Source organism: Arthrobacter sp. MDT2-34-1, assembly GCF_059091365.1.
In genome coordinates, this window is sequence record NZ_JBNHGO010000003.1 from 451,346 (window position 1) to 553,890 (window position 102,545).

Annotated in this window: 84 protein-coding genes and 5 tRNA genes (1 of these 89 cut by a window edge); 38 read left to right on the forward strand and 51 right to left on the reverse strand. The window is 67.2% G+C overall.

What is annotated here, in order from left to right; translation table 11 throughout:
* Positions 1-209: the beginning of a DedA family protein gene (locus AC5RVV_RS15405; RefSeq protein WP_494002259.1), read on the reverse strand. 451 nt of this gene lie to the left of the window's left edge; 209 of the gene's 660 nt are visible here — the first part of the coding sequence; the start codon lies at positions 207-209; its stop codon lies beyond the left edge, outside the window.
* 46 nt (positions 210-255) lie between these two features.
* On the opposite strand from AC5RVV_RS15405, the gene AC5RVV_RS15410 reads away from it, so the two are divergent.
* Positions 256-777 carry an O-acetyl-ADP-ribose deacetylase gene (locus AC5RVV_RS15410; RefSeq protein ID WP_494002260.1) on the forward strand — a complete coding sequence of 174 codons (522 nt, stop codon included), beginning with the start codon at positions 256-258 and terminating at the stop codon, positions 775-777.
* On the opposite strand, the gene AC5RVV_RS15415 is transcribed toward AC5RVV_RS15410, so the two are convergent.
* From AC5RVV_RS15415 to AC5RVV_RS15425, 3 genes are all read right to left on the reverse strand, one after another.
* Positions 774-1,685, reverse strand: a complete 912-nt coding sequence (locus tag AC5RVV_RS15415; protein WP_494002261.1) for an FRG domain-containing protein — start codon at positions 1,683-1,685, stop codon at positions 774-776. The genes AC5RVV_RS15410 and AC5RVV_RS15415 overlap by 4 nt on opposite strands.
* Entirely contained in the window at positions 1,685-2,428 is a 744-nt protein-coding gene (locus AC5RVV_RS15420; RefSeq protein ID WP_494002262.1) for an MBL fold metallo-hydrolase, read from the reverse strand. The genes AC5RVV_RS15415 and AC5RVV_RS15420 overlap by 1 nt, the downstream gene beginning before the upstream one ends.
* Before the next feature lie 61 nt (positions 2,429-2,489).
* Positions 2,490-3,371, reverse strand: coding sequence for a manganese catalase (locus tag AC5RVV_RS15425; RefSeq protein WP_494002263.1), 882 nt, complete (start codon positions 3,369-3,371; stop codon positions 2,490-2,492).
* Between the two features lie 279 nt (positions 3,372-3,650).
* Between AC5RVV_RS15425 and AC5RVV_RS15430 the strand changes: the two genes are divergently transcribed.
* The gene (locus AC5RVV_RS15430) at positions 3,651-3,998 is read left to right on the forward strand and encodes a hypothetical protein (protein ID WP_494002264.1); all 348 of its coding nucleotides are present in this window, start codon (positions 3,651-3,653) and stop codon (positions 3,996-3,998) included.
* On the opposite strand, the gene AC5RVV_RS15435 is transcribed toward AC5RVV_RS15430, so the two are convergent.
* A complete protein-coding gene (locus AC5RVV_RS15435; RefSeq protein WP_494002265.1) occupies positions 3,995-5,038 on the reverse strand; it encodes an SDR family NAD(P)-dependent oxidoreductase in 1,044 nt (347 codons plus the stop codon). The two genes, AC5RVV_RS15430 and AC5RVV_RS15435, sit on opposite strands and share 4 nt — an antisense overlap.
* A 328-nt stretch (positions 5,039-5,366) precedes the next feature.
* Here AC5RVV_RS15435 and AC5RVV_RS15440 point away from each other — a divergent pair, with 328 nt between their 5' ends.
* Positions 5,367-5,846 carry a DUF4383 domain-containing protein gene (locus AC5RVV_RS15440; RefSeq protein ID WP_494002266.1) on the forward strand — a complete coding sequence of 160 codons (480 nt, stop codon included), beginning with the start codon at positions 5,367-5,369 and terminating at the stop codon, positions 5,844-5,846.
* Between the two features lie 48 nt (positions 5,847-5,894).
* Here the strand turns inward: AC5RVV_RS15440 and AC5RVV_RS15445 are convergent, their stop codons facing one another.
* The 12 genes from AC5RVV_RS15445 to AC5RVV_RS15500 form a co-directional block, all read right to left on the reverse strand.
* Entirely contained in the window at positions 5,895-6,890 is a 996-nt protein-coding gene (locus tag AC5RVV_RS15445; RefSeq protein ID WP_494002356.1) for an RluA family pseudouridine synthase, read from the reverse strand.
* A 44-nt stretch (positions 6,891-6,934) separates the two neighbouring features.
* Positions 6,935-8,887, reverse strand: coding sequence for a DUF6541 family protein (locus tag AC5RVV_RS15450; protein ID WP_494002267.1), 1,953 nt, complete (start codon positions 8,885-8,887; stop codon positions 6,935-6,937).
* Between the two features lie 145 nt (positions 8,888-9,032).
* Positions 9,033-9,821 (reverse strand): Fpg/Nei family DNA glycosylase, encoded by a 789-nt coding sequence (locus tag AC5RVV_RS15455; protein WP_494002268.1) that lies wholly within the window; start codon positions 9,819-9,821, stop codon positions 9,033-9,035.
* Entirely contained in the window at positions 9,814-14,787 is a 4,974-nt protein-coding gene (locus tag AC5RVV_RS15460; protein WP_494002269.1) for an Lhr family helicase, read from the reverse strand. The genes AC5RVV_RS15455 and AC5RVV_RS15460 overlap by 8 nt, the downstream gene beginning before the upstream one ends.
* 76 nt (positions 14,788-14,863) lie before the next feature.
* A complete protein-coding gene (locus AC5RVV_RS15465; RefSeq protein ID WP_494002270.1) occupies positions 14,864-15,505 on the reverse strand; it encodes a DUF4232 domain-containing protein in 642 nt (213 codons plus the stop codon).
* Between the two features lie 99 nt (positions 15,506-15,604).
* Entirely contained in the window at positions 15,605-16,321 is a 717-nt protein-coding gene (locus AC5RVV_RS15470) for a YcnI family copper-binding membrane protein (RefSeq protein WP_494002271.1), read from the reverse strand.
* A gap of 101 nt (positions 16,322-16,422) precedes the next feature.
* Positions 16,423-17,049 (reverse strand): hypothetical protein, encoded by a 627-nt coding sequence (locus AC5RVV_RS15475; protein WP_494002272.1) that lies wholly within the window; start codon positions 17,047-17,049, stop codon positions 16,423-16,425.
* Positions 17,046-17,513: a 23S rRNA (pseudouridine(1915)-N(3))-methyltransferase RlmH gene (gene rlmH, locus AC5RVV_RS15480; protein WP_494002273.1), complete on the reverse strand. Its 468-nt coding sequence runs from the start codon at positions 17,511-17,513 to the stop codon at positions 17,046-17,048. Before rlmH ends, AC5RVV_RS15475 begins: the two co-directional genes overlap by 4 nt.
* On the reverse strand, positions 17,510-18,370 hold the full coding sequence (locus AC5RVV_RS15485; RefSeq protein WP_494002274.1) for a thioesterase family protein: 861 nt from the start codon (positions 18,368-18,370) through the stop codon (positions 17,510-17,512). The genes rlmH and AC5RVV_RS15485 overlap by 4 nt, the downstream gene beginning before the upstream one ends.
* Positions 18,371-18,452: 82 nt before the next feature.
* Positions 18,453-20,078: a hypothetical protein gene (locus AC5RVV_RS15490; RefSeq protein ID WP_494002275.1), complete on the reverse strand. Its 1,626-nt coding sequence runs from the start codon at positions 20,076-20,078 to the stop codon at positions 18,453-18,455.
* A 9-nt stretch (positions 20,079-20,087) separates the two neighbouring features.
* Positions 20,088-22,373 carry a transglycosylase domain-containing protein gene (locus tag AC5RVV_RS15495; RefSeq protein WP_494002276.1) on the reverse strand — a complete coding sequence of 762 codons (2,286 nt, stop codon included), beginning with the start codon at positions 22,371-22,373 and terminating at the stop codon, positions 20,088-20,090.
* A 463-nt stretch (positions 22,374-22,836) separates the two neighbouring features.
* Positions 22,837-23,046 carry a hypothetical protein gene (locus tag AC5RVV_RS15500; RefSeq protein WP_494002277.1) on the reverse strand — a complete coding sequence of 70 codons (210 nt, stop codon included), beginning with the start codon at positions 23,044-23,046 and terminating at the stop codon, positions 22,837-22,839.
* 294 nt (positions 23,047-23,340) lie between these two features.
* Here AC5RVV_RS15500 and AC5RVV_RS15505 point away from each other — a divergent pair, with 294 nt between their 5' ends.
* From AC5RVV_RS15505 to AC5RVV_RS15525, 5 genes are all read left to right on the forward strand, one after another.
* Positions 23,341-23,529 carry a hypothetical protein gene (locus tag AC5RVV_RS15505; RefSeq protein WP_494002278.1) on the forward strand — a complete coding sequence of 63 codons (189 nt, stop codon included), beginning with the start codon at positions 23,341-23,343 and terminating at the stop codon, positions 23,527-23,529.
* A gap of 151 nt (positions 23,530-23,680) precedes the next feature.
* Positions 23,681-23,884: a cold-shock protein gene (locus AC5RVV_RS15510; RefSeq protein ID WP_494002279.1), complete on the forward strand. Its 204-nt coding sequence runs from the start codon at positions 23,681-23,683 to the stop codon at positions 23,882-23,884.
* A gap of 329 nt (positions 23,885-24,213) precedes the next feature.
* Entirely contained in the window at positions 24,214-24,393 is a 180-nt protein-coding gene (locus tag AC5RVV_RS15515; protein WP_494002357.1) for a zinc-ribbon domain-containing protein, read from the forward strand.
* A gap of 267 nt (positions 24,394-24,660) precedes the next feature.
* Positions 24,661-25,968: a Glu/Leu/Phe/Val family dehydrogenase gene (locus AC5RVV_RS15520; protein ID WP_494002280.1), complete on the forward strand. Its 1,308-nt coding sequence runs from the start codon at positions 24,661-24,663 to the stop codon at positions 25,966-25,968.
* 174 nt (positions 25,969-26,142) lie between these two features.
* Positions 26,143-26,340 carry a hypothetical protein gene (locus AC5RVV_RS15525; protein WP_494002281.1) on the forward strand — a complete coding sequence of 66 codons (198 nt, stop codon included), beginning with the start codon at positions 26,143-26,145 and terminating at the stop codon, positions 26,338-26,340.
* 137 nt (positions 26,341-26,477) lie between these two features.
* Here AC5RVV_RS15525 and AC5RVV_RS15530 read toward each other — a convergent pair.
* Positions 26,478-26,565 (reverse strand) — tRNA-Ser (locus tag AC5RVV_RS15530).
* 61 nt (positions 26,566-26,626) lie between these two features.
* On the reverse strand, positions 26,627-27,106 hold the full coding sequence (gene tadA, locus AC5RVV_RS15535; RefSeq protein ID WP_494002282.1) for a tRNA adenosine(34) deaminase TadA: 480 nt from the start codon (positions 27,104-27,106) through the stop codon (positions 26,627-26,629).
* A 61-nt stretch (positions 27,107-27,167) separates the two neighbouring features.
* On the opposite strand from tadA, the gene upp reads away from it, so the two are divergent.
* Together upp and AC5RVV_RS15545 are read left to right on the forward strand one after the other, a co-directional pair.
* Positions 27,168-27,803, forward strand: coding sequence for a uracil phosphoribosyltransferase (upp, locus tag AC5RVV_RS15540; RefSeq protein ID WP_494002283.1), 636 nt, complete (start codon positions 27,168-27,170; stop codon positions 27,801-27,803).
* Positions 27,804-28,373: 570 nt separating this feature from the next.
* A complete protein-coding gene (locus AC5RVV_RS15545) occupies positions 28,374-29,237 on the forward strand; it encodes a winged helix-turn-helix domain-containing protein (protein WP_494002284.1) in 864 nt (287 codons plus the stop codon).
* 24 nt (positions 29,238-29,261) lie between these two features.
* Here AC5RVV_RS15545 and AC5RVV_RS15550 read toward each other — a convergent pair whose 3' ends face one another.
* Positions 29,262-30,713, reverse strand: a complete 1,452-nt coding sequence (locus AC5RVV_RS15550; protein ID WP_494002285.1) for a dihydrolipoyl dehydrogenase family protein — start codon at positions 30,711-30,713, stop codon at positions 29,262-29,264.
* A gap of 55 nt (positions 30,714-30,768) precedes the next feature.
* On the opposite strand from AC5RVV_RS15550, the gene AC5RVV_RS15555 reads away from it, so the two are divergent.
* Positions 30,769-31,290: a SixA phosphatase family protein gene (locus AC5RVV_RS15555; RefSeq protein ID WP_494002286.1), complete on the forward strand. Its 522-nt coding sequence runs from the start codon at positions 30,769-30,771 to the stop codon at positions 31,288-31,290.
* A 62-nt stretch (positions 31,291-31,352) separates the two neighbouring features.
* Here the strand turns inward: AC5RVV_RS15555 and AC5RVV_RS15560 are convergent, their stop codons facing one another.
* The 3 genes from AC5RVV_RS15560 to AC5RVV_RS15570 all read right to left on the reverse strand — a co-directional run bounded on the left by AC5RVV_RS15560 (position 31,353) and on the right by AC5RVV_RS15570 (position 33,173).
* Complete coding sequence (locus AC5RVV_RS15560; RefSeq protein ID WP_494002287.1) at positions 31,353-31,958, reverse strand: zinc-binding dehydrogenase; 606 nt, start codon at positions 31,956-31,958, stop codon at positions 31,353-31,355.
* Entirely contained in the window at positions 31,891-32,781 is an 891-nt protein-coding gene (gene sigJ, locus AC5RVV_RS15565) for an RNA polymerase sigma factor SigJ (RefSeq protein WP_494002288.1), read from the reverse strand. Before sigJ ends, AC5RVV_RS15560 begins: the two co-directional genes overlap by 68 nt.
* A 315-nt stretch (positions 32,782-33,096) precedes the next feature.
* Positions 33,097-33,173, reverse strand: a tRNA-Arg gene (locus AC5RVV_RS15570).
* A gap of 402 nt (positions 33,174-33,575) precedes the next feature.
* Here AC5RVV_RS15570 and AC5RVV_RS15575 point away from each other — a divergent pair.
* Both AC5RVV_RS15575 and AC5RVV_RS15580 read left to right on the forward strand, forming a co-directional pair.
* Positions 33,576-35,414, forward strand: a complete 1,839-nt coding sequence (locus AC5RVV_RS15575) for a phosphoenolpyruvate carboxykinase (GTP) (RefSeq protein ID WP_494002289.1) — start codon at positions 33,576-33,578, stop codon at positions 35,412-35,414.
* A 231-nt stretch (positions 35,415-35,645) separates the two neighbouring features.
* Complete coding sequence (locus AC5RVV_RS15580; protein WP_494002290.1) at positions 35,646-36,209, forward strand: hemerythrin domain-containing protein; 564 nt, start codon at positions 35,646-35,648, stop codon at positions 36,207-36,209.
* A gap of 25 nt (positions 36,210-36,234) precedes the next feature.
* On the opposite strand, the gene AC5RVV_RS15585 is transcribed toward AC5RVV_RS15580, so the two are convergent.
* From AC5RVV_RS15585 to AC5RVV_RS15595, 3 genes are all read right to left on the reverse strand, one after another.
* Entirely contained in the window at positions 36,235-36,684 is a 450-nt protein-coding gene (locus AC5RVV_RS15585) for an RrF2 family transcriptional regulator (protein ID WP_494002291.1), read from the reverse strand.
* A 62-nt stretch (positions 36,685-36,746) separates the two neighbouring features.
* Positions 36,747-37,235 (reverse strand): hypothetical protein, encoded by a 489-nt coding sequence (locus AC5RVV_RS15590; protein ID WP_494002292.1) that lies wholly within the window; start codon positions 37,233-37,235, stop codon positions 36,747-36,749.
* The gene (locus AC5RVV_RS15595) at positions 37,232-38,710 is read right to left on the reverse strand and encodes a phosphohexomutase domain-containing protein (RefSeq protein WP_494002293.1); all 1,479 of its coding nucleotides are present in this window, start codon (positions 38,708-38,710) and stop codon (positions 37,232-37,234) included. The genes AC5RVV_RS15590 and AC5RVV_RS15595 overlap by 4 nt, the downstream gene beginning before the upstream one ends.
* A gap of 70 nt (positions 38,711-38,780) precedes the next feature.
* Here AC5RVV_RS15595 and AC5RVV_RS15600 point away from each other — a divergent pair, with 70 nt between their 5' ends.
* The 4 genes from AC5RVV_RS15600 to AC5RVV_RS15615 all read left to right on the forward strand — a co-directional run bounded on the left by AC5RVV_RS15600 (position 38,781) and on the right by AC5RVV_RS15615 (position 44,365).
* The gene (locus tag AC5RVV_RS15600; RefSeq protein ID WP_494002294.1) at positions 38,781-40,970 is read left to right on the forward strand and encodes a RecQ family ATP-dependent DNA helicase; all 2,190 of its coding nucleotides are present in this window, start codon (positions 38,781-38,783) and stop codon (positions 40,968-40,970) included.
* 90 nt (positions 40,971-41,060) lie between these two features.
* Entirely contained in the window at positions 41,061-41,423 is a 363-nt protein-coding gene (locus tag AC5RVV_RS15605) for a PadR family transcriptional regulator (protein ID WP_494002295.1), read from the forward strand.
* Positions 41,423-42,766, forward strand: coding sequence for a permease prefix domain 1-containing protein (locus AC5RVV_RS15610; RefSeq protein WP_494002296.1), 1,344 nt, complete (start codon positions 41,423-41,425; stop codon positions 42,764-42,766). The genes AC5RVV_RS15605 and AC5RVV_RS15610 overlap by 1 nt, the downstream gene beginning before the upstream one ends.
* Positions 42,767-42,907: 141 nt before the next feature.
* The gene (locus AC5RVV_RS15615) at positions 42,908-44,365 is read left to right on the forward strand and encodes an FAD-dependent monooxygenase (RefSeq protein WP_494002297.1); all 1,458 of its coding nucleotides are present in this window, start codon (positions 42,908-42,910) and stop codon (positions 44,363-44,365) included.
* 102 nt (positions 44,366-44,467) lie between these two features.
* On the opposite strand, the gene AC5RVV_RS15620 is transcribed toward AC5RVV_RS15615, so the two are convergent.
* Positions 44,468-44,556 (reverse strand) — tRNA-Ser (locus AC5RVV_RS15620).
* A gap of 65 nt (positions 44,557-44,621) precedes the next feature.
* Positions 44,622-46,688, reverse strand: coding sequence for a prolyl oligopeptidase family serine peptidase (locus AC5RVV_RS15625; protein ID WP_494002298.1), 2,067 nt, complete (start codon positions 46,686-46,688; stop codon positions 44,622-44,624).
* A gap of 58 nt (positions 46,689-46,746) precedes the next feature.
* Between AC5RVV_RS15625 and AC5RVV_RS15630 the strand changes: the two genes are divergently transcribed.
* Positions 46,747-48,750 (forward strand): FAD/NAD(P)-binding protein, encoded by a 2,004-nt coding sequence (locus tag AC5RVV_RS15630; RefSeq protein WP_494002299.1) that lies wholly within the window; start codon positions 46,747-46,749, stop codon positions 48,748-48,750.
* A 60-nt stretch (positions 48,751-48,810) separates the two neighbouring features.
* On the opposite strand, the gene AC5RVV_RS15635 is transcribed toward AC5RVV_RS15630, so the two are convergent.
* From AC5RVV_RS15635 to AC5RVV_RS15645, 3 genes are all read right to left on the reverse strand, one after another.
* Positions 48,811-53,223 carry an ExeM/NucH family extracellular endonuclease gene (locus tag AC5RVV_RS15635; RefSeq protein WP_494002300.1) on the reverse strand — a complete coding sequence of 1,471 codons (4,413 nt, stop codon included), beginning with the start codon at positions 53,221-53,223 and terminating at the stop codon, positions 48,811-48,813.
* 292 nt (positions 53,224-53,515) lie between these two features.
* Positions 53,516-54,016 (reverse strand): septum formation family protein, encoded by a 501-nt coding sequence (locus AC5RVV_RS15640; RefSeq protein ID WP_494002301.1) that lies wholly within the window; start codon positions 54,014-54,016, stop codon positions 53,516-53,518.
* A 190-nt stretch (positions 54,017-54,206) separates the two neighbouring features.
* Positions 54,207-54,294, reverse strand: a tRNA-Ser gene (locus AC5RVV_RS15645).
* Positions 54,295-54,383: 89 nt separating this feature from the next.
* Here AC5RVV_RS15645 and AC5RVV_RS15650 point away from each other — a divergent pair.
* The 5 genes from AC5RVV_RS15650 to AC5RVV_RS15670 all read left to right on the forward strand — a co-directional run bounded on the left by AC5RVV_RS15650 (position 54,384) and on the right by AC5RVV_RS15670 (position 59,102).
* On the forward strand, positions 54,384-55,364 hold the full coding sequence (locus AC5RVV_RS15650) for an NAD(P)H-quinone oxidoreductase (RefSeq protein ID WP_494002302.1): 981 nt from the start codon (positions 54,384-54,386) through the stop codon (positions 55,362-55,364).
* Between the two features lie 82 nt (positions 55,365-55,446).
* Positions 55,447-57,744: a carbon starvation CstA family protein gene (locus tag AC5RVV_RS15655; RefSeq protein ID WP_494002303.1), complete on the forward strand. Its 2,298-nt coding sequence runs from the start codon at positions 55,447-55,449 to the stop codon at positions 57,742-57,744.
* Entirely contained in the window at positions 57,744-57,950 is a 207-nt protein-coding gene (locus tag AC5RVV_RS15660; RefSeq protein ID WP_494002304.1) for a YbdD/YjiX family protein, read from the forward strand. The genes AC5RVV_RS15655 and AC5RVV_RS15660 overlap by 1 nt, the downstream gene beginning before the upstream one ends.
* A gap of 52 nt (positions 57,951-58,002) precedes the next feature.
* Positions 58,003-58,641 carry a bacterial proteasome activator family protein gene (locus AC5RVV_RS15665; protein WP_494002305.1) on the forward strand — a complete coding sequence of 213 codons (639 nt, stop codon included), beginning with the start codon at positions 58,003-58,005 and terminating at the stop codon, positions 58,639-58,641.
* A gap of 5 nt (positions 58,642-58,646) precedes the next feature.
* The gene (locus AC5RVV_RS15670; protein WP_494002306.1) at positions 58,647-59,102 is read left to right on the forward strand and encodes a hypothetical protein; all 456 of its coding nucleotides are present in this window, start codon (positions 58,647-58,649) and stop codon (positions 59,100-59,102) included.
* Between the two features lie 72 nt (positions 59,103-59,174).
* Here AC5RVV_RS15670 and AC5RVV_RS15675 read toward each other — a convergent pair whose 3' ends face one another.
* The 3 genes from AC5RVV_RS15675 to AC5RVV_RS15685 are packed head-to-tail and all read right to left on the reverse strand — an operon-like array spanning position 59,175 to position 60,981.
* The gene (locus tag AC5RVV_RS15675; RefSeq protein WP_494002307.1) at positions 59,175-59,837 is read right to left on the reverse strand and encodes a GAP family protein; all 663 of its coding nucleotides are present in this window, start codon (positions 59,835-59,837) and stop codon (positions 59,175-59,177) included.
* A complete protein-coding gene (locus tag AC5RVV_RS15680) occupies positions 59,834-60,274 on the reverse strand; it encodes a TetR family transcriptional regulator (protein WP_494002308.1) in 441 nt (146 codons plus the stop codon). The genes AC5RVV_RS15675 and AC5RVV_RS15680 overlap by 4 nt, the downstream gene beginning before the upstream one ends.
* Positions 60,262-60,981, reverse strand: coding sequence for a DUF2637 domain-containing protein (locus AC5RVV_RS15685; protein WP_494002309.1), 720 nt, complete (start codon positions 60,979-60,981; stop codon positions 60,262-60,264). Before AC5RVV_RS15685 ends, AC5RVV_RS15680 begins: the two co-directional genes overlap by 13 nt.
* A 572-nt stretch (positions 60,982-61,553) precedes the next feature.
* On the opposite strand from AC5RVV_RS15685, the gene AC5RVV_RS15690 reads away from it, so the two are divergent.
* Entirely contained in the window at positions 61,554-62,756 is a 1,203-nt protein-coding gene (locus tag AC5RVV_RS15690; protein ID WP_494002310.1) for a hypothetical protein, read from the forward strand.
* 996 nt (positions 62,757-63,752) lie between these two features.
* Here the strand turns inward: AC5RVV_RS15690 and AC5RVV_RS15695 are convergent.
* From AC5RVV_RS15695 to tmk, 9 genes are all read right to left on the reverse strand, one after another.
* Entirely contained in the window at positions 63,753-64,223 is a 471-nt protein-coding gene (locus AC5RVV_RS15695; RefSeq protein WP_494002311.1) for a hypothetical protein, read from the reverse strand.
* Positions 64,224-64,304: 81 nt separating this feature from the next.
* On the reverse strand, positions 64,305-66,866 hold the full coding sequence (locus tag AC5RVV_RS15700; protein ID WP_494002312.1) for a DEAD/DEAH box helicase family protein: 2,562 nt from the start codon (positions 66,864-66,866) through the stop codon (positions 64,305-64,307).
* Entirely contained in the window at positions 66,859-68,544 is a 1,686-nt protein-coding gene (locus AC5RVV_RS15705) for an Eco57I restriction-modification methylase domain-containing protein (protein WP_494002313.1), read from the reverse strand. The genes AC5RVV_RS15700 and AC5RVV_RS15705 overlap by 8 nt, the downstream gene beginning before the upstream one ends.
* Positions 68,541-69,200 carry an N-6 DNA methylase gene (locus AC5RVV_RS15710; RefSeq protein ID WP_494002358.1) on the reverse strand — a complete coding sequence of 220 codons (660 nt, stop codon included), beginning with the start codon at positions 69,198-69,200 and terminating at the stop codon, positions 68,541-68,543. The genes AC5RVV_RS15705 and AC5RVV_RS15710 overlap by 4 nt, the downstream gene beginning before the upstream one ends.
* A 286-nt stretch (positions 69,201-69,486) precedes the next feature.
* A complete protein-coding gene (locus AC5RVV_RS15715) occupies positions 69,487-70,203 on the reverse strand; it encodes a hypothetical protein (protein WP_494002314.1) in 717 nt (238 codons plus the stop codon).
* A 1,006-nt stretch (positions 70,204-71,209) separates the two neighbouring features.
* Positions 71,210-71,285: transfer RNA gene (locus AC5RVV_RS15720), tRNA-Thr, on the reverse strand.
* Positions 71,286-71,375: 90 nt separating this feature from the next.
* Positions 71,376-72,929, reverse strand: a complete 1,554-nt coding sequence (locus tag AC5RVV_RS15725; protein ID WP_494002315.1) for an alpha/beta hydrolase — start codon at positions 72,927-72,929, stop codon at positions 71,376-71,378.
* A gap of 41 nt (positions 72,930-72,970) precedes the next feature.
* Positions 72,971-74,110, reverse strand: a complete 1,140-nt coding sequence (locus AC5RVV_RS15730; RefSeq protein ID WP_494002316.1) for a DNA polymerase III subunit delta' — start codon at positions 74,108-74,110, stop codon at positions 72,971-72,973.
* Positions 74,107-74,757, reverse strand: a complete 651-nt coding sequence (gene tmk, locus AC5RVV_RS15735) for a dTMP kinase (RefSeq protein WP_494002317.1) — start codon at positions 74,755-74,757, stop codon at positions 74,107-74,109. The genes AC5RVV_RS15730 and tmk overlap by 4 nt, the downstream gene beginning before the upstream one ends.
* An 82-nt stretch (positions 74,758-74,839) precedes the next feature.
* Here tmk and AC5RVV_RS15740 point away from each other — a divergent pair, with 82 nt between their 5' ends.
* Both AC5RVV_RS15740 and AC5RVV_RS15745 read left to right on the forward strand, forming a co-directional pair.
* Entirely contained in the window at positions 74,840-76,006 is a 1,167-nt protein-coding gene (locus AC5RVV_RS15740) for a trans-sulfuration enzyme family protein (protein ID WP_494002318.1), read from the forward strand.
* Positions 76,007-76,044: 38 nt separating this feature from the next.
* Positions 76,045-76,368 carry a DUF2516 family protein gene (locus AC5RVV_RS15745; protein WP_493976898.1) on the forward strand — a complete coding sequence of 108 codons (324 nt, stop codon included), beginning with the start codon at positions 76,045-76,047 and terminating at the stop codon, positions 76,366-76,368.
* A 12-nt stretch (positions 76,369-76,380) separates the two neighbouring features.
* Here AC5RVV_RS15745 and AC5RVV_RS15750 read toward each other — a convergent pair whose 3' ends face one another.
* Positions 76,381-77,199 carry a class I SAM-dependent methyltransferase gene (locus AC5RVV_RS15750; RefSeq protein WP_494002319.1) on the reverse strand — a complete coding sequence of 273 codons (819 nt, stop codon included), beginning with the start codon at positions 77,197-77,199 and terminating at the stop codon, positions 76,381-76,383.
* 159 nt (positions 77,200-77,358) lie between these two features.
* Between AC5RVV_RS15750 and AC5RVV_RS15755 the strand changes: the two genes are divergently transcribed.
* Positions 77,359-78,117 carry a phosphoglyceromutase gene (locus AC5RVV_RS15755; RefSeq protein WP_494002320.1) on the forward strand — a complete coding sequence of 253 codons (759 nt, stop codon included), beginning with the start codon at positions 77,359-77,361 and terminating at the stop codon, positions 78,115-78,117.
* 83 nt (positions 78,118-78,200) lie between these two features.
* Here the strand turns inward: AC5RVV_RS15755 and phoU are convergent, their stop codons facing one another.
* Positions 78,201-78,860: a phosphate signaling complex protein PhoU gene (gene phoU, locus AC5RVV_RS15760; protein WP_494002321.1), complete on the reverse strand. Its 660-nt coding sequence runs from the start codon at positions 78,858-78,860 to the stop codon at positions 78,201-78,203.
* A gap of 174 nt (positions 78,861-79,034) precedes the next feature.
* Between phoU and AC5RVV_RS15765 the strand changes: the two genes are divergently transcribed.
* Both AC5RVV_RS15765 and AC5RVV_RS15770 read left to right on the forward strand, forming a co-directional pair.
* A complete protein-coding gene (locus AC5RVV_RS15765; protein WP_494002322.1) occupies positions 79,035-80,237 on the forward strand; it encodes a sensor histidine kinase in 1,203 nt (400 codons plus the stop codon).
* Positions 80,234-80,914, forward strand: a complete 681-nt coding sequence (locus tag AC5RVV_RS15770) for a winged helix-turn-helix domain-containing protein (RefSeq protein WP_494002323.1) — start codon at positions 80,234-80,236, stop codon at positions 80,912-80,914. Before AC5RVV_RS15765 ends, AC5RVV_RS15770 begins: the two co-directional genes overlap by 4 nt.
* 81 nt (positions 80,915-80,995) lie before the next feature.
* On the opposite strand, the gene AC5RVV_RS15775 is transcribed toward AC5RVV_RS15770, so the two are convergent.
* On the reverse strand, positions 80,996-81,568 hold the full coding sequence (locus AC5RVV_RS15775) for a hypothetical protein (protein WP_494002324.1): 573 nt from the start codon (positions 81,566-81,568) through the stop codon (positions 80,996-80,998).
* Between the two features lie 256 nt (positions 81,569-81,824).
* Between AC5RVV_RS15775 and AC5RVV_RS15780 the strand changes: the two genes are divergently transcribed.
* The 6 genes from AC5RVV_RS15780 to glgX all read left to right on the forward strand — a co-directional run bounded on the left by AC5RVV_RS15780 (position 81,825) and on the right by glgX (position 88,389).
* A complete protein-coding gene (locus tag AC5RVV_RS15780) occupies positions 81,825-82,307 on the forward strand; it encodes a CarD family transcriptional regulator (RefSeq protein WP_127513280.1) in 483 nt (160 codons plus the stop codon).
* A 90-nt stretch (positions 82,308-82,397) separates the two neighbouring features.
* A complete protein-coding gene (gene ispD, locus AC5RVV_RS15785; protein ID WP_494002325.1) occupies positions 82,398-83,168 on the forward strand; it encodes a 2-C-methyl-D-erythritol 4-phosphate cytidylyltransferase in 771 nt (256 codons plus the stop codon).
* Positions 83,169-83,170: 2 nt separating this feature from the next.
* A complete protein-coding gene (gene ispF, locus AC5RVV_RS15790; RefSeq protein ID WP_494002326.1) occupies positions 83,171-83,671 on the forward strand; it encodes a 2-C-methyl-D-erythritol 2,4-cyclodiphosphate synthase in 501 nt (166 codons plus the stop codon).
* Positions 83,672-83,717: 46 nt separating this feature from the next.
* Entirely contained in the window at positions 83,718-85,178 is a 1,461-nt protein-coding gene (cysS, locus tag AC5RVV_RS15795) for a cysteine--tRNA ligase (RefSeq protein WP_494002327.1), read from the forward strand.
* A gap of 120 nt (positions 85,179-85,298) precedes the next feature.
* Positions 85,299-86,279 carry a 23S rRNA (guanosine(2251)-2'-O)-methyltransferase RlmB gene (gene rlmB / locus AC5RVV_RS15800; protein ID WP_494002328.1) on the forward strand — a complete coding sequence of 327 codons (981 nt, stop codon included), beginning with the start codon at positions 85,299-85,301 and terminating at the stop codon, positions 86,277-86,279.
* A 16-nt stretch (positions 86,280-86,295) separates the two neighbouring features.
* Positions 86,296-88,389: a glycogen debranching protein GlgX gene (glgX, locus tag AC5RVV_RS15805; protein WP_494002329.1), complete on the forward strand. Its 2,094-nt coding sequence runs from the start codon at positions 86,296-86,298 to the stop codon at positions 88,387-88,389.
* Positions 88,390-88,471: 82 nt separating this feature from the next.
* Here the strand turns inward: glgX and AC5RVV_RS15810 are convergent, their stop codons facing one another.
* The 5 genes from AC5RVV_RS15810 to glgP all read right to left on the reverse strand — a co-directional run bounded on the left by AC5RVV_RS15810 (position 88,472) and on the right by glgP (position 94,342).
* Entirely contained in the window at positions 88,472-89,059 is a 588-nt protein-coding gene (locus AC5RVV_RS15810; RefSeq protein ID WP_494002330.1) for a DUF3618 domain-containing protein, read from the reverse strand.
* Entirely contained in the window at positions 89,056-89,508 is a 453-nt protein-coding gene (locus AC5RVV_RS15815) for a phage holin family protein (RefSeq protein WP_494002359.1), read from the reverse strand. The genes AC5RVV_RS15810 and AC5RVV_RS15815 overlap by 4 nt, the downstream gene beginning before the upstream one ends.
* An 11-nt stretch (positions 89,509-89,519) precedes the next feature.
* Positions 89,520-90,344, reverse strand: coding sequence for a hypothetical protein (locus tag AC5RVV_RS15820; protein ID WP_494002331.1), 825 nt, complete (start codon positions 90,342-90,344; stop codon positions 89,520-89,522).
* 48 nt (positions 90,345-90,392) lie between these two features.
* Positions 90,393-91,457, reverse strand: a complete 1,065-nt coding sequence (locus AC5RVV_RS15825; protein ID WP_494002332.1) for a YihY/virulence factor BrkB family protein — start codon at positions 91,455-91,457, stop codon at positions 90,393-90,395.
* Positions 91,458-91,708: 251 nt separating this feature from the next.
* On the reverse strand, positions 91,709-94,342 hold the full coding sequence (gene glgP, locus AC5RVV_RS15830; protein ID WP_494002333.1) for an alpha-glucan family phosphorylase: 2,634 nt from the start codon (positions 94,340-94,342) through the stop codon (positions 91,709-91,711).
* A gap of 146 nt (positions 94,343-94,488) precedes the next feature.
* Here glgP and AC5RVV_RS15835 point away from each other — a divergent pair, with 146 nt between their 5' ends.
* The 3 genes from AC5RVV_RS15835 to glgB are packed head-to-tail and all read left to right on the forward strand — an operon-like array spanning position 94,489 to position 102,243.
* Positions 94,489-96,537, forward strand: coding sequence for an alpha-1,4-glucan--maltose-1-phosphate maltosyltransferase (locus AC5RVV_RS15835; protein ID WP_494002360.1), 2,049 nt, complete (start codon positions 94,489-94,491; stop codon positions 96,535-96,537).
* Complete coding sequence (gene treS, locus AC5RVV_RS15840) at positions 96,537-98,336, forward strand: maltose alpha-D-glucosyltransferase (RefSeq protein WP_494002334.1); 1,800 nt, start codon at positions 96,537-96,539, stop codon at positions 98,334-98,336. The genes AC5RVV_RS15835 and treS overlap by 1 nt, the downstream gene beginning before the upstream one ends.
* Positions 98,329-102,243, forward strand: a complete 3,915-nt coding sequence (glgB, locus tag AC5RVV_RS15845; RefSeq protein ID WP_494002335.1) for a 1,4-alpha-glucan branching protein GlgB — start codon at positions 98,329-98,331, stop codon at positions 102,241-102,243. Before treS ends, glgB begins: the two co-directional genes overlap by 8 nt.
* Positions 102,244-102,545: the final 302 nt, after the last annotated feature.

The window sequence follows — 102,545 nt, forward strand, 5'->3', positions numbered from 1 at the left end:
AGCAGGAAAAGCAGGAGGTCGCCGAGCCAACTGCCCAGCACCGCGGCCAGGATAACCAGCGGCAGGATCAGATCACCGTTGGCCAGCAGGGTGCCGCCGCCGATCACTATCACTTCCGACGGAGATGCCGGCATCGCGGCGTCGAGAATAACCAGCAGCAGCGTCATGGGGTAATACACCCACTGCAGCGGCCCCTCGGGAATCTCCATTGGCCCAATCTATCGGGAATACAGGCCCGGTGGCAGACTGGAAAAGATGGAAATCCGCATCCTTGAAGGCGACATCACCCAGCGTCAGGTGGACGCCATAGTGAACGCCGCCAATTCCAGCCTGCTCGGCGGCGGGGGAGTGGACGGGGCCATCCACGCCGCCGCGGGACCGCAACTGCTGGAAGCCTGCCGCCTGCTGCGCGCCACCGAACTGCCGGACGGGCTGCCGCCGGGCCACGCGGCGGCCACCGAGGGCTACTTCCTGCCGGCCAAGTGGGTGATCCATACCGTGGGGCCAAACCGCCGCGCCGGCCAGACCGACCCGGAGCTGCTGGCCAGTTGCTTTCGGGAATCCCTCCGCGTGGCCGACGGGTTGCGGGCCGAGACGCTGGCGTTCCCGGCGATCGGTGCCGGCGTCTACGGCTGGGATGCGGAGACGGTCGCCCGCCGCGGCATCGGCGAGGTTCTCAAGTACGACGGCGGCGGGATCCGGGTGGTCGAATTTGTCCTGTTTTCGGCGGGGCTGGCGGAGACCTTCCGCCGCGTCCACGCGGAACTGGGCGGTTAGCCCTTATCCCGGAGGCCGTAGTAGCGGCGCAGCCACAGCGAAAGACCGTCCAGGCCCGGGAAGAGCACCCGTTCGGTGACATTGGCCTGGTCAAGGTGGTCCCGGATGCGCCACTTGAGTGTCGCCGGGATGATGATCTTGCGGTAGATCCCGGGATGGCGCCCCAGCCACTCGTCCAGGCCCGCCGATGAGTCCGACATGGTGGAAAAGATCGCCGCCTGGTTCACGATCCGCTCGTCCAGCGACGGCGGTTCGAAGAACAAGGGCACGCTCCGCCCGTCCGCGTCGGTGAAACGGTCGAACTCGTCCAGGGTGAAGGCGGCACGGGAGAGAACGCCGGTGGTGAACAGGCCGCCGCCCAGTGACTCGACCGCGGCGCGCAGTTCCTCGGGCAGCGTGCGGTGGGCGGCCGCATAGTCGACGCACCAGACGGCACCGTCCTCGTCGTACCTGCTCGTGTCCCGGGTGGCGAAGTGCAGCGCCACGTAGGGCGAGTGCGACCAGTCCAGCAGCCGGGTCGGCAGGCCATGGTGCTGGGCGACGCTCAGCCAATTCCAGTCCGAGTCCCCGGGTGAGGTGTCCCGGTGGGCGTACTTGCGGAAGTTGCGCAGGATGTGCCGTTCCACATCTGTCTCCTGCTGCCCGCGCAGCCGGACCAGCCCGGTGGAGAGATCCCGGGCGGCGGAGGTGTGACCGCGGTAGGCAACCGTCGGCCTGAACTTCCCCTGTGAGGATTGCCAACGGCTCTCGGTCAGGGTGGCGATCAGGCCAAACAGGTCGTCGCCGTCCGGGCGGACGACGGACTCCTGCCCGCCTCCCGCGGCGGCAGGGCCGTTTCCGGCCACGCCTCCCGCGGGGGCAGGGCCGTTTTCGGCCACGCCTCGCGCGGGGTGGCCGTTTTCAGCCATCAGGACGGTCCGCGCTCGATGGCCTGCTGCACCGCCGAAGCGATGCCGCCGGCGAACGGCTCCCCGTGGCCCGGGAGGGCGATTCGTGCCTCCGTCTGCGCCAAGGCCTGGAGCGACTGGAGTGCTTGCCGAGTGTCCGCGGTGGCGGCGCCAGCTACTATGTGCGGTCCGCGAGCGCCGGTATACGGGTCGAGGGTGACCAGCGCGTCGCCGGTGATCAAGGCCCCGCGCCCGGGGAAGTGCAAGGCGCAGTGCCCGGCAGTGTGTCCGGGAGTGGGCACCACCGTGGGTGCGCCGGGCAGCGTTGCGGCGGCACCGTCGTCGAGCGTCCGCAGGTCCGTGACACCCTTGACCATGAGCGCGCCGGCTGCCGTCATCCGGCTCAGGATGGGTATGCACCGGGGGTACTTGACGGGATAGATGAGGCGGTTTTTCTCGTGCTTGTACCGGTAGGGATGGGCGGCGATGTAGTAGTCGCCGGGGTGGCAGTACACCGGGACGTCGAGGTCGTGCTGCAACCGGGCGGCAAACCCCACATGATCGAAATGGGCGTGCGTCAATACCAGGGCACTGATGTCGCGGGGCGAACGGCCCAGCTCCCGGATGGCTGCCACGGTCATCTTCCACATGGCCGGCAGTCCGGCGTCGACCAGCATGATTTTGTCGCCGTCCTCGACGATGTAGAGGTTCACTTCGGCATGGCCGACGCGGTGGATGTTTTCGGCGACGTTGCGTTGAAACATATCTGCCTTTCGGAGTCAGGGCATCCCCGCGGCGCTGCCGGCCGCGGGGATGCGTGGCGTGCTATTCCTTGCGCAGCTTGTCCTGGACTGCCCCGGCAGTCTTCTCGACCAGGTTGGGAAGCTCCGTGGTCCCGTAAAAGCGTGCGTCCGGGTGGGTCGGCTTCGGCATCGGGGCGGCAGTGGTGGGGCCGTCGTGGTAGGTGAACTCGCCCTTGCCGTCGGGGGAAGCCCCGCTCGCCCAGGACCCTTGTGCCGCGGCGGCCCCGTCGGAGAAGTTCTGGTACTGGTAGGCCACGTCCCGGTTCTCTTTGGACAGCGGGAAGTTGCTCGGCACCGGCAGGGTTTCGGACCCCTCTTCCTGGAGTTCCCGTGCCGCGGCGATCCACTGGTTCTGGTGCATGGTGTCCCGGGCGAGCAGGAAGGAGAGCATATCGCGCACGCCGTGGTCGTCCGTCATGTGGTAGAGCCGGGCTACCTGCAGCCGGCCCTGCATCTCGGCGTTCGCGTTGGAGGTGAAGTCTGCGAGCAAGTTGCCGCTGGCGGTGATGTAGCTTCCCGACCAGGGGTTTCCGTTGCTGTCAACCGGGCGGGCGCCCGCCCCTGCGACGATGGCCTGCTGGACATCGGTTCCGCCCACCACCGCGGCGATCGTCGGATCAGATTGGACTGCTTCGTCGGTGATGCCGAGCGGGGCTTTCTCCAGCAGCTGCGCAATCATCTTGGCCAGCATCTCCACGTGGCCGAACTCCTCCGCGGCAATGCCGAAGAGCAGGTCCTTGTACTTGCCGGGGATGTGGATGTTCCACGCCTGAAAGCTGTACTGCATGGCGACCGTGATCTCGCCGTACTGACCGCCCAGGACCTCCTGAAGTTTTCGGGCGTAGACGGCGTCCGGCTGGTTTGGTTCGGCTTTGTATTGGAGCTCTTGTTTATGGAAGAACATCTGCGGCAACCTCCGCGAAAATGGGCTCGCCGTCGCTACTGCCAACTCATCTGTCCGGGCTGGCCACGTGCGGGCCGGATGCCTTCCACGCTAGGCACGCTGAATTTAATAAGCAACCTTAGTGACCGGCAGCGGGGTGCCCGGACTTCGATTGAAGCCAGTCCTTCGGCAGCACGCGGGTCAAGGCGGCGAAGCGTGGATTTTTCATAGGCCCCTGCGGCACAATTGCCGCAGGCACACCGCCCAGATCCACTCCGACGACGGCGAGAGGTGTTCCGTATGCGCCAGGCAGGTTTGGCCGTCGCCCACGGCGTGTTCAACGTGGCCTTCGGGGTGTGGCCACTGCTGCACTACCGCAGCTTCGAAGCGGTGACCGGGCCGAAAGCGGAGCCTTGGCTGGTCAAGACTGTCGGCGGCCTCATGATTGCGGCGGGCCATGCGCAGATCAGGGGCGCCGGGACTTCCGACGGCACAGCCGCTGCCCGGCGGATCGGCATGGGGGCGGCTGCCACCTTTGCGGCCGTCGACATCCTCACCGCGGTGCCCGGACGGATCAGTAGGATCTATCTTCTCGACGCCGTGGTCGAGGCCTGCTGGCTGGTCGCCTGGGCGCGGCGCCCGGTCTAAGGGCGTCGCCGCTTGCGGGTTCCGCGGAGCCCGGCGCGCGGGTGCCGCCGCTTCCGCGTCCTTCGGTAACCGGCCACCGCCAGGCCTGCCAGTCCGCCGGCCATCACACGGGCGCGTCCCGAACGCCAGTTCCCGCTGACTTTGTTCGACGGCGGATCCGGGGCGAAAACAGTCCCCGCCGATGGCGCGACGCCCTGTCCCCGAAGTGCCAGGGTGTCCATGAGTGGCCCCGATACGCGGTCGTGCAGGCCCGGGAACCAGCGCTGGAACGGAATGAATACGTGCTGGAGCCGGCCCACCACCACCTGGCGGCGGGGCTTTGAGGCCATCCGGGCGATGACACTGGCCACCCGGTACGGGCTGACGACCGGAGGGAGGGGGTGGATGCTGCGGCCGGTGTAGTTGGCCGCGTGCTGGAAGATCGGAGTGTCGACGGTGGCGGGCAGGACGGTGCAAACGTGGATGTCCTTCTCGTCGAGCAGTTCCGGTCGCAGCGCGTTGGCCAGCCCCAGCAGCCCGGCATTGCCGGCCACATACGCGGACACGTAGGGCGTGCTGATCTTGGAGTAGACCGAGCCGACGAGGATCAGGACTCCACGCCGCTGCCGTCGGAATTGCGGCAGCACGGCCCGAATGCTGTCGGCCTGGCTTAGCAGGTTCGTCTCGACTATCTTCCGGAACACGTCGGCCGGTGTTTGTTCGAACGTGCCGTAGCCATAAACGGACGCAGCCCCGATCCACACGTCGATCCGCCCGAACCGGTCCAGCGCAGCTTGAACCAGCCTCTCGGAGCCGCCCTCATCCGTGATGTCGGTGGGCACCGCGATGGCCTGTGCCCCCAGCCTTGAGCACTCGGTTGCCGCCTCGTCGAGGCTGGAGGCGCTGCGCGCCGCCAGCACCAGGGCAGCTCCGCGCTTGGCAAGGATCCGGGCTGTCGCCCTGCCGATTCCGCTGGAGGCTCCGGTGATCACGGTGACCGGGCCGGTGGTCTGATCGGTGGACCGGCCGGTTGCCCGGCTACGGGGTGATTGCTCTGCCAATGCTTCTCCTCGCCTGGCCCTCTGGCGGACGTGGCATCAGCGTAGACCGCTACCCCGGGCCTGGCTAGGCGGCGGAGGGGGCAACCACGGCCGCCGGGCTTTCCAGCACTCTGCCGGGCCGGGACCGCCGGCCGGCAGGAGTTGCCGCACCTGGCTATATCCGCAGCATAGGCAGCGGATTATCCGCAGGAAAGGCAGCCGAATTCGGCTGAGACTGGCTGCGGGGGCTTAACTAGTAAGCAAGCTTATTGTAGAGTGTTTTGATCAGGGTCCATATCGAACGGCGTCGGGGCACGCACCTGCCAAGGCGTCAGAGGGGAAGATCGCCATGGCAAGAGAAGGCAACGTCCAGGCCCGAAGCACCGGACGGACCCCGCTCCAGACGGCGGCAATGGTCTTCGGTGCCGTTTTTCTGTTGATCGGGCTCTTGGGCTTCATTCCGGGAATCACCTCAAACTATGACCAGATGTCATTCGCGGGACACCAGTCCGAAGCCATGCTGATGGGCGTGTTCCAAGTTTCGATTCTGCACAACATCGTCCACCTCCTGTACGGCGTGGCAGCATTCGCGCTCGCGAGGACTGTGTCCGGTGCCCGGAACTTCATGATCTGGGGCGGCGCGGTCTATCTGGTCCTCTGGCTGTACGGCCTGTTTATTGACCAGCAGAGCGCAGCCAACTTCGTGCCGCTGAACACCGCAGACAACTGGCTGCATTTCGTCCTGGGCGTGGTCATGATCGCCCTGGGCCTGCTGCTCGACCGCCGGCGGGACACCAGCGCGCGCGGAACCGCTGCCGGCCGGGCCTGAAGCGGCCGAATCCCGTAGTAGTCCGCCAGGCCCGAATCCCGTAGTCCGCTAGGCCTGCCGGGCAGGGGCGAACGCGCCGCCGGCAGCAATTGCTCCGGCGGCGCTATCTGCTGCCCCTCCGCGTCGTGCTGCCCATTCGGCTGGCGCTGCCCATTCGGACAGTTCCAGTTGGCTGCGGTATTCCACCGGTCGTCCGCTGATCGGGTCGGTGAAGGAGATGCCGCGGGCCAGTAATTGCAGGGGACGCTCGAAGTCGTCAGGAGCCTGGTCCAGCAGCACCGGGTAGAACGGGTCGTGCAGGATCCCGATGCCCAGTGACGCCAGGTGCACGCGCAGCTGGTGGGTCTTCCCGGTATGCGGTTCCAGTTTGTAGCGGCCCAGCCGTCCGCGCTGTTCCAGCAACTCGATCCGGGTCTCCGCGTTGGGCTCTCCCTCGACGACCTCGGCCAGCAGGTAGGTGCGGGACTTGACCATGCGGTTCCGCACCGTGTGCGGGAACTGCAGCCGCGGATCCACCGGTGCGATGGCCTCATATTCCTTCTGCACCAAGCGTTTCTCGAAGAGCACCTGGTACTTGCCGCGGGTGGCGGGATTAGTGGAGAAGAGCAGCACTCCGGCGGTGAGGCGGTCCAGCCGGTGCATGGGAATCAGATCCGGGATATCCAGTTGACGGCGCAGCCGGACCAGCGCCGACTCCTGGATGAAGGTGCCGCCGGGGGTGGTCGGAAGGAAATGGGGCTTGTCCACCACCAGGATGTTCGCGTTCTGGTGGAGAATGCTGATCTCCACGGGCAGCCGCTTCTCCCGCGGCAAGGTCCGGTAGTACCAAATGAACGTGTGGGCATCCAGCGGGGTGGTCCGGTCCAGCACGGCTCCGCCTTCGCCGACGATCTCGCCGCGGTCGAAGCGGTCCCTGATACCGTCGGGATCCACATGGCCCCACCGGTGCAGCATGTAGTCCAGCGCCGTTTCCCACGGTCCCTCCCCGGGGAGGCGCAGGCGGGTGGCGTTGACGCCGTCACGCACCGGTAGCGGGGATTCCATCACCCATCAAGGGTACCGGGTGGCACCACACGCAACCGCAATGCTCAGGGACAGCCGGTGACCCGGTAGAGTTTTGCTTCGCCTTCGGAGTCCACCAGCTCGAACCCGTTGGCCTCGGTCAGCTCCTGCAGGCCCGGCACCGAGGTCCTCTCGCCGGGGTGCACCGAGTGGTCTCCGAAGTCGAGCACGAACTGCACGTTCTGGGCCTCGACGGCGGCGCACACCGCCGGATCCGTCTTCATCTGATCCAGCTTGTCCATGATGAGCTTGCCGTCCACCCGCGGCGACGTAACTCCCGACGGGACCAGCGCGGGACGCCCGGTGTAGGCGTAGGACAGCGAGGCGCCGGTGAGCGGGTTGCCGGCGATGACCGCGTCTTCCGGTACGTGGGCGGGAATCCGCTTGATCAACGCGAGCTCGTCCGCGGTGAGCAGGTGGGAGCTGTCCGTGAACCGGTACTTGGCGGCGGCCTCGGAAATGCCCCGCTGCACGGCAAACAGCGGCACCACTGCCAAACTGGCGACCACCAGCAGGCCTGTGGCGGCCGGCCGGAACCACGACGGCTGCTTCTTCTCGCGACGAACCAGCGTGGCCCGGAAGAAGGAGCGCGCCGTCCCGGCCAGTGCGACGCCGCCGATGGCTGCGATCAGCAGTCCGGCCACCGGAAGCATGGCGCTGATGCGGAAGAAGTCGTTGTACCAGATACCGGTCACCCACCAGCGCAGGCCCGGCATCTGGTGCCAGTTGCCGATCACGTAGAGGGCAGCCGCGATAGCGTACATTGCCAGCGCGAAGCGGTTTTTGCGGAGATTGAAGACGACCGCGGCGCCCACGATCGTCAGGACGGTCGCGAGGATGGAGATGGGGCGCTCGAGCGGCGAATGCAGCACCACGTCGGCCAGGGCCTCGGCGGCACTGCCCAGGTTGTCCCAGTTGGTGCTGCTGCTGCGGGCGGGCCGGAGCGTCATCCAGAGCGCGGCCAGCACCACCAGATAGGCGACGGTGCCCGCCAGGGCGCGCCGCCGTCGTCGTTGTTCTCCGGAGCGCAGCGCCGGGTGGGCGGCCGCGAAGACCGGCGGCACCGAGAGCGCCAGCAGTCCCATGATGGTGGCGGGATGGGACAACGCCATGCCCGGCAACAGTCCAACCAGCAGCAGCACGTTGCCTTCCGTTGACACACGCGTGTGCACGCCCACCCGGAGCAGTTGCAGCACCACCCCCAGCGCGGCCGGAAGCATGGCGATGGAGAGCATGAACGGATAGACGACGCCGAACTCCAGCAGCAGGTAGGGGAAGCTGCTGTAGGCGAGCGAGAGCACCGCGGCGACCAGCAGCGGCATGGTGCGTTCACCGGTGATCCGGCTGACCAGGAACAGGCAGCCGCTGCTCCAGATTCCGGTGATCAGCACCAGGTTGGTGATGTTGATGGCGGCCGCGGGCTGCAGCCCCGCGGTGATCATCACGAGGGAGACCACGTCGTGCCAACCCGCCGGGTAGAAGGTACCCCGGTCCGTGGTGCCCAGATAGCCCAGCGTCAGCGAGGAGGCGTTGCCCGAGTCGGAGATGTAGCGCAGCGCGTTGAGGTGGAAGATGTTGTCGTGCGACTGCGCGATGTTGTCCGGGGCGCCGAAGATCCAGAGCATGGCGGCCGCCAGCGGCACGGCCGACACCGCCCAGGCCAGCACGACCGACCGCCAGGGGGCCGGCCGGTCCGGGGTTTCGGGATCGCGGTGCAGGCGGTGGCCAACGCTGCGGCGGAGCAGCCAGAGCAGGACGGCCACGACCACGGTCACGGCCAGAAGTTGCGGCCAGGCCCAATCCAGCCCGACCAGGCGGCCAAGCTCGGCGGCGACCACGATGGCGGTGACGCCGAACGGGCCGGCCAGTGCGACCAGGGACAACCGGCGCAGGCCGAGCACTGCACCCCAGAGCAGGCCGGGTCCGAAGACGAGGACGATGGCCAACAGCGCGGCCGGAATCGTCTGCAGCCAGCTCATGGGCCCCCTTCGTCGGTCATCGTCACCATATTACGGTTTGTGCCGCCCGGCCGCCGTCGGAGCAGGCCACGGGGGCCTGTGGCAGGCGGAGGGCGGCCCCCTGCACCGGGGGCGGAGGGGGTGTGTCGGGCGAACGCCCCGCGCGTCAGGGAGCCAGCGGTTGGCAGTGCGGGCAGAAGTAGACGTCGCGCTGGTCGGCGTCGGTATTGCCTTGCTGGTCGTGGACAACCGGGGTGCCGCAGCGGCCGCACGGCCGGCCGGCCCGCCCGTAGACCCAGAACGATTCGCGGCGGGCGGGCGACGCGGTGGTGCTGCGGCTGCCGCGATCCTTGTTGACCTCCAGCAGTTGCTTGGACTTCAACACCATGGCAGGGAGATCCGGCACCTGGCCCACCGGGGTGGACGGGTGCACCCGGGCAATGAAACAGACCTCGCAGCGGTAGACGTTGCCGATCCCGGCGAGGTTGCGCTGGTCCAGCAGGGCCAGCCCGATCGGGCGGTCCGGTTCCTGCCGCAGCCGCCGCAGCGCCTCCGCCTCGTCCCAGTCCGGCCCAAGCAGGTCGGGACCGAGATGCCCCACCAGCGTGTCTTCCTTGGTCCGCGGCACCACGTCCAGCGCGGCCAGCGCGAAGCCAACCGCCGTCGTCGCGCCGGTGGAGAGGATGAGGCGGGCCTGGAAGGCGGGTTTGCGCCAGCGCTCGCCGGGTTGGTAGATCTGCCAGCTGCCGTCCATGCCCAGATGCGAGTGCACCGTCAGCGGGCCGATCCGCATCAGCAGGTGCTTGCCGCGGGAGCGGACTTCGTCCACGGTCTGCCCGGACAGGTCCAGCGTGGCATAGCGCGGCACGCGGAAGTCGCTGCCGGTGAGCTCTTGCCCGGCCAGCGCCGCATGCAAGCGCCGGGCGGCACGCCAGATGGTGTCCCCTTCAGGCACGGAACCTCAATCCCCGTGGGGTGGAATAGAAGCCGGCATCCATCAGCGCATGGGCCAGCGGCGTGTCCAGGATGCCGGCCCCATTGACCTTTTCCACGGCCATCTTGTCCGCGGCACCGCGACGGATCACCTGCACCAGGGCCCGGGCACACAACGCCAGCGCCTCCTCGTCCTCGGTGAAGGCCAGCAGCGTCTTGCCGCCACGTTCCGCGTAGAGGGCAAGCTCTCCGTCCACCAGGACCACCAGCGCGCCCGCCTTGCGGCCGGGCCGGTGGCCGGAGTCCTGCGGGGGCCAGGGCAGGGCGGCCCCATAGGGGTTGGCCGGATCGGTCGCAGCTAGGGCCACGGCCGACGGCGCCTGCTCACCCAGCTGCGCATCGCGGCTGAAGGAGCGCAGCCGGTCAACGGTGGGGGAGACCGCGAACTGGGCCGCCCCGAGGTGTTCGATGAAGTAACCGCGGCGGCAGCGGCCGGTTTCCTCCAGTTTGCCCAGCACCTTGTACATCAGCCCGAACCCGCCCGGGATCGACTCGGCGGCCACCGAGCCGCGGGTGACCACGCCGTAGCGGTCCAACAGCAGTTCGGCGGTGGCATGTGCGCGCACGGTGGGGTCGGTCTCCGGCGCCGGCAGCAGCGACCAGCGCCCCGCGACGGTCGGTGGCGAGGTGCGCGGCTGGCCGGGACCCCTGCCGGTACCCGCCCCGGCGCCGCCGGGTTGCAGGCCGGTCCCGTGCAGTCCGGGCAGGCGTCCGAGCCGGCCCAGCCGCGCCGAGCGTGCCCGCGGCGGTGCGTTGCGCTGCCGGTGCGAGGTGGTCCCGCCGGCCAGCAGCGAACGCACCGGGGCGAACGTGTCGTTGGTGATCCGCCCGGCCCACAGCAGGTCCCACAGCGCGCTGGCGACGGCGTTGTCCCCCGGTTGGGTGCCGCTGGCCGCGAGCAGGTCGGTGAGCTGTCGGAAGAAGTAGGCGCCGCCGTAGCCCCCGGTCCCGGAGAGCGCGTTGAGCAGTTCGTATTGCAGCACGCTGGGTTCGAAATCGGGCTGGGGATTCAGCGTCAGGTGCGCGGCGTCGGCCAGATGCAGGCTGATCCAGCCGTCGTTGCCGGGCATCGACCCGGCGCCGGAGATCAGGATTTCGCCCGTGGCGGTCAGCTCGTCCAGCATGGCTGGGGCGTAGTCGCTCACGCGGGACGCCAGGATGAGGGGTTCCCACGCCGACGCCGGGATGGGTACCCCGGACAGTTGGTCCACCACCGTGACTACGCCGTCCAGGCCGCGTAGCTTCGCCCCGACGTTCTGCCAGGTCGGCAGGAACCGGCCATAGGTGGCAGGATCCACCGGTTCGACTTCCTTGCGCAGGGCGGCCAACGACCGGCGGCGGATCTTGCGCAGCACCTCGACGTCGCACCATTCGGTCTGGCGCTGATCCGTCGGGGCCGGAGAAGCCACGTCGGCCGTGCCGTGGGTTCCGCCCTCCTCAGCTGGCGATGCGCCGCCGGGCCGGAACTCGCCTTCGACCACGCGGCCGTCCTTGAGCAACCGTTGTAGCGCGGTGTGCACCACGGCGGTGCCCAGGCCCAGCCGCCTGGCACATTCGGCGGCGGTGAACGGGCCATGAGTGCGGGCGAAGCGGCTGACCAGGTCGCCGAGCGGGTCGGCCACCGGCTCGATGAACGCCAGCGGCACGCCCACGGGCAGCGGCACGCCGAGGGCATCGCGCAGCCGGGCCGCGTCTTCCACCGCCGCCCAGCGTTCGCCGCCGGCGACGCCCACCTTCAGGGCGCGGTTGGCCCTCGCCAGCTCGGCGACCAAGGGTTCGACGTCGGCAATCCCGACGGGCGCGGAGCCGGCGGGAACGGGTCCGTCGACCGAGGCATCCGTCGGCCCATCCGCCGGTCCGTCCATCGGCGCATTCACGGGTCCGCTCGCCGGTTCGGCGGGCCGGACGCGGGCTGCGATCTCCGCCGTCGTCAGCGGTCCCAGCAGCCGCAGCAAGTCGGCGATGCCCTCCGCGCCCCGCACCTTGCGGTCCTCGGTCAGCCGCTGCAGCTCCTGCTCGGTTTGGGCGATGATCCCTTCGTCCAGCAACTCACGCAGTTCGGCCCGGCCGAGCAGGTCGTTGAGCAGGCCCGGGTCCAGCGACAGGGCCGCGGCCCGGCGCTCGGCCAGCGGGGAGTCGCCTTCGTACAGGAAGCTGGCCACGTAGCCGAAGAGCAGCGAGCGGGCGAACGGCGACGGCTGCTGGGTGGTGGTTTCCACCAGGCGCAACTCCCGGCGCTCGATCCCGGCGGCAATCTCCTTGAGCGCGGGCAGGTCGTAGACGTCCTGGAGGCATTCGCGCACCGTCTCGAGGATGATCGGGAACGTCGGGTACTTGCGCGCCACATCCAGCAGCTGGGCGGAGCGTTGGCGCTGCTGCCAGAGCGGGCTGCGCTTGCCCGGATTCTTGCGCGGCAGGAGCAGGGCGCGGGCGGCGCATTCGCGGAAGCGGGAGGCGAAGAGCGCGGAACCGCCCACCTCCGCGGTGACGATCTGGTCCAGTTCCTCGGGGTCGAAGAGGAACAATTCGGCGCCGGGCGGCTCTTCTTCCATCATGGGCACGCGCAGCACGATTCCGTCGTCGGCGGCCATGGCGGAACCGTCCAGCCCGTACCTCTGATGCAGCCGGGCGCCGACCGCCAGCGCCCAGGGCGCGTGGACGGGCATGCCGAACGGGCTGTGCAGCACCACGCGCCAGTCGCCGAGCTCGTCGTGGAAGCGCTCCACCACCAGGGTGCGGTCGCTGGGAACATCGTTGGTGGCCTGCTGCTGCTCGGCCAGGTAGGCCAGCAGGTTCCCCGCTGCCCAATCGTCCAGCCCGGCGGCGGCCAGCCGCTCGCGTGCCGGCTCCTCGGCCGTGCCGGACACTTCCCGGACGAAGCGGCCCAGCGCCCGCCCGAGCTCCACCGGCCTGCCCAGTGAATCGCCCTTCCAGAACGGCAGCTTGCCCGGCTGCCCGAAAGCGGGGGAGACGAGGACGCAGTCGTGGGTGATGTCTTCGATCCGCCAGCTGGTGGCGCCCAGCGCGAAGACGTCGCCCACGCGGGATTCGTAGACCATTTCTTCGTCCAGCTCGCCCACCCGGCGGCCGCCGCTGTTCTTCGCGTCCTCGGAGCCCACCAGGTAGACGCCGAACAGTCCGCGGTCCGGGATGGTTCCGCCGGAGGTCACGGCCAGCCGCTGCGCGCCGGGCCGGCCGGTGATGGTCCCGGCGACCCGGTCCCAAACGATCCGCGGGCGCAGTTCAGCGAATTCGTCGCTGGGGTAGCGCCCGGCCAGCAGGTCCAGGGTGGCCTCGTAGGCGGAACGCGGCAGCGTGGCGAAGGGCGCGGACCTGCGCACGACGTCGAACCATTCCTCCACGTCGACGGCGCCGAGGGCGGTGGCGGCCACGGTCTGCTGGGCGAGGATGTCCAGGGGATTGGCGGGGATATACAGGGGCTCGATGCGGCCGGCAAGCATCCGCTCGACGGTCACCGTGGTATTGACCAGGTCCTGGCGATGCTTGGGAAACAGCACGCCGTGGGAGACCTCGCCGACCTGGTGCCCGGCACGTCCTACCCGCTGCAGGCCGCTGGCCACGGACTGCGGGGATTCCACCTGCACCACCAGGTCCACGGCACCCATGTCGATGCCCAGCTCCAGGCTCGAGGTCGCGACCACGCAGCGCAGACGTCCGGACTTCAGGTCGTCCTCGATCTGCGCGCGCGCCTCCTTGCTGACCGAGCCGTGGTGGGCTCGGGCGAGGACGGCATCCGCGCCGGAGGCCGAACCGGCCTGGGCCATGATCTGGGCCGGCGGCTTGGTCTGCGTGCGGGAACCGGAACCGGAAGCTGAACCCGAACCGGAACCGGAACCCGAGCCGGGCCCCGGACCGGGAGCGTTCTCGGCAGCGTCGTCATGGGCGGCGGCGGTGCCCCAGACGTCCTCGCCGGACAGCGGGAGGGACTCGCGTTCGGTCCAGATTTCGTTGAACCGGGCGGTGAGCCTCTCCGCCAACCGGCGCGAGTTGGCGAAGACGATGGTGGACCGGTTTTCGGCGATCAAGTCCACGATCTTCTCTTCGACGTGCGGCCAGATGGACGCGGGCTGCGCGCCGGCGCCCAGTTCCTCCTGGCTGGGCGAGGCCAGCGCGGTCATGTCCTCCACCGGCACCGTGACCGTCAGGTCCCATGACTTCCGGGCGGGAGGGGCGACAATCTCCACCGGGGAATTGCCGCCCAGGAACCGGGCCACGGTATCCAGCGGCTCGACGGTCGCGGAGAGGCCGATCCGCTGGGCGGGCCGCTGCAGCAGGGCGTCCAGCCGTTCCAGGGTGACAGCCAGGTGGGCGCCGCGTTTGGTCCCGGCCACGGCGTGGACTTCATCGATGATCACGGTGTCCACCGACGCCAGGGTTTCCCGCGCCCTGGAGGTCAGCATCAGGAACAACGATTCCGGCGTGGTGATCAGGATGTCCGGCGGGTGGGTGAGCAACCGGCGCCGTTCATTGGGCGGGGTGTCACCGGAACGGACGCCGACGGTGATGGACGGGGCGGGCAGGTCAAGCCGTTTGGCGGTCTGGGTGATGCCGATCAGCGGCGCGCGCAGGTTCCGCTCCACGTCCACACCCAGCGCCTTGAGCGGCGAGATGTACAGCACCCGGGTGCCGCCGGACTCCTCGCGGGCGGCGCGTCCCCGTTTGGGCGCCGCTTCCGGCACAGCGGCGGGAGGTTCGGCCTGCGTCTGTGCCCGGGAGATGAACGTGTCCAGCGCCCAGAGGAAGGCCGCCAGGGTCTTGCCGGAACCCGTGGGCGCCACCACCAGGGCATGGGAGCCGGCGGAAATGGCGTTCCACGCACCGGCCTGTGCGTTGGTGGGCGCGGCGAAGGCGCCGGCGAACCACTCGCGGGTGGCCGGGCTGAAGCGTTCGAGCACAGACGTCGTCATACCGATGTCTTGAGCCTAGCGGCCGGCACCGACGCTGTGCAGTTCCCGGTGTGCAGTCCGGGGAGCGGGCGGGCGGCTACGGGGCCTGGAAGGTGCCCACGGTCATCAGCACCACGGAGGAGTCCGAGCAGCCGACCGTCTCCTGCTTCGCGACGAGCGATTCCTTTTGGTTCGGCGGGTAGACCCTGACCCCCGCCACATCCGTGAGTCCGCATTCCTCGCCGTAGTTCTGCGCGTTGGTCTGCTGCAGCTGCGCCTCGGCGGTTCCGCCCGGCTCCAGCGTGACGGCCGCCGTCGCTGCCGCCGGGTCCCGTTCGGCCGGCGCGCCCACCTGTGTGCCGTCGGCGTCGACGTAGGAGACGCCGGGGTACCCCTGGAGCGTGCAGGACCCGGTGCCGGTGTTCGTCAGTACCAGCGTGCGGTAGACGCTGCCGGCGGCCCCGGCGCCGGGTTTGGTTTGAATGGCCGCTTCCAACTGGTCGGCGCGGCAGGAACCGTCGGCGGCGCCGCCGCCGGCCTCCGGGGACGCGGTGGCGCTTCCCGCGTTTCCGGTTGCCGGGGCAGGCGCAGGGGACGACGACGGCGCGCTGGCCGCGGGGGCGGAAGACGCAGCGGCGGTGCCGGGTTCCTGAGCCGGTTGCCCGCATCCGGCCAGCAGGAGGGCGGATCCAACGAACAGGGCCGCGGCGGCCGGGCGCGCCCGGAAACGATTCATCATGGTCATATTAAACACCCTCGCCAGCCGCCCTCCGGCTTGGGATTCCAGCCGGCGGACGGCCGCCTTCAGGCGGTCCGCCCGCCGGGAGCAGCTTGTGGGTCAGGGCCTCTTGCGGGTGCGGACCAGCGCGGTCACGCCGGCGGCCAGGCCCAGCACGCCGGCCCCGAGCCCGGTCCAGCCTGCCACCGTCGCCGCGCCGTTGCCCGCTGCCCCGGCCGCCCCGGCATCCGGAGCCGCGCCGCCGTCGTCGTGCCCTCCGTGGCTGTTGGCGGATGCTTCGCCGATCACGAACGACGGAGCCGGGGAGTCCAGCTCGTGGGGATCTTGGCCCTCCGCGGGCAGCTCGGCCCAGTCGATTTCGCCCTTCTCACAGGTCTGCAGCGTGGGGAAGGCCAGGCTCTCGCCGGGGACGTCGGGCAGCAGCACCTGGAGCTGCAGCGCGTCGCGCAGCCCGTCGGCCACCGGTTCCTTGGCCGTGTAAACAATCTGGCTGACCCGCTCGGTGATGGTGGCCCCGCTGTCCAAAGTTATGGGGGCATCGATGGTTTCGGTCACCTTCTCAACGTCCCAGTTGGGGTGCACGGTGGGCGTGGCGTCGGCCAGCTGCTCGGGCAGCGAGATAGCAATCTTCGTGGTCGGTGAACCCTCACATCCATGGGAGAAGGAGAACGTCAGCACGGAGCTGCTGCCGGCGGCGTCGTCCTCGGGGGTGACGCCCACGTGGGCGGAGGCTGCTCCGGCGCCAACAGCCAACAGGCCAGCCGTGGCTCCGACGGCCAGTAAAGAGCGAAGGGTAGTGCGGTGAATGGTAGTCACAGAATGCCTTTCGGGAGGCGCTGGGCCGCGGTCCGCGTAGCAAGGCCATAGCGGCCCGTCGCGGCGCAGGGCCGGGGAATCGATGATGTTTAGGACTTGGGTTAGGTCCGGTTTTGGAAGCTCGCCGGCACCGGCGGTCCCCGCAGCGGCACGAGTGTGACCAGGTACTGGGTTAGGAGAGGCAACGGATCTTGCTTGGCGGCAAGGGTGACGCCGGCGGGCGGCAGCGCCGTCACGGTCGACTGGCGGACCAGCGGACGCAGCCAAGCGGCCAGGCTCCACAGCGCAGCCTCGCCGCGCGCCAACATGAGCGCGGTCAGTGCTGTGGCCAGCACATGGGCGGCGAGCATGGCAGGCGAACTCCCGGCGTGGGATGTGGCCGCGCAGTCGAGTGCCACGGCAGTGGATCCGGCGTGGCCCGCATGGCCCACGTGTACGGCGTGTCCGTCGGAGTATGGGTCCGGCGCGCAGCGGACGGTTGCGAGAAGTTCAAAGGCTTGGTGCAGTGCGAGCTGTCCGACGGCCAGTACCGCAAGGATCGTCACCAGTTGGAGTTTCCGCCCGGCCAGGATCATCACCGGCAACCATGTCAGCGCGCCCAGCGCCAGGACGACGGCGGCGGGTGGCAGGGTTCCTCCGGCCGCAGTGTGCGCGCCGGCGGCTACGCTGAAGACAGCGGCGGCGACTGCCGCGGACCGCCCGAATCGCAGCGCGCTACCCAAGATCATTCATGGTGGTAGGGACGCCCGCCGGCGATCTCCTGGGCGCGGTAGAGCTGCTCCATGAGGATCAGCCGGACCAGCTGGTGCGGGAAGACCAATTTGGAAAGGGACCAGACGAAGTCGGCCCGCTGGTGGATCGAGTCGTCCACCCCGTACGCCCCGCCGATGATCAAGGTGACGTTGCGGGAGCTGTCCAGCGGCTGCTGGAGGGTGCGCGCGAGGGTGGGCGAATCGATGTTCTTGCCGCGTTCGTCCAGCAGCACCACGAAGTCGTTGGCGTACTTGCCGCTGAGTTTGGCCAGCAGGGTTTCGGATTCTTCCTTGCGCGCGGCGTCATGCTCGCGGGAGGAATGGGGGATCGGCTGCCAGCTGACGTCGAAGGGCTTCTTCATCCGCTTCTCGTAGCGGTCGATTCCTTCCGCCACCCACGACTCGTGTTTGCGGCCTATGGTCAGGATGCGCAGGGTCATCCGGCTGATCCGGAAAATTTGCGGACGGTCAGGATCTGGGCGGCGCGGCCCACCGGACCCTGTTCGTCGAACAGTTCGGTGTCCGTCAGGCCGACGCCGTCGTCGCCGAAGCTCACGCGGGTGTCCAAACCCGTCCACTCGCCCTGCGGCTGGCGGAACAGGTGGATGGTCAGGTCAAGGTTGGGGAACATGTACTCGCGCGGATCCTGCCGCACCGCGATGCCGTTGGCGGTGTCCACGATGCTGACGAAGCGGGCCAGCGGGTGGCTGTCCTCGCCCTGAACCAACGGGTGCAGGGTGCGCGCCCAGACGGTCCGGTTGCCGGGACCGAGGTCCGCCGCGGTGCGGAACTCCGTGGACCGGATGAAGCCGCCGTCCCAGACGCTGGTCATGGGCGCCGGGGGGCAGCCGGCGGGTCCGGGAAGGGGCCGGCTGAAGGTGCCGGCGACGGCAGCGGTATCACCGGTGAGCAGGCGCCAGGCCTGGGCGCGGATGGCCGTGCGGCCTTGCGCGGTGAAAGTGGCCTCCAAGAGCTCAATTGTCTTGCCCGGCCGCAGGACCCGGGTCTGGACCTCGAACTCGCCGCCGTGGATGATGCCCAGGATCTCGAAATTGATCCGGCTCATCACCATCTCGGGGCGGGGATGGTTGCGCAGCAGCTCGTGCACGATTAGGCCGGAAGCCGGTGCCATGTGCTGTTCGTGGTCGTTCCAGGCTCCTTGGGAATGCAGCGTGGATTGGAAGCGTCTGCCGTCCAGGCGCACGTAGTAAGCATCCGGAACTGCACCTCCATCGGCGCCGAGGTGCTCGGTAGCGGCAATGCCGGCGGTGGCCGCGGTGGCGGTGGAATCAACCATGCCCCCACTCTAGCCAAAGCGCGCGGCAGCCCCGCCTCCCGGCACCACGGGCCCCACGCCGGCAAACCGGCGGGTGCCGGGGTCATCGTTCTCCGACAGGGCGGGGATCGGGCGGGGGCGCCGGGGCAACGGGCTTGGCCGGCGGCGCCCAATCCAAGATGGCCGGCTGGCCTATCGCGTCACAATCCGCCGGCTCGGGCCGTGAGGGCTCCCGGGGCGGACTGGGCGGCTCCGGCTGCTCTTCCTCCTCGTCTTCGTCGCCCTGGTTTTCTTCGGCTGCTTCCACCGCCTTCCGGTAATCTTCCAGCGCCTTCTTGTACTCCTGCCGCGCGTTTTTGTACTCCTGCTCCGCGTTCCGGTTGTCCGCTTCGCACTGCGCCAGGGCGTTCCGGTAGCCGGCCCGTGCATTGTCCCGCTGGGTGAAGAATGCCGAACGCTCCGCCAGGGCCTGCTGGTAGACGGCGTATTCGGCCCAGTAGTCATTCCACTGTGCCGCGATCTTGTCCCACTCCTTGTTCACCTTGGCAACCGCGGCGGCGTAGTCCTTGTACTCCTGCACGTCCGTCCGGTAGTGGTCGTAGGCGGCCCAGTAGTCCAGCACGGCCTGTTGCCATTTCCTGGCGCGGGCGGCGAGTCTCGATTCTGCGGCTTGGACACGTTCCCGGTTGGCGGCGGCTGCGTCCCTGGCGTCGAAAGGCACCGGTGACATGCCGGTGAACTGCCAGCCGCAGCCCGGCCCGGCGGCGTCCTCGGTCAGCAGATGGACCTTCGCCGACCTCGCGGGCTCGTTCGCGGGGCCCTTGGGCGGCCGGGGGAACTCCCGGGCGTCCGGCATCGGCGGCCAGACCGGGTAGGCCGGCAGGGCCGCCGGATTGGCCGGCTTGACCTTCAGGTCCGGTGCCGGGAAGGACACGGTTTCGTAGTCGGCGTCGGCCGGGGCCTTCGGCAGCGGAACGGCGGGGATGGATACCGTTCGGGTGATCGTGAACGGCTTGTAGCCGGCGGTCGACCAAGGGGAGCGGGCAGCGTCGCCGGCTTTGGATTCCTGGTCTGCGCAGACGTCGGCGAGCGCGGCCGCGAGCTTCTTGTCCAGTTGCCTGGCCAGTTTCTGCAGCGGTGCGGCTGCCTTTCCCGTCACGAAGGCCAGCACGTCCCCGCGCCGGAAGGTGAGCACCTGCATGGTGCCGTGGCCGTTCTTGGCTGCGTAGATCCGGTGGGCCTGGACGCCGGGGCCGTCCAGTTCCTCGTTCCGGACCGCGATCGCCGGCCCGGCGCAGTTGGCCGCGTTGTCCGCCAGCTTGTCCATGGCTTCGGCGCCGAGGCCGGCGGTGTAGGCGGCGGCGAGCACCTGCACCCTCTCGCCGCGCACCCTGAAGGAACGGGACAATGCCACCGAGGGCGCCGCGCCGATGTCGCACGCGTAGGGCACCGGCAGCGCCGCTCCGCGCTCCACCGAACCCTCCGGCTTCCACTTTCCGGGCGGTTCGGCCAGCAGCCCGGTCAAGGAAATGGAGGCCGGGCTGTCCGTGAGCACCGCGCTGATTGCCACCGGTGTGGCAGGCTCGGCCACCGCCGCGGCCTGTTCCTGCGCGAAGAACATCGGCAGCCCCGATGCCTGCAGGGCCACCAGCCCCGACGCGGTGAGGGACGCCAGGCACAGCGCACCGGTGGCCAGGGCAAGGGCCGGATGTTTCTCGAAGATGGACACCGGGACTCCTTACAACCCGTCGGGGACCGTGATGGCAGTGTTGCTGCCGGCGCTGAGCGTGATGGTCACTTCCTGGCGGAAGGTCAGCCTGCTGCCCGGCGGTGCCGACTGCGCGGTCACCACGTTTTGATCCACCCGCGGGTCCGGTTTGGCCGTTTCCTGCCCGACCACCGGCACCAGGTTGTTGCGCAGCAGCACCGTGATGGCCTCGTTTACGCCCAGTCCGCGGAGGTCCGGCATGGACCGGGACGTTTCGACGCTGGTGGTCAGCGGGTCGGCCTCGGGCATCGGCTCGGCGGGCAGGCCCTTGTGCAGGCCTTCCATGGTGTCCTTCCATACGGGGCCGGCCAGTTCGGAGCCGGTGAGGTCGTAGAAGGTTTTGCCGTAGGCATGCACCGTCTTCAACGGGTGCTGGGTCCCGCCGCGGGGGTCGCCGAGCCACACCGCCGTCGCATACTGCGGGGTGACGCCCACAATCCAATTCGCGGCGAAGTCATTCGTGGTACCCGTCTTGGCTCCGGCCTGGCGGCCCTTCGGCATGCCCAGGGCGCCCAGCGTGCCCGCCGGGTGGAACGGTTCGGTCAGCACGTCGGCTACCGTGGCCGCCACCGAAGGGTCGATGGCCTGGTGGCAGTTTGAGGCGGGAACCGGGAGCTTCTCCCCGGTATCGCTGCGGATGGCTGCGGTGATGGTGACCGGCCGGCACAGCACCCCGCCGCTGACGAAGGTGGAGTAGGCGTTGGCCATCTCAAGCGGGGAAATCTCGTAGGAGCCGAGCGCCAGCGATGCCTCCCGGCCGTGCAGCTTATCGACGGGGATCGAGGTGATGCCCAGGGTTTCCGCGAACTCGGCGACTTCCTTCACGCCCGTGCGCTCGATCAACCGCACGAAGTAGATATTCACCGAAGCGCGCACGGCCTGGTAGGCGTCGATAGAGCCGTAATTCTCGTAGCCGTAGTTGTGGAAACCACCGGGCGGATTATCCAGCGAGGAGTAATAGGGGCCGTTGGCCAGCAGCTTTTGGCGCGGTGAAATCCCCTGGGACAGCGCCGTGGCGAGCACGATCGGCTTCATCGCCGACCCCACCTGGAAGGCACTGTCGGCGAAGACCACCTCGGTCTTGCCCTTGCCTTCGCCCCAGGACCGGTTCTGTGCCACCGCCGTGACATGCCCGGTGCCGGGTTCGACGACGGCGGTGCCCAGCGCCGCGCGGTTCTTGTTGCCCATCGCTTTGTGCACGGCCTTTTCGGCCGCGTCGATGGCCTTGCGGTCCAGGGCCGTGGTCAGCGTCATGCCGCCGCGCGAGAGCCGGTCCCCGCGTTCTTCCTGGGTCTTGCCGAAGGCAGGATCGGTAAGAATTTCATCCCTGACCAGATCGCAGTAGAACGGGTACTCGGAGCCGCCGCAGCCCGAGGGCACAGATCCCGGGTCGAGGCCGAGCCCGCTGCCGCGGGCCGCCGCAGCTTCGTTCGCCGTGATCGCGCCATGGCGCTCGAGCACATTGAGCACGGTGTTGCGGCGGCTGAGCGCTCGATCCGGGTATTTCATCGGATCGTAGTAGACCGGTCCCTTGAGCAGTCCGACGAGCAGGGCCGACTGGGGCAGGGTGAGCTTGGCCGCCGTCGTATCGAAATAGATGCGCGCCGCCGCCTGGATGCCGTACGCGCGGTTGCCGAAATAGACGGCGTTGACATACATGTTCAGGATCTGGTCCTTATCCAGGCGCTTTTCCAGCTGGACGGCGTACTTGGCCTCGCGGATCTTGGCGTTGTAGGTTTCGCCCACCGCCACCGACTTCTCGGTTTCATCCCGGGCGTTGTTGACGAGGATGTTCTGTACCAACTGCTGGGTGATGGTGGAGCCGCCCTGGCGCTCGCCGCCCACCGAGTTGCTCACCATCGCGCGGGTGACGCCCATGGGGTCCACGCCGTGATGTTCGTAAAACCGGGAGTCCTCGGTGGACAGCAGCGTGTCCAAAAACGCGGGCGAGACCTGATCCAGGTCCACGTCAATCCGGTTTTCGCTGTAGAAGCGGGCGAATTCCTTGCCGTCCTTGTCGAGCAGGACCGTATGTTGCGGCAAGGCGGTGTCCAGTGGAAGCTCGGCGGGCAGGCCTTCCCACAGGTCCAGCACGGAATCCGTGGCAGCAGAGAAGGCGATGGCCCCCGGCGCTACCAGGGATCCGGCGCTGAGCGCGACGACGGCGACCGCACCGGCCCATCCGGCCACGCGGATCAGGGTGCCCTGCCGGTGCTCCGGCCGGGCCGCAGGCCGCAACAGCTCATCCAGCCCCACGGTTTCCCGCCGCCGGGGCCACCACCGCCGCGTTTTTCTCCGCAGGTGGGCGGCGCTTGGGCCCGCCGGAGCCGGTGTGTGACCGGCAGCCGTTATCGGGGCGCCGCTGGTTGCGCTGCCCGCCGGATCACGATCCTCTTGGTTCACCCGTAGCCCCCGTCCCCCTCAGCAGGCCCTGGACGTCCCCCGACGCCACCACAGGGAAAACCTGCAGACGAATTACCTCAAGGAGGCGGCTTTCGTCAGCCGCCGCGACCTGTGAGGTGGTCTTAGCGTACGGCTAAAATTCCACGACTCAACCTCTTTTTCCGGCGCTTTTCGATAGCTGTCGAAATGTGACATGGGCGGCATTTTTGTGATGGATGTGAGAGGCCGGATTGCGCCTGAAAGCATTGACAGGACCGCTGCATGGCACTAAAGATGGCACCCCGCCCGGGCACCATCTGCGGCATGGAAGCACGCGCTAGAGCACGCGCTGGTGAACCACGGCCGACCCTTCGGCGGGTACCGGGACCGGTTGCGGAACTCCCTGAAGATAGACCAGGAAATCCTTGCTGTGCTGCCTTCGGTGGAATGCGGTCAGGACGCCGACATGCTCGTCCCCGTTGGCCGTGGTCACTGAGACGACCCGGCCGATGGCGGTGGGCTTCAAAGCCTTGGCAGGGGTGGCCATTCTCTTACCTCCGAAAGCCAGAGAAGGTGCATGGATAAAGGCTACGCCCCACGTGGCGCAGCGGCAGGATGTTCAGCGAGACCAAGGCCCCGTGAGGGTCGGGTTGGCCGCGCCCGAGGGGTTGTGGACGTGTGCCGGATCGGCGACAGTGATAAGGAGCCGTGCTACGGGTTGGATGAGGGCGTTTGAAAAGAGCGCTGGACATCGACGCCTTCGTTGCGGGCGTGCTCCGGGGCCCCCTGACGAACACCTGGTAAATCAGCTAAACAAAGTATCTCCGGATCAGGAGCAGTAATGACGGAAAACGTTCAGCCCGGCGGCGAAGACGCCGTCAGCGAAAACATCGAAGAGTATCAGCAGGATGACCGGCTTACCCCGGCCGACCGCATGGACCTCATTGCCAACGCCGTCGCCGAGGACGCCGACCGGGACGACGAATCCCGCAACCACGTCAAGGACGAAGGAGCCGGCGACTCTGCCTGACCTGTCTGGAGGACTGTCCCGCGGCTTCTTGCGGTCCGGACCTCCGGATGCTCTTGCTGCACGGCCGGTGCTCACCTAGGTTGAAGGTGGACGGTCGCGGGCAGGTTCCCGTTGGGGGAGTCGGCGCTGCCGTTCCAGAAGGAAGATCAGCATGGCAACAGGCACCGTCAAATGGTTCAATGCCGAAAAGGGGTTCGGCTTCATCAGCCAGGACGACGGCGGGCCGGACGTGTTCGCACACTTCTCGGCCATCGCCGCCAGCGGCTACCGCTCGCTGGAAGAAAACCAGAAAGTTGAGTTCGACGTCGTCCAGGGCCAAAAGGGACTGCAGGCCGAGAACATTCGCCCGCTTTAACACACGCTCAAACCAACGCCCCGCTCTCCGAAAGTGCGGGGCGTTTGTGTTGTAGCCGCCGTGAACCGCACAGGCTAGGGGACTCATTACTTACGCTCCGTCATCTTTGGCAGACGTGAGAGCCCTCGAATTCCTTTCGCTCCGCGCTGGTAGGTAATCGCCAAGTATGCTTACTATCTTGACAAGGGCGTCCTCTGCCAAGAGAACGGAGATCCATGTCTGCGATGCCCGCATCCCATCCGGGACTGACTGGAAACAACCTCTGAAAGGCACGCACAGTGTTTCTTCTCTTCGGTCTCAAGACCGCCCTTCGCGATCTGCCCGGACGGATGGCTACGTGCCAGTATTGCGGCCGGTTCGTGCACCATCGCCTGCAGGAACGCGCCACCAAACTCACAGTCTTCTTTATTCCGGTCTTCACAACATCCAGGGGCTTAGTCATCACCTGCACGAACTGCGGGCGGAGCTCCACAACGAAATCCCGACAGAAGAACGCACTCCTTAGCTAGCTGAGAGACTGCGTTTCACCTGGAAGGACATTTTTCCGAGGCGGCATAGGGCCTCGTTGTCTTGGCCGCACCGTTCATACCGGCAGGCGCGCGGCGAAGCGGAGCGGGCGTCTCGTCCCCGCTGGCCGGGTTAGGCCGCGGCCGCTGTTGAAGCTGCTAGTTGCGTCACGCCGTTTTGTGCACTCGCACACTGACGTCCCTTTCGCGCCCTTGTAGCGTCACATGCACACCCTCCGAAAGACCTAAGCCGAAAAGGAACCTCTGTCGATGACGACACCTGTCTTATCTCTGTCAACCGCACAATCCGAGCACGGCACGTCGGCTCCCACCCAGGACGCGGGACCGCTGGAGAACGCCCACAGGCAGCTTGCTTCAGCAATCCGTACGCTGGGATACAGCGAAGGGCTGCACCAGTTGCTGGCCCAGCCGCGCCGGGAGCTTTCCGTGAGCATCCCCTTGCGCCGGGACAACGGCAGCGTTGAGGTTCTCACCGGTTACCGCGTGCAACATAATTTTTCCCGCGGACCCGCCAAGGGCGGACTGCGTTACAGCCCGCACGTCTCCTTGGACGAAGTGCGTGCACTGGCAATGTGGATGACGTGGAAGTGCGCTCTGCTGGACGTCCCTTACGGCGGCGCCAAGGGCGGGATCACTATTGATCCGCGGAATTACTCGCAGCAGGAATTGGAGCGCGTTACGCGCCGCTACACCAGCGAAATCCTGCCGATCATCGGCCCTGAGAAGGACGTGCCGGCGCCCGACATCGGCACTGACGAACAGACCATGGCATGGATGATGGACACCTATTCGGTCAACGTCGGATACACGGTTCCAGGCGTGGTGACGGGCAAGCCTGTCAGTGTTGGCGGTTCCCTCGGCCGTTCGAGCGCCACATCCAGGGGCGTCGTGCACGTCGCGCTGGCAGCGCTTGCCCACGCCGGGCTTGATCCACGGCATAGCACCGCGGCTGTTCAAGGCTTCGGCAAGGTGGGAGCCGGAGCCGCAGAGTTCCTTGCCGACGCCGGAGTCAGCGTTGTGGCTGTGGGCGACCAGTATGGGGCCATCCATAATGCTGACGGCTTGAACATCCGTGCCCTGCAAGACCATGTCAAGGAGACTGGCAGCGTCGTCGGCTTTGCCGGCGCAGGTGCCATGCCTTCGGATGAGCTGTTGGAGCTTGAGGTGGACCTGCTGGTCCCCGCAGCAGTAGAAGGCGTGCTGCACGGCGGCAACGCCAACAAGGTGCGCGCCAAGGTCATCGTGGAAGGCGCCAACGGCCCCACCACGGCGGCGGCGGACGTCATTCTGCAGGACAAGGGCGTGCTCGTTGTTCCGGACATTCTCGCCAATGCGGGCGGCGTCATCGTCTCCTACTTCGAGTGGGTGCAGGGCAATCAGGCCTACTGGTGGACTGCTGCCGAAGTTGAAGAAAAACTGGAACACCGGATGTTGGCGGCGTGGGAGAACGTCCTGTCCATTGCGTCCAAGCGCGGCCTGAACCTGCGCGAAGCCGCTACGGTGACGGCGGTCGAGCGTGTGGCACAGGCGCACCTGACCCGCGGGCTCTACCCCTGATCCTGACTGCGCGCGTCGGCGGGGTTTCGCATGCCCCGCATCAGGGACCGGGCCGGTTGGGGGATGTTGCCGAACGATGGCGACATCCCCCAACCGGCGGCGGCACCCTCGTTTTGCCTCTCTTACCACCACGCAGCGGTCAAAATACTGCACAAGATTGAGGAAAGGTCTCCCATGACGGTAGACAATTGGAAAGACCTAACAGGCCAGCACGTTCAGATCCGCAAGGATGGGAAAGCCGTCCGGAAGGGCCGGGTCGAAGAGGTGACGCGGGCAGCGGACGCCCTGTGGCTGGAATGGCATGGCGGGCACCTGCGGCAGCTGTATGAAAAAGCTGAAGGTTATTCGGTAGAGCTCGTTCCAAGCCCGTAAGGCGCGGAACAGAAGAAGCTCTGGCCGTTACGGGTGGTCGTCGAACGGGCGACTCAAGCTCGGCAAACTGTCCCGATCTGCGGCGAAAGCAAAAGGCCCCACTTCCCTTCTCTAGGAGGGGAGCGGGGCCTTGCTAGTGGCGGTGACGGTGGGATTTGAACCCACGTTGGCTTTCACCAAACAACATTTCGAGTGTTGCACCTTCGGCCGCTCGGACACGTCACCAACGCGTCAACTTTACCCGCTGTTGGCCCTGAGCCCCAAAACGGCGCGGCCGGCACCTGAGTCAGAGGGGGAGATCGCCGCGGTGCCGCGCGAAGAACGCGCGCAGCATGGCGGCTGACTCCTCCGTGCGGACCTCAGGGTAGACCTCCACCCAGTGGTTCAGCCGACGTTCGCGCAGGATGTCGAAAACACTGCCGGCCGCGCCGGCCTTCTCATCCCACGCCCCGAAGACCACTTTCGGGATGCGGGCGAGCACGATGGCGCCGGCGCACATGGCGCAGGGCTCCAGCGTGACCACCAGCGTGCAGCCGTCCAGGCGCCAGGAGCCAAGCTTTCTGGCCGCCTCCCGAATGGCCACCATTTCGGCATGGCCGGTCGGGTCGTGCAGCGCCTCCCGTTCGTTGCGTCCGGAACCCAGCACCGCGCCGTCGGGCGCCATCACCACGGCGCCGATCGGCACGTCGGAGGTCTCCAGGGCCAACCGGGCCTGGTCCAGGGCAAGACCCATCCACTGGTGGTGCTGCGGATCAATGGGGCCCATGCCACCATTCTGGCAGGCCCGATGTTTGTCCCTGCTATCCGGCTGCCGGTAGTTTTGTGGAATGCGCGTACTCGAAGTGGATCATCCCCTTGTTGCCCACAAACTCACCGTTCTCCGCGACAAGACCACTCCGTCGCCCGTATTCCGCCAACTCACCGAAGAACTGGTGACCCTGCTGGCCTACGAGGCCACCCGCGACGTCCACACCGAGCCGGTGGAAATCGAGACCCCGGTCACCCGGACCATCGGGACAGCCTTCACCAAACCAACCCCGCTGGTGGTGCCTATTCTGCGCGCGGGCCTTGGCATGCTCGAGGGCATGACCAAGCTGGTGCCGACCGCCGAAGTCGGTTTCCTGGGCATGGCACGCAACGAGGAAACGCTGGACATCATTACTTACGCCGAGCGGCTGCCGGCCGATCTCACCGGCCGTCAGGTGTTCGTGCTCGACCCCATGCTGGCCACCGGCGGCACGCTGCGCGAATCCATCAAGTTCCTCTTCGCCCGCGGCGCCGCCGACGTCACCTGCATCTGCCTGCTGGCGGCACCGGAGGGCCTGCAGGCCCTGCGCGATGAGCTCGAAGACAAGAACGTCTCGATTGTGGTGGCGTCCATCGACGAGCGGCTGGACGAGAAGGCCTACATCGTGCCCGGCCTGGGTGACGCAGGGGACCGGCTGTACGGTGTTGCCGGCTGAACCAGCCGGCGAGGTGGCACCACTCACGGAACTGCCGGCTAACACAGCCAACGAGGGGCACCACTCGCGGGAACTGGTGAACCTAAGATCGGGGCCCGCACGCTCCAGCGGGTGTCCACATTTTGGACGGTTTGCAAACGCCTGTGCTTTGCATCTAGTGCGCCTCGCCACGAGGCAAAACCAACAATGCATATTTATTCATCCGCGCCCCGCGTGAGCGGGGTTCGACTGATATTTATGCACGGCCGTGGTGTGATGTGTGGCACAAAAGCACTGGTTCTTCTCACTATGTGAGACAAGCAGGCTTATATTACTTGCACGTAGGCATTGTTACGCGCCAAACTCATGGTTGTGAACAACAACGCAACAGCATCTGCAGCCGCAGCCTTCAGTTACGGGACGTATCCCGGCGCACTGGCGGACTGTTGCCGAATGCAGGCCTAACTCACCACCCCTCGAGTTAATCCAGGCAATTCATCTGTCCAATGGCGGGCGCCAGAAACACATCCCGTGCGGGCATACCCATGCATTCGCGCCGCGATGACGGCCATTTTCACACATGAGGTTCTAATGTCAGTTTCATCCGGATACGTCCACATCTCCGTCCGCAACGCCCAGAACCGTGCGGCAGCCGCGCAGCGACAGGCGGCCGGGCAGAACCCGCAGTTCGCCGGGCAGCCGTCTTACCCGGGGGAGCAGCAGGCCTACCGCGTGCTGCGCGCGGTTCCCGGCCAGTTCGACGCCGCTGCCCCCCATCCGACCACCGCCCCCACCCCCGTGGTCACCCCCAATGGAATTCCCGGCCCGCAGCCGGTGTCGAACGACACTGTTGCCCGCGGGTTTGTTCTCTATGTGGGACTGGACGAGGAAGCTGCCGCCGCCCAGGGGACCACGCTGAGCAAGCTGGCCTCCCAGGTGCGCGCCTACGTGCAGTCGCTGGCTCCCGACGCCCAGACCCACGGGGCCGTGGCACTGGCGCCGGCCGATGCCCCGGGAGAGAACATTGACGTGGTGCGCCAGGCACTGGGCGATCCGACCGTCAGCCGCCGTCCGCGGACCGCGGCCGTGGAGATACAGCGGCAGCCGCAGCCGGCCTCGCACGCCAGCCGTCCCAGCGGCGTCCTGATCGATCTGTCCCGCCGCGAGGTGCACCTGGACGGGGAGACCCTGAACCTGACGTTCAAGGAATTCGAGCTGCTCAACTACCTCGTGGAGAACGCCACCCGCACTGTCGGCCGCGAAGAGCTGCTCTCCGGGCTGTGGAAGAACGCCGAGGAAGTTCCGAACGAACGCACCATCGACGTGCATATCCGCCGGCTCCGTTCCAAGCTGGGCCGCCTGGCCAACACCGTTCGCACCGTCCGCGGCCAGGGCTACCGCTTCTATGAGCACCCGGAAGTAGTGGTCTGGGCCGCGCCGGAGTACTCCATCTAGGTCCTGCGCGGCTCCGCCGCCGCGCTACAGCCCGTACGCCTCGAGCAGGCGGAGCCAGACCTCGCTGATGGTGGGGTAGGAGGGCACCGCGTGCCAGAGCCGGTCCAGCGGGACCTGGCCCACGACGGCGATGGTCGCCGAGTGCAGCAACTCGCTGACGCCGGGGCCAGCGAACGTCATGCCCACGACGACCCTGCGGTCCTCGTCCACCACCATCTGGGCCCAGCCCTGGTAGCCGTCGGCATACAGCGAGGAGCCGGCGACGGCGATCGGCAGTTGGGTCGCGGACACGGCGAGCCCGCGCTCCCGGGCCTGCTCTTCGGTGAGACCGACGACGGCGACCTCCGGATCGGTAAAGATCACCGAGGGGACCGCCGCGTCGTCGGCAGTGCTGGCGAAGCGGCTCCACGCTTCCGGGTCGCCGTCCAGCTCGCCGGCCGCCCGGGCGGCGATCGCGTCCCCCGTGGCCCGCGCCTGGTACTTGCCCTGGTGTGTCAGTTGGGCTTTGCCGGCGGCGTCTCCGACCGCATACAGCCAGCCCCCGTCGACGCCGACCACGCGTCCGCTGGCGTCGACCTGCAGCCGCTTCGGATCCTGTCCCAGCTCCTCCAGGCCAAGGCCGGAGAGGGCAGGCCGTCGTCCGGTGGACACCAGGAGCTTCTCGGCTGTGAAGGTGCCCGCCGCACCGGTCTCCCCGTCCGCACCCGCAGCCGTCAGGGTGAGGCTGACGCCGCCGTCGTGCGCAGCCACCCGTGACGCCGCCGTGTGGAGCCGGAGCCGCACCCCGTCGCGGCGCAGCCCGGCTTCCACCAGCCGCCGCGCGGGTTCGGGGACGCTCGCCAGCAGGTCTCCGCGTGCCACCAAGGTGACGTCGGTGCCCAACCGGGCATACGCCTGCGCGAGCTCGCAGCCGGAGACGCCGCCGCCCAGCACCAGCAGGCTCTCCGGAACCTTCTGCGCGGCGGTGGCTTCGCGGGTTCCCCAGAAATCGACGCCGTCCAACCCGGGAAGCGGCGGCACGTTCGGGGAGGAACCGGTGGCCAGCACGACGGCGTGGCGTGCGGTGATGCGGGTCAAGGTCCCGTCGTCGTCCGTTGCCGTTACTTCGCGCGGACCGCTAAGCCGGGCGGTGCCCCGGACCAGTTCGATGCCGGCGCCCTTCACCCACTCCACCTGCGAGGCGTCGTCCCAGCCGGAGGTGAAGGAATCGCGGCGGGCCAGCACGGCCTCCGCCGCCAGGCCGCCGGTCACGGCTTCGGCCGCGCCCTTGACGCTTCGCGCGGCCTGCAGGGCCGTGCCCGGGCGCAGCAGGGCCTTGGAGGGCATGCAGGCCCAATAGGAACACTCGCCGCCGACCAGCGCCGATTCCACCAGGATGGTCTTGAGTCCGCCGCGGGTGGTCCGGTCCGCCACATTCTCGCCGACCGCCCCGGCCCCGAGTACCACGACATCCGCTTCCAGGGTCCGCTCTGCCATGTCCCGAGCTTCGCATCGCGCGGAGGCGCTGACAAGGGCCGCATACACTCGTGGTGTGAACGACCACCACCTGAAGAAGCTGATGATCATGCGCCACGCCAAGGCCGCGTGGCCGCTGGGCGTCGAGGACCACGAGCGGCCGCTGGCCCAGCGCGGCCACGACGAGGCGCCGCAGATCGGACGGTGGATGGTGGAGCACAACTGCATCCCGGACTTCATCCTGTGCTCGTCGGCACTGCGGACCCGCCAGACCTGCACCTGGGTGTGCAGCGAGCTGGGGGAGAAGGCGCCGACCCCCATGCTGTCCGACGAACTCTACGACGCGCCGGCCGTGCGGGTCCTGTCCGAGATCAACCGGCTGCCCGACACCATCACGTCCCTGCTGGTGGTGGCCCACATGCCGGCGGTGCAGGACCTGGCGATGCGGCTCGCATCGCTGGATTCCGACGAGGAGGCCGTGGTGGACATGGCCACCCACTATCCGACCTCGGGCCTGACCGTGCTCCAGCACGGCAAGAGCTGGGCGGAGCTGGACGGGCGCGACGCCGCGGTGACCGACTTCGTGGTGCTGCGCTGAGCGTGGCCGGGCGGCGCCTCGCGGACGCGTTTCAGCCGGGGCGGATTCCGCCGGTCAGCCGGTCAGAAGAGGAGGATCGGCTTGATCGTGGAGCCGCTGGCCGAATCCTCGAACCCCTGGTTGATGTCGGCAAAGGGGTAGGTCTTGACCAGCTTGTCGTACGGAAACCGTCCTTGCTTCCACAGCTCGATCAGGCGCGGGATGAAGACCTGGTACACCGAGCTGCCCTGGACGTTCATTTTAAACGTCCATCCCTTCACCTGGGACTCGCCGATCTCGAACGGTGCCTCGGTGCCGAAGGTCGTGTTGCCCACGGCCACGAGCGTGCCGCGGAAGGCCAGCGCGCGCGCAGCCTGGTTGAGCACAGCGGGCACCGAGGTGGTATCGACGATGTAGTCCACACCCTCCCCGCCGGTGATGCGGTTCAGTTCCTCGCCCATGTCCGTCTTGGCGGAGTTAATGCGCCCGTCTCGCGTACGACGGCGGCGGTGACCTTCATGGGTATTCCTCCTCAATACGGGACCAACACATGACAGGAGCGCGCACGATGGCGCGGACTCCAGTTTTAACCGTCTCATGACGGCCGGGTCAGTGCACCTGCTAGATGCGGATGCGGCCAAGCTTGTCCGGGTTCCGGATGAGGAAAATTTCGCGGACCAAGCCCTCATCGATCCGGAAGCCGGCGACCGTGTCCACCGCACCGTCCGCGTCAACGGCCACCAGCCCGGGCAGCCCGTTGACGTCGGCGACATGCAGGTGGAAGGGGGCGTCCGGCTTGCCGGTGATGCCGAGCAGGAAGCGCAGCACCTTCTCCACCCCGTAGATGGGCCGCAGCGCCGAGGTCTTCTGTCCGCCGCCGTCGCTGGTCAGCACAACGTCCGGGGCCAGCAGGCCCAGCAGAGGCTCGATGGCCCCGGTGTTGGCCGCCTCCAGGAACTGTTCGGTGATCCGCCGGTGCAGGGCCGGATCCACCTGGTTCCTGGCTTGCCGGCTGGCAACGTGGCCGCGGGCACGCGAGATGAGTTGCCGCACCGCCGCGGGCGAGCGGCCCAGCGTCCGGGCAATATCCGGTGCCGGGTAGCCGAAGACCTCGCCCAGGATGTAGGCCGCACGTTCCAAGGGGGAGAGCTGTTCCAGGACCACCAGCATGGCCAGCGAAACATCGTCGGCCAGCACGGCGGCTTCGTCCGGTGCGGGAGGGCTCGGCGCATCCGGCAGGGAACTGACCGGCTCGGGCAGCCAGGGCCCGACGTAATTTTCGCGACGGCGCTGCTGGGCGCGGATCTGGTTCAGCGCCAGATTGGTTACCGTTCGCAGCAGGAAGGCGCGCGGTTCCCGGACATGGTCCTGCGGCACGTCGGAGAACCGCAGCCATGCCTCCTGCAGGACGTCCTCCGCGTCGGCGGCGCTGCCCAAGAGGCGGTACGCCGCCCCAAAGAGCAGCCCGCGGTGCTGCTGGAACACGGCCAGGTTTGCCTGGGTCGCCGTCATCTCAACCTCCTACGCTGCAGGTTTCCGTGAAGCCCTGGCTGGCCAGGCCTAGGCCTAACGCGGCGTTGACCCTCGACCGCTGGTGCTCCACACACCGAGCACATCGCGCTCAAGCTGAGTGTAGACGGTAGCCGGTGTGCCAGCGCGGAACCTCCCGCAGTTTCTCCGGGTCCACGCCCTGGTGATGAAATTCCCAGTATCCGAAGTTGAGACACTGGAGCCCGGAGAGGGGAGTGGCCGGTAAAACCGCTGGAGCCGCGGCACGTTGCCGGCAAAGAAAAATGCAGCCCGGTCGATGACCGGACTGCATTTCGTTGGTGCGCCCAGAGGGATTCGAACCCCCGGCCTTCTGTTCCGTAGACAGACGCTCTATCCAGCTGAGCTATGGGCGCTTGGCCTCGCGGCCGGATACAACTGTAGCGTGTTTGCCGGACAGTCGCCAAATCGAGGGAGCCCCGCCCGCCTCCGCCCCGGAATTCCGCGCATCGCTGCTTGTGGGAGCGCCACCTCACCCCCCGAGGCCCGTCTGCCTGACCCAGAGGAGTCTCCATCGCCGGCCCGCCGGGCGGCCGCTGATCGCGGGAAGCCGCGTCGGGCAGCCCCTGAAGGGACACATTAACTAGACCGGTCTATATGACCTTAATCACACCTGTGGGCCTTGACACGTAGAAAATCCCCGGATTTCCGGGCTCTACCCATCTAGCCAGACCTATTTTCCTTTTTCTGCAGCCCGCTGGTCTAGCCATCGACCCATAGCATCTAGAAACACCACTGGCCCAGGAAAGGGATGAGTCATGGGCGATATCACGCGTCAGCCGGTTCTTGAGGAAACACTTATGGATGCCCCAACTACACACGCAAAGCTTCTGGCCTGGGTTGCCGAAGTTTCAGAGCTGACGCAGCCCGACTCTGTCTATTGGGTGGACGGCTCCGAAGAGGAGTACGCCCTCCTGACCGATCAGCTGGTCGAGGCCGGGACGCTGAAGCGGCTGAACCCGGAGCTGTTCCCGAACTCTTTCGTCGGCTTCTCCGACCCGAAGGACGTCGCCCGGGTCGAAGAGCGGACCTTCATCTGCTCCGAGAAGGAGGCAGACGCAGGGTTCACCAACAACTGGATGGACCCCGCGAAGATGAAGTCGATCCTCACGGAGCGCTTCGCCGGCAGCATGCGCGGACGCACGATGTACGTGATCCCCTTTGTCATGGGGCCTCTGGACGCGGAACAGCCGCAGTACGGCGTTGAAATCACCGACTCGGCCTATGTGGTCGCCTCCATGCGCATCATGGCGCGCATCGGCACCGACGTGCTGCGCAAGATGGAGCAAGAGGACGCCTTCTTCGTCCCCGCGCTGCATTCCGTCGGCGCCCCGCTGGAACCAGGGGAAGCCGACGTCGTCTGGCCGTGCAATGAGGAGAAGTGGATCGTGCACTTCCCCGAGGAACGGTCCATCTGGTCCTACGGCTCCGGCTACGGCGGCAACGCGCTGCTCGGCAAGAAGTGCTACGCCCTGCGCATCGCCTCGGTCATTGCCCGCGACGAAGGCTGGCTGGCCGAGCACATGCTGATCCTCAAGCTCACCAGCCCGCAGGGCAAGGCGTACAACATTGCGGCCGCCTTCCCCTCGGCCTGCGGCAAGACCAACCTCGCGCTGCTGGATCCGACCATTGAGGGCTGGAAGGCCGAGACCCTCGGCGACGACATCAACTGGATGCGCATCGGCAAGGAGGGCGAACTGCGCGGTGTGAACCCCGAGTACGGCCTGTTCGGCGTCGCACCGGGCACAGGCTGGAGCACCAACCCCAACGCCATGCGCGCCATCGCCAAGGGCAACTCCATCTTCACCAATGTGGCGCTGACCGACGACGGCGGCGTCTGGTGGGAGGGCATGACCGACGAAGTGCCCGATCACCTCATCGACTGGCAGGGCAACGACTGGACGCCTGACTCCGGCCGGCCGGCGGCGCACCCGAACTCGCGCTTCTGCACGCCGATCTCACAGATCGACATGCTGGCCCAGGAGTACTACAGCCCCGACGGTGTGGAGATCCATGCGATCCTCTTCGGCGGGCGCCGCAAGACCACCATCCCGCTGGTTACCCAGGCCCGCTCGTGGACCAACGGCATCTTCATGGGCTCCACCCTGTCGTCGGAGACCACCGCCGCCGCCGCCGGGGAAGTAGGTGTGGTCCGCCGCGACCCGATGGCCATGCTTCCGTTCATCGGCTACAACGCCGGCGACTACCTCAAGCACTGGGGCACCATCGAGGGCAAGGCCAACCCGGACCGCCTGCCCAAGGTATTCCTGGTCAACTGGTTCCGCCGCAATGCCGACGGCGGCTTCGCGTGGCCGGGCTTCGGGGAGAACTCCCGCGTGCTCAAGTGGGCCATCGAACGCATCGAGGGCACCGCGGACGCCGCGGAAACCCCGATCGGCTACATCCCGACCGGCGACTCCATCGACCTGACCGGGCTGGACATGACCCAGGCTCAGGTGGAAGAAGCCGTCAAGGTGGATCCGGCGGAGTGGAAGGAAGAGCTTAAGGGCATCGAGGAATGGTACGCGCAGTTCGGCGATTCCCTGCCCGATGAGCTGGACGCCGAACTCAAGCAGCTCCAGGCCCGCTTCGCCTGAGTGACTGAACGCGGGACGCCATGACAGGTTCCCGACATGAGGCCCCCGCGCACCTGCGCGGGGGCCTCATCCGCTTAACTGCGGACACACCGCGCGTCCGGTCTAGACCGGCTGCCCCGATTTCGCGCTCCCAACCCCGAAAGCGCTTCGGACCGTGGAATCGAATGCCGCTCGTTGGTATGTTGAGCCCTCCTACGCACGCTCACGAGCAACGACCCAAGGAGGGGCGTCATGGCCGATACGCAGGGCGGGGATGTCATCGATATCCTCACGACCGATCACCGCGAAATGATTGAACTGCTCAGCCAGATCGAGCAGACCGCCGACCCGGGCCAGCGCCGGGACCTGGCCGATACCGTCATCGCGGAGGTGATGCGCCACGCCGTCGCGGAAGAGATGCTCGTCTATCCCGCGATCGAAGAGCACGTGCCGAACGGCAAGGAAGAGGTTGAGCATGACAAGAAGGAGCACGATGAGATCGTCCAGCTGATGAAGCGGATGGAGGACGTTGACTCCTCCGACCCAACCTTCATGGAGCTGGTCAGGGAACTCGAAGGGCAGTTGCGCCACCACGCCAACGACGAGGAGACGGATCAGTTCCCGAAGCTGCGCGCCCACATCCCCCCGGAGCGGCTCGTTGAGCTGGGTGAAAAGGTCCAGAACGCCAAGAAAGTCGCGCCGACCAGGCCCCATCCCAGCGCCCCGCACTCCGAGCTGTTCCACAAGACCCTGGGCCCCGGCGTCGGCATGGTGGACCGGCTGCGCGACAAGCTCTCGGGCCGCCAGACCGGTTGAGTCCGTGGTGGTGGCCCGCCGCGGATCACGCGGGGCGGCGGTTCAGCAATGCCAAAAAGACGGGTTCCATCTGCGACGGGTGCGGCAACGAGGACACGACGAGGGGATCCAGTTCGCGGTAAAAGGCCTCGCGGGCCCGGCGCAGCGCCCCACGCAGCGCGCAGTTGTTGTTCATCGGGCAGTCGCCGCTGGCGGACTCGCAATCCACCAGGTCCTCCCGCGCGTCGAGAGTCCGCAGCAGGCCGCCCACCGTCGCCAGCCGCCCGGCGGCGCTGATCCGGATGCCGCCGGAGCGGCCGCGCACCGCCTCGACCAGTCCGAGCGAGCGCAGCTTCAGCACCGCCTTGCTGACGTGGTTGTACGGGGTGCCGACGCCGTCGGCGACCGCCTGCGTGGTCATCAATTCGCCCTCCGGCGCCGCGGACAGCAGCATCAGTGCACGCAGGCACACGTCGGAGAAGGCATTGATACGCATGCCGCCAATTTTAGCCGTCCGGCGCGGCCGGAATTGCCGCCGTTCCGCGCGGCGCCGGCGGATCAGCCCCGGGGAGGCCCGGCTTCTGCGTCGGGTTCCTCGTCGGGCCAGACCAGGCGTTCCTGCGGGTCCACGAACGGGTCCGGGTAGCTCCAGGCGCCGTCGTCGTCGTGATGGTAGGGCTGGATGGCCGAGACCGCGATGCCGGCCGAGTGCTCCACGGCAATCTGGATCGCGTCGGCGTCCTCTTCGGGCAGGAAGATGTCGCTGATCACGGCGATGGCGCGGAAATCGGCGCGGTCATGGCGCAGGGTGGCGTACAGGTCCTCGATCATGCCATCCACGTTGACCTCGGCTGCCTCGGCGTCCAGGTCATCGGGGGAGACCACGACGAGCCGCAGGCCGCCGTCGTGCGTGGTGACCAGGGCCGCGGGCAGGAACGCCCCGTGCTCGGTCAACTGTTCCTGCGCCACCCCGAGCCCGGTTCCGAACAGCGTGTCGATATCGGCCAGGATCTCCGCGGGGATGCCCTCCCGCCACGAGGCACTCATGCTGTTTCCCGGACGCGGGCCAGGACGTGCCCGCGGAGGGTGTCGAGCAGGCCGGGGCTGGTCGCCTCGGCGTTCAGCCGCAGGAAGGGTTCGGTGTTGGAGGGGCGGAGGTTAAACCACCAGGTGCCGTCGTCGGCGATCACGGTGGTGCCGTCGAGCCGGTCCACGCTCACGCCGGTGCCCGCGTAGGGGGCCGGGCAGCTGGCGCCGGTCGTGTCGGTTCCGGCCGCGGCGGGGTCGGACGCGAGGGCGGGGGCGAAGTCGGCCAGCACGCGGGCGATCGCGGCGTCCTTGTCTTCGACCTGGGAGTTCAGTTCGCCGGTGGCGTGGTAGGGGTCGTATTCGACGGCCAGCTTGGACAGCGGCGCGTCCTGCTCGCCGAGGGCGGCGAGCACGTGCATGGCGGCGAGCATGCCGGTGTCGGCGTTGTAGAAGTCGCGGAAGTAGTAGTGCGCGGAGTGTTCGCCGCCGAACACGGCCTTCTCCTCGGCCATGTGCGCCTTGATGAACGAGTGCCCGACCCGGGTGCGGACCGGGCGTCCGCCGGCGGCGGTGATGGTCTCGGGCACGGCGCGGGAGGTGATCAGGTTGTGGATCACCGCCGGGCTGTCTTCACCGGCGGCGCGGGCGCGGGCGATTTCGCGCCGGGCGACCAGCGCGGTGATTGCCGAGGGGGAGACCACCGCCCCGGTCTCATCGATCACGAAGCACCGGTCGGCGTCGCCGTCGAAGGCCAGGCCGAGGTCCGCCCCGTGCTCGATGACGGCGGCCTGCAGGTCAACCAGGTTTTCCGGTTCCAAGGGGTTGGCCGGATGGTTGGGGAACGTGCCGTCCAGCTCGAAATACAGCGGCACGACCTGAAGCGGCAGGGCCGGCAGCAGGGTGTCGCCGAGCACGGCGGGGGTGGTCATCCCGGCCATGCCGTTGCCGGCGTCCACGACTACCTTCAGCGGCCGGATGCCGGCCAGGTCCACCAGGGAGCGCAGGTAGGAGGCGTAACCGGCGAGCACGTTGGTTTCGCTGATGGTCCCGGGTTCGGTGCCGTCGGGGATGCCGGTCTCGAGGTATTTCTGCGCCAGGTCGCGGATGTCGAACATGCCGGTGTCGGAGGAGACCGGCACCGCCCCGGGCTTGGCCATTTTCAGGCCGTTGTACTGGGCGGGGTTGTGGCTGGCGGTGAACACCACCCCGGCGGCGTCAAGGGACCCGCAGGCGTAGTAGAGCTCGTCGGTGGAGATCAGCCCCAGCATTTGGATGTTGGCCCCGCGGCCGGCCGCGCCGTGGGCGAACGCGGCGGCGAATTCCGGCGAGGACGGGCGCATGTCGCCGCCCACCAGCACGGTCTGCCCGGCCAGGGACAACACGTCCACGAACGCGGCGCCGGTCGCCTCGACGGTCGCCGCCGTAATGGTTTCGCCCACGATCCCGCGGACGTCGTACGCCTTGAAGGACAGGCCAAGATCTATGCTGCTCACTTCACCAGCTTATAAGGGGCTGCTGTGGAAAAGGGCCAGGTTGTCCTCGGCGGCTGCGATACTGGGCAGCATGGCAGAGCTGATCGACGGGACAATGCACGCGGCGACGACGGGAACGGCGGTGCCCGGGCAGGACGACGGCGGGTTGCGCGGGGAGGCCACCGCGCTGCTGCGTGCCCTGGTGGGCAATGACACGGCCCAGTTCCACGAGGGCCAGTTCGAGGCTGTCGAGGCGTTGGTTTCCGGCGGGCGCCGGGCGCTGGTGGTGCAGCGCACCGGCTGGGGAAAATCGGCGGTCTACTTCGTGGCGAGCCTCCTGCTGCGCCGCCGTGGCGCCGGCCCCACCCTGATCGTCTCGCCCCTGCTCGCGCTCATGCGCGACCAGGTGGCGGCGGCCGAACGCGCGGGGGTGCGGGCCGCGGCGATCAACTCGGCGAACCAGCTGGAATGGGGCCAGGTCCAGGAGCAGTTGGCCGCCAATACCGTGGACGTGCTGCTGGTCTCGCCCGAGCGGCTGAACAATCCGCGGTTCCGCGACGAACAGCTGCCGCAGCTGGTGCAAAGCTCCGGCCTGCTGGTGGTCGACGAGGCGCACTGCATTTCCGACTGGGGCCACGACTTCCGCCCGGACTACCGGCGGATCCGGGACCTGATCGCCCGACTGCCCGAGCGGGTCCCGGTACTGGCCACCACGGCCACCGCCAATTCCCGCGTGGTCCACGACATCGAGGAGCAACTCGGCGTGCATGCCGCCCCCGGGCACGACGGCGGAGTGCTCACCATCCGGGGCCCGCTCGCCCGCTCGTCGCTGCGGCTGGGAGTGCTCCGCCTGGCCAGCCCGCGTGCCCGGCTCGGGTGGCTGCTCACGCACCTGGACGACCTGCCCGGCAGCGGAATCATCTACGCCCTCACGGTTTCCGCCGCCGAGGACACGGCCCGGCTCCTCCGCGAGGCCGGCCACGAGGTGGCCGCCTACACCGGCCGGACCGATCCCGCCGAGCGGGAACAGGCTGAGGCGGCGCTGAAGGAGAACCGGGTCAAGGCGCTGGTGGCCACCAGCGCCCTCGGCATGGGCTTCGACAAACCCGACCTGGGCTTTGTGGTGCACCTGGGTGCGCCGAGTTCCCCGGTGGCCTACTACCAGCAGGTGGGGCGCGCAGGACGCGGAACTCCAAACGCCGACGTGCTGCTCCTGCCCGGCACCGAAGACCGGGACATCTGGGAGTACTTTGCCACGGCGTCGATGCCGAACGAGGGCACGGCAACGGCCGTGCTGCGCGAGCTCTCCGTCCCGGGGACCGTGCTGTCCACCGCGGCACTGGAGACGCTGGTGAACCTGAAACGGTCCCCGCTGGAACTCTTGCTGAAGGTCCTCTCCGTGGACGGCGCGGTGCGCAAGGTCAGCGGCGGCTGGGAGGGAACCGGCCAGCCCTGGACCTACGACGCGGAGCGCTACGGACGCATTTCGCAGGCCCGGGTGGCCGAACAGAACGCCATGCTGGACTACGAGAACACCTCCGGCTGCCGGATGGAATTCCTCGCCAGGGCCCTGGACGATCCCGCCGCGGCGCCCTGCGGGCGCTGCGACAACTGCGCAGGACCCTGGTACTCGGACACCATCGCGGCCGAGGCCACCGAAAGCGCCGGCGCCGCCCTGCAACGTGCCGGCGTCGAACTGGAACCGCGCGCCATGTGGCCCAGCGGCATGAACAAGCTGGGCGTGCCGGTCAAGGGCAAGATCCCGCCGGCGGAGGCCAACGGCAGCGGCCGCGCCCTGGCCCGGCTGACGGACCTGGGCTGGGGCGGAAAGCTGCGCGAAGTCTTCGCGGACGGGGCGCCGGACCGCGAAGTGGACCCGGCCATGCTGAACGCCTGCGTCCAGGTCCTGGCGCAGTGGGGTTGGGCACAACGCCCGGTCGGCATCGTCAGCGTCCCCTCCCGCAGCAGGCCGCTGCTGGTGCAGTCACTGGCCCGCGGCCTTTCCGAGATCGGCCGGCTGCCCTACCTGGGCGAACTCACGGTCCCGCACGGCGGACCCCGCAGCGGCCCAGGCGGCAACAGCGCCTTCCGGTTGGCCGATGTGTGGGACCAGTTCCAGGTCCCCGAGGGCGGTGAAGCCTGGTTGGCGCAAAACCGCGGCCCCGTGCTGCTGGTCGACGACGTCGCCGACAGCCGCTGGACCCTGACCGTGGCGGGACGCGCGCTGCGCCTCGCCGGTGCCGAAGCGGTCCTGCCCTTCGTTTTGGCCCTCAAGGCCTGAGCCCAAGACGGCCTGGCCGGATGGCCGTCCAACCTGATACCTAGAGGTGCTAGGGTAATACCTTGCAGCTCTAGGTATCAGGAGGACCCTTTGCGCATTGACAAGGACCTGGTCGCCGCTTCGGCCACCCCGCTCGTGCTGGGGATATTGTCGGAGGGCGAACTGTACGGCTACGCCATCAGCAAGCGCGTCAGCGAACTGTCCGACGGAGGGCTGGAGTGGACGGACGGCATGCTCTACCCGCTGCTGCACCGACTCGAACGGTTCGGGTATGTGTCGTCCTCGTGGGGCATCTCGGAGGCCGGACGGCGGCGCAAACACTACGCCATCACCGCCCAAGGCCGGGAGGTGCTCGCCGAGCGGCAGCAACAGTGGACGGTGGTCGCCGAGACGCTGCGGCGGGTGTGGCAGGCAGTGCCGCCGCCAGCGGCCCCGGTCGAAGGGTGGGCCTGATGGAACCGCATGCCGAGTTGGAAGCACAGATAGACCGGTGGCGCGGGTATGTCCGGCGGCGGCAGGCGATCTCACCCGCGGACCTCGATGAACTCGAGGACCACCTGCGCGGACAAATCGCCGACCGCCAGGCGTCAGGGCTGGACGACGAGGAGGCCTTCCTCGTCGCGATCAAGCGCCTGGGCAATCTGGATGCGATCTCGCATGAGTTCGCCCGCGAGCACTCCGACCGGCTGTGGAAGCAGTTGGTGCTCGTCCCGCAGGACGCCGACTCCGCAGCGCCGCCATGGCGGGAGCTCGCTGTCGTCCTCGCGCTCGCCGTGGGGGCAGGGGTGGCCGTCAAGGCAGGTACCCTGTGGCTCGACGGCGCGGTCCTGGCGCGCAACCTCGGCCTCCTCGTCTTCCCGTTCCTTGGCGCGTACTTCGCCTGGAAACGCCGGTTGACGGCGCCCAAGGCGGCGGCGCTGCTCGTCCCGTTCACCGCGCTGGCCGTGCTGCTCAATGCCTATCCGTTCGCGGCCGCCGGTTCCACAGAGGTGCTCGCAGTGCTGCACGCCCCGGTCGTCCTGTGGCTGCTGGCGGGCGTGGCGTACGTTGGCGGCAGGTGGCGGGAGCACAGCCGGCGCATGGACTTTGTCCGGTTCAGCGGTGAGCTCGCGATCTACTTCACGCTGCTGGCCCTCGGCGGGGCGGTGCTGATCGGGCTCACTTTCGGCGCGCTGCAGGCTGTCGGCGTCGACTTCGAGCCCGCGATGGAGGCCTGGATACTGCCGTTCGCCGTCCCGGGTGCGCTGGTCGTGGCCGCCTGGCTGGTCGAGGCCAAGCAGAACGTCGTCGAGAACATCGCCCCGGTGCTCACCCGCGTCTTCACGCCCCTGACCATCGTGATGCTGCTGGCCCTGCTGGCAGTACTCACGGCGGCAGGCGGCCTGGTGGACGTCGACCGGGGGCTGCTCATCCTGATGAACGCGATCCTCGTGCTCGTCCTGGCCTTGCTGCTGTACGCGATTTCTGCCCGCGACGCGCTGGCGCCGCCGGGCTTGTTCGACGGCCTGCAATTGGTCCTCGTCGCCGCCGCGGTCGCGGTCGACGCGGTCATGCTGACGGCGATGCTGACCCGGATCGCCGAATTCGGTACCAGCGCCAACAAGGTCGCCGCGCTCGGCCTGAACCTGCTGCTGTTGGTGCATCTGGTGTGGGCGGCGTGGCTCACCGTCGGGTTCCTGCGCGGGCGGCGGCCCTTCGCGGCGCTGGAGCGCTGGCAGACAGGGTACCTGCCGGTCTATGGTGCCTGGGCCGCCGTCGTCGTCGTGGCCTTCCCGCCGGTCTTCGGCTTCGCCTGACGTTCGGGGCCGTACGTCTCCCGCCACTTCCAATGTAGCGCGCACCGGGGGGCTTGCTGCAAGGCCCCCCTCATGCCCCAAACTGGCCCGGACGTGCCCGTGAGCGGCGCACGGAAAAGGGCTCGGAGAGGCGGGGTCGTGATGGTCGAGGTCATCGTAGCCGGGGGCGGTCCGACGGGGATGATGCTGGCCGGTGAGCTGGCGCTGGCGGGAATGGAGGCAGCGGTGGTGGAGCGCCGCCCGACGCCGGAGCTGGTGGGCTCGCGCGCGGGCGGCTTCCACTCGCGCACGATCGAGATCCTGGATCAGCGCGGGATCGCCGACCGGTTCCTGGCCGAGGGCCAGCCCGTCCAGGCGGCGTTCTTCGGGAACACGGCGCTGGACGTCAGCGACTTTTCCACCCGCCACCCCTACACGCTCGGCCTGTGGCAGAACCATATTGAGCGGATCCTGGCCGGCTGGATCGAGGAACTGGGCGTGCCGGTCCATCGGGGGCTCGAGGTAACCGGTCTGGTCCAGGACGCCGCCGGTGTGGACGTGCTTCTCGCCGACGGCGGGCCGATGCGCGCGCGGTACCTGGTCGGCGCCGACGGCGGACGCAGCGCTGTCCGCAAAGCGGCCGGCATCGGGTTCCCCGGCTGGGATGCGACGAAAAGCAGCCTGATCGCCGAGGTGGAGGTGACCGAGGAGACGCCGTCGGGCATGCGCACCGACGAAGTGGGGGTCCACGGGCTGCACCTGATGGAGGACGGGCGAACGGTGCGGGTCGTCGTGACCGAGAAGCAACTGGGGCCGGCGACCGAGCCCACCCTGGCGGACCTCGGCAAGGCGCTGTCCGAGGTCTACGGCACCGACTTCGGGGTCCACCATCCGACCTGGATCTCGCGCTTCACCGACGCGACGCGGCAGGCCGCGGCCTACCGCAGCGGACGCGTGCTGCTGGCCGGGGACGCCGCGCACATCCATGCTCCTTCGGGCGGGCAGGGGATCGGGCTCGGCATCCAGGACGCCGTGAACCTCGGCTGGAAGCTCGCCCTGGTGGTCAGGGGCAGCGCCCCGGACAGCCTGCTGGACACCTACCACGCCGAACGGCACCCCGCCGACGCCCGCGCGCTCAAGCACACAATGGCGCAGTCGCTGATGCAGCGGGCCGACCCGCGCGTCGGCGCCTTGGCCGACACGGTGGCCGAACTGCTCACGATCGACGAGGCCCGGAAGCGGCTGGCTGCACTCATCTCCGGCCTGGACGTCCGCTACGACCTCGGCGAGGGGCACCCGCTGCTCGGGCGGCGCATGCCCGATCTCGACCTGGTCACCGCCAGGGGCGCGCTGCGGGTGTTCACCCTCCTGCATGAAGCCCGCGCGGTGCTGCTGAACCTCGGCGCGCCGGGCAGCATCGGGCTGGGGCAGTGGGCGGACCGGGTGCAACTGGTGGACGCTAGGTACGACGGCGGGTGGAAGCTTCCCGTGATCGGTTCGGTCAGCGCTCCTGCCGCAGTGTTGATCCGGCCGGACGGGCACGTGGCGTGGACGGGGGAAGGGACCGGGCGGGGACTGGAGGACGCGCTCGCCCGCTGGTTCGGGCCCGGGCGGCTGTGACGCCGGGACGGGTGGAGGAGGCGGGCCCTCATCAAGCGGCCGGGCCGCCGGAACGCGAGGACCAGACGCAAAAACTCCCCCGGTTTCCCGGGGGAGTTGACGCGGAGACGGGGGGATTTGAACCCCCGGTCGAGTTTAACCCCGACCCTTCATTAGCAGTGAAGTCCATTCGGCCGCTCTGGCACGTCTCCATACGCTATTGCTAGCCACACAAGACTACCCAGAATCCGGGGCCAAGAGCAAAACCGCGAACGGCTCAGCCGGTCAGCGCGCGCCACAGGAACGCGTGCGAGAGCGCCTGCAACCGGGCCGTCTGCTTGTTGTCGCTGGCGCCGGCGTGTCCGCCCTCGAGGGCTTCGTGGAACCAGACGTTTTCGACCCCGAGTTCCTGCATCCGGGCGGCCATCTTGCGGGCCTGCACCGGGCCCACCCGGTCGTCCGAGGTGGCGGTCCAGATGAGTGTGTCGGGATACTCGGTGCCCGGCTGGAGCAGGTGGTAGGGCGAGAAGGTGCGGATGAACTCCCACTGTGCCGGGTCCTCGGGGTCCCCGTACTCCGCGATCCAGGAGTAACCGGCGGAGAGTCGGGTGTAGCGGGCCATGTCCAGCAGCGGCACCCCGCACGACACCGCGCCGAATAGGTGCGGGTAGCCGGTCAGCATGTTTCCGACCAGCAGGCCGCCGTTCGATCCGCCGGCGCAGCCCAGCCGCTCCCGGCGGGTGACCCCGCGGTCCATCAGGTCCTGCGCCACCGCTGCGAAGTCCTCGTAGGCGCGGTGCCGGTTGGCTTGGAGCGCCGCCCGGTGCCAGCCCGGGCCGTACTCGCCGCCGCCGCGGATGTTGGCCACCACGTACACGCCGCCGCGCCCCTCCTCGCTGCGCTGTTCCAGCCAGGCCCGTCCCACCGTGCCGCTGTAGCCGGGCGTACGCGCGACTTCGAACCCGCCGTAACCCGAGAGCAGCACCGGGTTGCCGCCGTCGTACGCAAGATCCTTGGGGCCCACCTGGAAATAGGGGACCTGCGTGCCGTCCTTGGAGGTGGCGAAGTGCTGCTGGACCTCGTAGGCGGAGGCGTCAAAGTACGACGGCGATGCCTTGACTTCCAGTGCCGGCCCACCGATGGTGCCGCGCGAGAGGGTCGACGGGGTGAGGTAGCCGGTGGCCACCAGCCAGTAGTCGTCGGATTCGTCGTCGTCCACCCCGGATGCATCCACGGCGTGCAGCGGCGGGCAGTCACGGAGTTCGGAGGCGGCCCACTGCGCGGCCGGATCCAGCACCAGGATCCGGGACGAGACGTCCTGCAGCAGGTTGAGCAGCAGGTAGTTCCGGGTCCAGCTCCAGGACTGCAGCGAGGTTGCCGCGTCGGGGGCGAAGAGGACCTGCAGGGAACGGTCGCCGGCCAGGAACGCCTCCAGATCGGCGGCGAGCAGGGACCCGGCCGGGTGGACGGTGCCGTCCAGTTCCCAGTCGTCCCGCGGCCGCAGCAGCAGCCACTGGCGGTGGAGATCCACGTTCACGTCGGTGGGAACGTCGATGGGCAGCCACTCGCCGTCGCGCCGCAGGTAGGTGCGGTAGTTGAAGAAATCGATGACGTCCACCGCCACGTCCCGTTCAAAGCCGGGGGTGGAGTCGTGGCCCACCTGGGCCAGCATGTGGTCTTGGGGGACGTCGAAGTACTCGGTGGCAGCCTCCGGAGCCTGGCCGCGGCGCAGGATGCGGCTGGTACGCGGGTAGGAGGAAGTGGTCAGCGAGCCGGGGCCGAAGTCGGTGCCCAGCAGGATGCGGTCCTCGTCCAGCCAGGAGACGTAGCTCTTGGCCACCGGGATGTCGAAGCCGCCGGGCACGAAGGCGCGGTCCTCGACGTCGAACTCGCGTAGCCGCACCGCGTCGCCGCCGTCGGGGGAGAGCCGCAGCATGGCACGCCGGTAGCTGGTGCCGTCGGCCGGGCGCAGGAAGGACGAACCGGCATAGACCCAGTCGACGCCCTCGGCGGCGGCCAGCGCGTCGACGTCCAGCAGCACCTCCCAGTCCGGGGAATCGGTCAGGTAGCTCTCCCAGCTGGTGCGGCGCAGCAGGCCGCGGGGATTGGCCTTGTCCCGCCAGAAGTTGTAGTAGTGCGGGCCGCGCTTGATGACGGGCGGGATCCGGTCCTCCGCGTCCAGGACTTCCAGAATGCCGGCCTCCAGCGCCGTGAACGAGTCGTCCACGAGCTTGGCCTCGGTGCGCTGGTTTTGTGCCTTCGCCCACTCCAGGGGCTTGTCGCCGTAGATGTCCTCGAGCCAGATGAAGTCGTCCTGGGGCAGATGCGCGGTGTCCTTGGCCATGGACTCATCCTAGGCATGCCGCCACGGGGAGCCGGTTCCCAACCCGTAGGCTAGACGGATGGACAATCCGGGCAGTCACCGTGTGGCGATCGTGGGCACCGGCCCGCGGGGCACCTCCGTGCTGGAGCGGCTGCTGTCCAACCACCGGGCCCACGGCGGGGCGCGCCTGCGGATCCACCTGATCGATCCCTATCCTCCCGGCGCCGGGCATGTCTGGCAGCCGGGCCAGTCCCGGTTGTTCCTGATGAACACCCCCTGCCTGTTCCCCACGGTGGTGCCGGCCCCGGGGACCCCACAGGTGGGCCCCGATCCGGTGGCGGGCATGACCTTCGAGGCCTGGCGCTCCGCGGTCGCGGCCGGCAGCTTTCCCGAGGTGCCGCAGGACGACCGCGAGGAGGCCGCTGCGCTGGGGCCGGCCGATTTTCCCAGCCGGGCACTCTACGGGCGCTACCTGACCTGGACCTTCGCGCAGCTGGCCGCCCGGACCGGGGCGGACGTGTCCCTCACCGTGCATTCGGCGGAGGCCACCGGTCTCTCGGAGCACGACGGCGAATGGCAGCTTGAGCTGGCCGACGGTGCCACCGTGGCGGCGGACGCCGTGGTGCTTGCCCTGGGGCACGTTCCCGCGGCGCTGAATCCGGAGCAGCAGCAGCTGCAGGATGCAGCGGCCCGGCACGGCCTGAACTACCTGCCGCCGAATGTGCCGGCCGACGTGGACTGGGACAGGCTCCCGCCCGGCCGCACGGTGCTGGTGCGCGGCATGGGGCTGAACTTTTTCGACCTGATGGTGCAGGTCACCGAAGGCCGCGGCGGAAGGTTCCTCCCGGCGACGGACACCGAGCCGTTGCGCTACGTCCCTTCGGGGAAGGAACCGCGGCTGGTGGCCGGCTCCCGGCGGGGCACGCCGTACCGGGCGAAGGCCAGGATCGACAGCTACATTCCGGCCGGCGTGGAGCTGCGGCATTTCACCACGCACGCGGCCAGCCTGTATGCCGAAGCCGGCGTGCAGCCCGGCTTCGACCACGACCTGTGGCCGATGCTGCACCGCGACGTCTACTGGGCCTACTACTCCACGCTCGCGCGGGTGGAACCGGAGTGCCTGAGCGTGCCGCCGGAGGAGCTGCTGGCCGGGCTGGAGCGGCTGCTGGCGGAGAAGACGGAGCCGGGCAGCCGCACCCTGCTGGTGCGGGCGGGGGCCTACCTGTCGGAACGGGTCGCCGGGCACCGGCTGCTGGACGTGGAGGCACTGGCCAAGCCGTTCAACGGGCGCAAGTTTGCCTCCGCGGCGGACTACGAGCAGGCCGTGCTGGACTATCTGGATGCCGATGCCATGGGTTCCGCCCGCGGTACCGACGATCCGCTCAAGATGGCCATCGGGGCACTCAACGCCGGGCGCTCTCTGTTGAAGAAGATTGTGGCCGACGGCGGCATCACGGAGGAATCGTGGCTTGCCGAGCTGCGCGGCTGGTTCGAACCGCTGGTCGAAGGGCTGGCGAGCGGACCGCCGGCCCAGCGCATCGAGCAGTTGGCCGCCCTGGCGCGGGCCGGCATCGTCCGGTTCGCCGGGCCGGAACCGGTCTACGAGGTGGACCCGGACAGCGGCCGGTTCCGGGTGACGTCGCCGTGGGTCGACGGCGCCGAATACACCGGCGCGTATCTGGTGGAGGCGATGATGCCGGCCAACCGGGTGGCCCACAACCGGTCTCCGCTGCTGCGGCGGATGCTCGAGGACGGCCTTGTCCGGCCGAGGCTGATGATCGGGCCCAACGGACAGCCGGTGACCTCGTCGGGCCTGGACGTGACGCTGCCGCCTTACCGTCCGCTGGACCGAAACGGCCATCCGGCCCGGAGCCTGTATGTGATCGGACTGCAGCTGTCCTCGGTCCAGTGGGGCACGTCGATCGCTGCCGAAGCCGGGGCGCCGGGCGACACCGGCGGCCGTACGCTGCAGGATGCGGACCGGATAGCGCGCGCCATCCTGGCCGCAGCAGACAACAGGAGCCTGGCCGGCCCCGCACAGGCGGGCACCGACGTGGTCGCCAGCGGGGTGCCGGGGTACTGACCCCGGCCACGGACGCGCGTAGGCCCTCCCCGGCGGGGGAGGGCCCACGCGCGTGTTTGTCTAACGGGCGCTGCCGCCTGCCCTGTCCTTGCCCATGTCCAGGCCCACGATGATCGGATCGTGGTCGCTCGCCCGGTAGGGGTCCGGCGCATAGAAGTCGGTGGCGTTGTAGTTGTACCGGCTGTACTCCAGCGCGATCGACTCCACCGAGTTGGTGTTCCAGATGTCGGTGCCCTCGACCTTCGCGTCCGCGGCGGGCGAGGCGAAGATGTAGTCCAGCGAACCGACCATGCCGCCGAAGCTGTAGCTGTGCTCGCCGGTCTTGGCGCCCTGGTCGACGTACCCGGCGTCGGTCAGGACCCTGATCGGGTCCTCCTTCGCGTAGGAGTTGAAATCGCCGGTCAGCAGCACCTTGTTGGTCCGGAACTGCTCCTGCAGCCGATCCGCAAAGTCCACCAGGGAATGCGCCTGCGCGGTGCGGGCGGCGTTCCAGGCGCCCTGGCCGTGGTCGGCGTTCTCGCCCGACTTCGGGCCGGAGCCCTTGGACTTGAAGTGGTTGGCAATCACGATGAAGGTATCCGAGGCGCCGTTCTTGGCCTTGAATGCCTGGGCCAGCGGCTTGCGGGCGTTGGCGAAGGCATCGGTGTCGTTGTGGATCACCGACTCCTTGACCGTCTTCACCGCGTCCTTCTTGTAGATGAAGGCCGTGCGGATGAAGTCCTCATCCGCCAGCGCCGGCAGCTCCTCCGGCGACCGGACGTAGTCCCACCCGCCGTGCTGAGGCCCCTTGCCCGAATGCTTGCCGTGGTGGCGGGTGTCGCCCAGATCCGCATTCAGTGCCTCGGTCAGCGCGGCCAGGGCGGCGTCGCGGTCCTTGCCGAACTGCGCGGAGTTCTCGATCTCCTCCAGCGCCACGATGTCCGCGTCCAGCGCATTGATGGCTGCCACGATCTTGTCCTGCTGCCGTTCCAGGTTCGCCGCGTCCCAGGCGCCGCGGGCGTCGCAGTTCCGGGCCGTGACCGGGTTGCCGTCGCGGTCCGTGAAGGCACCGCATCCCGCCACCTGATCGCCGGTGGTGGTGAAGTAGTTCAGCACGTTGAAGGAGGCCAGCTTCACGCCGCCGACCTGTTCCGGAGCATCAGTGCGGGTGTTCTGGAACGACGCCGGCTGGACGCTTTCCGCGTTCTCCACCGTCAGGTGTCCCAGCGGCTGGAAACGCCAGAGATCGAACCGGTAATCCAGCACGACGTTGGTGGTGAATGTGGCCGGGGACCCCACCCGGACCGGATCCTCGGCGGAGAGGTAAGGCAGCGGGATGTCCTTGTTGGCGTCGGCGCCCAGGTAGTTGACGCTTGAGCCGTCGTCCAGCGTGACGGCCAAGGCGGCGTTCTTCTCGGTTTCGGTCCAGAACGCGTCCGAACCGTAGGTCCCGACGGCGGTCGGCTGCACCAGCGGGGAGTTTCCGGCGGCCAGGCCGATTTCACCGTACTGGTTCAGGGAGTAGTTGTCGGTGACGGTGAAGCCGCCCTGGGGAGCCAGTAGCATGCCCTCGAACTTCTCGCGCTCGTCGTCGGTGGCGGGCCAACCGATGGCGGCCGCCTTCGGGGCCGCGGCCGCCTCGGTGAGCAGCTTCAGTCCGTCTGCGGACACCGTGAGCTCGGTCAGGCCGTGGAACTCGCTGACCTTGCCCGTGACCTCCACGAAGTCGCCGGCCTTCACCTGGCCGACGGTGGCGGGGGAGTAGACGAAGACGGCATCGGACGCCGTCCGGGCTGCCGCGTCGGTGTCGCCGCCGGTGCCTTCCGTCTGGAGGTAGTAGCCGTCAAAGCCGCCCGTGGCGTAGGCGGCGGTGACCACGCCCCGGGTGGTCACGGTCTGGCCGGCCAGCGGGGACTGCGTGCCGGTGCCTTGGATGTCGGCGATGGCCACGGACCGCGGCTGCGGTGCGGGATCGCCGCCGCCGTCACCCCCGCCGGCGCCCTGCGGGGTGATGTCTTCGCTGAGGCTGAAGTCCGCGGAGTTGTTGTCGGTGTCCGTTCCCTCGGCGCGGTTCAGCGACCGCACGTCCTGGTTGTTGTCCGGCGCCCGGGCCGCTTCGGTTTCAAAGGTGTTCGAGGTGCCGTAGCCCAACAGGTCCACCACGTTGGCACGGTCGACGACCGAGCCGGTGCCCAGGTCCGCCACCGCACCGGCCTGGTTTGACAGCACCAGGGTGCCTCTCGTGCCGGACGGGGCCATGCCGGTCACCAGGTCAGGCTCCGGGAGGTCTTCGCCGGCGCTGCCGTTGGAGTTGGCCTGCACCAGATAGTGCCCGCCGGCCTTGATGCTGCCGGACAGCTCCGCCACTGCACTGGGGTTTCCGGTGCCGGTGGCCGAGCGGTACTGCAGCGACCAGCCGTCGAGGCTGATGTCGGCGTCCGTGGGGTTGTACAACTCCACGAACTTGTTCCGGTAGGCCGCGCCGGCGCTGCCGCCGGACAGATAGGCTTCGTTGATCACTACATGGCCGGCGCTGGTGTCTCCGGCGATGAGGGTGGTGGGCAGCCGGAAGGTGGTTCCGGACGCATCCGCGGTCAATGTGAAGTAGCCGCCGTCCAGCGCGGACGGTGCGGTGAACTCAAGGGAGGCAGCGCCGTCGGTCACCGGGAAGGTGCCCAGCGTGGTGCTGGTGCCCGCGGCGTCGACGTAGGCCAGCGACACCTCGGTGGTCACCGGGGCGCCCAGCGACGTCAGGTCCAGCTTGGCCACCTGCACGCTGACCTTTTGGCCGGGACTGACGGATTCCGGCGCGCCGGTGAGCTGCACGCTGCGCCGGGCGAAGTCCGGGGAGAGCGGGCTGTTGCCCCGTAGGTAGGCGATCCACGCGTCGCGGTCCACCAGGCCCGAGTCGCGGGTGTCGGTCCCGTCGTTGAAAATGTGGAAGTTGTCGCCGCCCTGGGCCAGGAAGCTGAAGGTGCCCACGCGGTAGCCCCGTTCCGGGTCCAGCGGTTCGCCGTTGACCCAGACGCCGGTGATGCGTTCGCCCTCGGGCAGGGCCGGGTCGTAGGTGTAGTTGACGTTCTTGCTCAGGCCAAGCTGCAGGTAGGCGCGGCTCGGCACGTCGCCGGCGCCGGTGCGCTGCCACTGCTGCTCCAGCATGGTCTTGACCTGCGCACCGGTCAGCGTGGTGGTCCACAGGTTGTTCAGGAAGGGCAGCACCGCGTTGGCCTCGGCGTAGGTGACGGTGCCGTCGGGCGCGTAGTAGAGCTCGTTGCGCAGGCCGCCCGGGTTCACCACGCCGATCTCCGCGCCGCCGCGTTCGGCGGAAGACAGCGAAGCCAGCAGCGAGTCCGCCACCAGGTTGCCCAGCGTCGATTCGGAGGCGCGGTCATCCCGGTCCGGCTCCGTGCCCGCATCCGGCCCGTCGGGCAGGAACGCGGTGGTGATGTCGGCGGTGACGGAGCCAACCGGCTGGGCGCCGACCTCCGCGGCGTGCTCGAGTGCGGCCTGGACAATCGACGAGACCTCGGCCACCCGCGGGTAGGCGGCCGCCAGGTCACCATCCGAGGTCTTGGTCCGCGGCACCACGGCTCCGGTATGCGCCACGACCTCGTCCGTCGCGGCGTCATAGCTCAGCTGCACCTGGCCGATGTTCTCGCCGTAGGAGCCTGCCTGCACCACGGGCCGGGTCTTGCCCTCCGCACCCGGGACCGGGGCGTCGAAGCTGTAGGCCTGGTGCGTGTGGCCGTTGAAGATGACGTCCACGTCCGGGCTCGTCTCGTTAACGATCCGATTGAACACGGCGCTGGCGCCTGCCGCGCCGCCCAGATCGGTGTTGGTGTTCGCTCCCTCGTGGAAGGACGCGATGATGACGTCGGCTTCGTCGCCTTCGCCGTCGGTCAGCTGGGCCGCCACCCGGTTGACGGCGTCCACCGGGTCGCCGAACTCCAGGTCCGCGATCCCGCCGGGGGAAACCAGCGAGGAGGTCTCCTCCGTGACCACTCCGACCACGCCGACGCTCACGCCGTTGACCGTGACCAGCTCGTACTCGGGCAGGGCCGGCTCCGTGGTGCCGGCCCGGTACACGTTGGCGCCCAGCTGCGGGTAGTCGGACGCGGCCGCCACGCGGGCGGTCAGGTCGGCGAAGCCGCCGTCGAACTCGTGGTTGCCCACCGCCGTCGTCGCCAATTCGAGGGCGTTGAGCACATCGATGGTCGGCTGGTCCTGCTGCGTGGAGGACGCGAAGACGGAGGCGCCGATGTTGTCGCCGGCGGAGGTGAACAGTGTCCCCTCGGGGTTCTGCGCGCGGAGCTGCTCCACGGTGCCGGCGAACTTGACGGTGTTCGCGTCGATCCGGCCGTGGAAATCGTTGATGCTCAGCAGGTTCAGCTCGACCGGGTCGGCCGCGTGCGCAGGCAACGCGGCGAAAGGCGCCGCCACCAAGCCTGCCGTCAGGACCGCCGCCAGCGCGGTCTTCGGTGATGAAGTAGCCATGTGGCCCTATCTCTCAGGTGGAAGTGATGCTCCTCGCACCGCAGGGAAGGGCTGCGGCACAGCTGGTTGCACGGTGCACAGGGCGCACCGCCCCCAGTCCAGCGGGCACGGATGAACGGGAGGTTACCCGAGGGCCAGAAGCAGTGGAAGACTTCTGCGAAAGAACGTTTAAATTCGCCGAGGAACGGCTCCCGCTCTTGACAGGAAGGCCGGGGCGGCGTCCGGTAGCTAGCTTTGGGACGCTAGCCGGAGCTGCCACCGGGAAGGTACCTCCGGGGCGACGGCCGGGAAGTTAGCGCCGGGCGTCCTTCAGCGTGCCGGTGACGGGCTTCGAGCCTTCCTCGCCGAGCAGGCACAGCAGCTCCCGGTCCTCCTCGCCGGTCCAGCTGGCCTCGGTCGGGTTGAGGTAGGTCAGTTCCAGTGCCGAATCGTCGTAGGGGATGCCGGCGAAGGCCTCGAACTCGGCCACGCAGAACTCCTCGGCCTTGGCCGCCACTTCCTTGTCGCCGGGAAAATCGCCCTCGGGCAGGTTGCTGGCGGCAAACGCCTCCAGCTCGTGGGCCTGGTCGCACGGGACGAACTCCACCTCGGTCAGGCGGTCGGTGTCCGGATTGTTCAGGCAGTCGCCCACCTTAATCGCGTAGGCGCCGGCCGCGGCGGCCTCCGTCACCGCACCGGACTCATCCCGCGGCGGTTCCTCCGTTTCACCCCCGCAGCCACTAAGCAGCGCCAGAAGGACGACGGCGGTGGCCGCCTTGAGGGGGCGGCGGACGGGTGCTGGCTGGCTGGGCACGGGTGGACTCCTCAAGCTTTGGTGCGAACGACTCCTAGCCGAGGGTATACCGAGGGAGCGCCGGGCCAGAATACTTGACGCCGGGTGGCCGGCGTCCGGACCATGCGCCTGACGGCCCGGGACCCCGGCCCGGTGTGGGAGCCAAATGCAGCAGGTGCCCGGGCGAAACGGCCCGGACACCTGCTGGAAGCGGAAGGTATGGGATTTGAACCCATGAGACGGGGTTACCGCCTACTGGTTTTCAAGACCAGCTCCTTCGGCCGCTCGGACAACCTTCCTCACCTTGTAGTCTGACACGGAGGGGTCTACCCGGGCAAAGCGCGCAGGCACCGGGGTTTTGATGCCCCGGACAAGGCGAAAGGCTGGTATGAGAGCGGTTTTCTACGACGGAGCAGGCGGACCCGAGGTCCTGAACATGCGGGAGACCGAAGCACCGCAACCGGCCGAGGGCGAGGTGGTGATCGACGTCGCCGCCGCGGGAGTGAACCGCGCCGACGTCCAGCAGCGCCTGGGCGTCTACCCGCCGCCGCCCGGTGCGTCCGAGATCCCCGGCCTGGAGGTGTCGGGCCGGGTATCGGCGGTCGGCCCGGGGGTCGGCGGGCTTCGGGTGGGCGACGAAGTATGCGCGCTCCTGGCCGGCGGCGGCTACGCCGAGCAGGTGGCGGTTCCGGCGGGCCAGGTGCTGCCGGTCCCGCGGGGAATCGATGTGGTGACGGCCGCTGCCCTGCCGGAGGTGGCGGCCACCGTCTTTTCCAATCTATTCATGGCCGCGGGCGTGCAGGCCGGGGAAACGGTGCTGATCCACGGCGGCGCCGGCGGCATCGGCACCATGGCCGTCCAGCTGGTTGCCGCTTTCGGCGCGATCCCTGCCGTGACGGCCGGCAGCCGGGAAAAGCTCGACGTCGCGCGCGGGCTGGGTGCCGAGGTGCTGATCAACTACCGCGAGGAAGACTTCGTGGAACGGATCAAGGACGCCACCGGAGGCCGGGGCGCCGACGTCATCCTGGACATGGTGGGTGCCAAATACCTGCAGCGCAACGTGGACGCCCTCGCCACCTCCGGGCGGCTGGTGGTGATCGGGCTGCTGGGCGGGGCCAAGGCCGAACTGAACCTCGGCCAGTTGATGGCCAAACGGGGTGCGGTCATCGGCACGACCCTCCGGGCCAGGCCCGCGGAGGAGAAAGCCGCCATCGTGCGGGCGGTCGCCGAGCATGTCTGGCCGCTGGTCGTCTCCGGCGACGTCAAACCCCAGGTGCACCGCACGTTCGCCCTGTCGGAGGCGGCGGCGGCCCACGAGTACTTCGATTCCGGCGAACACACCGGCAAGATCCTGCTCACTACCTCCTGAAATCGGCCTTCCCGTTCCCTCCGAGCGGCGTCGCTGCTACGGTGCTTCGTAAAAGCGGACGGCGTTCCACGAGGGGAGCATCATGAGCGAGAAATTCAGCGGACCCCGGCCCGGGCAACCCGAAAGGAATGGTCCCGGATCCGACGTCCTGGTGCAGGATCCCACCCTGCCGCCGGTAGCGCTGGATCCGGCTGCGGACGCCGAGGCCCACAGGTGGACCCCGACCAAGATCGTGATCTGGGTGGCCATTGCCCTGCTCGGGGCCGTGAGTTGGAGTATTCTCGCGTTTTCGCGGGGCGAAACCATTAACGCGATCTGGTTCGTCTTCGCGGCCGTCTGCACGTATTTCATCGCCTACCGGTTCTACTCCAAGTTCATCGAGAACAAGCTCACCCGCCCCAACGACCTGAGGGCGACGCCGGCGGAGTACAACGCGGACGGCAAGGACTTCGTCGCAACGGACCGCCGCGTGCTTTACGGCCACCACTTCGCCGCCATCGCGGGCGCCGGTCCGCTGGTCGGCCCCATCCTCGCGGCGCAGATGGGTTACCTGCCGGGCACCCTGTGGATCATCGTGGGCGTGATCCTGGCCGGGGCGGTGCAGGACTACCTCGTGCTGTTCTTCTCCATGCGCCGGGGCGGCCGTTCGCTGGGCCAGATGGCCCGCGAGGAACTCGGCGTCATCGGCGGCACCGCGGCCCTGATCGCCACGCTGACCATCATGATCATCATTGTGGCGATCCTGGCCCTGGTCGTGGTGAACGCCTTAGGTGAGTCGCCTTGGGGTGTCTTCTCGGTGGCGATGACCATCCCCATCGCGATCTTCATGGGCATCTACCTGCGTTTCCTCCGGCCGGGCAAGGTCAGCGAGGTCTCCCTCATCGGCTTCGTGCTGCTGATCGCGGCCATCATCGGCGGCGGGATGATCGCGGACACCGAGTGGGGCGCGGCGGTCTTCACGCTGGACCGGACCACCATCGCCTGGGGCATCATCATCTACGGCTTCATCGCGGCGGTACTGCCCGTGTGGCTGCTGCTGGCCCCGCGCGACTACCTCTCCACGTTCATGAAGATCGGCACCATCCTGATGCTGGCGCTGGCCATCGTGCTGGTGCGTCCGGAAATCAACGTGCCGGCGTTCAGCGAGTTCGCCGGCCGCGACGACGCACCCGTGGTGGCCGGTTCGCTGTTTCCCTTCCTCTTCGTCACCATTGCCTGCGGCGCCCTCTCGGGATTCCATGCGCTGATCTCCTCCGGGACCACGCCGAAGATGGTGCAGAAGGAGAGGCAGACCCGCTTCATCGGCTACGGCGGAATGCTGATGGAGTCCTTCGTGGCCATCATGGCGCTGGTCGCGGCCATCTCGATCGACCGCGGCATCTACTTCGCGATGAACGCCTCCGCGGCGGCCACCGGCGGCACGGTGGAAGGCGCGGTCGCATTCGTCAATGGCCTGGGCCTGGCCGGCGTCAATCTGACACCGGACATGCTCACCGACCTGGCCAGCAACGTCGGCGAGGAATCGGTGGTTTCGCGCACCGGCGGCGCGCCCACCCTCGCCGTCGGCCTCGCACACATCATGCAGGGACTGATCGGCGGCATCGGGATGATGGGCTTTTGGTACCACTTCGCCATCATGTTCGAGGCGCTGTTTATCCTCACCGCGGTCGACGCCGGAACCCGCGTGGCCCGCTTCATGCTGCAGGACACCGTCGGCAACGTCCTGCCGAAGTTCAAGAACATGTCCTGGCGCCCCGGCGTCTGGATCTGCACGGCCATCATGGTGGCGGGCTGGGGCTACATCCTGATCCTGGGCGTCACCGATCCGCTGGGCGGCATTAACACGTTCTTCCCGCTCTTCGGCATCGCCAACCAGCTGCTGGCGGCCATCGCGCTCGCGGTCTGCCTGGCCATCGCGGCCAAGCGCGGGGCGTTCAAGTATCTGTGGATCATCGGGCTGCCGCTGGCCTTCGCCGCCGTGATCACCATCTGGGCCTCGATCCTGAAGATCTTCAGCTCGGATGTGAAGGTGGGCTACTGGGCCAACCACATCGCCCACCGCGAAGCCTTGGCAGCCGGCGAGACGAGCCTCGGAAACGCCGCCTCAGTGGCGGAAATGGAGGCGGTGGTCCGCAACACCGCGGTGCAGGGCACGCTGTCCATCGTGTTCGTGGTGCTGACCATCATCGTCATCGCCACCGCCCTCATCGCCACCTACAAGTCCTGGCGGCTGGGTGGGGAACCCTCGCACGAGGACCCCGCGGTGGTCTCCGCCATCTACGCGCCGGCCGGCCTCCTGGCCAGCCGGCCGGAGAAGGAACTGGAAAGGCAATGGAACGAACTGCCGGCCGACACCGGGCGGGCCAAGGCGGGCCACTGATGTCCGGCGTCATCTGGCCCCGCGCCCGGAGCGGCTGGCAGAGGTTCGCCTGGTTCTTCCAAGGGGTGATGGGCGAGCACGCCTACCAGGACTATCTTCGGCACCACCGGCGGGTACATCCCGGCACGGAGCCGATGAGCGAGCGTGAGTTCTGGCGGGACAAGACGGACCGGCAGGAGAACAACCCGCAGGGACGCTGCTGCTGACCGGGGCCGGATATGCTCTGCGCCCGCTGTCCGTCTCTGGCAAGATGAAAACATGAGCGAAGAGCAGACGCCGCAGCCGGCAGAACCGGTCATCCTCCCCGCGCTGCCCAGCGGCCACAGCCCGGACGGCGGAGAGCCCCCGAGCCCGGGGCCCGGTCCCGCCACGCGGCGGCCCGGCCGCGGCAATTCGGCGCTGGCCGACCTGGTCGATGAACCGGCGAAGGTCATGCGGATCGGCACGATGGTCCGCCAACTGCTCGAGGAAGTGCGCAGCGCCCCGCTCGACGACGCAGCCCGGGTCCGCCTGGCCGAAATCCATGAGCGGTCCGTCAAGGAGCTGGAGGACGGGTTGGCACCGGAGCTGATCGAGGAACTGCACCGGATCAACCTGCCGTTCACCGACGACTCCACGCCGTCGGACGCCGAGCTGCGCATCGCCCAAGCGCAGCTGGTCGGCTGGCTGGAGGGCCTCTTCCACGGCATCCAGACTGCCATCGCGGCGCAGCAGGCCCTGAACCAGCAGATGGCGGCCCGCATGCAAATGCGCCAGCTGCCGCCCGGCACCATGATCGCGCCCGGCGTCGTGATTGGCGACGACGGCGAACCGCGCCGGGCCACCGGAGCCGAGGGGGAGAACGCCGGCTCGGTGCAGGGCGGCGAACGGCACGCCGGACCCGGACAGTACCTGTAGGGCCGGTGGCGCTCTTCGGTGCCGCCCGGCAGGCCCGCCGGGAGGATAAGGAACTCGGCAAGGGCATTTGGCGCCGCGCGCACGACCGCTTCCGGCGTGCCCTGGAGCGCTACCACCAGGTCCTCGAGGGCGTGGAGGACGACGGCCTCTACGGCGAGCTGCTGCCGGTAGCCGACCAGCTCGCCGGCCTCCTGCCACGAGTGCGCAGTTGCTGCACGACCGCCCAGTCGCTGCATCCCACCGACGGACTGGATATTCCCGGCGGCGTGCTGGCAGATGTCCACCGCAGCCTTTCCAGGGCGGGCAACTCCCTGGCGGCGGCCGCACAGGCCGCGGCGATGGTCAGGCTCGGCGGCAGCCAGGGCTACGAAGCAGGCGTCGAGAACGTGCGCCGGCGCGCCGCCGTCGTGCTCGCGGACCTGGCCGATGCCGAGCGCCTGCTGGCCGGCCTGAAGCGCTGACCCGCACCCTGCCTGATATCCGAGCCAGGCTATTTGGAGCGCCTCGAATGTATGCGCCGCTTATCGAGGCTGTTAGGGCCAGAGCGCGATGGCCAGGACGCCGATGCCGAGCAGGAATAATGCAAGCGCCGCAGGAACCGATCTTTTGACCGTGCCTGTTGCGAACCGGTCGTAGACCTTCTCCAGCCGAATGCGGACCTGATCTCCGTGAGCGATGCCGAGGGCGAGCAGAATGAGGCACGGTACGCAGTAGACGACTGCGTATCCTGCGAGGACAAGCAGGCCCGTGCCGGTGGAGGTATCCGCATCCACCATGCGCTCGATCGCGATGAAATACGGGAACGCATTCGGGAGATCGGCCCCGGTGACCAGTACGCCGAAAGGGAGCGCTGTCCCCAGCCCAAACCAAGACGGCAGGCCTATGCCCTTCCGCTCGCGATCCTTGAGGCGCCGGAAGCTCGCGACGAACAGCGTGAGCGCAGCTATCAGGAAGACGATTCTCCGTAGCCAGACAAGCCCGTCGCTCACGGCGTCGGCTGCTGCTCCCGCGCCCAGGAAGATGATCAGGCCGAGCATGAAGACGGTGCTCAAGGCACCAAAGACGAACGACACCGCTGAAGCCACCGGATGAGTGCGGACGGTGAGAAGGATGAGCGTGATGGTCACGATAGTTGCCGGGTTCAGGCTGTCGGCCAGAGCCAGTCCCAGGATCGACCACAGGAGGCCGGTGCTCACGGCGCGGTCTTCCTCAGCTCCAGCCACGCAAGGATATCCTCGAGCGACGGAAGGTTGTCACGGGTCAGCGAGTTCATGACCATGCCGTCTCCCAGGAGGCGGACGACCGAGGCCGCCACTGGGTCGCCGAGCTCGCCCGCAAGCAGGTGCTCCCATCGTTCCGATGCCTCCGCGGACTGATGCAGCAACGCCTGGGCGTTTTCCCCGAGGTCGGCGAATGACATCAGGAGCGCCCTGAACAGGTCAGCGTCATCCCGTGATATTGAGACGCGTAGCCAGGTTGCCACGACGTCACCCCTATCGGCAGCAGCACTAAGGGCTTCATCCATAGACTCAATAGCCTGTGCTGCAAGACCTTCGATCAGGGCTGCCCTCGTCTTGAAGTGGTGCGTAAAGCCGCCCTTGGATACTCCGGCAGCTGCCGCTATTGCGTCCATGGAGGGTATGGATTTGGAGTTGATGGCGAGCTGCCGGGCAGTGCGCAGAATGTGATCCCTATTCGACATACGGAAACCATACCAGCAGTACAGACCGACTGGTCGGTCTGCCCTAGAGAGGGGCGACAGCTCCAGACCTTCCCCCGGCCCTTCTCGGCCTGGGCCAAGGATTCCTGGAGGTTGGCAATTTCGGCCTGCAGGCGGGCGTTCTCGGCCGCGGATTCGGCCTCCTGCTGGGTCATTGCGGAATGAGCAGCGGCCAGCTCAGCGGCAAGGCGCTCTTCACGGCTCTGCTGAGACTCCGCCGCCGCCCGGTCGGCCTTTTCGCGCAATACGTGGTCCATGTGCTGCACGGCTTCCAGGCAGCACACCGCCACGATGGGCGGCGCCGCATGCACGAAAATCTCAAGCCACGTCTGAGAGAGCACTGTGTTGACCAGGGCCGTCAGCGCTTCTGCAAAGAGGGTGAGCGTCCAGCCAAGCCGAGCACGTGCGCCGATGGCATGGCTCTGCACGACGACAGCGACGCCCACGAACACCAGGCCGTCCAAGGTCAGGGGGAGCAAGACGGCGAGCCACCATGGATGCCCCATGAAAATCGCGAGCTGGAAAATCGTCGCGAAGCTCAGCGCCGTCGCAAAGATCAGCACCGCCCAGGTGACCTTGCGGGCTAGACCGATGATGCGGGACGAACCTGCCGATTCCATGCACCCTCCAGGAGAATAGTGATATGCATGCGTTTCACCATTGCACCAGCCTGCGTCTGATATGCATGCATTGCAAGTGGGGCCTGAGAAGGTAATACTGACATCATGGGTGAGCGGAAAGAACTGCGGTCAGTCGGCGGTCTCGTGGATGTCGCGGGACTGGCGGAGTATGTCGGTACTACGCCAGCCATGATCCGGGTTTGGGCGAAGCGGAAACGTGACGGTTCAACCGGAATTCCTGTCCTATTGCCGGAGCCGGTGCCCGCAGATGACGGCGAAGCTCCGGGCATGCTCAACCGCGGATACGTCTTCCGGCGGCGGGATGTGGAGCGGTTCGGGAAGGCCCTGAAAGAGCGGAATAGCCGGCCGTCTTAGAGGCGGCCCAATCTGCGCTCTCGCGGTTACGAAGTTATTTCTGTAAGAGCCTTGGCAAGCAACATGGGTTATCGGCTCTGCGAAGAACATGATTTTCGTGCATTTATTAGGGATTGCACGGTTCTATACAGCGTCGGGATCTTCCAATAGCAGACGCGTCGAGTCATCATCAGAGTGAAGGGGCTCTAAATTGGTGCGTGGTCGCCTCGACCCTTGGGGAGCTGATGGTGAAGGTAGCGAAGGTAATCTTGAAACCCGGCATTCTTCCGGCGGATAAAGCGCGGCAGGCGGGATGGAAGCTCGAAAGACGGGCGAGTGAAACCGACGCGTCGGTACAAGACGTGCTGGTAAAACAGTTCGGCTCATCTGCACTCCTAGCCCATGAACTGACAGAAATTTGCAGGGGCCTCCAGGTCGACGTGCGTGTGAAGCGCAAGGGTCGACCCAGCATCGTTCCTCCGGACCAAGTGCTGAAGGGAATTGCCGAACTGTTCGAAACCCTCGACGGCAAACTCCTGCCGGATGAAATTGTTGTCGAGCCAGTGCCTGAACCCTCTCCGGACGGCGATTCGGACACCGATGGAATTACGGCTCCGGGTCAGTCGGTCATGGACGCCAGGCTCACGGGCCTCCCAGATATCCCCGAAATGGTGTGGAACTCCCTCAAGGAAGAAGACAAGCAGGAAGCCGCGAAGAGAATGGTGGCACAAGCGGCCCGGATTGCATCAGAACCGCTGTCAGCAGTCTCATGGGGCCCGGCAAACAGGGATGCGTTCCTGCTCGCAAACCTTGACACCGAGGCGCGGGAAAGCAAGGCGAGGAAACTGCTCGGCGCGAGGGTCGAGCGTGCAGAAAACGCCAACAAATTGCAGGAGCAGCGCCTGAAATTTGAGATCCAACGGGTGGACCTCATGGATCAAGCCGTTTCAGCAGCGAAAGAGTCGGTAGCTCATCTAAAGCAGTGGAAGAAACTATCCCAGAGTGTGGTGCCGTTCCTTATCGCGACCACAGTTTTCGCCGCTCTGATGGTTATTGTAGCCATGTTCCTCGTTTTCGTAGGCCGCCTAAACGGGTGGGAAGCAGCCCTCCTGACGTTCGTGTTCGCACTCATGGCCATCTCTCCGGCCACTTTGCTGCTTATTGGCCGCCCGTTGGAAGGCTTGGACAAGTGGCGTCCGGGCACGCCGGAGAAGGAATCCGGCGAGCCTGAGAAGGATCAAGATCCCGCCGAAGCTGCGAAACCTGCAGTAGCTGAGAGGGATCAAGTTCCCGCCGAAGCTGCGAAACCTGCAGTAGCTGAGAGGGATCAAGTTCCCGCCGAAGCTGCGAAACCTGCAGTAGTTGAGAGGGATCAAGTTCCCGCCGAAGCTGCGAAACCTGCAGTGGCTGAGAAGGAATGAGGGTCCGACAAGGCTGAGGAAACCGCATCGAACAAAAAGTACGCTGGCAGGTTTTCACTAAAGATGGACCGTCCGGCCTGCTGTTCCCCTGCGAACTAACCCGTTGTAGTCAACTTGGGCTTTCATAAACTGCGGTCGCCGCCGCTGCCGTTCTTGTGCTCCGGTAACAACCGCATCTTAAGTCTAGCGAAGAACACTCTGCCGTCTCTGGCGGGAGGGTCGGTTCCTAAAGCCAGCATGGAGAGCAACGATTGGCACATGATAGGTGGTCCTGCGCCAGACTGCACGGGCACAGCGGGGATGTGAACCATTGGTATGACCGGGCCTGCATCGATTCCGCTCTGGTCCTGGAGACCCAGGTATGTGAAGCACATTGTCCATGCACCATGAAATGGACTAATCGCACCGGGGGAGAGGGCTCAGGCTAGCCGAAACGGTTCATCGTCCTGCCATTCGAGATGAATTGCGAACGTTACAGCAAAGCTGCCACCATTTCAGCCGAGGGGCGGATTGCCGAGGCTCGCCGGGGATCTCCCTCTACAAGTGCCACGACCCAGCCCGGGGTCCTTACGTCTGTCTTCTGGTCCATTGCTAGGCGAACTCGGGCTGGGCGATGCGAATCCGCTCCACTGGGCGAGCTCGGGCCTGTCGGAAACCATGGCTACACCGACCTCCGCCAGAATTGCCACCAGCTGCGCGGGTGGGCAGGCTGCGGGGCTTCACCGGGCAGTCTCGTCTCGGCCAGCTCCTTGATCCACTCGGGCGTCGCGCCGCCGGTCTTTTTATCTGTTGTGGCGCGCAGTTTCGCAGCGGCGACGCGAATACGCTTCTCTTGCTCCGGGGTGCGCAGAGCCCGTCGCTCGTCAGGTATGCACCTGGCCCGATCGCTGGCCATGCCTTGAGCCCAGTGCGGCGGTGATACAGATGACAGGCCAATTGAACAGGCCGCTGGGCTTTTGACATAGCCCCTGATCTCAGCGAACTCTTCCTCAGTGATCAGCTCCTGAACGTGGCCCGCCAACACCTGATCCCAAGATCCCGGTAAGCGCCCCGGGTGGGGTTCGGGGGCATCCACGCCAAGGGTGTGTACGGCCAGGCTTTCAAGGTCTTCAGAAGATCCTCCCGGGGACTTTCATCGACGAACGCCCGCAGGATCAGTTCCCGAGGCGTCAGCTCGAAGGCCGGATCCGCGGCGCGCAGAGCGTCGATATGTGACAACATTTCGCTCGCCCGCTCCCGGGAATTTTGTGCATCCATGGCTTGAGGGTAGCCATCGAAGCCCACAGAATTGGCCGGCTCCGTCAGAGGCAAGTGGAAGCGTACGGACCATGCGGCCGGCAGCCGTTTTGGTGCCTGCTCACGAACCGGTGCGGTCTGGCGTGCTCCAGCACCGGAGGCGGTGGCAATGAAGGCACCAATCTCCTTCCTGAGCATGTCGACCCTGCCGCACTTGGGGAGAACTGCCACTTAGTGACTGGGAGCGTTGGAAACGGCTCCCTGACAGCAAGCGGATGTGGATTTGGCCAAGGGCGGCTCGCGGCGGCGTTGTTACGCCGGCCCGTCCCCGACCGCCACCACAGTGTCGTAAAGGCCGTAATGACGTAGGCCCTTATGTGAATCAATCCCCGCGTAGGAAAGTGAAGCGTCTTCGTAGCGGCGGAAGGCAAATACCGCCTGGTTCATGTGGGTGGCATTGAAGACGCCGAGGTTCACGAGCAAATGGAAGTCGGCGACGCTGAGGCCGGTAACGGCTTTGAACAGGTCGGGCTCCAGCTTCGTGATGACGTCTTGGAGGGTGTTTTCACGGAAGTCGGTGAGGTACATGAACGCTGGAATGCGGGTAGCGAACTTGACCAGTTTCTCCTGGATCTGCTTCCGCTTGGACTTGTACTCCTTCTCTTCGTCGGAGAGTTCCTTTTTCTCCTTTGGATCTAGCTCGCTGCCTTTCTGTTTCTTGGTGGCATTGACGGCTTCGCTCTTGTTGACGACCGTCTCGAAGATCGCCGAGCCGAGGGCACGGAATCCCTCGATGTTCATGACAGCGCTCATCGCGGCCTCGCTACCCATGATGCGACGCAGCGTTTCGTTGTCGACGTTGACGAGAATTGCAGACTCCCACTTACGCGCCAACAGCGTCGCTGAGGTTCCTGACATCGCGATGTCGAGAATTCCGCCGGCATCAATCTGTGTCATGTTCGATCCGTCGTAGGCGAGTACGGGCAGGAACCGTACCAGTTCCTGGAGCGCCTGCTCCGGGTTGGAGGCTTCGGGAGATAGTCCCGCGCCATAGTCAGCGATTTGGCGCAGCGCCCGAGTCGGGGCGAAGTCAAAAACGAAGCAGGCAGGCTTAAGGACCAACTCAGCGTTCGGGTCGTCTCCCTCGGGGTTTTTGATCGACCACACCGACTGCACCCGGAAAGCGGCTTGGAAATAAGTTTCCGGAGAGTTCAGGTTCCGCAGCATCAGGATCGATGACCATTGTTTGACGGTGACTCCGGTGGTGAGTTTTCCACATGAAAGCGTAATGCTTTTCGTGTCATGACCGTCCCTGATCGCTTCACGCACGGGAGGAAGGGCATCGAGGCCGATGCCGGCGTGGGGCCCGGCGACAACGAGGACCGAGTAATCGTGCCAAAAGGCGTTCTGACGCTCGGCCATCAGGTTGGCCATGGCCTCGCAGCTGGCCACTGTTGGCAGGAACCAGAATGAGTGCTGGAGGTACGGGAGCAGGCGCGTGTCGGAATACGGAAAGGGCGGACGGGTGCCCATGCGCATCGAGTCCAGTTGGGTAGGCAGATGCGCGCCGCGAATGATGTCGAGCCACTTCTGCACATCGTGCTTATGTACGAACGCAGCCCCTTCGCCCGTTCCTGTGGCCTCAAAGAAGGCGTTGAGGTCGAACTCGTCGAACTCGCCCTGACTTGCTACCGAGATCAATTCGTCGGGCATTTGGTACGTTAGCAGCCGCATTTCCGGCAGCGCACCGTAGGGATTTCGTTCGTGGGGACGAGAAGCAGTGAAGTCGGCCTTTGCGCGCTGCTCATCGGTATAAGTCCAGTTAAAAATCTGCTCCTCGATGAACTCACCCGTGGCCAGCGCCTTGAAGGGGGTTCCCGATAGGTACAGGTATGCCCGTGTGGTGATGGGTAGGAAGTCGTCCTCTTTGTTACCGAGCTCGTCGAGTTCCTCGCCGAATGTGTCGAGACCGTCGTTGTACTCGGTCGCCAGCTCCTTCTTGGCGACCTTCTCGTCCTCACCCTCGAACAGCTCCTTTGCCGACTCACGCCAAGCACCGAAGTGGTATTCGTCGAAGATCACCAGATCCCAGTTCGTGGTGTGGACCCATTCATTCTTCGCCTTGATCAACCCAGTGTTGCGGTCGCGGCCGAGCAAGTCTTGGAAAGATCCGAAGTAGACCAGCGGTCGAGACCAGTCCACAGAATCGGAAGTGCCGCCGGAAGCTGATGAAAGGTACTGCCAGCCGTCAAAATCTGCGTGAGACTCGAGGTCTGTCTGCCAGGCGTCCTCCACGGCGGGCTTGAAGGTGACGACGAGGATTTGCTTGGCCTCTAACGCCTTGGCCAGTTGATACGAAGCGAAGGTCTTCCCGAAACGCATCTTCGCGTTCCACAAAAAACGCGGTACGGCCTGGGGATCCTCCGCCCGGATCGATTCATAGTATTTGCGTGTCTTCTCAACGGCTTCCGCCTGCTCGGGGCGCATGGAGAACGTCTCGTGATGCGTACCGGTCAGTTGCTGACCAGTTCGCAGCTCTGCGATCGCTGTGCGGACGTCATCGGGAGTGCAGCGCACCCATTCGCGTGAGGATCCGAGGACGGGATTCTCAAATCCCTTCGCAACGAGTCGGTTGCGTACATCCGTGTCTCGGAAATTTGAGCCGTCCTCGCGCTCTGCCAGCTCTGCAACGTGAAGTGTGTAGGCCTGCTGCATCTGCCCCTGTGACTCACGGATGCGGACGTTTACATCTGCCTTAGCAGTTTCCCCAACCTTGATCAGCCCGGCGTAGTCGGCAGGGGGGTCGTTGGGCGTCCAAGCGTAGATGCGCAGCCTAGCATTGGGCTTCTCTGGGAAGAGCTCGCGCTTACTCATCAGAGTCGTCGGCTTCATCAATGCTGCCGTCAGACGCCGATTCGTCGGGCGGACCGATTTGCGACTCTATGAAAGCGATCTGCTCGCTGGTGAGCCCGTATCGTTCGTAGAGCATGGGATCAGTCCAAGCCCGGTCGAGCGGAAGCCTTGGCACAAAGCTGTAGGAGTCACGAGTGATGTTTTGCGTGATCTTCCGTAATGAAACGAGGAATCGGACAAAGCGGGTGCGCATATACGCGGCAAGATTTTCTGCCTCTTCCTCGCTAGCACAGACTCCGACCACGAGGTAAGTCTCGGTGCAGGCGGTTCCAGGGCCTGCAATAACTGGTTTGCCTAAAATCGTGAAGTCGTCGCGACCGCTCGTCCCGTGCGCTTTCACGAGAAGAACCTTCCACTGATCAACCCATGATGGGTTCGAAGTAATTGCGTTGCGGGGCAGGAAGCTTGTGATTTGGTTCCCATATACGAGAACAGGGTCGGTAATCCCCAGGGGGGTGCTCTTTCCGACTTGATTTGTGAGTCCAAAGGGTTTCCTCGGTGAGACTTGTTCGCCTAGACTTGGCTCACTCAAACCGTCAACACGGTAGCTCCGCACCTGATCGAGGATTTCGACTGCTTCATTACGCCGCACCAGAACGTCGTACGCGTCGAGTCGTCGGGAAGCTGACTCGCCCTGAATCTCGTTTCCAACCTTGGTTGTTACAACGCAATTGCCATCGTGGTCTCGACTCCATAGCCAGTACGAAACTCCTCCTCGGATCTTCACACCAGGGAACACGTCATAGAGCCGAGGGAAATCCACCAGCTCAGCAAGACGCCGATCCCTTAACATCCGATTGCGAAACGCGTCGAGTCCTTTGCCCCCCGAGAACCAACGGGACGGCGTAATCATGACAGCGTGGCGCGGTTCTAGCGCTAGTGCGTTTTCGACGAACAAGTTGTAAATGGGCGTGGCGGAAGCGCCTCCTCCTCCGCCACCATCGCCAAGCTGATAGGGCGGGTTGCCGATGATGACGTCGAAATGCATGCTGTCTCCGAACAGTTCGCCGATTAGAGCTTTAATGTCGTCAGTGTGGATGAAGGCGTAGGCGTGGGTCTCTAAGTCAGTCTCACGCCCGTAGTCGTCCTCGCCGGCCCCGCAGAAGCGGCACTTGCGGTGGGTGTAAATTGTCATCTCGTCGCCGGTGAGTGGATGGGAGCGGAATTCCCTCTTCCCACCGCTCCACGTATGTTCTGTGCGTTCGAACCAGATGTTGCCTTCTTCAGTGGTGAAGGACTTGGCGATGGAGTGGGGGCCATTGGCGAACTTAGAGCAGTACACGCTCCGCCGTGCCAGCAGGGCAGTGAGCTGGGTAATCCCTATACCGTAGACCTGCTTGGTGAGGATGTGGTCAACGCGCTCCTGCAGATCAGGAATCGTCGACCGGAGCCCCTCGGCGAGGCGTCGTGTGATCTCGCGGAGGAACACGCCTGACTTGGCGAATGGGTCAAGGAAGGTGACATCGGGGTTAGTCCAGAGATCCGCCCCGCCGTTAGCGTCTGCCCATCGCTTCGCGAGGAGGTCCAGCATGGCGTTCGCCATCTCAGGCGGGGTGAACACCTCGTCATTGGAAAGATTCGCGATACAAGTCAACACGTCCGGGTTGTGCGCGCGCAGGGTGAAGGGTGCTTGGCTCACGCGGCGCTCACCTGCCCGGCGAGTTGACGCACGGTCGTGGCTGGGTATGTCTGAGCCGGGGTGAACAAGTCATCGTCTTCGAGCTCGCCGAACAGTGATCCTTCCGCTTCCCAAACAGAGCGCTGGGTGAGGGAGTCATAGCGGAAATCGCGCCGCTGAAATTTGCCCTTGCCGAGGTAGCCCCACTCAGGGAACACGATTGGTGCGCCACTCGGGGTGGTCATGGTCAGGGCGTCGCCTTGGATGATGTTCACCGCGAGTACGGTGCGGGCCGCTTGAGCCGATTCATCGTGGTCGTCGATGCCTAGGAAAGCACTGAACAGAGTTAAGAGGTTGTCTCGACATTCCTGGGCGTTGTCAGGTAGCAGTTCAATGCCGTAAGTGCACATCAGGGCGAACAGTGCGTAGTGGCTTCTTTCAAAGTCACTCGTACCGTGGCGGGCTTGGACAGTGAGTAACTTACGGCGTAGGACGGGCACAAGGAAATTGCCAGAACCGCAGGCTGGCTCCAGGACACGGGAGTCGATGCGTACAGATTCCTCTTTGATGAGGTCGAGCATGTCCTCGACCATCCATGAAGGAGTGAAGACCTCTCCGTGATCGGCGACCCGCTGCCTAGACTTCACGAGGCGCTCTGCCTCTTCCAACCTCGTCACCAAAGCCCCCGTCCTCAATCCAGATGTGTCCGGTACCAATCGTATATGCGCGGCCGAGGCCAACAGCCGATGATCGCGCTCCGCGACTTCCACGTCTGTCCTACAGCGCGTTTTCGAAGCGCTCCGAGTGCAATGGAGAACGGCCGGGAAGCCTCTCGGCGTTCTGACAGCGTCGGACTGAAAGCTTGCGCCGAACTCCTTGGATCCTTCATAAAACGTGCAGTAGTCCCGGCAGTGTCGAATCGCGACTATAGCTTCGGGTCGCCGCTCCCATGGTCTTGGGAATCTACTTGGGCTGTTCAGGTTCCACTTTCGTGCAGCCTTCAGACGTGCTTCGCCACCGATCTTCCCAAACATCTGTGAACTCCAGTGCCATAAGGTCTGGCATCATGTCCTCTCCCGGACGGGTGGAAAGGTCCAGGTTGAACGTTCCGATTGAAGTACCTCCAGGGACGAGCGCTGGCAGTGGGATCACTTTCGCCCCTTGCCCAGGCGTCGCGTAGGACAGCTTTGGCGTGTCAACCGCCACAACAGGCTTAAAAAGCGGATAGGAAGTCCCGTTCTGCACGACGTATGTGACCTTCCCGATCCATGGGCCCGTGTATGAGTCAAGGTGTTGTTGTTCTTCAACCGAGGGGATAGCCGGATGGTCGCGCTCGCCCGTCCATGCATCACGGTGTGCCTTCCACGGGCCGGGGGCAGGCTTGGCCTCCACAGTCGATGTGATGCCGACTCGTCTCGCCTGAGCGATTCGGCCGTTGGCTTCATCTGCCTGCCGCATCTGGTCGTTATACCGCAAGGTTTTTATGGCGACCGCAAAGCCTGCGATTGTTCCAATAGCCCCAACCCAGCTGGCCCAATTACCCCAAGCGGTCTCAAGCGGCACCAACCGGAAATACCAAGCAGTTCCGAAGAACGTGGCTGCGCCTCCGAGCACAACAAGACCAGTTATGTAGGCGAACGTGGCAGGGGATTGGGGTTTCTTCATGTTCTTCTTCGTCATAGGAGCGGAGCGTGAAGTCCTAGATGTCATTCTTCTACGCCCCGCCGTCGCCGTGGCTATCGGTGCGTCTCGTGGGCAATACAGTCGGTCCAACGATACTTTGGTTTTCATGACGCTGGCCGAAACCGCAAACTTGATCGTAGGCTTGGTCGCTCTGACCGTTGCTGTGACTAGCTTGGCGTACGCTTTGAGAGCTTTCGCCCTGCAGCGCTATTCGACTTCGTCGTCAGGTCTTCACATTCTGCACGTTGAGGGCTCTGAAAAGGTCCTTGAAGAATCGCTCAAGGGTCTGGAGTACCACACTGTTCGCCCGTACCTCGTCTCCCTAATTCTCTCCCGCGGACCCGGGCTGCGGTACGGTGCAACCGGCGCAGTTTGGGGTAAAGGAGACTTCACTGTCGACGCCTCAGGTGCAGGTATGGGGGCCAGGACATCCGGGCATCGAGTTTGAGCTGAAGTGTAAACCCGACGGCACATGGCAGGACGTCTACTGCGGCGTCGTGTGGGAGTCGCCGAATATGTTCAGGAAGGGTTTTACAGACCACGGCTACCGTGTGAAAGTTCCCATCCCTGGAGGTGGGACTCCGGATTTTGTGGCCGAACGTTGGAGCTCAAGGAAGGGGCAATGGCGTTCAATGCGACAAGGTGGGGCAAAGGTCGCAGATCCGCTTAAGGCATCGGCCAAAAGGGCAGCGTCCTTCAGCCGTCAACTAGGGGAGCGTCATCCTAGCTATGACTTGATTGAAGAGATGCGACGCGCTTCTGGAAGAGCCAACGGCGACGACTGAAGTCAGTCGCTTTGCGACGACTCGATTCTCCAGGCACACCTTGTTCCGTAGGTATCCTCAACCCATTCGGCAGCGGGCATTTCTTGTGTCTGTTCCATGAGGCTGGTTGAGGGACACATCCTGGGTTCTACAACCAAGGCCATGACCACCAACCGTTTCGGCAAAACGTGCCATATACGTGCCCCGGGGATGTCTAGAACCCCCAAAGTCCTTGGAAATGGAGCCCCCTGCCAGAATCGAACTGGCGACCTTTTCATTACGAGTGAAACGCTCTACCGACTGAGCTAAGGAGGCGGGGATTGTGACCGTTTTCGGGCCGAATCCACGAAGAACAACTATATGGGAGCCGTGCCGGGCCGGTCAAAACGACCGGCCCGGGACGGCTCAGGAGCAGACGGTGCCCTCGGCCGGCATGGTGCCGTCGGCGAAGTAGCTGTCCACCGCATCGCGGATGCAGGTGTTGCCCCGCCCGTACGCCGTGTGGCCTTCGCCCTCGTAGGTCAGCAGCGTGGCCGACGCCAGGTCTTCGGCCATGGATTCGGCCCACTCGTAGGGGGTGGCCGGGTCGCCGGTGGTGCCGATCACCAGCATCGGCGCGGCCCCCTCGGCGTGAATCGGGGCGCGTTCACCGGTGGGCTCGTACGGCCAGTTCTTGCAGTTCACCCCGCCGTAGGCCAGGTAGCGGCCGAGGGTGGGGGAGGCCTGCTCCAGTTCCTTGGCGTCCTCGCGCATGGCGGCCAAATCGGTCTCCATCGGATAGTCCAGGCAGTTGACCGCCATGAAGGCGAACGTGCCGTTGCTGGTGTAGCGGCCGTCGGGGGCGCGTCCGGCGCTGCTGTCTGCGAACGACAGCACGGTGCTGGGATCGCCCTGGAATGCATGCGTTAGCGCCTGCGTGAGACGCGGCCAGCTGGCGTCGTCGTACAGTGGCACCAGCAGGCCGGAGACAAAGGTGCCGACCGGGACCAGCCGGCCGTCCGACGCGGTGAGCGGGCTCTCCTCGACGGAGCGAATCAGGTCGCGCAGCTGGGCCACGGCGTCGTCCACGCCGCCGCTCATCGGGCAGCCGGCATTCTCCAGGCAAAACTCCGCGTAGGCGTGGATGGTGTCCTCGAAGGCGGCCGCCTGGCCCAGCGTGATCTGCTCGTTGCTCAGCGAGGGATCCAGCGCACCGTCCAGCACCATTCGGCCGGTCCGCTCCGGGAACAGCCCCGCGTAGGTGGCACCCAGGAACGTGCCGTAGGAGAAGCCCAGGTAGTTCAGCTTTTCGTCGCCGACGACGGCCCGGATGATGTCCATGTCCTTGGCGGCGCTGACCGTGTCCACGTGGCCCAGGACCTCGCCGGTCTTCTCCGCGCACTGGGCGGCGAGCTCGGCCGCATCGTCGATCGCCCGCTGGAGGTCCTCGGCCGAGTCGCGGTCGTACTCCTTCTGCCGGGACTCGTCGCGTTCGGCGTCGGTCTGGCAGGTCACCGGCGCCGAGCGTTGCACGCCCCGCGGATCAAAGCCGACCAGGTCGTACTCGCTCCGCAGCTGCTCGGAAAACATCGTCTGGAGGCCGTCGCGCAGCAGGTCGTAGCCGGAGCCGCCGGGCCCGCCCGGATTGACCAGGATTGACCCCTGCGCCGAACCGCCGGCGTCGCTGCGGATGGCGGCGATCTGGATGCTTTCGCCGCCGGGGTCCGCGTAGTCCAGCGGCACGTCGACGTCCGCGCACTCCAATCCGCTCTCGCACGGCTGCCAGTCGACGTCCTGCGTGTAGTACGGCATCAGTTCTTCGGCCACCCCGTTGGTGACCTGCGCCGGGTCCGCGGCCTCGCGCTCCTGTTCCGGGGCGATCACGGAACAGCCGGTGCCCAGCAGGAGGACGACGGCGGCCAGCACCGCTGCTGGGGAACGGCGCGTTGAAGCGGGGTGCCTGGGGCGGGTGCGGGGCATGCGGGCGGCTCCTGGATAGTGCTGCGTGCGGGTCCGGGGACTCAGAGCAGGCTGACGGCCATGGCTTCCATGGCCAGGACGGGGGCAACGTTGGTGCCCAGGCGCTGCCTGGCCTGGGCAATGGCGTCCATCCTGCCCAACGTCTGTTCGGGGGTGGATCGTTCCGCGTAGGCGGTCAGATCCTGGCGCAGGTATTCGTTGACCAGTTCGGTGCCGGTACCCAGCTGGAGGGTGAGCACGTCGCGGAAGAACGTGCTCAGGTCGATCATGACCCGGTCCAGCGAGTCGCTGACACTGCGCTTGGCGCGGCGTTTCTGGTCTTCCTCCAGCCGCTTGAGCTGGCTGCGGATGGCCGGCGGCATGGCGCCCTTCTCGGGTGCCCCGAGCGCGACCAGCAGTGACTCGCGCTCGGCCTCGTTGCGCTGTTCGGAGGCGGCCGCGGCGTCGGCATTGGAGATCTCCACGAGTTCGCCTGCGGCGGTGACGGCGTCGGCCACACCCCGCAGCCGCAGCGGCAGCCGCACAATCGTGTCGCGGCGGTGGCGGGCATCGGCGTCGGTGGCCAGGCGGCGGGCCACGCCGATGTGGCTTTGGGAAACCCGGGCGGCGAAGCCGGCCAGCTCGGGATCCGCGCCGTCCCGGCGGACCAGGAGGGCGGCGACGTCGTCGGGCGGCGGAATGCGCAGGCTGACCGGGCGGCAGCGCGAGCGGATGGTCACCAGCACGTCCGCCGGGCTGGGCGTACACAGGATCCAGATGGTCCGCGGCGGCGGTTCCTCGATGGCCTTGAGCAGCACGTTGGTGGTGCGCTCGGTCATCCGGTCCGCGTCCTCGATGATGATCACGCGCCAGCGCCCCGAGGACGGCTTGTCCTGCGCCTTGCCGACCAGTTCGCGCATCTCCTGAATGGAGAACGTCACGTTCTCGGTGGCCACCAGGGTGGCATCGGCATTGGAACCGGCCAGCACCGTGCGGCAGGCATGGCAGGCCCCGCAGCCGCGTTTGGCCGGATCCGCGTGGTCGCACAACAGCGCCGCGGCGAAGGACTTGGCGGCGTTGCTGCGGCCGGAGCCGGGCGGGCCGGTAAAGAGCCAGGCGTGCGCGGGGCGTTCGGCGGCGGCCGCCCGGCTGAGCTGTTCGATTACCGCGGCCTGGCCGGGCAGGTCGGACCAGACGCTCATGCCAGCAGCTCCCGCACCCGGGCCATGATGGCCCCGGTCAGGTCGTCGCGGTCGGCGGCGGCGTCCAGGACCAGGTACTTCTCCGGGGCTGCGTCGGCCAGTTCCACAAAGGCGTCCCGGATCCGGGAGTGGAAGTCGTCGGCCTCTGACTCCAGCCGGTCCTCGGCGGCATCCCCGGCCGTGCGCCGCTCGCGGCCCTGCTGCGGGGCAACGTCCAGCAGCACGGTCAGGTCGGGCAGCAGCCCGTCCGTGGCCCACAGGTTGAGCTCCCGCACCGCCGCCAGTCCGAGCCCGCGGCCGGCGCCCTGGTACGCCACCGAGGAGTCGATGAACCGGTCGCAGACCACCACCTCGCCGCGCTCCAGCGCCGGCCGAATGACCTGTTCCACGTGGGCGGCCCGGGAGGCGGAGAAGATCAGGGCCTCGGTGCGGGCGTCGATCTCGCCGTGGCCGTGTTCGAGCACCAGCGCGCGCAGCTTTTCCCCCACGGGGGTGCCGCCGGGTTCCCGGGTACGTAGCACCGTCCGGCCCATCCCCTGCAGACGCTGTTCGACGGCGGCGGCCTGGGTTGATTTCCCGGCCCCGTCCCCGCCTTCGAATGCGATAAAGAGGCCGCGTGCGGTGGCGGGCTGGCGGTCGGAACTCACCTGATTAGCCTAGCGGGAATCGCCGGGGCCCGCGGGACGGTCACAGTTAGCGTGTGGATGGCGGTGGTACTAATGTGCTCTCATGACCGACGCCTTCTCCCACGGCCGCCAGGATGCCGGGCAACTCGCCCCGGACACCGTTGTGGTTTCCTCCGGACGGCCGCCCCGCGACCACGACGCACCGGTCAACCCGCCGCTGGTGTTGTCCTCCACGTTCTTCGGCCGGGGCGAAGTGGTGCAGGGGGACCGCGCCTACGGCCGCTACTCCAACCCGACCTGGGATCCGTTCGAAGAAACCCTGGCCGAGTTGGAAGGCGCGTCCCTGCCCGGACTGGTCTTCGCGTCCGGGCTCGCGGCCGTTTCGGCCGCGCTGTCGCTGCTCCCTCCCGGCGGCGTGCTGGTGATGCCGCGGCACAGCTACCAGGGCAGCCTGGCCATTGCCGAGGAGTTGGCCGGGCGCGGGGAACTGGAGTTGCGCACGGTGGACATCGCGGACACCGCCGCCGTCACGGCTCAGTTAGCCGGCGCCGACATGCTCTGGCTGGAAAGCCCGACCAACCCGATGCTCGAGATCGCCGAAGTGGAGGTGCTCGCCCGTGCCGCCCACGCGGCCGGCGCCCTGGTGGTCGCGGACAACACCTTCTCCACACCCTTGGGCCAGCGTCCGCTGGCGGCGGGGGTCGACGTCGTCGTGCATTCGGTGACGAAGTACCTGGCCGGCCATTCGGACGTGGTGCTCGGCGCCCTGGTCACGTCCGACGAGGACCTGCGCTCGAAGCTGCTGGTGCACCGGTCGCTGCGCGGCGCCATCGCCGGACCGTTCGAGACCTGGCTGGCACTGCGCGGCGTGCGGACTCTGGCGCTGCGGGTGGAACGCTCCCAGGCCACTGCCGGCGAACTGGCCCGAAAACTGCAGCAACACCGGGCCGTGGAGGCCGTGCGCTACCCCGGCCTGCCCGAAGATCCGGGGCACGCCCGCGCCGCGGCGCAGATGGACGGCTTCGGCTCCATCATCGCCATTCAGGTCAAGGGCGGGGCAGCGGCCGCGGACAAGGTCATTGACGCGCTCGGGCTGTGGCTGCCGGCGACCTCGCTGGGCGGCGTGGAATCGCTGATCGAGCGGCGCCGCCGCCATGTCAACGAACCCGAGAGCGTTCCGGAGAACCTGCTGCGGCTGTCGGTGGGAATCGAGAACCCCGCCGACCTCTGGGCGGACCTGGACCAGGCACTCGCCGCGGCGGACGTGTGAGGCTGCGGAAACGCACCCCCACCGGTTAGGCTTAAGCCGTGCTACTCGCCTACGACATCCAATACTGGCTCTACACGGTCCTGGGGCTGGTCGCCCTGGTGATCGAGATATGGGCGCTGGCGGATTGCGTGGGCCGCAAGGCCGACTACTTCCAGGCCGCATTCAAGAAGACCAAGGGCTTCTGGGTCGGCGTGCTGGCAGCCTCCACGGCGGTCGGGGCCCTGGCCGCGTTGGGCGCCGGCGGCCTGGGCACGTGGATGATCTTCCAACTGGCCGCCGTTGCCGCTGCCGGCGTGTACCTGGCGGACGTCAAGCCCGCCCTGATCGAGGTCAAGGGCGGCGGGTCCGCCTACCCCTGGTAGGTTCTGCCGAACTCACCCCGCGGGCGCGACGGCGTGCCACGCCACGGTGACTTCCCCCAGCCGCCACCTCGACGGCCCGTCGAGAAGCGGCCACCCGGCGTCGTGCATCCTCTGGCACATAGCCAGCCAGCGCTGCCGGGTTCCGAACGCGGCCAGCGGAGCCGCGTCTGCCCACGCGCGGTCCAGCGCCTGCAGGTAGCAGTGCACCCGCTCGCCGGGAACATTGTGGTGGATCAGCGCCTTGGGCAGCCGCTCGGCCACCTCGGAGGGCCGGCAGAAGGCGCCGAACCGCAGCGAGATGCTCAGCGAGAGCGGCCCTTCCGGCGCCACCGCGATCCAGGTGGCGCGGCGGCCGATCTCATCGCAGGTGCCGTCGATGAACAGCCCGCCCGGCGCCAGCCGTCCCCGCACCGTGTCCCACGCGGCGCCGTACTCGGATTCCGGGTACTGCCGCAGCACGTTAAACGCGCGGACCACTGCTGGCCGTCGGCCTGCCACCGGGATTTCGAAGCCGCCCTGCCGGAAGGTCAGGCCAGGCCGCTCCAACGCCTTGGCCACGGCGACGCGTGCCGGCTCAATTTCGATCCCGATCACCTCAATGTCGAGACGCACCCGGGACAGGCGGTGGTGGAGTTCGACGGCGGTGGTTGGCGCCGCCCCATAGCCCAGGTCGATGACGAGCGGGTCCGCCGACCGGCGGAGGCAGCCGGCGGCCGGACCGGCCAGCCAGCGGTCCGCGCGGCGCAGCCGGTTGGGACTGGTGGTGCCGCGGGTGGCCGTGCCGATGGGGCGGCGGACGGGACGGCTGGCGGCGGCGGTCGTCTGAGGCACGAGAAAAAAGAATAGGGGCACGGCGGGCCCGCACAGGCCGCTACGGGCCGGATGTGCGCAAGGTCACTGGCGGGAATTGCGGGGCTGCCCCCGGGTTTGGCCCCGTAATGTCATGCCGCTGCCGCCGGTGCCGCGCGGTGCTCCGCTAGGATGGCAGCCATGACTTCCACCTCGAAACACACGCTGGTCCTGTTGCGCCACGGGCAGAGCGACTGGAACGAAAAGAACCTGTTCACCGGCTGGGTCGACGTCCCGCTAACCGACCTGGGACGCGAGGAAGCGCACCGCGGCGGCGAGCTGCTGGTCGAGCACAATCTGCTTCCCGACGTCCTGTACACCTCGCGGCTGAAGCGGGCCATTGTCACAGCCAACCTCGCGCTGGAGGCCGCCGACCGCAGCTGGATCGACGTCAAGCGCAGCTGGCGGCTGAACGAGCGCCACTACGGCGCCCTGCAGGGCAAGGACAAGGCGCAGATCCGCAATGAGTTCGGCGAGGAACAGTTCATGGTCTGGCGCCGGTCCTACGACACGCCGCCGCCCGCCCTGGACGACGCCAGCGAATGGTCGCAGGCCAACGACCCCCGCTACGCGGATCTGGGGGACGCCGTGCCGCGGACCGAATGCCTGAAGGATGTGCTGGAGCGCTTCCTGCCGTACTGGGAATCGGACATTTCCGTGGACCTCAAGGCGGGCAAGACGGTGCTCGTGGCCGCGCACGGCAACTCGCTGCGCGCCCTGGTCAAGCACCTGGACGGCATCAGCGACGAAGACATCGCAGGGCTGAACATCCCTACCGGCATCCCGCTGGTGTACGAGCTGGACGAGAACCTGAAGCCCGTCACCGCCGGCGGCACCTACCTGGATGCCGCGGCCGCGGCGGAAGCCATCCAGGCCGTGGCGAACCAGGGCAAGAAGTAGCCACACGCCAAGAAGTTGCCGCACGCTTAAGCAGGAAGGCCGGCTCCCCGCGGGGAGCCGGCCTTCCTGCTTAAGGTCCTGCGTTACACGGACTGGCCGTTGGGGCGCCATTCGCCGGTGACCAGATAGGTCACCTTGCGGGACACGGAGACGCCGTGGTCGGCGAAACGCTCGAAGTAACGGCTCGCCAGCGAGACGTCCACGGTGGTCGGCCCGGAGGAGTTCCAGGCCGGATCGGCAATCGCCTTGAAGACGCCGGCATGCAGCTCATTGATGCGGGAGTTGTACGTGTCGATCTGGGCGGCGAGGTCCAGGTCGCGGGTCTCGAGCAGTTCGGTCAGCTTCTCGGAGATCGCAATGTCCTTCTCGGCGAACTCCCGGAACGTGTCGCGCAGCGATGCGGGGATCACGAGGTCCGGATAACGCAGCCGGACCAGTTGCGCGATGTGCCGGGCGAGGTCGCCCATCCGCTCCAGCGAGGCGCTCATCCGCAGGGCGCCGACAATCATCCGCAGGTCCGAGGCGACCGGACCCTGCAGCGCCAGGATGTCAATGGAACGCTCGTCCAGGTCCGTCTGGAGGAAATCGATCCGGGCGTCGGCGGCAATGACTTCCTGGGCCAAATCGATGTCGGCGGTGTCGAGCGCCGTGGTTGCCTTCTGCATCGCCTCGGTGACCAACCGGGAAATCTCTACCAGCTGCTCTCCGACTTGATGGAGTTCGGCTTGGAAAACCTTGCGCACTGGCGTCCTTTCGCTTGTGTACGTGGAGCATAGGGGTCCTAGCATCCCACTGGCTTCATACCCTCTCAGCCCGCGGTGAACTATTACGCCACCTCAAGTGAACGTTAGTTGAACGGGGAGGCGATTGCTACCGAACGGCCCTGGCACGTGCCCGGCTGCGCCTAAGCTAGAGGCGTGGATCCACTGATATTCGGCTTGCTGGCAGGGCTCGTGGGCTTGGTGCTGGGCAGCTTCGGTGTGCTCGCCTTCGGCCTGAGCGATCGCCAACGGCGGCGCCTGCAGGAAGTGGACGAACCGACGCTGCCGGACGGTGCCGCCGAGGTGCTTTCCGTCGTCGGCCGCGCCTATGTAGTGGTGGACGCGATCGACGGCGTGGTCCGGGCCAGCCCCGCCGCTTATGCCTTCGGTTTGGTCCGCGGGCACACCGTGGTGCATTCCGAGTTGCTCGACCTGACCGCCCGAGTGCGCCGCGACGGCGTGATCGAGGAGCGGCAACTGGAGCTGCCGCGCGGTCCGCTCGGCCAGGGCACCATTGTGGTCCAGGTGCGCGTGGCACCCATCGGCGAGGAGTACATCCTGCTGCTGGCCGATGACCGGACGGAGATAACCCGCACCGAAGCGATGCGCAACGACTTCGTGGCCAACGTGTCCCACGAATTGAAGACCCCGGTCGGAGCCATCTCGCTGCTGGCCGAGGCCATCGACGACGCCGCCGACGACGAGGAAGCGGTGCGCCGCTTCGCCGGCCGCATGCACAAGGAGTCGCGCCGGCTGGGCGCCCTGGTGCAGGACATCATCGAGTTGAGCCGGCTCCAGGGCGCGGACGTGGTGCAGGACGGTACCGAGGTGGACCTGAATGCCGTGGTGGCCGAGGCCGTGGACCGCAACAAGCTGATGGCCGAAAGCCGGCACATCGAACTGTCGGTGGGCGGGAAGATTGACGGGCCGGTCTTCGGCGATGCCGAACTGCTGACCACCGCGTTCCGGAACCTGATCGACAACGCGATCCGCTACGCGCCCGAACGGAGCAAGGTGGGTGTGGGGCTGCGCGTGCGCGAAGGGCTGGCCACTGTCTCGGTGACCGACCAGGGCCCGGGCATCACCCCCGATCAGCAAGACCGCATCTTCGAACGGTTCTACCGGATCGACGATGCCCGCTCGCGGCAAACCGGGGGAACCGGCCTGGGCCTGAGCATTGTCAAACACGTCATCTCCCAGCACGGCGGGGAAGTATCGGTGTGGTCGCAGCCCGGACAGGGCTCCACCTTCACCGTGCGGCTGCCGGAAATGGAGCAGGAAGACGGCGGCACCACAGAATCCGTGGAGCCGCGCACGCAGGGCGCCGGTGTGGCGCATGAACAAGGAGTCGGTGCTTGACCCGCATTCTGGTCGTCGAAGATGAAGAATCGCTGAGCGATCCGTTGAGCTATCTGTTGGGCAAAGAGGGCTTCGAAGTCGAGGTGGTGGATAACGGGTTGGACGCCATCGTTGCGTTCGACCGCTCCGGAGCGGACCTGGTCCTGCTGGACCTGATGCTGCCGGGACAGTCCGGAACCGAGGTGTGCCGGCAGCTGCGGCAACGCTCCGCCGTTCCGGTCATCATGCTCACCGCCAAGGACTCGGAAATCGACAAGGTGGTAGGGCTGGAACTCGGTGCCGACGACTACGTCACCAAGCCCTACTCCTCGCGCGAGCTGGTGGCCCGGGTCCGCGCGGTACTGCGCCGCCAGGCCGAACCGGAAGAACTGGTGCCCAATGCAGTCTCTGCCGGACCGGTGCGGATGGACGTGGAACGCCACGTGGTCAGCGTGGACGGCGAGCCGGTGTCGCTGCCGCTGAAGGAGTTCGAACTGCTGGAGATGCTGCTGCGCAACTCCGGCCGGGTCCTGACGCGCGGGCAGCTGATCGACCGCGTCTGGGGCTCCGACTACGTCGGTGACACCAAAACCCTGGACGTGCACGTCAAGCGGCTGCGCAGCAAGATCGAACCCGATCCGTCTGCGCCCCGCTACCTGGTTACCGTGCGCGGGCTCGGCTACAAGTTCGAACCGTAAACCGAGGGCGTCAGCACGGCAAAAGGCCGGGCAGCTTCCCGAAAGGGAAGCGGCCCGGCCTTTTGTGAAGCGATGGGCGGGTTAGGCGCCGGCCTCTTCGGTGGGCTCGCCGGTCGGCTCTTCCGCGGCGCCGTCTGTCGGTGAGGCGGTCTCGGCAGGCGCCGCGGTTTCCGTGGGCTCGGCCGACGGAACGAAGTCCCGGTACTCCGGCAGCGTGCCGTCGAGCACCGGCACCAGCACGTCGGCGGACTCGTTGTTCACGCGGACGGTGATGTCCACCAGGGCGCCGGGAGCGGCACCCGGGCTGCCGACGATCGTCTCGTTCTCATCCTCTTCGAAGATGACCTTCCCGTCTGCCGGGATGGTGACGGTGGCGGTGCTGCCCGGGCCGGTCAGGGCCATCTGCACGGGAGAATCGGAGGTGTTGAAGGCGGTACCGAGGACACGGGCGGGGGCGTCGGCAGACTCTGCGACGACCAGCAGGTTGCGCAGTCCGATCGAGCCGACGTTGGCCACGATGCCGTCGCTGGCGGAGTAGGACTTGGTGGTGGCCTGTTCGTTGATTGCGCCGCATCCGGTCGATGCGAGCAGGGTGAGCGCGGCGGCGCCTGCTACAAGGGTGCGCTGCACACGGTTCTTCGGCGCAATCTTCACGGCAGAAACTCCTCAGTCAAAGTCAGGGTGCGGTGCTGCAGATCTAGGCAGCTTGCCTCGCCTAGCCTATCGGCAAACCGGTGAAAAGTAGGATTCGACGCCGGTAGGTACCCGCGGGCGAAGCACCAAATCCGCTATCCGTCAAGGGGGCAAAGCGCGGCATTCTAACGCTCGGACGGGCGTAGAGGCCTGCAAACTCGCGGAAGTGGCCAAACCATCCGTGATAAACTGGTGGTCGGGAAAGGGGATACTACAGATGGTATTTGAGGTCGGCGAGACAGTTGTTTACCCTCACCACGGTGCCGCAAAGATCGAAGAGATCAAAATGCGCACCATCAAAGGTGAAGAGAAGATGTATCTCAAGCTCCGGGTTGCCCAGGGCGATCTGACGATTGAAGTACCGGCGGAGAACGTGGATTTGGTCGGCGTCCGCGATGTGGTGGGCAAGGAAGGCCTCGAGCATGTGTTCGATGTGCTCCGTGCCGAGTTCACCGAGGAACCGACCAACTGGTCCCGCCGCTACAAGGCGAACCTGGAAAAGCTGGCCTCCGGCGATGTCATTAAGGTGGCGGAAGTTGTCCGCGACCTGTGGCGCCGGGACCACGACCGCGGCCTTTCCGCGGGCGAGAAGCGGATGCTGGCCAAGGCGCGCCAGATCCTGGTTTCCGAACTCGCCCTCGCGGAGAAGACCGACGAAGACAAGGCAGCAGAGGTCCTCGACGAGGTTCTCGCCTCCTGACCACGCTCCAAGCGGCCGGCATCCAGCACTGGAAGCCGGCCGCTTTTTCGTGGCCAAACCGCCCGGCCGCGGCCCCATTAGGCTAAAGGGGTGAGCACAGCAAGCACGTCCTTGGGCGTGATCATCGTGGCGGCCGGCTCGGGCACCCGCCTCGGCTATGGCCTGCCCAAGGCCCAGGTCCCGCTGGCCGGCGAACCGATCCTCTCCCACGCGCTGCGGGGCGTGCTGGCGGCCGGCATCGCGTCACGGATCTGTGTGGCCGTCCCGGCCGGCGACACCGCCCTGCGGCAGCTCTGCGCGGGCTTCGCCGCGCAGTATCCCGACACCCCGATCTCCGCGGTCGACGGCGGTACCACCCGGGCCGCCTCGGTCGCCGCCGCGCTCCGCGGGCTGGGCGACGGCATGTCCGGGGTCCTGGTGCACGACGCGGCCCGGGCGCTCACCCCGCCCGAGGTCTTCGAACGGGTCGCCGCCGCGCTGGCGGCCGGCGCGCGCGCCGTCGTTCCTGCGGTGCCGGTGGTGGACACCATCAAGGAGGCCGCGCCGAGCACCGGCGCCGGGGCAGAAATCTCACCCGAGAAGGTGGCGGCCACCGTGGACCGCACCCGGCTGCGCGCCGTCCAGACACCGCAGGGGTTCGACGCGGCAACCCTGGCCGTGGCGCACCGGAGCCTGGCCGGCATGGCCCCCGAGGAGGCCGCCGCCATCACCGACGAAGCCCTGTTGCTGGAGCGCCACGGCATCGACGTGATGCTGGTGCCCGGCTCCGCGCGGGCCCTGAAGATCACCACGCCGCTGGATCTGACCGTGGCGGAGGCCCTGCTGGCCGCCGGCCGGCCCCGACCCGTCATGAAAGGCTGACCGTGCCCGACTTCCCGTTTCCCCTCCCGCGTACCGGAATCGGAGTGGACGTCCATGCTTTCGCCCCGGACTCCGACCCCCAGCCGTTGTGGCTGGGCGGCCTGCTGTGGGAGGGGGAGCGAGGCCTGGCCGGCCACTCCGACGGAGACGCCGCCGCCCACGCCGCCGCGGATTCGCTGTTTTCCGCGGCCGGGATCGGAGACCTCGGCACGCACTTCGGCACCGACCGTCCCGAGTACGCCGGCGCCTCGGGGGTCCGGTTGCTGTCAGAAGCGGCGCGGATCGTCCGCGAGGCGGGGTTCGAGATCGGCAATATCGCGGTTCAGTTGGTCTGCAACCGCCCCAAGTTCGGGCCGCGCCGGTCCGAATCCGAGGCGGTGCTCAGTGAGGCCGCCGGTGCGCCGGTCAGCGTTTCGGCGACCACCAGCGACGGGCTGGGATTCACCGGCCGCGGCGAGGGGATCGCGGCGGTGGCCACCGCCGTCGTCGTGAAGCTGCCGTAGCAGGGTGCGTTCGCACCGGCGTGGCGGCCGCGGCTAGGCTAGAGCGGTGAGCCTGAGATTCTATGACACCGCCACCGCGCAAGTCCGCGACTTCGTCCCGCTGGCCCCGGGCAAGGCCGGGCTCTACTACTGCGGGGCCACGGTGCAGGGCGATCCGCACGTCGGCCATATCCGTTCGGCCATCGCCTTCGACCAGCTCACCCGTTGGCTGCGCTACAGCGGGTATGACGTCACGGTAGTGCGCAACGTGACGGACATCGACGACAAGATCCTGGTCAAGTCCGCCGAATCCTTCCGCCCCGGCGCGGCCGAAGACCCGATGGTGCCGGTGCCGAACGAGCCGTGGTGGGCGCTGGCCTACCGCTACGAGCAGGAATTCGCCAAGGCCTACGACATCCTGGGCGTGGAACGGCCCACCTACGAACCGCGCGCCACCGGCCACATTCCGGAGATGCACCGCCTGATCCAGCAGTTGATCGACCGCGGCCACGCCTACCCGGCGCTGGACGATTCCGGTGACGTGTACTTCGATGTGCGCTCGTGGCCGGAATACGGCTCGCTGACGCATCAGCGGATCGAGGACATGCAGGCGGCGCCCGACGCCGGCCCGCGCGGCAAGAAGGATCCGCGCGACTTCGCGCTCTGGAAGGGACACAAGGACGGCGAGCCGGAGACGGCCAGTTGGTCCAGCCCGTGGGGAGCCGGCCGCCCGGGCTGGCACCTGGAGTGCTCGGCCATGGTCACCAAGTACCTGGGCACCGAGTTCGACATCCACGGCGGCGGGCTGGACCTGCGGTTCCCGCACCACGAGAACGAGATGGCCCAGTCCCGGGCGGCCGGGCACGGGTTCGCCAACTTCTGGATGCACAACGGCATGGTCACCTTCGAGGGCGAGAAGATGTCCAAATCGATCGGCAACATCATCACCCCCGCGGAGATGCTTCAGGACGCCAGGCCGCTGGTGGTCCGCTACTACCTGGGCCAGGCCCAGTACCGGTCCGCGCTGGACTACAACCCCGGCTCGCTGGTGGAAGCGGGCGCCGCGGTGGAGCGGATCGAGGGATTCATGCAGCGGGCGCTGAAGTTCCTCTACGGCGAGCAGTTCGGCTTCGTCGTGACCGAACGCGTCCCGGAGGCTTTCGCCGCGGCCATGGACGACGACCTCAACGTGCCGCAGGCGCTGGCAGTGGTCCACGAAACGGTGCGGGCCGGCAACACCGCGCTGGACGCCCGCGACAAGGAAGCGGCCACCCGCGCGCTGCACCAGGTCATGGCGATGACCGACGTGCTGTACATCAACCCGCTGGATCCGCACTGGAGCAGCGGCGGCGCGGACCCCGCGGCCCTTCAGGCCCTGGACGTGCTGGTCAGCGCGCAACTGGAGGAGCGTCGGCTGGCCCGCGAGGCGAAGGACTGGGCCCGCGCCGATGCCATCCGCGACACCCTGGCGGCCGCCGGGATCGTGGTGGAGGATTCGGCCGAGGGCGCCAGCTGGAATCTCGGCTGACGGCAGCCCGCACCGTTGGGCGGTACCCTTTAAAGCAGACGATTCCCGTCGGGCCTGCCGCTCACAGCCGGTGCGCCGCGCGTGGGAACGTATCTTCCCCAACACAAAGGTAGTTTTTCGATGGCCAACAAACCTCGCCCCGGAGCGGTGCGCAAGTCCAAAAAGGGACCCACCGCCGGAACCGGCGGACACGGGCGCAAGGCGCTCGAAGGCAAGGGGCCGACCCCGAAGGCCGAAGACCGCCCGTACCACAAGGCGTACCGCACCAAGCAGCTCTCCGAACGCTCGGCCGCCAAGCGCCCGGCCGGCCAGCGCGGGCCGGCGCCCCGCCGCGGCAAGTCCGCCGGCGAGATGGTAACCGGACGCAACTCCGTGGTGGAAGCCCTGCGCGCCGGTGTTCCCGCCAAGGCGCTGCACGTCGGGGTCCGGATCGAGATGGACGACCGCGTCAGGGAATCCCTGAAGATCGCCGCCGAACGCGGTATTCCGGTGCTCGAATCGCACAAGCCGGAACTGGACCGGATGACCGATGACGCCGTCCACCAGGGCCTGGTGCTGCAGATCCCGCCCTATGACTACCAGGACGCCCTGGAACTGGCCGAGGAAACCATGGCCAAGTTCAAGAAGGGCTACATCAACAACGCCCCGCTGTTCGTGGCCCTGGACGGCATCACCGACCCGCGCAACCTCGGCGCCATCATCCGTTCGGCCTCGGCCTTCAGCGGCCACGGCGTGATCGTGCCCGAGCGCCGCTCGGTCGGGATGACGGCCTCCGCGTGGAAGACCAGCGCCGGCGCGGCGGTGCGCGTGCCGGTGGCCAAGGCGGGCAACCTGACCAATACGCTCAAGGCTTTCCAGCAGCTGGGCATCTTCGTGCTCGGCCTGGACGGCGGCGGCGACGTCTCGCTGCCGGACCTGTCGCTGGCCACCGAACCGGTGTGCCTCGTGGTGGGATCCGAGGGCAAGGGCCTGTCCCGGCTGGTCCGGGAACACTGCGACCAGATCGTCTCCATCCCGATCGACTCGGCGATGGAGTCGCTCAACGCTTCCATGGCCGTGGGCATCAGCCTGTACGAGATTTCGCGGCAGCGCGCGCGCTAGGAGCAGGTGGACCGTTGTGGCCCGTCACGCCAAGAGCCTTTCCCCTGAGCGTCCGACGCGCCAGGCCCGGCTTTCGCGTGCCTTCCCGCTCGGCGTGAGCGACGCCGCCCCGGGCCTGCCGCCGATTCCCGGCGCGGTCAACGTGGCGGTCTTCGCCCCGGACTTCGGTTCGGTGGACGTGCACTTCCAAGACGCGGCGGGCACCTGGCGGCGCGTCGAACTGACGGCGCTCACCGACGGCGTCCACCACGGCACGGTCGAGGGACTCGAGGCCGGCAGCCGGTACGCCTTCTGGCCCCACGGCGAGGAACTGCCGGCGTCCGGGCAGCTGCTGCTGGACCCCTACGGCCGCGCCATCGACGACGACGGCGGTGTGCTGCGCTCGGTGTACGTCACAGGTGGTTTCGACTGGGGGAACGACGCCCGGCCGCACGTGCCGTGGCGGGACACGGTGGTGTACGAGTGCCACGTCAAGGGCCAGACCGTGCTGCACCCGGACATCCCGGAAGAACTGCGCGGCACCTACGCCGGGCTGGCGCACCCGGTGATGGTCGAGTACCTGCTGGAGCTGGGGATCACCACGGTGGAGCTGCTGCCGGTGCACTACCACCTGGACGAACCGCACCTGCAAAACCTGGGCCTGGCCAACTACTGGGGCTACAACACGCTCGGCTTCTTCGCCCTCTGGCCGGGCTACGCCACCGCCGCGGCGCAGGCCGCCGGACCGCGGGCCGTGCAGGACGAGTTCCGCACCATGGTCAAGCAGTTGCACGCCGCCGGACTCGAGGTGGTCCTGGACGTGGTCTACAACCACACGGCCGAGGGCGGCAAGGACCAGGACACGTATTCCTTCCGGGGGCTGGCGGACCACGTGTACTACCGGCACGACGGCCACGGGAATTACCTGGACACCACCGGCTGCGGCAACACCATGGAGTTCAACGAGCCGCGCGTGATCCAGCTGGCCCTCGACTCGCTCCGCTACTGGGTGGAAGAGTTCCACATCGACGGGTTCCGCTTCGACCTGGCGGTGTCCCTGGCCCGCGACGGAAACAACCATTTCAATCCCCGCCATCCGTTCCTGGTAGCCGTGGGCGCCGACTCGGTGCTCTCCGGGGCAAAGCTCATCTCGGAACCGTGGGACGTCGGCGACGGAGGCTGGCAGACGGGGCACTTCCCGCCGGGCTGGGCCGACTGGAACGACCGCTTCCGCGACACCGTCCGCGATTTCTGGCTGGCGGACCAGGCCGCGTTGGCGGGCGGCGGGCAGGTCGGGACGGTGGCGCGGCTGGCGGGTTGCTTGGCCGGCTCCACCGAGCTGTTCGCCGGGTCCGGCCGCACCGCGCTGGCCTCGCTGAATTTCGTGACCGCCCACGACGGCTTCACCCTGGCCGACCTGACTGCGTACAACCGCAAGCACAACGAAAACAACGGCGAAGAAAACCGCGACGGCCACGACCATAACCGCAGCTACAACCACGGCATCGAGGGTCACACGGGGGACGGCCGGGTCCTCGACGCCCGGGACCGGAGCGCGCGTAACCTGATGGCTACCCTGTTGCTGTCGCTCGGGGTGCCCATGATCTGCGCCGGCGACGAGATCGGCCGCAGCCAGCAGGGAAACAACAACGCATACTGCCAGGACAACGAGCTGGCGTGGACCAATTGGCAGCTGGACGAGCGCGAACACCGGATGTTCGATGCCACCCGCCGGCTTATCCAGATCCGCCGGTCCTTCCTGGCGCACCAGCCGTATAACTACCCGGCACGGGCGGACAGTTCCTACCTGCTCTGGTTCAACGCCGACGGCGAACCGATGACTCCGGACGACTGGAACAACCCGGACTGCCGCCTGGTCCAGCTGCTGATGGGATCGCCCCAGGGTGTGATCGATGGTCTGCTGGTGATCAACGGGGCGTGTCAGCCGCAGAAAATCGTGATGCCGGCCCCGCACGCGCTGCAGGACTTCGGCAAGCACCGCGGCGGGAACCACGTGTTCGAACTGCTCTACACCACCGCGCATTCCGAGGAGCAGCGGCGCGGCGCCAAGGTCCGCAGCGGCGAGAAGGACATGGTGGCCGCCAACAGCCTCTCCGTCTACCGCTCCTGACTTAACGCAGCCGGCGCCGGGAAGGCCCTCAAAGCCTTCCCGGCGCCGGCATGCCGGCCGTTAGCCGGCGTGCACCCAGGGGTTAGATCTGCCGGGGCTCCTCCTGGACGTTGCCGCGGGCCTCTTGGGCCCGTGCCTTCACGTCCTCGGCGGCGGACGCTCCTTCGGACTTCACCCTGCCCGCCGAGTCCTGGGCCGAGGACTTCAGGTCTTCGGCTGCCTCGCGGGCCGGCTCCTTCATGTCCTGGGCCACCTGGCGGGCGGAGTCCTTGACTTCCTGCACCACCGGTTCGGCCTGTTCCTTGACCTTGTCGGCTGCCTGCTGCTCCACCCGGCTGGCCGGGAACAGCGAGGACAGCAGCCAGCCGGCGCCGAAGGCGATCAGGCCGGCCGCCACCGGGTTGCCCTCGGTCTTGCGGGCAAGCTGGTGCGGGGCGTCGCTGGCCATCTCGCCGGCGTCGTGCATCATGGAGCGGGTGCCGCCGGTGGCGTCGTCAGCCGCGCCCATGATCTTCTCCTTGACGCGGCCCACGGAATCCTTCACTTTGTCCGTCTGCCGGTGGACGATGTTCGACGGCGACGCTTTTTCCGCCACGGCGTCCACATCCGTGCCCAGCCGGGCGCGGGTACGTTCGATGTCGGCTCGGATTTCTTCGGGTGACTGGCTCATAGCGCTTCCTCACTTGGCTTCAATGTTTCCGGAATCTGCTTCACTGACTCGGTGGTCCGGGGCATCCCTTCGACCGTCTTCAGCTGCTTGCGGCCAACCGAATACAGAATGGCCGCGATGATGGCCCAGATGACTGCCACAATCAGGCCGGACCAGGCCCACCCGACCCCGCCGGCGATGAGCGCCCACAGGGCCAGGGACAGGAACAGGAGGACGAAGTGGCCGGCCACGCCGGCTCCGCCCAGCAGGCCCGCGCCCTTGCCGGCTTTGGTGCCGGTCTCCTTGAGTTCGGCCTTGGCCAGCTCCACCTCCTGGCGCATCAGGACGGAGATGTCCTTGCTGACCTGGCTGAGAAGATCGCCCAAGGATTCGTTCTCGGCCTTGATTTCCGCTCGCGTTGGCTCGGCGCCATCCTGGCCGGGCACGCGTTGATTGCTCGGGCCCGGCATTTGCTGGTGACTCATCGAGTCCCTCCGTCCTCATAGGGGTTCCGCTCCGGGATCGCGGTGCCGCGGCCACCGACGGGCGGTTCGCCCACAGGGTAGGTGGTTTCGGGCTGTGCCGGGGCGCCGCCGAGGGCGGAACCTGTCTGCGCTCCCGGCGCCGCGAAGCCGGCGGCGCTTTGGGCCTCATAGCTGCCCGTTCCTGCCGTGTCGTAGACGGAACCGGTGGTTGCACGGTGCGTGCCCACGCTCCTGCCGGTCATGGAGCCGCTGCCTGCTCCGCTGTCGGCGGTCAGGCCCTTGGTCAGGCGCCCGGCCAAGACGCCGGCCCCCGCCGCGATCGCCAGGAAGGCTCCGGGCCGCCGGCGGGCAAAACGCTTGACCTCGTCCAGCAGGGATCCCGGGTCGCGGTTCTCGAGCCATCCTGCGACTGAGTCGGCCCGGCCCGCCACCTGGCTGACCAGCTGGGTCGCCGGTCCGGACTGTTCCGAGTTGCGGGCCATGGAATTTAGCTCCTCCCCGATGGACCGCAGCCCCGAAGCCACGCGTTGCTGCTGCGTGTTGGCCTGGCCGCGGACACCGTCGCCCAGTTCGGACATCAGGTTGCGGGCCTTGTCTTTGGCTTCGTACGCCACCTGCTTTGCCTCGTCCTTGGCCGTCTGCGCAACGTGCTGGCCGGCTTCGGCCCCTTCGCGCCCTACTTCCCGTGCCTCGGTCTTGGCGGTTTCGCTCCTGGACTGGCCGGTTGAGGGCGGGTTCGACGGCGGCGGTACGGCCGTGCCACCTGTGGGGTAAACGGGAGCGCCCTCGTCGTAACTGCCGGAATGTGGATTCGTGGTCATGGCAATTCCTTTTCCTAGTCGGGTTCTTCCTGTCAGTCCTGATCTTGGTCAGCTATGCTCACGGGATTCCTCGTGGGAATGCGCGTGCTCGCGGCGCAGATCGCGCCCCCGTGCAATGTCCTCCTCTTCCTTCTCGGCATTCTTCTCGATCTTGCGGTTATCGCGGACCGGAAGCTGGATGTTTTCTTCGGCGGCCATGCCGGCCTGCAGTTCGCGCCCGCGTTCGGTCTCGGCATCGAACTCTGCGCCGAACAGCAGGGCGAGGTTGGCCAGCCAGAACCACAGCAGCAGGACGATCACCCCGCCGATGGCTCCGTAGGTCGCGTTGTAGTTGCCGAAGTTGGCTACGTAGAAGGCGAAGCCCAAGGTCGCCAGGGCCAGCACGATCAGCGCGACCAGGGCGCCCAGGCTCATCCAGCGGAACTTCGGCTGCTTCACGTTAGGCGTCGCGTAGTACAACACGGCCACGATCACCACGGCGAAGATGACGACGACCGGCCACTTGGCGATGTTCCAGGCGGTCACTGCCGCCTCGCCGAGTCCGATCACCGAGCCGATCGCCTCCGCCACCGGGCCGGACACGACCAGCATCAGCAGCGTCAGGACGGCCAGCAGCAGCACCACGAGGGTCACCAACAGCATCATCGGGCGGAGCACCCAGAACGGGCGGCCTTCTTCGACCTCGTAGATCCTGTTCATGGCCCGGCCGAAGGCGGTGACATAACCGGATGCCGACCAGATCGCGCCGACGAGGCCGACGACGAACGCCAGCCCGGCTCCCTGGGAAGTGGCGAGCTGCTGGATCGGCTGGCGGATGACATCAACGGCCTGGCCGGGTGCTACCTGCCCCAGCATGTTCATCATGGCGTTGGTGGTTTGTTCCGCCTGCCCTACCAAGCCCAGGATGGAAACCAGCGCCAGCAGGCCGGGGAACAGGGACAGCACCGCGTAGTAGGTGAGCGCCGCCGCAAGATCGGTGCAGTTGTCGTCGGAGAACTCCCGAATGGTCTTGCGGAGGATGTACTTCCACGAAGACTTTTTTACTTGCTGCGGTTGCTGCGGCTTGTCCCCGTGGTCCGGCGGTGGTGCCTCCCGCTCGGTACTCGTGCCCATGTTCGCCTCCTTCGTAGTCCATTCGGACGGAACACCCTCATGCTATTAGTCAGCATGCTGATAATAAAGGGGTGAGTCACACAGAAGGACGTACGAAGCAGCACATTTCCGCTCTAATCCGGCATGAAACGGGGGGTCCCGGCCGATTTAAAGAAACTGTCGGATAGCTACGTTTCAGCCGTTCTGTTGCCACTCGCGCCGGCCGCCCGGGCGGGCGACGGGCGCGAGCGGCAACGGGCGCTGCCCGTGGATCAGCCGGTGGCGTTGGACACCAGTCCGAGTTCGGCATGGTTTGCCAACGCCGGGTGTTTGGGCAGCACCCGCACGCTGTACCCGAACGACCCGGATCGGTCGATGGTGACCGGGCCGGTGAAGAGATAGCGGCCATCGCCCAGCTGTTCGGCGAGGGCAAGTTCGTCACTGGAGGTCTGGGCGAGGTCGTCGTTTTCGGTGACCTGGCCATGCACCACCTGAACGGTGACGCTGTCCGGCGCCAGCGAGCCGAGCCGGACATAGGCATTGACCGTCAGCGATTCGCCGATCTGCGGCTCGTCCGTGATGCCGAGCGAGTCCACGTGCTCCACCGACACGTCGGCCCAGGCTGCATGCACACGGCTGGTCCACGCCGCCAGTTCCTTCGCCGCCGCAAAATCGTCGGCCCGGGCCGTCCGGCCGGATGCCCAGGCGGGACGGTACAGCTGCTCCACATAGTCATGCAGCATCCGTTCGGCGGAAACCGCCGGACCCAGATTGGCCAGCGTGTGCTTGATCATGGCGATCCACTGGTGCGGGACGGCATCGTCGGCTATCGGCTGGGACGGGCCGGCCGCCCCCGCGCCCTCGGAGACCTCGGCGGCATAGAAGCGGGGCGCCACGTGGTGCTCGATCAGGTCGTAGAGCGCGGCTGCTTCGATATCGTCCCGATCGTCCGCGCTGAACATGTCCGCGGTCCCTGCATCGGTGGACGGGTTCGCCGTCGGGATCGCCCAGCCGTTGTCGCCGTCGTACATCTCGTCCCACCAGCCGTCCAACACGGAGAGGTTCAGCCCGCCGTTGATGGCTGCCTTCATGCCGGACGTCCCGCAGGCTTCCAGCGGGCGCAGGGGGTTGTTCAGCCACACGTCGCAGCCCGGGAACAGCGTGCGGGCCATGGCGATGTCGTAGTTGGGCAGGAACACGATCCGGTGCCGGACCTCCGGGTCGTCGGTGAAGCGGACCAGATCCTGGATCATCCGCTTGCCCTGTTCGTCCGCAGGGTGGGACTTGCCGGCGATGACCAGCTGGATGGGCCGTTTCGGGTGCAGGAGCAGCGCCTTGAGCCGGGCCGGGTCGCGCAGCATCAGGGTCAGCCGCTTGTAGGTCGGCACCCGGCGGGCGAAACCGATGGTCAACACGTCCGGGTCCAGCACGGCGTCGGTCCACGCCAGCTCCGCGTCCGCGGCCCCGCGCTTCTTCCAGGCGGCCCGCAGCCGGCGGCGGACATCCTCGATCAGGGCCGTCCGCAGGCTTCGGCGCAGCGCCCAGATGTCCTCGTCGGACACGTCGTAGACCCGGTCCCACTGGCGGGCGATCACCGGCTCGTCGCCGAACGCCGACCGCGCGTACTCGGCGATCCGCGGGTCCACCCAGGTCGGCACGTGCACGCCGTTGGTCACCGAGGTGATCGGCACTTCCTCCTGGTCGAAGCCCGGCCAGAGCCCGGAGAACATGCCGCGGGAGACCACACCGTGCAGCTTGGCCACACCGTTGGCCCGCTGCGCCAGCCGCAGGCCCATCACGGCCATGTTGAACTTGGACGGATCTCCGCCGTCGTAATTCTCGTCGCCGAGTTCCAGGATCTTCGCGGTGGGCACGTCCGGGGCGAGGCCGGCGCTGAAGAAATGCTGGATCTGCGCCTTGTCGAACCGGTCGATGCCCGCGGGCACCGGCGTGTGCGTGGTGAACACGGTGTTGGCGCGGCCGGCGGCCAAGGCCTCGTCCCACGTCAGCCCGGCGGCCGCCAGCTCCTGGATGCGTTCGATGCCCAGGAACCCCGCGTGCCCTTCGTTCGTGTGGAAGACCTCCGGCGCCGGGGCGCCCGTGAGCCGCTGGTGGATGCGCAGCGCCTTCACGCCGCCCATGCCCAGCAGCAGTTCCTGCTGCAGGCGGTGGTCGCCGCCCCCGCCGTAGAGCCGGTCGGTGATGCCGCGGGCGGCCTCGTCGTTGCCCGGGATGTTGGAGTCCAGCAGCAGCAGCGGCACCCGGCCCACGTCGGCGCGCCAGACGTAGGCGCCGAGCCTGCGGCCGTTCGGCAGCGGCAGCGTGACCTGGGCCGGCTGCCCGTCCGGCTCGCGCAGCAGCGTCAGCGGCAGGCCGTCCGGGTCCAGGACGGGGTACGTCTCCTGCTGCCATGCGTCGCGGCTCAGCGACTGCTTAAAGTAGCCGGCGGCGTAGAGCAGGCCCACGCCCACCAGCGGCACGCCCAGGTCGGACGCGGCCTTCAGGTGGTCGCCGGCCAGGATGCCCAGGCCGCCGGAGTACTGCGGGAGCACATGGGAGATGCCGTACTCGGGGGAGAAGTAGGCGATCGACGCCGGTGCGTCCGCTCCCAGCGTCTGGTACCAGCGGTCCTCGGTCAGGTACTGCTCCAGGTCGGCGTCCAGTTCCCGCACCCGCGCGACGACGTCCCGATCGTCGGCCAGCGCCCGCAGCCGTTCGCGGGTGAACGAGCCGAGCAGGGCGACGGGATCCTGGCGCACCTCGGACCAGGCCTGAGGATCCAGTTGTTCAAAGAGTTGCTGGGTGGGCCGGTGCCAGGACCAGCGGAGGTTGCCGGCCAAGCGGGCCAACGGAGCAATGCTCTCGGGGAGGACAGTTCGGACAGTAAATCTGCGGATTGCCTTCACCCGGCCTAGGCTAGCGCAGATCCCCTGCGCCGTTGATGGCCGGCGGGTGAATGCGCGTCGAACTGGCCGTCAACCCGGTCGCAGGGCGTGGGGATCCTTCGCAATCGGGAAGGAATCTCGCTAACGTCTGTCTTGTGACGACTTCGATGCAGGAGCAGAGTACGACCCAGCCAGCCCCCCGCCTGAAGTTCGGCCGGATCCCGGTGGTCGACGTCTGGCCCGTGGTCGGCGGCGGCGAGTTTCCGGCCAAGGCGATACCGGGCGAAGACCTGGAGGTAGCCGCCACCGTCTTCCGCGAGGGGCACGACAAGATCGGCGCGACCGCGGTGCTGTTCGACCCGGACGGCCGGCCCGTCCAGCGGGCAAGGCTGACGCCCGGCGCGCCCGGCACCGACCGCTGGCACGGGACCCTCCGGCCCACCGGTACCGGCCTCTGGACCTTTCACGTGGAAGGCTGGGGAGACAATTACGCCACCTGGCGGCACAACGCCGAGGTGAAGATTGCCGCCGGCGTGGACGTGGACCTCATGCTGGCCGAGGGCCGGATGCTGCTGGAACAGGCCGCGGGCCAGGGCGGGCGGCCGGAAGGCAACGCGCAGGTGCTGCGCGACGCCGCCGCCGCGCTCGCAGACGGATCGCTCACCGTGCATGAACGTTTGGCCGCAGGAACCTCGGAGGCCGTGCTGGACGCCGTGAACAGCCATCCGATCCGCAGCCTGGTCAGCCCCTCGAAGCGGTACCCCATCCTCGTGGAGCGTGAACGGGCCGGCCGCGGCGCCTGGTACGAATTCTTCCCGCGCTCCGAGGGCGCGCATTACGACCCGGCGAACGGGCGCTGGACCTCCGGCGACTTCACGACGGCGGCCGAGCGGCTTCCGGCCGTCGCGGCCATGGGCTTCGACGTGGTGTACCTGCCGCCCATCCATCCGATCGGCGAGGTCAACCGCAAGGGACCGAACAACACGCTGACCGCCGGACCCGGCGACCCGGGATCGCCGTGGGCCATCGGATCCAAGGACGGCGGGCATGACGCCATCCACCCCGACCTGGGCGGATTCGAGCAGTTCGACGCCTTCGTGGCCGCCGCCGAGGCGCTCGGCATGGAGGTGGCCCTGGACCTGGCGCTGCAGGCCGCCCCGGACCACCCGTGGGCCACCGAGCATCCCGAATGGTTCACCACGCGGGCCGACGGCACGATTGCCTACGCCGAGAACCCGCCGAAGAAGTACCAGGACATCTATCCGCTGAACTTCGATAACGACCCGCGCGGCCTGTCCGAAGAGGTCCTGCGGATCGTGAAGCTGTGGATTTCGCACGGCGTGAAGATTTTCCGGGTGGACAACCCGCACACCAAGCCCCTGTGGTTCTGGGAATGGCTGATCGGCACGGTGAACCGCGAGCACCCTGAGGTGGTGTTCCTGGCCGAGGCCTTCACCCGGCCGGCCATGATGCACGCGCTGGGCCGCGCGGGCTTCCAGCAGTCCTACAGCTATTTCACCTGGCGCAACACCAAGGAAGAGATCGAGGAGTACTTCACCGAGATCAGCCACGAGACGGCGCCGTTCTTCCGGCCGAACTTCTTCGTCAACACCCCGGACATCCTCACCGAGTACCTGCAGTACGGCGGCCCCGCCGGGTTCAAGGTCCGGGCCGTGCTGGCGGCCACGGCCAGCCCGCTCTGGGGCGTCTACGCCGGCTACGAACTCTACGAGCACGTGGCCCGGCCGGGCGCCGAGGAATACATCGACAACGAAAAGTACGAATACAAGGCCCGCGACTTCGCCGCCGCGGAGGCCGAAGGGCGCTCGCTCGCCCCGTACCTGACCCGGCTCAATTCCATCCGGCGTGCCCACCCGGCGCTGGGCGACCTGGGCAACCTCACCGTGCACCGCAGCACCGACCCGGCCACGGTGGTGTACTCCAAGCACAAGGCGCACCTGCCCGAAAGCCACGGCGGCGGGCGGGACACGATCATCGTCGTCGTCAACGTGGACCCGCACAGCGCGCGCGAATCGACGGTCTCGCTGGACCTGGCGGCGCTGGGGCTGCGGGAGGAGGACCTTAACGACGACGGCACGTTCTGGGTCGATGACCTGCTCAGCGGGCAGAGCTGGCGCTGGGGCGAACACAACTACGTGCGGCTGGACGCACACGTGGAACCCGCCCACATTCTGCACATCCGAAGGAACCGCTGATGGCCGGCCCCTTCCAGCTGCACGCTCCGGGGCTGACGCATGACCCCCACTGGTACCGCAAGGCAGTGTTCTACGAGGTGCTGTTGCGGGGCTTCGCGGACTCCAACGGAGACGGATCGGGCGACTTCTCCGGGCTGATCGACAAGCTGGACTACCTGCAGTGGCTGGGCGTCGACTGCCTGTGGATCCCGCCGTTCTTCAAGTCCCCGCTGCGGGACGGCGGGTACGACGTCGCGGACTACTTCGACGTGCTGGACGAGTTCGGCACCATCGGCGACTTCAAACGCCTGGTCGCCGAGGCCCACGCCCGCGGCGTCCGGGTAATCATCGACCTGCCGATAAACCACACGTCGGACAAGCACGACTGGTTCGAGCAGTCCCGGCGGGACCCGGAGGGGCCGTACGGAGACTTCTATGTCTGGTCCGATACGGACGAGAAATACCAGGACGCGCGGATCATCTTCGTGGACAGCGAGGATTCGAACTGGGCGTTCGACCCGATCCGCCGGCAGTTCTACTGGCACCGCTTCTTCAGCCACCAGCCGGACCTGAACTTCGAGAACCCCAAGGTGATCGAGGCTTTGTTCGACGTCGTGCGCTTCTGGCTGGACCAGGGGATTGACGGTTTCCGCGCGGACGCCATCCCGTACCTGTTCGAGGAAGACGGGACCAACTGCGAGAACCTGCCCGCCACGCACGCCTTCCTGCAGGACCTGCGCGCACTGGTGGACACGGAATACCCCGGCCGCGTGATCATCGCCGAAGCCAACCAGCTGCCACACGAGGTGGTGGAATACTTCGGCCAGCCGGACGGCGACGGCGGGCTGCGCCCCGAATGCCACATGGCCTTCCACTTCCCGATCATGCCGCGGCTGTATTACGCCCTCCGGGACCAAAAGGCCGCCCCGATCATCGCCACCATGGAGCAGACGCCGGCGATCCCGGCCGGGGCCCAGTGGGGAACGTTCCTGCGCAACCACGACGAACTGACGCTGGAAATGGTCACCCGCGAAGAACGTGAGGCGATGTTCGGCTGGTACGCGCCGGATTCCCGGATGCGGTCCAACATCGGAATCCGCCGCCGGCTGGCCCCGCTGCTGGACAACTCGCGCGCAGAAATCGAACTGATTCACGCGCTGCTGCTGTCGCTGCCGGGCAGCCCGTTCCTGTATTACGGGGACGAGATCGGCATGGGCGACAACATCTGGCTCGAAGACCGAGATGCCTCCCGCACCCCGATGCAGTGGAACCCCGACCGCAACGCCGGCTTCTCCACCGCGGACCCCGGCAAACTGTACCTGCCGGTGGTGCAGTCGCTGGTCTATCACTACAACTACGTCAACGTCGAGGCGCAGCTGGCGCACAACAGTTCGCTGCTGCACTGGGTGCGCCAGATGCTGGCCGTGCGCAAGGCCCATCCCGCCTTCGGCCTGGGCACCTACCGGAACGTGCCGGTGGACTCCGAATCTGTGCTGGCCTTTCTGCGCGAATTGCCGGAGGACAATCCGGAAGGCCTGGAGAAAGAGGTGCTGCTGTGCGTGTTCAACCTGTCGCAGCACCCCGTGGCGGCACCGCTGCGGCTGCCCGAATTTGCCGGCCGGGGGCTGCGCGACACGTTCGGAGGCGTCCCCTTCCCTGCCTTTGACGACGCCGGCCAGCTCACGCTGACGCTGGGCAGCCACGACTTTTTCTGGTTGCGGCTGCGTTCGGCCGCGTCCAACCCCGCATCTCCACAGACCGAGACACTCCCAGTCATCAGACCCGCGACTGAAGGAACAGAGGTGGCATCACATGCCTGATTTCACGCCGAGCCTGCCCGAACTGCTGCACCAGTGGCTCCCCGCCCAGCGTTGGTTCCCCGCCAAGGGCCAAGAGTCGGTCCTGCGCCGGCTGGGCGGCATCCGCTTGCCGGACCCGGCCGGGGCGGTGGGACTGGAAGTGCACATCGTGGCCGTGCACACCGCCGACGCCGTCCACGTGGTCAACGTGCCGCTGAGCTACCGCCGGGAGCCCCTGGCCGGCGGGGAGGCGGCCCTGCTCGGGCGCGTGCAGCAGGGCGCCGAGGACACCTGGGCGGCAACCCGCGAAGAGGGCGAGACCGTTGGGTCGGACAAGCCGGCGGGCGGTACCGCGGGGGCGGCCGGCGGCGCCGCGGGCGGTACTGCGGGCGGTCCCGGAGAGCGCTGGATTTACGACGGCGCCCACGACCCGGTGTTCGTGGCCGCCTGGCTGGAACTGATGCGGCGGCAGTCGGTGACGGGCGACGGGCATACCCGCGGCCATGCCGGGGCCGGATTCGATTCCTGGCCGGAGTTCACCACCGGGCTGCAGGCCTCCGTGCTGCTGGGTGAGCAGTCGAACACCTCGGTGGTGGTCCAGTCCGACCAGGGTCCGCTGATCGTGAAGTTCTTCCGCGTGCTGGAAGCCGGCACCAATCCGGACGTCGAGGTCGGTGTGCTGCTCACGGAGGCCGGGTGCCGCGAAGTCCCGGTCACGTACGGCTGGGTGACCGGCGGCTGGCTGACTCCCGGACAGGACAACGACGGCGGCGACCGCCTCTGGGACACCGGACACCTGAGCGTGCTGCGGGAATTCATTCCGGACAGCCAGGATGCGTGGCGCACCGCGTCGGGCTCCGCCCTGGACGGCACGGACTTCAGCTCCCAGGCCCGCGAGCTCGGCGCCGTCACCGGACGGATCCACCGCAGCCTGCGCGACGCGGCCGGCGCCTCCCCGGCGGACGCCAAGGCCGTCGAGGCGTTCAAGGCCGCGCTGGCGGAACGGATCCGCTGGGGCTGGGCCCAGGCCGGGGCGTCCGTGGGGCCCCTGGACGACGCGGTGCAGGAACTGCTGGACCGGCTGGACCAGGTGACCGAGCTTCCTCAGCTGCAGCGGATCCACGGCGACTACCACCTGGGCCAGGTGCTGTTCTCGGCACAGCGGGGCTGGGTAGTGCTTGATTTCGAGGGCGAACCGCTGCGGCCCATGGGCGACCGCGGCACCGACGACGTGCCGCTGCGCGATGTGGTGGGCATGCTCCGCTCGTTTGATTACGCCGCCGGCGTGGCCCGGCTCGCGGAGCCCGACGATGCGGTCGGCGCCGCCGCCGACAACTGGGCGGCGCAGGCCAGCTCCGCCTTCCTGGACGGCTACCGGGAGGGGACGGGCGAACCGGTGGACACGTCCTCCACGCTCTTCCGCGCGTTGCTTTTGGACAAGGCCCTCTATGAAGTGGTGTACGAACAGCGCAACCGCCCGCGCTGGGTACAGGTGCCGGTCCGCGGCGTACGCGAGGCCCTGGCACCACTGGCGGGCACCGGCACCGGGCCCGGAAGCGGCCGGACGTCTGCCGCAGTCGGCGCAGCGGCGCCGGTAGCTCCCGCCTTCGCGGGTGCGTCCGCGGCCGGAACTTCCGTCCCCGCAACTTCCCGCGCGGCCAACACTTCCGGCGCGGCCGGCACCCCCGGACCGGCATCGCCGTCGGGCAGCCGCTCCCGCACCCCGGTGCGTGTCGAGCCGGAGGTGCTCTCCGCCGTCGCGCACGGGTCCTACCACCAGCCGCACGCAGTGCTCGGTGCCCACCTGGACGACCATGGACACGTCACCGTCCGCACCCGGCGTCCGCTGGCCGACTCCGTCACGGTGATCACGCCGTCACTGCGCGTGCCGATGGAACACGAGCACGAGGGCATCTGGGTGGCGGTCTTCCCGGCCGATGATCCGGGACGCGTCCCGGATTACCGCCTCGAGGTGGCGTACGACGGCGGTGCTCCCGCCATCAGCGACGATCCGTACCACTACCTGCCCAGCCTGGGCGAAATCGACCTGCACCTGATCGGCGAGGGCCGGCACGAGACCCTGTGGACCGCGCTCGGTTCCCACATGCGCCGCTACAACTCCGCGCTGGGCGACACATCCGGGGCCAGCTTCGCCGTCTGGGCGCCGAATGCCCGGGCTGTCCGGGTGAAGGGCGACTTCAACCACTGGGACGGCGCCCGGCACGCGATGCGTTCCATGGGCGGATCCGGCGTGTGGGAACTGTTCATCCCCGGCGTCGAGGCCGGTGCCGTCTACAAGTACGAGCTGCTGGGCCAAGACGGCCAGTGGCGGGAGAAGGCCGACCCGATGGCCCGCTGGACCGAGGTCCCGCCGTTGACCGGGTCCCGCGTGGTCGAATCGCACTACCGCTTCGGCGACCAGGAATGGATGGAGCGGCGTGCCGCCCGCGACCCGCACAACGGGCCGATGAGCGTGTACGAGGTGCACCTGGGGTCGTGGCGGCTGGGGCTGGACTACCGGCAGCTGGCCGACCAGCTCGCCGAATACGTCAGCTGGCAGGGCTTCACGCACGTGGAGTTCATGCCGGTGGCCGAGCACCCGTTCGGCGGATCGTGGGGCTACCAGGTCACCTCCTATTACGCGCCGACCTCGCGCTTCGGGCACCCCGACGACTTCAAGTACCTCGTGGACAGGCTGCACCAGGCCGGCATCGGAGTCCTCCTGGACTGGGTCCCGGCACACTTCCCCAAGGACGAGTGGGCGCTGGCCCGGTTCGACGGCCAGCCGTTGTATGAACACGCAGACCCCCGGCTGGGCGAACACCCGGACTGGGGCACGCTGATCTTTGACTTCGGCCGCCGCGAGGTGCGGAACTTCCTGGTCGCCAACGCGCTGTACTGGCTGGAGGAGTTCCACATCGACGGACTCCGGGTGGACGCGGTGGCCTCCATGCTGTACCTCGACTACTCGCGCAATGACGGGGAGTGGGTCCCCAACATCCATGGCGGCCGCGAAAATCTGGAGGCCATTTCCTTCCTGCAGGAAGTCAACGCCACCGCGTACAAGCGGGTGCCGGGCATCGTCATGATCGCGGAAGAGTCCACCGCGTTCGACGGTGTGACCCGCCCGACCAGCGCGGGGGGCCTCGGCTTCGGCCTGAAGTGGAACATGGGCTGGATGCACGACACGCTCGAATACATCGCCGAGGACCCGGTCAACCGGATGTACCACCACGGCAAGGCCACCTTCTCGATGGTCTATGCCTACACGGAGAACTTCCTGCTGCCGATCAGCCATGACGAGGTGGTCCACGGCAAGGGGTCGATGCTGCGCAAGATGCCCGGCGACCGCTGGCAGCAGTTGGCCAACCTGCGCGCCTACCTGGCCTTCCAGTGGGCGCATCCCGGCAAGCAGCTGATCTTCATGGGTACCGAATTCGGCCAGGAGTCGGAATGGTCGGAGCAGCACGGGCTGGACTGGTGGCTCTCCGAGAACGTTCCGCACAAGGGCCTGCAGCACCTGGTCCGCAACCTCAACGGGATCTACCGTTCCACGCCGGCCCTGTACGAGCGCGACAATGAGCCCGCCGGCTTCCAGTGGATCGACGAGAACGACGGCGCGCACAACACGCTGTCCTTCATCCGCTGGGACCAGCAGGGAAACCCGCTGGTCTGCGTGGCCAACTTCTCGGGTGCCCCGCACGAAGGGTTCCGGCTGGGGATGCCGTGGGCGGGCGAATGGGACGAGGCCCTGAATACCGATGCCGCCGAATACGGCGGATCCGGAGTGGTCAACGCAGGTGCGGTCACCGCCGTGGAAGGCGGCTGGAAGGGCAGCCCCGCTTCTGCGACGCTCCGGGTGCCGCCGCTGGGCGTGGTGTACCTGAAGCCGGCTGCCGGTGGCCCGGCCAGGGTGGAGGAAGGATGAACGGCAGCGGAATTTACATCCGCGCCGACCGGTGCTAGAGTTTAAAGCCGCGCAGGGCGGTAAGGTCGCCTCGCCGAACCGGCCGAAGGCAGTAGCCAACGGGCGGAGCGGGACCGGGCGGTTTGACAAGAACTGCCGGCGCGGGTAAGTTAGAAAAGTTGCTCCGGAGCGATGGAGGGCCTGAGAGGGTCGTCCTGGTGCCGGGTGCTCCTGTTGTTTGAGAACTCAATAGTGTGCCAAGTTTGTTGATACCAATTATTTATTGGTTGAAAGTGCCGTGGCGTGCCGCCCCTGTGGTGTGT

What these genes read in the sequence shown, in the direction of transcription:
- AC5RVV_RS15520 (WP_494002280.1), top strand. Translation starts at nt 24,661, where the DNA reads ATGACGACACCTGTCTTATCTCTGTCAACCGCACAATCCGAGCACGGC.
- AC5RVV_RS15410 (WP_494002260.1), top strand. Translation starts at nt 256, where the DNA reads ATGGAAATCCGCATCCTTGAAGGCGACATCACCCAGCGTCAGGTGGAC.
- AC5RVV_RS15505 (WP_494002278.1), top strand. Translation starts at nt 23,341, where the DNA reads ATGACGGAAAACGTTCAGCCCGGCGGCGAAGACGCCGTCAGCGAAAAC.
- AC5RVV_RS15515 (WP_494002357.1), top strand. Translation starts at nt 24,214, where the DNA reads ATGGCTACGTGCCAGTATTGCGGCCGGTTCGTGCACCATCGCCTGCAG.
- AC5RVV_RS15430 (WP_494002264.1), top strand. Translation starts at nt 3,651, where the DNA reads ATGCGCCAGGCAGGTTTGGCCGTCGCCCACGGCGTGTTCAACGTGGCC.
- AC5RVV_RS15460 (WP_494002269.1), bottom strand. Translation starts at nt 14,787, where the DNA reads ATGACGACGTCTGTGCTCGAACGCTTCAGCCCGGCCACCCGCGAGTGG.
- AC5RVV_RS15700 (WP_494002312.1), bottom strand. Translation starts at nt 66,866, where the DNA reads ATGAGTAAGCGCGAGCTCTTCCCAGAGAAGCCCAATGCTAGGCTGCGC.
- AC5RVV_RS15600 (WP_494002294.1), top strand. Translation starts at nt 38,781, where the DNA reads ATGGCAGAGCTGATCGACGGGACAATGCACGCGGCGACGACGGGAACG.
- tadA (WP_494002282.1), bottom strand. Translation starts at nt 27,106, where the DNA reads ATGGGCCCCATTGATCCGCAGCACCACCAGTGGATGGGTCTTGCCCTG.
- AC5RVV_RS15650 (WP_494002302.1), top strand. Translation starts at nt 54,384, where the DNA reads ATGAGAGCGGTTTTCTACGACGGAGCAGGCGGACCCGAGGTCCTGAAC.
- AC5RVV_RS15835 (WP_494002360.1), top strand. Translation starts at nt 94,489, where the DNA reads ATGCAGGAGCAGAGTACGACCCAGCCAGCCCCCCGCCTGAAGTTCGGC.
- AC5RVV_RS15815 (WP_494002359.1), bottom strand. Translation starts at nt 89,508, where the DNA reads ATGCCGGGCCCGAGCAATCAACGCGTGCCCGGCCAGGATGGCGCCGAG.
- AC5RVV_RS15660 (WP_494002304.1), top strand. Translation starts at nt 57,744, where the DNA reads ATGTCCGGCGTCATCTGGCCCCGCGCCCGGAGCGGCTGGCAGAGGTTC.
- AC5RVV_RS15545 (WP_494002284.1), top strand. Translation starts at nt 28,374, where the DNA reads ATGTCAGTTTCATCCGGATACGTCCACATCTCCGTCCGCAACGCCCAG.
- AC5RVV_RS15525 (WP_494002281.1), top strand. Translation starts at nt 26,143, where the DNA reads ATGACGGTAGACAATTGGAAAGACCTAACAGGCCAGCACGTTCAGATC.
- AC5RVV_RS15680 (WP_494002308.1), bottom strand. Translation starts at nt 60,274, where the DNA reads ATGGACGCAATAGCGGCAGCTGCCGGAGTATCCAAGGGCGGCTTTACG.
- AC5RVV_RS15575 (WP_494002289.1), top strand. Translation starts at nt 33,576, where the DNA reads ATGGGCGATATCACGCGTCAGCCGGTTCTTGAGGAAACACTTATGGAT.
- AC5RVV_RS15615 (WP_494002297.1), top strand. Translation starts at nt 42,908, where the DNA reads ATGGTCGAGGTCATCGTAGCCGGGGGCGGTCCGACGGGGATGATGCTG.
- AC5RVV_RS15475 (WP_494002272.1), bottom strand. Translation starts at nt 17,049, where the DNA reads ATGATCTTGGGTAGCGCGCTGCGATTCGGGCGGTCCGCGGCAGTCGCC.
- AC5RVV_RS15725 (WP_494002315.1), bottom strand. Translation starts at nt 72,929, where the DNA reads ATGCCCCGCACCCGCCCCAGGCACCCCGCTTCAACGCGCCGTTCCCCA.
- AC5RVV_RS15625 (WP_494002298.1), bottom strand. Translation starts at nt 46,688, where the DNA reads ATGGCCAAGGACACCGCGCATCTGCCCCAGGACGACTTCATCTGGCTC.
- AC5RVV_RS15510 (WP_494002279.1), top strand. Translation starts at nt 23,681, where the DNA reads ATGGCAACAGGCACCGTCAAATGGTTCAATGCCGAAAAGGGGTTCGGC.
- AC5RVV_RS15780 (WP_127513280.1), top strand. Translation starts at nt 81,825, where the DNA reads ATGGTATTTGAGGTCGGCGAGACAGTTGTTTACCCTCACCACGGTGCC.
- AC5RVV_RS15635 (WP_494002300.1), bottom strand. Translation starts at nt 53,223, where the DNA reads ATGGCTACTTCATCACCGAAGACCGCGCTGGCGGCGGTCCTGACGGCA.
- AC5RVV_RS15715 (WP_494002314.1), bottom strand. Translation starts at nt 70,203, where the DNA reads ATGACGAAGAAGAACATGAAGAAACCCCAATCCCCTGCCACGTTCGCC.
- AC5RVV_RS15420 (WP_494002262.1), bottom strand. Translation starts at nt 2,428, where the DNA reads ATGTTTCAACGCAACGTCGCCGAAAACATCCACCGCGTCGGCCATGCC.
- AC5RVV_RS15585 (WP_494002291.1), bottom strand. Translation starts at nt 36,684, where the DNA reads ATGCGTATCAATGCCTTCTCCGACGTGTGCCTGCGTGCACTGATGCTG.
- AC5RVV_RS15425 (WP_494002263.1), bottom strand. Translation starts at nt 3,371, where the DNA reads ATGTTCTTCCATAAACAAGAGCTCCAATACAAAGCCGAACCAAACCAG.
- AC5RVV_RS15415 (WP_494002261.1), bottom strand. Translation starts at nt 1,685, where the DNA reads ATGGCTGAAAACGGCCACCCCGCGCGAGGCGTGGCCGAAAACGGCCCT.
- AC5RVV_RS15580 (WP_494002290.1), top strand. Translation starts at nt 35,646, where the DNA reads ATGGCCGATACGCAGGGCGGGGATGTCATCGATATCCTCACGACCGAT.
- AC5RVV_RS15685 (WP_494002309.1), bottom strand. Translation starts at nt 60,981, where the DNA reads ATGGAATCGGCAGGTTCGTCCCGCATCATCGGTCTAGCCCGCAAGGTC.
- AC5RVV_RS15755 (WP_494002320.1), top strand. Translation starts at nt 77,359, where the DNA reads ATGACTTCCACCTCGAAACACACGCTGGTCCTGTTGCGCCACGGGCAG.
- AC5RVV_RS15440 (WP_494002266.1), top strand. Translation starts at nt 5,367, where the DNA reads ATGGCAAGAGAAGGCAACGTCCAGGCCCGAAGCACCGGACGGACCCCG.
- AC5RVV_RS15445 (WP_494002356.1), bottom strand. Translation starts at nt 6,890, where the DNA reads ATGGAATCCCCGCTACCGGTGCGTGACGGCGTCAACGCCACCCGCCTG.
- AC5RVV_RS15610 (WP_494002296.1), top strand. Translation starts at nt 41,423, where the DNA reads ATGGAACCGCATGCCGAGTTGGAAGCACAGATAGACCGGTGGCGCGGG.
- AC5RVV_RS15730 (WP_494002316.1), bottom strand. Translation starts at nt 74,110, where the DNA reads ATGAGCGTCTGGTCCGACCTGCCCGGCCAGGCCGCGGTAATCGAACAG.
- AC5RVV_RS15500 (WP_494002277.1), bottom strand. Translation starts at nt 23,046, where the DNA reads ATGGCCACCCCTGCCAAGGCTTTGAAGCCCACCGCCATCGGCCGGGTC.
- AC5RVV_RS15550 (WP_494002285.1), bottom strand. Translation starts at nt 30,713, where the DNA reads ATGGCAGAGCGGACCCTGGAAGCGGATGTCGTGGTACTCGGGGCCGGG.
- AC5RVV_RS15465 (WP_494002270.1), bottom strand. Translation starts at nt 15,505, where the DNA reads ATGATGAATCGTTTCCGGGCGCGCCCGGCCGCCGCGGCCCTGTTCGTT.
- treS (WP_494002334.1), top strand. Translation starts at nt 96,537, where the DNA reads ATGGCCGGCCCCTTCCAGCTGCACGCTCCGGGGCTGACGCATGACCCC.
- AC5RVV_RS15560 (WP_494002287.1), bottom strand. Translation starts at nt 31,958, where the DNA reads ATGAGGGCTTGGTCCGCGAAATTTTCCTCATCCGGAACCCGGACAAGC.
- sigJ (WP_494002288.1), bottom strand. Translation starts at nt 32,781, where the DNA reads ATGACGGCGACCCAGGCAAACCTGGCCGTGTTCCAGCAGCACCGCGGG.
- AC5RVV_RS15590 (WP_494002292.1), bottom strand. Translation starts at nt 37,235, where the DNA reads ATGAGTGCCTCGTGGCGGGAGGGCATCCCCGCGGAGATCCTGGCCGAT.
- AC5RVV_RS15655 (WP_494002303.1), top strand. Translation starts at nt 55,447, where the DNA reads ATGAGCGAGAAATTCAGCGGACCCCGGCCCGGGCAACCCGAAAGGAAT.
- AC5RVV_RS15665 (WP_494002305.1), top strand. Translation starts at nt 58,003, where the DNA reads ATGAGCGAAGAGCAGACGCCGCAGCCGGCAGAACCGGTCATCCTCCCC.
- AC5RVV_RS15740 (WP_494002318.1), top strand. Translation starts at nt 74,840, where the DNA reads ATGACCGACGCCTTCTCCCACGGCCGCCAGGATGCCGGGCAACTCGCC.
- AC5RVV_RS15820 (WP_494002331.1), bottom strand. Translation starts at nt 90,344, where the DNA reads ATGACCACGAATCCACATTCCGGCAGTTACGACGAGGGCGCTCCCGTT.
- rlmH (WP_494002273.1), bottom strand. Translation starts at nt 17,513, where the DNA reads ATGACCCTGCGCATCCTGACCATAGGCCGCAAACACGAGTCGTGGGTG.
- AC5RVV_RS15630 (WP_494002299.1), top strand. Translation starts at nt 46,747, where the DNA reads ATGGACAATCCGGGCAGTCACCGTGTGGCGATCGTGGGCACCGGCCCG.
- AC5RVV_RS15810 (WP_494002330.1), bottom strand. Translation starts at nt 89,059, where the DNA reads ATGAGCCAGTCACCCGAAGAAATCCGAGCCGACATCGAACGTACCCGC.
- rlmB (WP_494002328.1), top strand. Translation starts at nt 85,299, where the DNA reads ATGGCCAACAAACCTCGCCCCGGAGCGGTGCGCAAGTCCAAAAAGGGA.
- AC5RVV_RS15450 (WP_494002267.1), bottom strand. Translation starts at nt 8,887, where the DNA reads ATGAGCTGGCTGCAGACGATTCCGGCCGCGCTGTTGGCCATCGTCCTC.
- glgB (WP_494002335.1), top strand. Translation starts at nt 98,329, where the DNA reads ATGCCTGATTTCACGCCGAGCCTGCCCGAACTGCTGCACCAGTGGCTC.
- upp (WP_494002283.1), top strand. Translation starts at nt 27,168, where the DNA reads ATGCGCGTACTCGAAGTGGATCATCCCCTTGTTGCCCACAAACTCACC.
- AC5RVV_RS15485 (WP_494002274.1), bottom strand. Translation starts at nt 18,370, where the DNA reads ATGGTTGATTCCACCGCCACCGCGGCCACCGCCGGCATTGCCGCTACC.
- AC5RVV_RS15825 (WP_494002332.1), bottom strand. Translation starts at nt 91,457, where the DNA reads ATGGGCACGAGTACCGAGCGGGAGGCACCACCGCCGGACCACGGGGAC.